This is a genomic window from Streptomyces sp. NPDC046887 (assembly GCF_040644755.1).
Classification (GTDB): Bacteria; Actinomycetota; Actinomycetes; order Streptomycetales; family Streptomycetaceae; genus Streptomyces; species Streptomyces lichenis.
Genome location: NZ_JBEYXH010000005.1, coordinates 1 through 89,427, shown reverse-complemented (window position 1 = coordinate 89,427; position 89,427 = coordinate 1). Strand labels below are relative to the sequence as shown.

70 protein-coding genes and 4 pseudogenes are annotated in these 89,427 nt (G+C 73.6%); 33 read left to right on the top strand and 41 right to left on the bottom strand.

All coding sequences use genetic code 11. The features are described 5' to 3' along the window. Together ABZ945_RS07650 and ABZ945_RS07645 are read left to right on the top strand one after the other, a co-directional pair. The coding region (locus ABZ945_RS07650) for an alpha/beta hydrolase (RefSeq protein ID WP_361265502.1) at positions 1 to 667 on the top strand (667 nt) is incomplete at its 5' end. 151 nt (positions 668 to 818) lie between these two features. Then, positions 819 to 2,297 carry an MFS transporter gene (locus ABZ945_RS07645; RefSeq protein WP_361265995.1) on the top strand — a complete coding sequence of 493 codons (1,479 nt, stop codon included), beginning with the start codon at positions 819 to 821 and terminating at the stop codon, positions 2,295 to 2,297. Between the two features lie 10 nt (positions 2,298 to 2,307). Here ABZ945_RS07645 and ABZ945_RS07640 read toward each other — a convergent pair whose 3' ends face one another. Next, a complete protein-coding gene (locus tag ABZ945_RS07640) occupies positions 2,308 to 2,955 on the bottom strand; it encodes a TMEM175 family protein (RefSeq protein ID WP_361265499.1) in 648 nt (215 codons plus the stop codon). Between the two features lie 187 nt (positions 2,956 to 3,142). Here ABZ945_RS07640 and ABZ945_RS07635 point away from each other — a divergent pair, with 187 nt between their 5' ends. Next, positions 3,143 to 3,469 (top strand): nuclear transport factor 2 family protein, encoded by a 327-nt coding sequence (locus ABZ945_RS07635; protein WP_361265496.1) that lies wholly within the window; start codon positions 3,143 to 3,145, stop codon positions 3,467 to 3,469. A gap of 15 nt (positions 3,470 to 3,484) precedes the next feature. Here ABZ945_RS07635 and ABZ945_RS07630 read toward each other — a convergent pair whose 3' ends face one another. Continuing rightward, the gene (locus ABZ945_RS07630; protein WP_361265492.1) at positions 3,485 to 4,279 is read right to left on the bottom strand and encodes an SDR family oxidoreductase; all 795 of its coding nucleotides are present in this window, start codon (positions 4,277 to 4,279) and stop codon (positions 3,485 to 3,487) included. A 166-nt stretch (positions 4,280 to 4,445) separates the two neighbouring features. Between ABZ945_RS07630 and ABZ945_RS07625 the strand changes: the two genes are divergently transcribed. Both ABZ945_RS07625 and ABZ945_RS07620 read left to right on the top strand, forming a co-directional pair. Then, positions 4,446 to 5,855, top strand: coding sequence for a multidrug effflux MFS transporter (locus tag ABZ945_RS07625; protein ID WP_361265489.1), 1,410 nt, complete (start codon positions 4,446 to 4,448; stop codon positions 5,853 to 5,855). Between the two features lie 322 nt (positions 5,856 to 6,177). After that, complete coding sequence (locus ABZ945_RS07620) at positions 6,178 to 7,191, top strand: small ribosomal subunit Rsm22 family protein (RefSeq protein WP_361265486.1); 1,014 nt, start codon at positions 6,178 to 6,180, stop codon at positions 7,189 to 7,191. A 30-nt stretch (positions 7,192 to 7,221) separates the two neighbouring features. On the opposite strand, the gene ddaH is transcribed toward ABZ945_RS07620, so the two are convergent. Together ddaH and ABZ945_RS07610 are read right to left on the bottom strand one after the other, a co-directional pair. Next, positions 7,222 to 8,052: a dimethylargininase gene (gene ddaH, locus ABZ945_RS07615; protein ID WP_361265483.1), complete on the bottom strand. Its 831-nt coding sequence runs from the start codon at positions 8,050 to 8,052 to the stop codon at positions 7,222 to 7,224. A gap of 106 nt (positions 8,053 to 8,158) precedes the next feature. Further along, a complete protein-coding gene (locus tag ABZ945_RS07610) occupies positions 8,159 to 8,377 on the bottom strand; it encodes a DUF6243 family protein (RefSeq protein WP_361265478.1) in 219 nt (72 codons plus the stop codon). A 207-nt stretch (positions 8,378 to 8,584) separates the two neighbouring features. Between ABZ945_RS07610 and ABZ945_RS07605 the strand changes: the two genes are divergently transcribed. Together ABZ945_RS07605 and ABZ945_RS07600 are read left to right on the top strand one after the other, a co-directional pair. Then, positions 8,585 to 9,205: a TetR/AcrR family transcriptional regulator gene (locus ABZ945_RS07605; protein WP_361265992.1), complete on the top strand. Its 621-nt coding sequence runs from the start codon at positions 8,585 to 8,587 to the stop codon at positions 9,203 to 9,205. 307 nt (positions 9,206 to 9,512) lie between these two features. Further along, the gene (locus tag ABZ945_RS07600; protein ID WP_361265476.1) at positions 9,513 to 10,253 is read left to right on the top strand and encodes a bifunctional DNA primase/polymerase; all 741 of its coding nucleotides are present in this window, start codon (positions 9,513 to 9,515) and stop codon (positions 10,251 to 10,253) included. A gap of 15 nt (positions 10,254 to 10,268) precedes the next feature. Here ABZ945_RS07600 and ABZ945_RS07595 read toward each other — a convergent pair whose 3' ends face one another. From ABZ945_RS07595 to ABZ945_RS07585, 3 genes are all read right to left on the bottom strand, one after another. Beyond that, the gene (locus ABZ945_RS07595; protein ID WP_361265473.1) at positions 10,269 to 11,267 is read right to left on the bottom strand and encodes a hypothetical protein; all 999 of its coding nucleotides are present in this window, start codon (positions 11,265 to 11,267) and stop codon (positions 10,269 to 10,271) included. A gap of 102 nt (positions 11,268 to 11,369) precedes the next feature. Beyond that, positions 11,370 to 12,383: a heme ABC transporter ATP-binding protein gene (locus ABZ945_RS07590; RefSeq protein ID WP_361265470.1), complete on the bottom strand. Its 1,014-nt coding sequence runs from the start codon at positions 12,381 to 12,383 to the stop codon at positions 11,370 to 11,372. After that, positions 12,380 to 13,498 carry an iron ABC transporter permease gene (locus ABZ945_RS07585; protein ID WP_361265467.1) on the bottom strand — a complete coding sequence of 373 codons (1,119 nt, stop codon included), beginning with the start codon at positions 13,496 to 13,498 and terminating at the stop codon, positions 12,380 to 12,382. Before ABZ945_RS07585 ends, ABZ945_RS07590 begins: the two co-directional genes overlap by 4 nt. A gap of 205 nt (positions 13,499 to 13,703) precedes the next feature. On the opposite strand from ABZ945_RS07585, the gene ABZ945_RS07580 reads away from it, so the two are divergent. Further along, a complete protein-coding gene (locus ABZ945_RS07580) occupies positions 13,704 to 14,399 on the top strand; it encodes a PhzF family phenazine biosynthesis protein (RefSeq protein ID WP_361265464.1) in 696 nt (231 codons plus the stop codon). A gap of 51 nt (positions 14,400 to 14,450) precedes the next feature. On the opposite strand, the gene ABZ945_RS07575 is transcribed toward ABZ945_RS07580, so the two are convergent. Both ABZ945_RS07575 and map read right to left on the bottom strand, forming a co-directional pair. Beyond that, on the bottom strand, positions 14,451 to 15,119 hold the full coding sequence (locus ABZ945_RS07575) for a biliverdin-producing heme oxygenase (RefSeq protein WP_361265462.1): 669 nt from the start codon (positions 15,117 to 15,119) through the stop codon (positions 14,451 to 14,453). Between the two features lie 153 nt (positions 15,120 to 15,272). Beyond that, positions 15,273 to 16,130, bottom strand: a complete 858-nt coding sequence (gene map / locus ABZ945_RS07570) for a type I methionyl aminopeptidase (protein ID WP_361265459.1) — start codon at positions 16,128 to 16,130, stop codon at positions 15,273 to 15,275. 107 nt (positions 16,131 to 16,237) lie between these two features. Here map and ABZ945_RS07565 point away from each other — a divergent pair, with 107 nt between their 5' ends. Together ABZ945_RS07565 and ABZ945_RS07560 are read left to right on the top strand one after the other, a co-directional pair. Further along, entirely contained in the window at positions 16,238 to 16,489 is a 252-nt protein-coding gene (locus ABZ945_RS07565; RefSeq protein ID WP_361265456.1) for a hypothetical protein, read from the top strand. A 225-nt stretch (positions 16,490 to 16,714) separates the two neighbouring features. Next, on the top strand, positions 16,715 to 17,017 hold the full coding sequence (locus tag ABZ945_RS07560) for a hypothetical protein (RefSeq protein WP_361265453.1): 303 nt from the start codon (positions 16,715 to 16,717) through the stop codon (positions 17,015 to 17,017). An 18-nt stretch (positions 17,018 to 17,035) separates the two neighbouring features. Here the strand turns inward: ABZ945_RS07560 and ABZ945_RS07555 are convergent, their stop codons facing one another. After that, on the bottom strand, positions 17,036 to 18,367 hold the full coding sequence (locus tag ABZ945_RS07555; RefSeq protein WP_361265451.1) for an MFS transporter: 1,332 nt from the start codon (positions 18,365 to 18,367) through the stop codon (positions 17,036 to 17,038). 172 nt (positions 18,368 to 18,539) lie between these two features. Between ABZ945_RS07555 and npdG the strand changes: the two genes are divergently transcribed. Continuing rightward, positions 18,540 to 19,235, top strand: coding sequence for an NADPH-dependent F420 reductase (npdG, locus tag ABZ945_RS07550; RefSeq protein WP_361265448.1), 696 nt, complete (start codon positions 18,540 to 18,542; stop codon positions 19,233 to 19,235). 205 nt (positions 19,236 to 19,440) lie between these two features. Next, positions 19,441 to 19,620: a hypothetical protein gene (locus tag ABZ945_RS07545; RefSeq protein ID WP_361265446.1), complete on the top strand. Its 180-nt coding sequence runs from the start codon at positions 19,441 to 19,443 to the stop codon at positions 19,618 to 19,620. A 41-nt stretch (positions 19,621 to 19,661) separates the two neighbouring features. Here the strand turns inward: ABZ945_RS07545 and ABZ945_RS07540 are convergent, their stop codons facing one another. After that, positions 19,662 to 20,465, bottom strand: a complete 804-nt coding sequence (locus tag ABZ945_RS07540) for a site-2 protease family protein (protein WP_361265443.1) — start codon at positions 20,463 to 20,465, stop codon at positions 19,662 to 19,664. A 208-nt stretch (positions 20,466 to 20,673) separates the two neighbouring features. Between ABZ945_RS07540 and ABZ945_RS07535 the strand changes: the two genes are divergently transcribed. Beyond that, on the top strand, positions 20,674 to 24,636 hold the full coding sequence (locus ABZ945_RS07535; protein ID WP_361265440.1) for a BTAD domain-containing putative transcriptional regulator: 3,963 nt from the start codon (positions 20,674 to 20,676) through the stop codon (positions 24,634 to 24,636). Here ABZ945_RS07535 and ABZ945_RS07530 read toward each other — a convergent pair. The 3 genes from ABZ945_RS07530 to panB form a co-directional block, all read right to left on the bottom strand. After that, entirely contained in the window at positions 24,584 to 25,426 is an 843-nt protein-coding gene (locus tag ABZ945_RS07530) for an ABC transporter permease (protein ID WP_361265437.1), read from the bottom strand. The two genes, ABZ945_RS07535 and ABZ945_RS07530, sit on opposite strands and share 53 nt — an antisense overlap. Further along, positions 25,423 to 26,439, bottom strand: a complete 1,017-nt coding sequence (locus tag ABZ945_RS07525) for an ATP-binding cassette domain-containing protein (protein ID WP_361265434.1) — start codon at positions 26,437 to 26,439, stop codon at positions 25,423 to 25,425. The genes ABZ945_RS07530 and ABZ945_RS07525 overlap by 4 nt, the downstream gene beginning before the upstream one ends. A 174-nt stretch (positions 26,440 to 26,613) precedes the next feature. Further along, positions 26,614 to 27,477, bottom strand: a complete 864-nt coding sequence (gene panB / locus ABZ945_RS07520) for a 3-methyl-2-oxobutanoate hydroxymethyltransferase (protein WP_361265431.1) — start codon at positions 27,475 to 27,477, stop codon at positions 26,614 to 26,616. Positions 27,478 to 27,749: 272 nt separating this feature from the next. Here panB and ABZ945_RS07515 point away from each other — a divergent pair, with 272 nt between their 5' ends. After that, positions 27,750 to 28,772 (top strand): endonuclease/exonuclease/phosphatase family protein, encoded by a 1,023-nt coding sequence (locus ABZ945_RS07515; RefSeq protein WP_361265428.1) that lies wholly within the window; start codon positions 27,750 to 27,752, stop codon positions 28,770 to 28,772. A gap of 105 nt (positions 28,773 to 28,877) precedes the next feature. Then, positions 28,878 to 30,140: an MFS transporter gene (locus ABZ945_RS07510; RefSeq protein WP_361265425.1), complete on the top strand. Its 1,263-nt coding sequence runs from the start codon at positions 28,878 to 28,880 to the stop codon at positions 30,138 to 30,140. A gap of 552 nt (positions 30,141 to 30,692) precedes the next feature. Here ABZ945_RS07510 and ABZ945_RS07505 read toward each other — a convergent pair. After that, the gene (locus tag ABZ945_RS07505; protein ID WP_361265422.1) at positions 30,693 to 32,450 is read right to left on the bottom strand and encodes an NAD+ synthase; all 1,758 of its coding nucleotides are present in this window, start codon (positions 32,448 to 32,450) and stop codon (positions 30,693 to 30,695) included. Positions 32,451 to 32,620: 170 nt separating this feature from the next. Here ABZ945_RS07505 and ABZ945_RS07500 point away from each other — a divergent pair, with 170 nt between their 5' ends. After that, positions 32,621 to 34,165, top strand: a complete 1,545-nt coding sequence (locus ABZ945_RS07500) for a hypothetical protein (protein WP_361265419.1) — start codon at positions 32,621 to 32,623, stop codon at positions 34,163 to 34,165. 82 nt (positions 34,166 to 34,247) lie between these two features. Here the strand turns inward: ABZ945_RS07500 and ABZ945_RS07495 are convergent, their stop codons facing one another. The 5 genes from ABZ945_RS07495 to ABZ945_RS07475 all read right to left on the bottom strand — a co-directional run bounded on the left by ABZ945_RS07495 (position 34,248) and on the right by ABZ945_RS07475 (position 37,935). After that, entirely contained in the window at positions 34,248 to 34,667 is a 420-nt protein-coding gene (locus tag ABZ945_RS07495; protein WP_361265416.1) for a CBS domain-containing protein, read from the bottom strand. 212 nt (positions 34,668 to 34,879) lie between these two features. Beyond that, positions 34,880 to 35,593, bottom strand: a complete 714-nt coding sequence (locus ABZ945_RS07490; RefSeq protein WP_361265413.1) for a DUF305 domain-containing protein — start codon at positions 35,591 to 35,593, stop codon at positions 34,880 to 34,882. Between the two features lie 38 nt (positions 35,594 to 35,631). Beyond that, positions 35,632 to 36,312, bottom strand: coding sequence for a DUF3105 domain-containing protein (locus tag ABZ945_RS07485; RefSeq protein WP_361265989.1), 681 nt, complete (start codon positions 36,310 to 36,312; stop codon positions 35,632 to 35,634). A gap of 119 nt (positions 36,313 to 36,431) precedes the next feature. Further along, positions 36,432 to 36,800, bottom strand: coding sequence for a hypothetical protein (locus tag ABZ945_RS07480; RefSeq protein ID WP_361265410.1), 369 nt, complete (start codon positions 36,798 to 36,800; stop codon positions 36,432 to 36,434). 58 nt (positions 36,801 to 36,858) lie between these two features. Further along, complete coding sequence (locus ABZ945_RS07475) at positions 36,859 to 37,935, bottom strand: PP2C family protein-serine/threonine phosphatase (protein ID WP_361265406.1); 1,077 nt, start codon at positions 37,933 to 37,935, stop codon at positions 36,859 to 36,861. A 120-nt stretch (positions 37,936 to 38,055) separates the two neighbouring features. Here ABZ945_RS07475 and ABZ945_RS07470 point away from each other — a divergent pair, with 120 nt between their 5' ends. Continuing rightward, entirely contained in the window at positions 38,056 to 39,417 is a 1,362-nt protein-coding gene (locus tag ABZ945_RS07470) for a glutamine synthetase family protein (RefSeq protein WP_361265403.1), read from the top strand. 160 nt (positions 39,418 to 39,577) lie between these two features. On the opposite strand, the gene ABZ945_RS07465 is transcribed toward ABZ945_RS07470, so the two are convergent. From ABZ945_RS07465 to ABZ945_RS07455, 3 genes and pseudogenes are all read right to left on the bottom strand, one after another. After that, on the bottom strand, positions 39,578 to 40,444 hold the full coding sequence (locus tag ABZ945_RS07465; protein ID WP_361265400.1) for a GNAT family N-acetyltransferase: 867 nt from the start codon (positions 40,442 to 40,444) through the stop codon (positions 39,578 to 39,580). Positions 40,445 to 40,532: 88 nt separating this feature from the next. Further along, positions 40,533 to 40,697, bottom strand: coding sequence for a hypothetical protein (locus tag ABZ945_RS07460; RefSeq protein WP_361265397.1), 165 nt, complete (start codon positions 40,695 to 40,697; stop codon positions 40,533 to 40,535). Continuing rightward, positions 40,694 to 41,314: pseudogene (locus ABZ945_RS07455) on the bottom strand (radical SAM protein); the annotation flags it as partial. The gene ABZ945_RS07460 and the pseudogene ABZ945_RS07455, both read right to left, overlap by 4 nt. On the opposite strand from ABZ945_RS07455, the gene ABZ945_RS07450 reads away from it, so the two are divergent. Then, complete coding sequence (locus ABZ945_RS07450) at positions 41,307 to 41,855, top strand: hypothetical protein (protein WP_361265394.1); 549 nt, start codon at positions 41,307 to 41,309, stop codon at positions 41,853 to 41,855. The pseudogene ABZ945_RS07455 and the gene ABZ945_RS07450 overlap by 8 nt on opposite strands. Then, the gene (locus tag ABZ945_RS07445; protein WP_361265392.1) at positions 41,852 to 42,670 is read left to right on the top strand and encodes a class I SAM-dependent methyltransferase; all 819 of its coding nucleotides are present in this window, start codon (positions 41,852 to 41,854) and stop codon (positions 42,668 to 42,670) included. The genes ABZ945_RS07450 and ABZ945_RS07445 overlap by 4 nt, the downstream gene beginning before the upstream one ends. 143 nt (positions 42,671 to 42,813) lie before the next feature. Here ABZ945_RS07445 and ABZ945_RS07440 read toward each other — a convergent pair whose 3' ends face one another. Continuing rightward, positions 42,814 to 43,317 (bottom strand): hypothetical protein, encoded by a 504-nt coding sequence (locus ABZ945_RS07440; protein WP_361265389.1) that lies wholly within the window; start codon positions 43,315 to 43,317, stop codon positions 42,814 to 42,816. Between the two features lie 248 nt (positions 43,318 to 43,565). On the opposite strand from ABZ945_RS07440, the pseudogene ABZ945_RS07435 reads away from it, so the two are divergent. Further along, positions 43,566 to 44,248 (top strand): annotated as a pseudogene (locus ABZ945_RS07435) (peptidase E); the annotation flags it as partial. Between the two features lie 472 nt (positions 44,249 to 44,720). Here the strand turns inward: ABZ945_RS07435 and ABZ945_RS07430 are convergent. Together ABZ945_RS07430 and ABZ945_RS07425 are read right to left on the bottom strand one after the other, a co-directional pair. Next, a complete protein-coding gene (locus ABZ945_RS07430) occupies positions 44,721 to 45,155 on the bottom strand; it encodes a VOC family protein (protein ID WP_361265387.1) in 435 nt (144 codons plus the stop codon). 52 nt (positions 45,156 to 45,207) lie between these two features. Then, positions 45,208 to 47,286 carry a PIG-L family deacetylase gene (locus ABZ945_RS07425; protein ID WP_361265383.1) on the bottom strand — a complete coding sequence of 693 codons (2,079 nt, stop codon included), beginning with the start codon at positions 47,284 to 47,286 and terminating at the stop codon, positions 45,208 to 45,210. Between the two features lie 449 nt (positions 47,287 to 47,735). Between ABZ945_RS07425 and ABZ945_RS07420 the strand changes: the two genes are divergently transcribed. Continuing rightward, complete coding sequence (locus ABZ945_RS07420; RefSeq protein WP_361265379.1) at positions 47,736 to 50,720, top strand: bifunctional [glutamine synthetase] adenylyltransferase/[glutamine synthetase]-adenylyl-L-tyrosine phosphorylase; 2,985 nt, start codon at positions 47,736 to 47,738, stop codon at positions 50,718 to 50,720. A 109-nt stretch (positions 50,721 to 50,829) separates the two neighbouring features. Here the strand turns inward: ABZ945_RS07420 and ABZ945_RS07415 are convergent, their stop codons facing one another. The 4 genes from ABZ945_RS07415 to ABZ945_RS07400 all read right to left on the bottom strand — a co-directional run bounded on the left by ABZ945_RS07415 (position 50,830) and on the right by ABZ945_RS07400 (position 56,506). After that, a complete protein-coding gene (locus ABZ945_RS07415; RefSeq protein WP_361265986.1) occupies positions 50,830 to 52,350 on the bottom strand; it encodes an alkaline phosphatase D family protein in 1,521 nt (506 codons plus the stop codon). Positions 52,351 to 52,671: 321 nt separating this feature from the next. After that, the gene (locus ABZ945_RS07410) at positions 52,672 to 53,586 is read right to left on the bottom strand and encodes a phosphatase PAP2 family protein (protein ID WP_361265376.1); all 915 of its coding nucleotides are present in this window, start codon (positions 53,584 to 53,586) and stop codon (positions 52,672 to 52,674) included. A gap of 120 nt (positions 53,587 to 53,706) precedes the next feature. Beyond that, positions 53,707 to 54,756 (bottom strand): LacI family DNA-binding transcriptional regulator, encoded by a 1,050-nt coding sequence (locus tag ABZ945_RS07405; RefSeq protein WP_361265373.1) that lies wholly within the window; start codon positions 54,754 to 54,756, stop codon positions 53,707 to 53,709. A 25-nt stretch (positions 54,757 to 54,781) separates the two neighbouring features. Further along, positions 54,782 to 56,506 carry a glycoside hydrolase family 13 protein gene (locus ABZ945_RS07400; protein ID WP_361265983.1) on the bottom strand — a complete coding sequence of 575 codons (1,725 nt, stop codon included), beginning with the start codon at positions 56,504 to 56,506 and terminating at the stop codon, positions 54,782 to 54,784. A gap of 425 nt (positions 56,507 to 56,931) precedes the next feature. On the opposite strand from ABZ945_RS07400, the gene ABZ945_RS07395 reads away from it, so the two are divergent. The 5 genes from ABZ945_RS07395 (at position 56,932) to ABZ945_RS07375 (ending at position 63,068) form a co-directional block, all read left to right on the top strand. Beyond that, entirely contained in the window at positions 56,932 to 58,203 is a 1,272-nt protein-coding gene (locus ABZ945_RS07395; RefSeq protein ID WP_361265370.1) for an extracellular solute-binding protein, read from the top strand. Positions 58,204 to 58,284: 81 nt separating this feature from the next. Next, positions 58,285 to 59,328 carry a sugar ABC transporter permease gene (locus tag ABZ945_RS07390; protein ID WP_361265366.1) on the top strand — a complete coding sequence of 348 codons (1,044 nt, stop codon included), beginning with the start codon at positions 58,285 to 58,287 and terminating at the stop codon, positions 59,326 to 59,328. Between the two features lie 86 nt (positions 59,329 to 59,414). Continuing rightward, positions 59,415 to 60,212, top strand: coding sequence for a sugar ABC transporter permease (locus ABZ945_RS07385; protein ID WP_361265980.1), 798 nt, complete (start codon positions 59,415 to 59,417; stop codon positions 60,210 to 60,212). Between the two features lie 124 nt (positions 60,213 to 60,336). Further along, a complete protein-coding gene (locus ABZ945_RS07380; RefSeq protein ID WP_361265363.1) occupies positions 60,337 to 61,995 on the top strand; it encodes a glycoside hydrolase family 13 protein in 1,659 nt (552 codons plus the stop codon). A 77-nt stretch (positions 61,996 to 62,072) separates the two neighbouring features. Beyond that, entirely contained in the window at positions 62,073 to 63,068 is a 996-nt protein-coding gene (locus tag ABZ945_RS07375; protein WP_361265977.1) for a LacI family DNA-binding transcriptional regulator, read from the top strand. 103 nt (positions 63,069 to 63,171) lie between these two features. Here the strand turns inward: ABZ945_RS07375 and ABZ945_RS07370 are convergent, their stop codons facing one another. Together ABZ945_RS07370 and ABZ945_RS07365 are read right to left on the bottom strand one after the other, a co-directional pair. Next, positions 63,172 to 63,597, bottom strand: a complete 426-nt coding sequence (locus ABZ945_RS07370; protein ID WP_361265359.1) for a PIN domain-containing protein — start codon at positions 63,595 to 63,597, stop codon at positions 63,172 to 63,174. Next, entirely contained in the window at positions 63,594 to 63,872 is a 279-nt protein-coding gene (locus ABZ945_RS07365) for a CopG family transcriptional regulator (protein ID WP_361265356.1), read from the bottom strand. The genes ABZ945_RS07370 and ABZ945_RS07365 overlap by 4 nt, the downstream gene beginning before the upstream one ends. A gap of 654 nt (positions 63,873 to 64,526) precedes the next feature. Here ABZ945_RS07365 and ABZ945_RS07360 point away from each other — a divergent pair. The 3 genes and pseudogenes from ABZ945_RS07360 to ABZ945_RS07350 form a co-directional block, all read left to right on the top strand. Beyond that, positions 64,527 to 65,912 (top strand): annotated as a pseudogene (locus ABZ945_RS07360) (alpha-amylase family protein); the annotation flags it as partial. 79 nt (positions 65,913 to 65,991) lie between these two features. Continuing rightward, on the top strand, positions 65,992 to 71,364 hold the full coding sequence (gene pulA, locus ABZ945_RS07355) for a pullulanase-type alpha-1,6-glucosidase (RefSeq protein WP_361265353.1): 5,373 nt from the start codon (positions 65,992 to 65,994) through the stop codon (positions 71,362 to 71,364). Between the two features lie 121 nt (positions 71,365 to 71,485). Continuing rightward, on the top strand, positions 71,486 to 71,833 hold the full coding sequence (locus ABZ945_RS07350; RefSeq protein WP_361265350.1) for an isomerase: 348 nt from the start codon (positions 71,486 to 71,488) through the stop codon (positions 71,831 to 71,833). 26 nt (positions 71,834 to 71,859) lie between these two features. Here ABZ945_RS07350 and ABZ945_RS07345 read toward each other — a convergent pair whose 3' ends face one another. The 3 genes from ABZ945_RS07345 to ABZ945_RS07335 form a co-directional block, all read right to left on the bottom strand. Further along, positions 71,860 to 73,137: a haloacid dehalogenase-like hydrolase gene (locus tag ABZ945_RS07345; RefSeq protein WP_361265347.1), complete on the bottom strand. Its 1,278-nt coding sequence runs from the start codon at positions 73,135 to 73,137 to the stop codon at positions 71,860 to 71,862. Positions 73,138 to 73,175: 38 nt separating this feature from the next. Beyond that, a complete protein-coding gene (locus tag ABZ945_RS07340) occupies positions 73,176 to 75,365 on the bottom strand; it encodes a phosphocholine-specific phospholipase C (RefSeq protein WP_361265344.1) in 2,190 nt (729 codons plus the stop codon). Between the two features lie 276 nt (positions 75,366 to 75,641). Beyond that, positions 75,642 to 76,358, bottom strand: a complete 717-nt coding sequence (locus tag ABZ945_RS07335) for a TetR/AcrR family transcriptional regulator (RefSeq protein ID WP_361265341.1) — start codon at positions 76,356 to 76,358, stop codon at positions 75,642 to 75,644. 64 nt (positions 76,359 to 76,422) lie between these two features. Between ABZ945_RS07335 and ABZ945_RS07330 the strand changes: the two genes are divergently transcribed. After that, positions 76,423 to 76,734, top strand: a complete 312-nt coding sequence (locus ABZ945_RS07330; RefSeq protein ID WP_361265338.1) for a hypothetical protein — start codon at positions 76,423 to 76,425, stop codon at positions 76,732 to 76,734. A gap of 59 nt (positions 76,735 to 76,793) precedes the next feature. Here ABZ945_RS07330 and ABZ945_RS07325 read toward each other — a convergent pair whose 3' ends face one another. From ABZ945_RS07325 to ABZ945_RS07310, 4 genes and pseudogenes are all read right to left on the bottom strand, one after another. Continuing rightward, positions 76,794 to 77,840, bottom strand: coding sequence for a PDR/VanB family oxidoreductase (locus ABZ945_RS07325; RefSeq protein ID WP_361265974.1), 1,047 nt, complete (start codon positions 77,838 to 77,840; stop codon positions 76,794 to 76,796). 17 nt (positions 77,841 to 77,857) lie between these two features. After that, the gene (locus ABZ945_RS07320) at positions 77,858 to 78,781 is read right to left on the bottom strand and encodes a metal-dependent hydrolase (protein WP_361265335.1); all 924 of its coding nucleotides are present in this window, start codon (positions 78,779 to 78,781) and stop codon (positions 77,858 to 77,860) included. An 86-nt stretch (positions 78,782 to 78,867) separates the two neighbouring features. Next, positions 78,868 to 80,838, bottom strand: coding sequence for a hypothetical protein (locus tag ABZ945_RS07315; RefSeq protein WP_361265332.1), 1,971 nt, complete (start codon positions 80,836 to 80,838; stop codon positions 78,868 to 78,870). Between the two features lie 87 nt (positions 80,839 to 80,925). Further along, positions 80,926 to 83,280 (bottom strand): annotated as a pseudogene (locus tag ABZ945_RS07310) (alpha-N-acetylglucosaminidase); the annotation flags it as partial. A gap of 299 nt (positions 83,281 to 83,579) precedes the next feature. Here ABZ945_RS07310 and ABZ945_RS07305 point away from each other — a divergent pair. Beyond that, complete coding sequence (locus ABZ945_RS07305) at positions 83,580 to 84,065, top strand: hypothetical protein (RefSeq protein WP_361265329.1); 486 nt, start codon at positions 83,580 to 83,582, stop codon at positions 84,063 to 84,065. A 184-nt stretch (positions 84,066 to 84,249) separates the two neighbouring features. Here ABZ945_RS07305 and ABZ945_RS07300 read toward each other — a convergent pair whose 3' ends face one another. Together ABZ945_RS07300 and ABZ945_RS07295 are read right to left on the bottom strand one after the other, a co-directional pair. Beyond that, on the bottom strand, positions 84,250 to 85,794 hold the full coding sequence (locus tag ABZ945_RS07300; protein WP_361265326.1) for a DUF1996 domain-containing protein: 1,545 nt from the start codon (positions 85,792 to 85,794) through the stop codon (positions 84,250 to 84,252). 120 nt (positions 85,795 to 85,914) lie between these two features. Further along, a complete protein-coding gene (locus ABZ945_RS07295; protein WP_361265323.1) occupies positions 85,915 to 86,913 on the bottom strand; it encodes an NAD-dependent epimerase/dehydratase family protein in 999 nt (332 codons plus the stop codon). A gap of 143 nt (positions 86,914 to 87,056) precedes the next feature. Between ABZ945_RS07295 and ABZ945_RS07290 the strand changes: the two genes are divergently transcribed. Both ABZ945_RS07290 and ABZ945_RS07285 read left to right on the top strand, forming a co-directional pair. After that, complete coding sequence (locus tag ABZ945_RS07290) at positions 87,057 to 87,728, top strand: hypothetical protein (RefSeq protein ID WP_361265320.1); 672 nt, start codon at positions 87,057 to 87,059, stop codon at positions 87,726 to 87,728. 109 nt (positions 87,729 to 87,837) lie between these two features. Continuing rightward, positions 87,838 to 89,328 carry a PepSY domain-containing protein gene (locus tag ABZ945_RS07285; RefSeq protein WP_361265317.1) on the top strand — a complete coding sequence of 497 codons (1,491 nt, stop codon included), beginning with the start codon at positions 87,838 to 87,840 and terminating at the stop codon, positions 89,326 to 89,328. The last annotated feature ends 99 nt before the right edge of the window (positions 89,329 to 89,427 follow it).

The window sequence follows — 89,427 nt, the reverse complement described above, 5'->3', positions numbered from 1 at the left end:
CGCGTTCCGGGTCACCGCCTGCGATCTGCCGGGGCATGGTGCGCTGGCCGGGCAGCGGTTCACCCTGGAGGAGGCGGTGGAGCGGGTGGGGGCCGCGTTGGCCGAGGCGGAGCGGCCCACCGGCCGGCCCGCGGTGCTGGCGGGGATGTCGCTCGGCGGGTACGTGGCGCTCGCCGCGGCCGTCCGCCACCCGGAGCTGACGGCGGGTCTGCTGCTCAACAACTGCACGGCCCAGCCGCGCGGTGGCGCCGCCCGGTGGTACGGGCGGGCCGGGCGGCTGGTGCGGCGGGCCGGCGAGGAGTGGCCCGCCCGGCTGAACGCCGCGCTGTTCCGCGCCATGCTGCCGGCCGAGAGCTCCGCCGCCGTGCTCTCCGGCGGGTTCTCCATGGCGGGCTTCGCCGACGCGGTCGAGGAGCTGCCGCGCCATGACTTCCTCGCCCTGGCCGGGCGGTGCTCCGTCCCGCTGCTGATCGCCAACAGCCGGGCGGACCGGCTGTTCCGCTCCGACGAGTACCGCTTCCTCGCGGCCGCCCGCGAGGCGGGCTCACCCGCCTCGCTGGTGCACATCGGCGGCTCGCACCTCGCGGCGCTGACCGACCCGGAGACGTTCACCCGGGTACTGCGGGCCGGCTGCGAGCGGCTGACGGGCACAGGGGCCTACTGCTGAGTCCCGCCGGATCAGGGCCCGGTGGCGTGGCGGGGGAGCGGGCCGACAATGGAACGGACGACGGGCCGTCTCCCGGCCCGGTCCGGAGAGGGTGAGCGCGGTGGCGGACGACTCCATGGGTCGGAAGGACTCCACGGGCTCGACAGACTCCATGGGCTCGGCGGGTCCGGCGGGGGGCGCCGGGACTCTTCGGATCGGGAGTACGCGGGGCCGGATGGTGCTGCTGGCGACCGTGCTGGGCTCCACCATGGCGCTGCTGGACTCCACCGTGGTCAATGTGGCGCTGCCGCACATCGGGGACGACCTGGACGCCGACCTCCAGCAGCTCCAGTGGGTGGTGACCGGCTATGTGCTCACCCTGGCCTCGCTGATCCTGGTCGGCGGATCGCTCAGCGACCGCCTCGGCCGGCGGCGGGTGTTCACGGTGGGGATCGTGTGGTTCGCGCTGGCCTCGCTGCTGTGCGGCATCGCGCCCAACGCCCCGCTGCTGATCGGCGCCCGCGCGCTCCAGGGGGTCGGCGGGGCGCTGCTGACACCCGGGTCCCTCGCGCTCATCCAGGCGGTGTTCCACCCCGACGACCGGGCCCGGGCGGTCGGGGTGTGGTCCGGACTGGGCGGGGTCGGCGCGGCCGTGGGGCCGTTCCTCGGCGGCTGGCTGGTGGACGGTCCCGGCTGGCGGTGGGTGTTCCTGCTGAACCTGCCGGTCGCCGCGGTCTGCGTCCCGCTGGCCCGGCGGTACGTTCCGGAGACCCGGGCCGCCGGCGAACCGCCCGGTTCCGATGTGGTGGGCGCGGTGCTCGGGGTGCTGGCCCTCGGCCTGGTCACGTACGCCTTCATCGACACCGACTGGCTGACCGGGGTGCTGGGCGTCCTCGCCGGGGCCGCCTTCGTCCGCGCCGAACGCCGCAGCCGGGCCCCGATGCTGCCGCCCTCGCTCTTCGCCTCCCGCACCTTCACGGTGATCAACGTGGTCACCCTGTTCGTGTACGCGGCGCTCACCGGCTTCTTCTTCGTCATCGCCCTCCAGCTCCAGGTGGTCTCCGGCTACTCGGCGCTCGCCGCGGGCACCGCGATGCTGCCCACCACCGTGCTGATGCTGCTGCTGTCCGGCCGCTCCGGGGCGCTGGGTGCCAGGATCGGCCCCCGGCTGCCGCTGACCGCGGGCTGCCTGCTGGCCGCCGGCGGGGTGCTGCTCCTGCTGCGCGCCGGGCCCGGCGCCTCGTACCTCACCGATGTGCTGCCCGGGATGGCGCTGCTCGGCATGGGCCTGGTCGCCCTGGTCGCCCCGCTGACCGCGACCGTGCTGGCGTACGCGCCCGAGGACCGCTCCGGTATCGCCAGCGGGGTCAACAACGCCATCGCCCGCGCCGCCGGCCTGCTGGCGGTCGCCGCGCTGCCGCTGCTCACCGGGATGGGCCCGGAGGCCTACCGGCAGCCCGCCCGGTTCGACGCTGCCTTCGACCGCGCGGTGGTGTGGTGCGCCGCGGCCTTCGCGGTGGCGGCCGCGCTCTCCTGGCTGCTGCTGAAGGTGCCGTCGGCCCCCGCCCCCGTCCGCCCCGAGTGCCGCACCCACTGCGCCCTCACCGCACCCCCGCTGGACCCGGGGCGGCAGCGGCCGAAGGCGAGGTGAGGGGGATCGGTCAGGATTTCAGTTCGCGGCCGATGAAGGCCTTGAGCGGCCAGAGGGCCAGCCAGCTCCACATCGCGGCCTGCGGGGAGAGGAAGGCGATCGGCACGGCCACGCCGGTCACCGCCACCGTCGCCGCCATGTCCGCCGCCATCCAGCGGCCGGTGTGGTCGGTGACGGGCAGCCGGCGCAGATGCTCGCGCTTCCACACGGAGACCCAGAGCGTCATATGGAGCAGGGCGATCAGGGCGACGGCCGCCGAGTAGAGCGCCACCGCCAGCGACTGGCGGGCGTACTCGGAGAGCAGCGCGGTCGGGAACGGCAGCAGCGCGACGGCCCCCAGCTCGGTCAGCGTCACCCACACCAGCCGGCCGTCCACATGGTGCACATGGGCGAGGATCCGCCGCTGCCCGCGCCAGAAGCCGCCCAGGATGGCGAAGCTCAGCCCGTACGCGAGGAAGTTCGGCCAGGTGTCCGCCAGCGCCTGGTGGAAGGCCCGGTCGTCCAGGTCCGGCGCCACCCGGACATCGAGCACCAGCAGGGTCATCGCGATGGAGAAGATGCCGTCGGAGAGTGCGGTCAGCCGCTCCGGGGTGCCCTGGTGGGCGAGCGGGCCGAGGGCTTGGTCGTCCTCGGTGGTGCCAGGGTCCGGGGTGCTCATGGTCTGCGGGGGCCGCCCTTCCTCCTGCGGATGCCTACGAACGCGTACGGCGATGCGTACGGCACACCGCCCCAGGGTCCCGCCGGTGCCTCGTCCGCCGCGCCGATTAGGCCGTGGGTGGCATGTCCGGGCCGTCCGCGTCCGCGTTGCCGGGCGGTACGGGGGAGGGGAGGTGTACGGGTGGGGGATGACCCTTTCCCAGGAACAGCTCAGCGACCCGTCCGTCCGGGCCTTCGTCGCCGCCGTGAACGCGGGCGACCGCGAGGCCTTCACCGCCCTGCTCGCCCCGGGCGCCACCATGTCCGACGACGGCTCGGAACGGGACCTCGCCGAATGGACCGAGCGGGAGATCTTCTCCTCGGGCGGGCGGATGGACGTGGTGTCGGAGGCGGAGGGCGGCCGACGGCTGGTCGCCGACTACCGCAACGAGACCTACGGCTCCATGCGGACCGCCTGGCGCTTCGAGGTCGGCGGGGACGGGCGGATCACCCGGTTCGAGACCGGGCAGGCCTGACCACCGACAAGGGCGTCAGCCCCGGCCCACGTACGGCATGGCGGTCGCCATCACCGTGATGGACTGGACGTTCGCCTCCAGCGGGAGGGACGCCATATGGGCCACCGTGCGGGCCACGTCGGCGGCGTCCATCACCGGTTCCGGGGCCAGCTCCCCGTTGGCCTGGAGGATGCCCCGCTCCATCCGGCGGGTCATCTCGGTGGCCGCGTTGCCGATGTCGATCTGACCGCAGGCGATCCGGTACGGACGGCCGTCCAGGGAGAGTGACCTGGTCAGACCGGTGACCGCGTGCTTGGTGGCGGTGTAGGCCACCGAGTGCGGGCGGGGCACATGGGCCGAGATCGAGCCGTTGTTGATGATCCGGCCGCCCTGCGGCGACTGCTCCTTCATCGTCCGGAACGCCGCCTGGGCGCAGAGGAACGCGCCGGTCAGGTTGACGTCCACCACGGAGCGCCAGACCTCGGGGGGGAGGTCCTCCACCGGCGTACCGCCGCCGGCGAAACTGCCCGCGTTGTTGAAGAGCAGGTCCACCCGGCCCCAGCGGCCGGTCACCGCCGCGAAGAGCGCCGCCACCGCCTCGGCCGAGGTCACATCGGTCGGTACGACCAGGGCCTCGGCCCCCTCGGCCCCCTTCAGGGCGGCCGCGGTCTCCGCCAGCGGTTCGGCGCGGCGCCCGGCCAGCGCCAGCGACCAGCCGTCCTCGGCCAGGGCCAGCGCCACGCTGCGGCCGATGCCCGAACCGGCCCCTGTCACCACGGCGACCCGCCGCTCCCCGGCCGCCCCGGCCACGGTCTGCTCGCTTGCGTCCATGGGGCCGCAGCGTACGGCAGTGTCCGTCCCTTGGGATCGGTGCGCTCGTCATGCGGACGCCGGCGTCTCCCTCTCCGCTTGAGCTTTCAACAAACGGGGGTGAGCTGAGAGCATGGGGCCCGCCCCGTCAGGTGGCAGGTGGCAGGAACGCAGGAGGAGAGACGTCATGCCGGACCGTGTCCCGGGACCGCAGACCCCTGGGCAGGCCGCGCCCCCGCCCGTCCGCGAACCGGAAGCCGGGGAGGCCGTGCTGGTGCCGGACACCGGGAAGGCGGTCCCGCCGGCACCCCGTACCCCGCAGGACGCGGTCAACGGCCCGACGGCCGGCACCCTCGATCGCGCCGGTGCCGTGCAGGCGCGGGTCGGGCTGCTGGTGACGCTGATCCTGGGCGGGCTCACCGCCCTGCCGCCGCTCTCCATGGACCTGTACCTGCCCGCCCTGCCGCAGGTCACCGACGCGCTGTCCGCGCCCGCGGCCACCGTGCAGCTCACTCTCACCGCCTGCCTGGCCGGTATGGCGGCGGGCCAGCTGGTGGTGGGGCCGATGAGCGACAAGTGGGGCCGCCGCCGTCCGCTGCTGGCCGGGATGCTGGTCTATGTGGCCGCCACCGCGGTCTGCGCCTTCGCCCCCTCCGCCGAACTGCTCATCGCCTTCCGGCTGCTCCAGGGCCTGGCCGGGGCGGCCGGGATCGTGATAGCCCGGGCGGTGGTCCGCGACCTCTACGACGGCGTGGAGATGGCCCGCTTCTTCTCCACCCTGATGCTCATCTCCGGGGCCGCCCCGATCGTCGCCCCGCTCATCGGCGGCCAGATCCTCCGCCTCACCGACTGGCGCGGGGTCTTCCTGGTGCTCACCGGCGTCGGGGTGCTGCTCACCCTGGTGGTGTGGAAGTGGCTGGGCGAGACCCTGCCGGCCGAGCGGCGCCACTCCGGCGGGGTCGGCGCGGCGCTGCGCACCATGCGCGGACTGCTCGCCGACCGGGTGTTCGCCGGCTACATGCTGACCGGCGGGTTCGCCTTCGCCGCCCTCTTCGCGTACATCTCCGCCTCGCCGTTCGTGATGCAGGAGATCTACGGGGCCTCCCCGCAGACCTTCAGCCTGCTGTTCGGGCTCAACTCGGTCGGGCTGGTGCTGCTCGGCCAGGTCAATGGCAAGCTTCTGGTCGGCCGGGTCAGCCTGGACAAGGTGCTCGGCATCGGGCTCGCCGTGATCACCGCGGCCGCGCTCTTCCTGCTGCTGGCCACCGCCGGGGTCTTCGGTGAGCTGGGGCTCTTCCCGGTGGCCGCCGGGCTGTTCGTGCTGATGTCGGCGATGGGGCTGGCCCTGCCCAACACCAACGCCCAGGCGCTGATGCGCACCCCGCACGCGGCCGGCTCCGCCTCGGCGCTGCTGGGCACCTCCTCCTTCCTGGTCGGCGCCGTCGCCTCGCCGCTGGTCGGTATCGCGGGCGAGGCGACGGCGGTGCCGATGGCCGTGGTCCAGCTGGTCTGCGGGGCGGGCGCGCTCCTCTGCTTCCTGGGGCTGTGCCGCCCCTGGCGCGCCCCGGCCGACAAGGCCGCCGCCGCCCCCGCGTAACCGCCGGCCGGGGGTCCCCGGCGCAGGCCGGAAGACCCCGCCGCCGATCGGGGGCATGCCCGGCGCCGGTCCGGAACGCCCCGGAGCCGCCGTCCCGGGGCCTGGCTTCGGTACGTGGGTGGGGGCGCGCGGCACCGATCCGGTGGGCCCTGGCGCCAATCCGGGGGGGCGTCAACGGTCCAGGGGTCCCGGCGTCGATCCGGAGGTGCTCGGCGCCCGCCCCCCGGGTCCCCTGCGCCCGCCCCGGCGACCACCGGCGCCCGTCCCCGGGGTCCCCGGCGCCCGGTCCCGAAGGGCCTCGCGGGCCGCCTAGGATGGGTCGGTGAACGCCTCCCCCTCCGCCTCGGACGCCCTGCGCGCCGCCCTCGCCGGGCTGCTCGACGGGCTGCCGCCGACCCGCGCCGCGCAGGCCGTCGACCGGCTGATCGCCAGCTACCGGGGCACCACGCCCACCGACGCCCCGGTGCTCCGGGACCGCTCGGACGTCGTCGCCTACGCCGCCTACCGGATGCCCGCCACCTTCGAGGCGGTACGGGAGGCTCTGGGCGCGCTCCGGGACGCGGCGCCCGACTGGGTGCCGGCCACCCACACCGACGTCGGCGGCGGCACCGGCGCCGCCACCTGGGCGGTCGCCGACCTCTGGGAGGACCAGGCCCCCCGTACCGCCGTGCTGGACTGGGCCGAGCCCGCGCTCGCCCTGGGCCGCGAGCTGGCCGCCGCCTCCGGCATCCCCGGGCTGCGCGCCGCGGACTGGCGGCGGGCGCGGATCGGCGCGGCGCTCACCCTGGACCCGGCGGACCTGGTGACCGTCTCGTACGTGCTCAAGGAGCTGACCCCGGCCGACCGGACCGCCCTGGTCGCCGAGGCGGCCCGGGCCGCCCGCGCGGTGGTGGTCGTGGAGCCGGGCACCCCCGACGGCTACGAGCGGATCATCGCCGCCCGCGACCAGCTGATCGGCGCCGGGTTCACGGTCGCCGCGCCCTGCCCGCACAGCGCCGCCTGCCCGATCGTGCCGGGCAGCGACTGGTGCCACTTCGCCGCCCGGGTCAGCCGCTCCTCGCTGCACCGCCGAGTCAAGGGCGGTTCGCTGGCGTACGAGGACGAGAAGTACGCGTATATCGCCGCCGTACGCCTTGCGGTGGCCCCGGAGTCCCCGGTGGCCCCGGCCCCCGCCCGGGTGGTGCGGCGGCCGCAGATCCGCAAGGGGCAGGTGCTGCTGGAGCTGTGCACGGCGGACGAGGGCCTGGCCCGGCGGACGGTGACCAAGCGGCACGGCGACGACTACAAGGCGGCCCGGGACGCCGACTGGGGCGACCCCTGGCCGCCCGCGCCCTGAGCGAAGTCCTCGGGGCGCGGGCGGCGTCCGTCAGGGGGTGGCGGGGGCCGGGCGCAGCTCCTGGGTGCAGCACTTCACGCTGCCGCCGCCCTTGAGCAGCTCGCTCAGATCGATGCCGATCGGCTCGTACCCCCGGTCCCGCAGCGGGTCGAAGAGCCCCACCGCCGCCTGCGGCAGCAGGACATGGCGTCCGTCGCTCACCGCGTTCATGCCGAGCGCCAGCGCGTCCTTCTCGGTGGCGATCAGCGCGCCCGGGAAGAGCCGGGCGAGCACATCCCGGCTGCCCGGGGAGAAGGCGCCGGGGTAGTACATGACCTCGTCCGCCGCCTCGTCCAGCACGCACAGCGCGGTGTCCAGGTGGTAGAAGCGGGGGTCGATCAGGTCCAGGCCGATCACCGGGCGGCCGAAGAACTCCTGCGCCTCGGGGTGCGACAGCGGGCTGGAGCGGAAGCCGCGCCCGGCCAGCAGATAGGTGGAGGTGACCGCGAAGTCGCCCTCGCCCTCGTTGACGTGGTCGGGTTCGCGGACGTCGGTGAAGCCGTGCGCGCGGAACCAGTCGCGGTGCAGCGCCGCCTCGCCGGTGCGCTCCGGGAAGGCGAACCGGGCGCCGAGGACCCGGCCGTCGACCACGGTGGCGCCGTTGGCGGCGTACACCATGTCGGGCAGGGTGGCGTCGGGCTCCAGCAGTTCGACGGTGTGGCCGAGGGAGAGGTAACGGTCGCGCAGGTCCTCCCACTGGGTGAGGGCGAGCGGCAGGTCGACCGGTTTCGCCGGGTCCATCCAGGGGTTGATGGAGTAGGTCACCCTGAAGTGCGCGGGTGGGCACATCAGGTAGCGGCGGGGTGAGGCGTCACGGTGCACGAAGGGCTCCTCACGGACGGGCGGGTCGCGCGGTGTCTCCGCGCTCCCACATGATCCGACGAGCGGAGCCCTTCGGGCAGGGGGTCGTACGGGTGACTTCGCCGACTCACCGCACCGTGCGTCCCGGCTCTCCCTGACCTCCCTGGGGTCCCCGGCCTCCCTCCCGTCCCTCCCGCAAGCTGCGCAGCAGCTGCCTGCGCTGGGCCATCGGGTCGGCGCCCCGCCCGGCCGCACCGCCACCGCCGCCGCCGCGCAGCTCGGCGCGGGAGAGCTTCCGGCGGGTGCCGCCGACGCCGGGCATGTTCGCCGTTCCACCACGGGTCATGACTGAACTCCTCCGGTTCTGGGGCCGGTTCCTCCGGGCCCCTCGGGTTCCGATGTCCACCAGAGTGCGCGAGACGCTGCGTCTTGTCAAGAGACGAGACGTCTCGCCTAGGTCTTCTTGTAGAGTAGCTCCATGGCAGAGAGCAGCAGAGCGGGGCGCGTGACGGACACGGATACCGGCGACGGGAGGGCCGCACCGGCCACAGGGGTGGCGGACAAGGGCAGGGCGCCGGACGCCACCCGGCGCAGCGAGCGGTCCCGGCGGGCCATCTACGACGCCGCGCTCGCCCTGGTCGCCGAGATCGGCTACCCGAAGACCACCATCGAGGGCATCGCCGCCCGCGCGGGCGTGGGCAAGCAGACCATCTACCGCTGGTGGCCCTCCAAGGCGGACGTCCTGCTGGAGGCCTTCATGGACCTCGCCCGCCAGGCCAACGAGGCGATGGGCGCCGAGGCCGACAGCGAGATCCCCGACACCGGCGACCTGGAGGCGGACCTCAAGCTGGTGCTGCGGGCCACCGTGGACGAGCTCAACGACCCGGTGTTCGAGGCGCCGTACCGCGCCCTGACCGCCGAGGGCATGGTCAACCCGGAGATCGCCGCCCGCTTCGTCGGGCAGCTGCTGGAGCCGCAGCTCCAGTTGTACGTGCGGCGGCTGGACGCCGCCCGCGCGGCCGGGCAGGTCCGGCCCGAGGTCGATCCGCGGATCGCGCTGGAGCTGTTCACCGCCCCGCTCACCGTGCGCTGGCTGCTGCGCACCCAGCCGCTGGGCCATGACTACGCCGACCGGCTGGTGGAGTACGCGCTGGGCGGCATCGCCCCGCGCTGAACCGCCGGTTCGGCGGCCGGTTCGGCGGCCGCTGAACGGCCGGTCACCCGGCCCGCTCCCCGTGCGCTCCGGGTGCGCCCCCGGGCCCGTACCCCCGGGAACGGATGCGCGGGACCGCGTGGACCTGCTCACTCCGGGGCTGGTGGGACGGGGGGTGAATCACCGCATAATCCGGCAATCGACCCGCCCGCGCGGGGGTGTGCGCCCGTCCGCCGCGGCCCCGCGCGAGAACTCCGGTCACTCCACGCACCGGATGGTGGGACCATGGCAGAGACCATTAAGGCTTCGCAGGGGTGTGAGGGGATAGATGGGCGACGGTACTGGCCGCTACCGCGGCACGGAGGGCAAACTCGCGCAGTGGCTGCGCCGGCGTCCCAAGCGGACCGAGGCCGAGGGCCCCAGCCGCGAGGATCTGCTCCTGGCCGTCGCCGCCGCGGGAATGCCGCTCGCCCCCGCCGCCCACCCCGTCGGATACCGCTGCTCCTGTGAGCGCATCGGCTGTCCCACCCCCGCCCGCCATCCGCTCTCGTTCGCCTGGCAGACCCAGTCGACCACCGACCGGGCGCAGCTCCTGCGCTGGGCGGAGAGCCATCCGCAGGCCAACTTCATCACCGCGACCGGCATGGTCCACGACGTCCTGGACGTTCCGTTGGAGGCCGGTCGCGCCGCGTTGGAGCGGCTGCTCGCGGACGGGGTGGAGGTCGGCCCGGTCGCCGAGTCGGGGGACGGCCGGATGCTGTTCTTCACCGCCACCCGCGGCACCCCGGAGGACGAGGACGAGTGGTGGCCCTGCGAGCTGGACTGCCACCCGGAGACCATGGACGAGCATCCGGGGCTGCGCTGGCACTGCCGGGGCTCCTATGTCCTCGTACCGCCCGCCCGGCTCCCCGGTGAGCTGGGCGTCGGCTGGCTGCGGGGGACCGAGCACCCGCTGCCCGACCCGCTGACCCTGCTGGAGACGCTCACCGACGCCTGCGCCCGGCACGCGGACCAGCTGGGCGAGCACGATCAGGAACACCACTCGGTGGCCTGGCCGCTGAGCCGCTGAGCCCTTGGTCCGCGCCTACGAGCCCTTGGCCGAGGTCACGCCCTGGAGGCGGCTCACCACCGCCACCTGGTCCTTCCCCGCCCCGGCGGGCTTCACCAGCGCGGCCTGGCTGGAGGCCCACTCCCGGGTGAGGGTGGAACGCACCTCGCCGGTCAGCAACGCCTGGACGTCCGGGCTGACCTTCGGCCGGTAGCCCTTGGCCGCGGTCTGCCGGTCGTAGAAGCGGGTGGCGAAGAAGACCAGCGCGCCGCCGTCCTCGGTGAGCAGCCCCAGCGGGGCGTACGCGCCGGTGTCCCAGGGCCGGTCCACGTACTGGGTGGTCATCCCCGGCCGCCGGGCCGACTCGGCGCGGCGCGCCCGCCACTCGGAGGTCTGCGGCCCGGGCGCGAAGGACTCCGGCCGCCCGGAGTGCAGATAGTCCGCGTAGGCCCGGCTCAGATCGCGCGGGGCCACGGCCAGCGCGGCGGTGTCGGGCGCGGCGGGCTCGGCGAGGCCGTCCCGGTCGAACCGGAAGCGGGGTACGCCGTCCTCCTCCAGGATCGCCAGATACGCCACCTCCCACAGCTGGTCGCCGCCGCCCTTGACGAAGACCAGCAGCCAGCGGGTGTCGTCGGCGCCGCCGTCGGTGTCCCGGTTGGAGTCGGTGTCGGCGACGAACCAGCGCGGCCAGCCCGCCTTCTTCGGTATCACATAGCGGGCGTCGGTCAGCTCCAGCGGCCGGTGCTCCGGGTTGCCGCCGGGGCTGCTCGCGCCCCGGGCCTTCAGCCCGGCCTGGTTGATCGCGGCGAACACCCCGGTCACCCGGCCCGCGTTGCGCCCCGGGTCGTATGCCTTGTCGGCCGCGTTGTAGGCGTCGGTGAAGTCCTTCAGGGCCTTCGCCGCCTCGGCCCGGGAGGCCCCCGGCAGCACCTCGCGCTCGCCGTGCACCGTCACGCACCCGCTCGCCGTCAGCGCCAGCACCACCGCCGCCGCGCACCCGGCGAGTCCCCTCGCCGCCCGCCCCGCCCCGCTCATCGGCCGCCTTCACGCTCCTCGACCCGCCACCCCGCCTGACCGTGCGAACCCTACCGGGGCCGAGGACGGGCCGCGGGCCCCGGGCGGGGGGCCTTGGGGCGGCTATCGGCGAGGCAGCGCCGCCACCTCGGCCGCACCCGAAGCCGCCGGGACCGTCGGGGCCGCACCAGGCACGTCCGGAGCCGCCTCGGCCTTCCGCATGGCCGCCATCCCCCGTACCGGTACGACCAGGGGCGCCCCGCCCGCCGGATGCGGGAGGACCTCCACCGGCTGGCGGTACACCTCGCTCAGGAGCTCGTCCCGCAGGACCTCGGCCGGGGGGCCGTCCGCCGCGACCCGGCCCTGGGCGAGCACCGCGACCCGGTCGGCGTAGGCCGCGGCCAGGCCCAGGTCGTGCAGCACCACCACCACGGCGTCCCCGGCGGCCGCGCGTTCGCGGCAGAGCCGCAGCACCAGCTCCTGGTGGCGCAGGTCCAGCGCCGCCGTGGGCTCGTCCAGGAGGAGCAGCGGCGCCCGCTGGGCCAGCACCCGGGCCAGCGCCACCCGGGCCCGCTCCCCGCCGGAGAGCGCCGAGAACGGGCGGTCGGCCATCGCGGACACCTCGGTCGCGGCCAGCGCGGCGGCCACCTCGGCGTCGTCCCGCTCCTCCCGCTCCGTACCCGCCCACGGGGCGCGGCCCATCCGGACCACCTCGGCCACCGGGAACGGGAACGCCAGCGAGGCGGACTGCGGCAGCACCGCCCGGCGCAGCGCCAACTCCGGGGCGCTCCACGCCCCGACCGGGCGGTCGGCGATCCGCACCTCGCCGCCCGTGCGGCCGGCGTCCCCGGCGAGCGCCGCCAACAGGGTCGACTTCCCGGCCCCGTTGGGGCCCACCAGGGCCAGCACCTCCCCGGCGCGTACGGTCACATCCACGCCCGCCAGCACCTCCCGGCCGCCGAGCCGGACCCGTACCCCGCGCGCCTCGGCGAGCACCGCGCCCGGGGCGGCCGGGGCCGGTACCGACCGCCGCCGGGTCCTCGGGGCGGGGAACGGGACCGCCCGTACCAGCCTCGCCGTCCAGGCCCGCAGCCTGCACTCCGCCCGGGTCACACCCATCACGCACTCCGCCCTCATGCCCAGCCTCCCTGCCGGCGCCGGGTGCGGCGCAGCAGCCAGAAGAAGAACGGGGAGCCGATCAGCGCGGTCAGCACCCCGAGCGGCAGTTCCGCCGGGATCGCGACGGTACGCGCCGCCAGATCCCCGGCGACCAGCACCAGCGCCCCGCCGAGCGCGCTGCCCGGCACCAGGAACCGGTGGCCGGGGCCGGCCGCCATCCGCAGCAGATGCGGGACCAGCAGCCCCACGAAGGTGATGATCCCGGCGACCGCCACCGCGGAGGCGGTCAGCAGCGCCACCACCAGGATCAGCGCCATCCGCAGCCGCTCCACCTCCACGCCCAGGTGGCGGGCCGGGCGTTCGCCGAGCGCCAGCAGATCCAGCCGGCGCGCGTACAGCGGCGCGGCCAGCAGCCCGGCCAGCGCGCACGGCAGCACCGCCAGCACCTTCGGCCAGGTCGCCTGGGACAGCGAACCGAGCTGCCAGAAGGCGATCTGGGTGATCTGGGCGTTGTCCGCGAAGAAGATGAACAGCCCGATCAGGGCCCCCGCGAAGGCGTTGACCGCGATTCCGGTGAGGATCAGCGTCACCACCTCGGTGCGCCCGCCGTCCCGGGACATCGCGTACACCAGCAGCACCGTGGCCAGCCCGGCGGCGAACGCGCAGACGGTGACGGTCCAGTTGCCCGCGAAGGACAGCCCGAGCGCGATCGCCCCGACCGCTCCGACGGCCGCGCCCGCCGAGATCCCGATGACCCCCGGCTCGGCCAGCGGGTTGCCGAACACCCCCTGCATCAGGGTGCCCGCGCAGCCCAGCGAGGCCCCGACCAGGACCGCCAGCACCACCCGGGGCAGCCGGATGTCGAAGAGCACGCTCTCGGCGGTGCGTTCCAGCCCGTGCCCGCCCAGCCCGACCCGGTGCCGGACGGCGGCGAGCACGTCGCCCAGCGGGATGTCGTACGCCCCGAGCCCGGCCGACAGCAGCGCCAGCGCCACCAGGGCGACCGCCATCCCCACCGTCAGCACCCAGGCCGCCCGTCCGCGCGCGGAACTCCGAGGCGGGCGGACGTCCTTGACGGAGAAGTCCGCTCCGACCGCCTTGGCTTCCGGGGCCCGTGTGCCGGCGGCCGTCATACGCCGCCTCCGTACGCCTGGTCCACCAGCGAGCCGATCACCTGTGCACCGTCCTGTCGTCATGGGTCGTACCCGGGGCCTGCGGATCCCCGGCTGAACCCGGAGCTGACACAGTTTAGGTTAGCCTTACCTGAGTTGCCAGCCCGGGTTCCGGTCACCCTCGGGGCCCGCTCAGCCCTCCCCGCGGCCGTGTTTGAATGCCGCGATGACCACCGCACCGCAGCCCGCCCCGCCACCCCTACCGCCCCATGACGTGCTGGCCGTCTTCTGCGGCGGCGACGGCCGCCACGGCAATCTGCTGGGCGTGGTCCGGGACGGCCGCGTCTGCCGGGGCGAGGAGGCGCGGCGGGCGGTCGCCGCCCGACTGGGCTTCAGCGAGACGGTGTTCGTGGACGACCCCGAGCGCGGCATCGTGGACATCCACACCCCCACCGTCCGGCTGCCGTTCGCCGGGCACCCGCTGGTCGGCGCGGCCTGGCTGCTGGACCTGGAGGTCGTCAACCCGCCCGCGGGGGAGGTGTGGGTGCGCCACGACGGGGAGTTCACCTGGATCGAGGCCCGCGCCGAGTGGGCGCCGCCGCGCACCCTCCGCCGGTACGCCTCCGTGGAGGAGGTGGAGGGGTTGGACGTCCCGCCGCCCGGTGAGTGGCTGTATGCCTGGGCGTGGTCGGACGAGGCGGCGGGGCGGGTGCGGGCCCGGGCGTTCCCCGGGCGCGGCGACGGCATCGAGGAGGACGAGGCGACCGGGGCGGCGGCACTGCTGCTCACCGCGCGGCTCGGCCGGGCCCTGAACATCACCCAGGGCCGGGGGTCGCAGCTGCTCACCGCCCCCGGCCCGGACGGCCTGATCGAGCTCGGCGGCCGGGTCCGCCCACTCTCCCAGCCGGACATCAGGCGCTGACCCGGCCCCCCCTCATGGCACATCAGGCGCTGCCCCCCCCTCATGGGGGCATCAGGCGCTGAGCGGGAACTCCCGGCCCAGCTCGCGGAAGACCGCGCCGTTGTGGTCGAAGGCGCGCTTGCACTCGTCGATGATCCGCTGCTTCTCCAGGTCGTCCGCGGCGACCCGGTCCAGCAGCTCGCGGTAGTCCCGCTTGAACGCCGCCGGGTTGCCGATCTCCTCGAAGACGTAGAACCGCACCCCGTCGCCCTTGCGGGCGAAGCCCCAGGCCCGCTCGGCCCGGTCGCGGATGATCTGGCCGCCGGAGAGGTCGCCCAGGTAGCGGGTGTAGTGGTGCGCCACATACCCGCCCGGCCACTCCCGGGCGCACTCCGCGACCCGGGCCGCGTACGCCTCGGTGGCGGGCAGCGGCACCAGGCCCGCGCGCCACTCCGGGCCGCGCAGATGGGCGAGGTCGCGCTCCAGGGCCGCGGTGCGCATCAGCTCGGGCCGGATGAACGGCCCGGCGACCGGGTCCTCGCGCAGCGCCTCGGCGGCGCCCTCCAGGGCCCGGTAGACGAACCAGAGCTGCTCGGTGTAGCGGGCGTAGGCCGCCACCCCGAGCCGGCCGCCGAGCAGGTCGCCCATGAAGCTGGAGTTCTCGGCCTCGGTGTGCTGGGCGTGCGAGGCGGTGCGGATCAGCGTGGAGAACGGGGTCGCGGTGGTGGCGCTTGCGTCCAAGGCGGGCCTCCGGGGGCCTGGAAAGGCGGGCGTGGCAGCGGCGGACAGCCGTCGCCGCCGCACCGATCCTCCTACTTAGGCTTACCTAAGTCAACTGCTTTCCGACGAGCTGTCGGGAAAGCAGTACCCCTCGCGGATGCCGGGCAACCGGGCTCACGGCAGCGTGAGGATGTCCGCCCCGTCCTCCGTCACCACCAGGGTGTGCTCGAACTGCGCGGTGCGCTTGCGGTCCTTGGTGACCACCGTCCAGCCGTCCTCCCACATGTCGTACTCATGGGTGCCCAGGGTCAGCATCGGCTCGATGGTGAAGGTCATCCCCGGCTGCATCACCGTGGTGTGGTGCGGGGAGTCGTAGTGCGGGATGATCAGCCCGGAGTGGAACGAGGAGTTGATCCCGTGCCCGGTGAAGTCGCGGACCACCCCGTACCCGAACCGCTTGGCGTAGGACTCGATGACCCGGCCGATGATGTTGACCTGCCGGCCCGGGCGGACCGCCTTGATCGCCCGGTTCAGCGCCTCCCGGGTGCGCTCCACCAGCAGCCGCGACTCCTCGTCCACCTCGCCGCAGAGGTAGGTGGCGTTGTTGTCGCCGTGCACCCCGCCGATGTACGCGGTCACGTCCAGGTTCACGATGTCGCCGTCGCGCAGCACCGTGGAGTCCGGGATCCCGTGGCAGATGACCTCGTTCACCGAGGTGCACAGCGACTTGGGGAAGCCCCGGTAGCCCAGCGTGGACGGGTAGGCGCCGTGGTCGCACATGTAATCGTGGGCCACCCGGTCCAGCTCGTCGGTGGTGGTGCCGGGCGCGATGTGCTTCGCCGCCTCCTCCATCGCCCGGGCCGCGATACGGCCCGCGGCCCGCATCCGCTCCACGGTCTCGGCGTCCTGCACCTCGGACCCGGTGTACGGGGTCGGGGCGGGCTTGCCCACGTACGCGGGGCGGCGGATGGCGCCGGGTACGGAGCGGGCGGGGGAGAGCGTCCCCGGGGCGAGAAGCGACTGGCCAGACATGCCGCGAGTCTAACCAGGGCCGTGCGGGGCACCATGGCCCCGAGGACCGCGGAGGACCCCGGCGGACCCGAAAGGGCCGCCCGGCCCTCGGAGCGAAGGAGCGCCTGATGGCCCTGTTCAAGAAGCGGACGGCCGGCAAGCCCGGTGAGTGGTACTACTGCCTGAAGCACGGAATCGTGGAGGAGGGCCCGCAGTGCCGGGCCGCGGACCGCTTCGGCCCGTACACCACCCGCCAGGAGGCCGAGCACGCCATGGAGACCGCCCGCGAGCGGAACCTGGAGTGGGAGAACGACCCCCGCTGGCACGACAAGTCCGGCGGAGCCACCGGGGACGCCTCCGGCGACCGCGACAGCGCCTGAGCGAAGGCCGCGAGGGGCCTCCGGCCCTGATGCCAGGCCGTGCTGAGCCTCCGGACCCGGGGTCAGGCCGCGAGGGGCCTCCGGACCTGGTGCCAGGCCACGCGGAGCCTCTGGACCCGGTGTCAGGCCGCGCGGAGCCCCCGGACCTGGTGATGCCCGGCCGCGCCGAGCCTCTGGACCCGGTATCCGGCCGCGTGGGGCCCCTCATCCCGGTGTCCGGGGCCGGTGTCCGGGGCCGGGGTCGCCGGTCCCGCCTTCGCCTGGTGGGCCCGGCGGCGCGGGCTGCGGGCGGTGGAGGCCGCCGCCGGGCCCCGGGACGGCGGGCAGAGCGTGGACCCGCGCGGCGCCGACCGGACCGTGATCGCCCGGATGGGTCTGGAGGACGCGGTACGCCGGGAGGGCACCGGCGAGCGCGGTGTGCTCTTCCGCCATACGGGCCGCCACGACACCCCGCTGCCCGCCCTCGCCGCCCGGCTGGTCTCCCCGCCCGCCGACGCCATCACCCTGCCCGACTACCCGGAGCCCTGACGGCCCGCCGGGCCTCCGTCACCCGGCCTCCGCGGGCCGGGGAGCCGCCGGATCCGCCGCAGCCGTCCCGTCCCCGCCACTGATCACCGTATGGGCGGCGCGGCGGCGCTGGGCGTCCTCGTCGGTCTGGGCGTCATAGGTCAGCAGCTTGGGCAGGGCGGCCGCCAGCAGGCCGACCGAGGCCACACAGGCCAGACCGCCGGTCCAGAACGCCGGACGGGTGCCGGTCCAGCCGGCCATCGCGCCCGCGCGAACCTGGCCCAGCTGCGGGCCGACGCTGTACGACAGCACCTCGATGCCCGCCAGTCGGCCGCGCAGCCCCTCCGGGATGGTCTGGTTCCAGATGGTCGAGCGGCCCAGCCCGCTCAGCATGTCTCCGGCGCCCGCGAGCCCCAGGCAGACCAGCACCACCCACACGTTCGAGAACCAGCCCGCCGCCGCGATGGCCAGCCCCCAGCCCGCCGCCCCGAACACCACCAGCAGCCCGTGCCGCCGCACCCGGGAGACCCAGCCGCTGGTCAGGCTCACCAGCACCGAGCCCACCGAGCCCGCCGCGTACATCAGCCCCAGCGACCAGTCCGCGTCCAGCTCGTCGGCGAGGAACGGGAAGATCGTGTTGGGGAAGGCGAAGAACATCGCCGCCAGATCCACCGCGTAGGTGCCCAGCAGCACCGGCCGCGACCAGGCGTACCGCGCCCCTTCCGCGATGCCCCGCAGCGAGGGCTTGTCCGCGCCCTTCGCGGGCGGCGCCGGACTGAGGCGTACGCACATCAGCACCGACACCACGAAGCAGACCACCGTGGTCCCGTACGCCGGGGCGTTGCCCGCGTAGGCCACCACCAGGCCCGCCACCGCCGGTCCGGCGATCGCCCCGACCTGCCAGCGCAGCGCGTTCAGCGCGGCCGCCGCGGGCAGCTGGTCGTGCGGCACGATCCGGGCCAGCAGCGAGTCCAGCGCGGGCCGCTGGAGCCCGGCCAGCGCCGCCACCACCGCCGCGACCACATACAGCGGCCACAGCAACGGATCCGGCAGCAGCGCGTTGACCAGCAGGACGACCGCCGACAACCCCAGTCCGGCCTCGGTCAGCAGAATGACCTTGCGCCGGTCCACCGCGTCCGCCAGCGCCCCGCCGTACAGCCCGAAGACCACCAGGGGCACCAGCTCGACCGCGCCCATCGCGCCCACCGCGAGCGGCGAACCGGTCAGGTCCTTGATCTGGAGCGGCAGCGCGACCAGCGCCATGAAGCTGCCGAAGTTGGTGATCAGCCCCTGCATCCACAGCAGCCGGAAGTCACGGGAGGAACGCCAGGGCGAGAGGTCGGGGAGGACTGCGGAGAGCTTCGAGGTCACGAGGGACCATCCTCCGTTGGCACAGGTGCTCCGGGCAACCTCTTTGCCGCCCGAAGTGAGGTAGACCTTACTTCGGGCGGTCACCCGGCCCGGCCGCACCACCTCACCGTCCCGTGGACGCGACTCCGGCCCGCACCGCGCCCCGCAGCGGGCTGGCTCTAGTGTCGAGCCCATGACTGACAACAACACGGACCAGCCGAAGGACCCGCACGACCTCCCCGACGTCTCCGGCCTGGTGGTCGGCGTCCTCGGCGGCACCGGCGACCAGGGCCGCGGCCTCGCCTACCGGTTCGCCCGCGCCGGGCAGAAGGTGGTCATCGGCTCCCGCTCCGCCGAGCGCGCCCGGGCCGCCGCCGAGGAGCTGGGCCATGGCGTCGAGGGCGCCGAGAACGCGGAGTGCGCCCGCCGCAGCGACGTGGTGATCATCGCCGTACCGTGGGACGGCCACGGCCCCACCCTCACCGCCCTGCGCGAGGAGCTCGCCGGCAAGCTGGTGGTGGACTGCGTCAACCCGCTCGGCTTCGACAAGAAGGGCGCCTACGCCCTCGTCCCCGAGGAGGGCAGCGCCGCCGAACAGGCCGCCGCGCTGCTGCCCGACTCCCGGGTCACCGCCGCCTTCCACCACCTCTCGGCGGTGCTCCTCCAGGACCCCTCGGTCGAGCGGATCGACACCGACGTGATGGTCCTCGGCGAGAAGCGCGCCGACACCGACACCGTCCAGGCGCTCGCCGGGCTGATCCCCGGCATGCGCGGCGTCTTCGCCGGCCGGCTGCGCAACGCCCACCAGGTGGAGTCCCTGGTCGCCAACCTGATCTCGGTCAACCGCCGCTACAAGGCCCACGCCGGGCTGCGCGTCACCGACGTCTGAGCCCTCCTCGGGAGAGAGGCGGGGCGGGGGGCGTGGGACCGGCCCGGCACCCGGACCCCGGGGGGAGAGAGGCGGGGCCCGGCACCCGGACCTCGGGAGAGAGGCGGGGTGCGGGGCCCGGCACCCGGCCCCGCACCCGGGACACCCCGGCCGTACGGGACACTGGACGGGCACACACCCCGTACGCCGTCAGGAGCCACCCCCCATGCCCCGCCTCGCCCTCTACGCCCTCGCCGCCTGCGTCCTCGCCGTCGCGGCGGCCGTGGTCTCCTTCGTCCAGGGCGCCTGGATCGGCGGCATCGTCTGGGTGCTGCTGGTCGGGGTCACCTCCAACATGGCCTGGTACTACCACCGCCGCGGCAGGGCCGGCCGCCGCGCCGCGTAGCCGCCGTCAGCGGTCGACCGACCAGCCGACCGCAGCCCCCGTCAGCGGTCGACCAGCTGCCCGCAGATGTCGCCGGTCTGCCAGAAGCGGTACAGGTCCTGCCCGCAGTACGTCTCCACCCGGTGGACGCCGAGCGCGTCCAGGATGGCGTCGATCATCCCGAAGAACGCCTGGTTCACCTCGGGGATGAAGAGGAAGACGAACACCGCGAGCAGCCCGAACGGGGCGAACGGCTCGATCTGGCGGCGGATGCGGTGCGACAGCCACGGCTCGACCACCCCGTAGCCGTCCAGCCCCGGCACCGGCAGGAAGTTGAGAATCGCCGCCGTCACCTGGAGCAGCGCGAGGAACGCCAGCGCGAAGCGGAAGCCGACCGGCACCCCGTCCAGCGCGCCCAGCCAGAACGGCGCCGTGCAGACCACCGCGAACAGCACATTGGTCAGCGGACCGGCCGCCGAGATCAGGCTGTGCTTCCAGCGCCCCTGGATGCGGTGTCGCTCGATGAACACCGCCCCGCCGGGCAGGCCGATACCGCCCAGGATCACGAACACCACCGGCAGCACCACGCTGAGCAGGGCGTGGGTGTACTTCAAGGGGTTGAGCGTCAGATAGCCCTTCGCCCCGATGGTCAGGTCGCCGCCGTGCAGCGCGGTCCGCGCGTGCGCGTACTCGTGCAGGCAGAGCGAGACGATCCACCCGGAGGTGACGAAGAGGAACACCGCGAGGCCCAGGTTCGCGGAGAACTCCGTCCACACCGCCCACCCGGTGACCGCCATGACGGCGGCGATGCCGAGGAAGACGGGACTGACCCTCCGGTCGCTGTGGCGGGAGGCGGCGGTGGTCATGGGCGGGGCTCCTGACGGTACGGGGACGGGGACGGGGGCGGTACGTGAGGCGGGGCGGGTACCCCGGGGACGCGGGCGGACGGGCGGGGGCCGTGGACGACCGACCGTACCGGACGCCCCGGCAACGCCCGGGCCCGCCGATCCGGTTCCGCGCCCCGCCGCCGAACCCGTTCGCCGGGGCCGCCCGGGCCCGAATAACCTCGTGCCCATGCGCGTCAACGTCCTCGGCCCCACCCAGGTCCACCGTGCCGACGGCACCCCCGTGCCGGTCGGCGGGGCGCGGCTGCGCGCGGTGCTGACCGTGCTGGCGCTGCGGGCCGGGCGCACCGTACCGCCCGGGACGCTGGTGGACGAGGTGTGGGCGGGGGACCCGCCCGCCGACGCCCCCGGCGCCCTCCAGGCCCTGGTCGGCCGGCTGCGCCGCGCCCTCGGCCCGGACGCGGTGGTCTCGGTGGACGGCGGCTACCGGCTGGGGGCCGACCCGGACGCCGTGGACCTGCACCGCTTCGAGCGGCTGACCGCCGAGGGGGTACGGGCGCTGGGTGCGGGCGACGCCGACGCGGCGCTCACCGCGCTGGACCGGGCGCTCGCCCTCTGGCGCGGCGAACCCCTCGCCGACCTGCCCGACCGCACGGCCGAGGCGGCCCGCTGGGAGGCCCGCCGCACCGACGCGCAACGGGCCAGAGCGGCCGCGCTGCTGCCGGCCGGCCGGGGCGAGGAGGCGCTGCCGGAGCTGTCCGCGCTCTGCCGCGAGCACCCCTACGACGAGCCGCTGCACGCCCTGCGGCTGCGCGCGCTACGGGACACCGGGCGGCGGGCCGAGGCGCTCGCGGGCTACGAGGAGGTGCGCCGCCGCCTCGCCGACGGCCTCGGCACCGACCCCGGACCCGAGCTGCGCGGCCTCCACGCCGAGCTGCTGGCTCCGGTAGGGACGGAGGCCGCCGGGCCGCCCCCTGCTCCGGCAACTCCGGTGCGCCCGGGAGCCGCTCCCACCGACCGTTCGGAGGCCGCTCCCGCGGTACGCCCGGAGGCCGGGGAGGCACGGTCCGGGGCGGCTCCCGCAGGTCCGGAGGCCGCTTCCGCCGTACGTCCGTGGGCCGGGGAGGCGTGGCCCGGGGCGGTACCCGCAGGTCCGGAGGTCGCTCCCGGCGTACGTCCGGAGGCCGGGGAGGCACGGTCCGGGGCGGCTCCCGCACGTCCGGGGACCGCTTCCGCCGTACGCCCGGGGGCCGGAGAGGTACGGCCAGGCGCGGCGCCTCCCGTACGTCCGGAGGGCGGGGCCGCGTCCTCGGGGGCGCCGGCGGTACGTCCCGAGGCCGGTCCCGTACCGGGCGAGCGGCACCCCGCCCCCGTAACCCCGGCCCCCGTATCCCCGGGCCTCGCGCCCGCATCCCCGGCCCTCGCCCCCGTAACCCCGGCCCCCGTAACCCCGGGCCCGGCCCCCGCATCCCCGGGCCCGGCCCCCGCATCTCCGGCCCCCGCGCCCGTGCCCTCGGCGCCTGGTCCCGCGGCCCACCCGGGCCCCGTGGCCCACCCGGCGCCCGCCGTCCCCGGCAACCTGCTGGCCCGGCTGACCAGTTTCGTGGGGCGGGAGGCCGATATCGCCACCGTGCTGGCCGACCTGGGGCGCTCCCGGCTGGTCACCCTGCTGGGGCCGGGCGGCTCCGGCAAGACCCGGTTGTCGCAGGAGACCGCCGAGCGGGGCGCCGGGGTGTGGCCGGACGGGGTGTGGCTGGCCGAGCTCGCCCCGGTGGACGACCCCGAGGCCGTACCGGACGCGGTGGTCACCGCCATCGGCGCGCGCGGCACGGTGCTGCACGGCGCCGGCGCGGAGGAGCTGCGGGCCGTGGAGCGGCACGGCGGCGGGCGCGCGGGTGCCGGCGCGGCCCTCGCCCGGCTGGTCGAGCACTGCGCGGACCGCCGCATGCTGCTTCTGCTGGACAACTGCGAGCATGTCGTCGGCGCCGCCGCCGAGCTGGCCGAGCGGCTGCTGGCGGCCTGCCCCGGGCTCACCGTGCTCGCCACCAGCCGGGAGCCGCTGGGCGTCCCCGGTGAGCAGGTCCGCCCGGTCGACCCGCTGCCCGGACCGAGCGCCCTGGAGCTGCTCCGCGATCGGGGCGCCGCCGCCCGGCCCGGCTTCGACCCCGCCGACGCGCCGGAGGCCTGCGCCGAGATCTGCCGCCGGCTGGACGGGCTGCCGCTCGCCATCGAGCTGGCCGCCGCCCGGCTGCGCGCGCTGACCCCGGCGCAGATCGCGGCCCGGCTGGACGACCGGTTCCGGCTGCTCACCGGCGGCAGCCGGACCGTACTGCCCCGTCAGCAGACCCTGCGCGCGGTGGTCGACTGGTCCTGGGACCTGCTGGACGAGGCGGAGCGGACCGTGCTGCGCCGGCTCTCGGTCTTCTCCGGCGGCTGCGACCTGGAGGCCGCCGAGGCGGTCTGCGCCACCGAAGGCACCATGGACCTGCTCGGCTCGCTGGTCGACAAGTCGCTGGTGCTCGCCGTGCCGGCGGCCGACGGGCAGATGCGCTACCGGCTGCTGGAGACCGTCGCCGAGTACGGCGCCGAGCGCCTGGACGAGGCCGGCGACCGGACCGCCACCGAACGGCGCCACCTCGTCCACTACCGGGAGCTGGCCCGCACCACCGACCCCGAGCTGCGCGGGCCGCGCCAGCGCGCCGCCCTGGACCGGTTCCAGCGGGAGTACGAGAACCTGCGCGGCGCGCTGCGCCGGGCCGTGGCCGCCCGGGACGAGCAGGAGGCGCTCTGCCTGGTGCACAGCCTGGCCCGCTACTGGCAGATGCGGGACCTGCGCGCCGACGCCCTGCACTGGTGCGGGGCCGCCGCCGCGCTCGGCCCGGACCCGTTCACCGGGCCGGTGCGCCCGGCGCCGCCGCTGTACGCCTCCTGTACCGACGCCCCGCCACCGATGAGCGAGGAGCTGCTGGCCGAGGCGCGCCGCGGCAACGCGCTGATGACGCTGGCCTTCATGGACCACTTCGCCACCCACTGGACCAGCCTGGAGGGGCGGACGCGGATGCACGCCATCCGGGACACCTACCGGCCGGGGCTGCCGCAGGCCTGCCGGATGCCCGGCGCCCTGTGGCTGTTCGCGCTGCTGGCCCTCGGCGACCCGGTGCCCCTGAAGGAGGTGCTGGACAGCACGGTGGCCGCCTGCCGCGACCTCGGCTACGACTGGGACTTCGCCCATATCATCGGAATCCGAGCCAACCTGCGCGCCAACCGTACCGAGACGGCCAGGGACGCGGTCCGGGACGCCGAGGCGAGCCTGGCGGGCTTCGAGCGGGCGGGCGACTCCTGGGGCGTCGCCGAGGCGCTGTCGGCGCGGGGCGAGGCCCGCGAGATGCTCGGCGACTACGAGGGCGCCGGCCGGGACTACGTCGCCGCGCTCGGTCACGCCGAACGGCTCGGCGCCCAGGGGCAGCGAGCGCTGCTGCGGGTCCGGTACGGGCAGACCCTGCTTCACCGGGGCCTGGGCGACGAAGGGGAGGCCGTCCTCCGCGAGGTGCTGGCCGCCGGCCGGGCAGAGGGCCACGAGGCGATCGCGGCGGCCCGGGTCTTCCTGGCCCTGTGGCTGGGCCGGTCCGGCCGCACCGCGGCGGCCCGGGCCGAACTGGACGCGGTGGACCAGGAGTTCGCGACGGACACCATGGCGCTGTTCCTGGGCTTCGCGCTGGGTGTCCGGGCGTGGCTGGACAACCTGGACGGGCGGTACACCGAGGCGCTGGCCAGGGTGGCGCACGCCTTGAAGAGGGCCCAGGAGCCGCTGGCGCTGCACATGTCCCCGAACATGCCCTCCCAGCACCTGATCACCGCCGCCCGGGCGGCCACCGGTCTCGGCGGGCCGTACGCCCGCACGGCGGCCGTGCTGCTCGGCGCGGCCGAGGCGCAGTGGCCGCCGGAGCACCTGGGCAGCCCGCTGGAGCGGGAAAGCCGGGACGAGGCGCTGGCGGCGGCCCGGGCGGCGCTCGACGAGGCGGAGTTCGACACCGCGTACGCCGAGGGCCGCCGGCTCACCCTGGAGCAGGCCGTCGCCCTCGTCCCCGTACCCGACTCCGACCCCGACCCGGACGCGCAGCCGGGGCCGTTCGCCGGCCTCAGGTCTTCTTCCGGAACCGCGCGACCGCCAGCGGGGCCGCGATCAGGGTGATCCCGGCGGCCCAGGCCAGCGTCATCCACACCGGCCGCCCGACCTCGCCGCCGCCCATCAGCCCGCGGGCCGCGTCGGCCAGGTTGGAGAGCGGGTTGTAGTCGGTGAAGGCCTGGAGCCAGCCGGGCATGGTGCTCGGCGGGGCGAAGATCGAGGAGCCGAACTGGAGCGGCATCAGCACCAGCATGGCCATGCCCTGCACCGCCTGGGCCGTCGGCAGCGCCAGCCCGAGCAGCATGAAGACCCACATCAGCGCGGAGCCGAAGGCGGCCGACAGCGCGACCGCCGCCAGCAGTCCGCCGACCGAGGTCTTGATCTCCATGCCGAGCAGGAAGCCCATGCCCAGCAGGATGGCGGTCGCCACCAGCATCCGGCCCAGCTCGACCACGATCTTGGCGACGAGCACCGAGGAGCGGGCGATCGGCATGGTCCGGAACCGGTCCATCACGCCCTTGCGGAAGTCGTCGTTGATACCGGTGCCGATGCCCATGGCGACGTTCATCCCCATCATGGCCATCAACCCGGGCACCAGGTAGTTGACGTAGTCCTCCTGGCGGCCCTGCCCGGCGATCGCGCCGCCGAAGACGTAGACGAAGAGCAGCACGAAGATGATCGGCATCAGCAGGACGTCGAACATCGACTCCGGGTCCTGCTTGATCTGGAGGACGTTCCGCCGGGCCAGGGCGCCGATGTGCCGCAGATGGGAGCGGAGCCCGATCCGCTCCCCGCCGCCGACTGCGGTGGGGGCGCTCACGGGCTTCCGGGGACTGGTGGTGGTGGCGGTGCTCATACGGTGACCTCCTCGGCGACCGGGTCGGACTGAGTGCTCGCCGTGTCGTCGGCGATCGGCGCCTTGGAGCCGGTGACCGCGAGGAACACCTCGTCCAGGGTGGGAAGTTGGGTGGCAAGGTGGGCGATGGCGAAGCCGCGCTCGGCCAGCAGACCGACGACCGCGGTGAGTTGTACGTCGCTGAGGATCGGTACGTAGAGCTGGCCCTCGTCGGGGACGGCGGTCGCCCCGGCCACCCCGCCCAGCCCGGTCTCGTCCAGCGCCCGCACCATGGCGGGCACCACGGCCGGGTCGACCGGGCGGACCTGGAGGGTGCGCCCGCCCACCCGCGCCTTCAGCTCGTCGATCCCGCCGCGCGCGATGACCCGGCCCCGGTCCACCACGGTCAGCTCGGAGGCCAGCTGCTCGGCCTCCTCCATGTACTGGGTGGTGAGCAGCACGGTGGCCCCCTCGGCCACCATGGCGCGCACCTCGTCCCAGACCTCGTTGCGGGTGCGCGGGTCCAGGCCGGTGGTCGGCTCGTCCAGGTAGAGCACGGCGGGCCGGCCGATCATGGAGGCGGCCAGGTCGAGCCGGCGCCGCATACCGCCGGAGTACCCGGCGGCCACCCGGCGCGCCGCCTCGGTCAGCGAGAACCGCTCCAGCAGCTCGTCCGCGCGGCGGCGGGCGTCCCGGCGGGAGAGGTCGAGCAGCCGCCCGATCATGTAGAGGTTCTCCCAGCCGGACAGCTTCTCGTCCACCGAGGCGTACTGGCCGGTGAGCCCGATGGCCCGGCGCAGCTCGCGCGGCTGGCGGACCACGTCGTACCCGGCGACGGTCGCGGTCCCGGCGTCCGGGACGACCAGGGTGGACAGGCAGCGGACCAGGGTGGTCTTCCCGGCCCCGTTGGGCCCCAGCACCCCGAGGACGGTGCCTTCGCGGACCTCCAGGTCCACCCCGTCCAGGGCTTTGGTCTCGCCGTAGTGCTTCACGAGGCCCCGGACCTCGACGGCGTTGGTGTCGGATCGTGTCATGGGTCCATTCCACCGCCCACCACTGACAATCCACCGACGGGCGGCTCCGCTCCACCGACAGGACACCGACAGAACGCCGATACGGGACGGTTCAGGGGGTGCCGGGACACACGACGGCCCGCCGATGGGGGATGTCGGCGGGCCGTCGCGGTGTGCCGCAGTGGCTTGGGAAAATCAGTGGAAGGTGTGCTCCTCCTGCGGGAACGTTCCGCCTGCCACATCGCCCGCGAAGGCGCGGGCCGCGTCGCCGAGGGTGCGGCGCAGGTCGGCGTACTGCTTGGTGAAGCGCGGGACCTTGCCGCCGGTGAGCCCGGCCATGTCGGTCCACACCAGCACCTGGGCGTCGGTGTCGGGCCCGGCGCCGATGCCGATGGTGGGGATGTGCAGCGAGCGGGTCACCTCGGCGGCCAGCTCGGCCGGGACGAGCTCCAGCACCACCGCGAACGCCCCCGCGTCCTGCGCGGCCTTGGCGTCCCGCAGCAGCCGGTGCGCGGCCTCGTCGCCGCGGCCCTGCACCCGGTAGCCGAGGGTGTTGACGGACTGCGGGGTGAGGCCCAGATGGGACATGACCGGGATGCCGGCCTGGACCAGCAGCTCGGTCTGGGGCAGCGAGCGCTCGCCGCCCTCCAGCTTGATCGCGCCGACCCCGGACTCCTTCACCAGCCGGGTCGCCGAGCGCAGCGCCTGCACCGGGCCCTCCTGGTAGGAGCCGAACGGCAGGTCGCCGACGACCATCGCCCGCCTGGTGCCGCGTACCACGGCGGCGGAGAGGATGGCGACCTCGTCGAGCGTGACGGGCACGGTGGTCTCGTAGCCGAGGTGGCAGTTGCCCATGGAGTCGCCGACGAGCAGCACGGGGATGCCGGACTCGTCGAAGACGGACGCGGTCATCGCGTCGTAGGCGGTGAGCATCGGCCACTTCTCGCCGCGCTCCTTGGCGGCGGCGATGTCGTGGACGGTGATGCGACGTGTGCCTGTGCCGCCGTACAGCGTTTTCGCGCCGCCGGCGGGCTGCGTGGAGGCAGCCTGAAGCGTCATGGTGGAACGGCTCCTTCGTCATCTCGAGGCGCCCTGACGGCGTCCCCGGATCACGTCCATGGTGGCACCACGTGCCGTGTGGGGGGAAGTGGGCGGCGTTTTGTGCGCGTTGTGTCACAGCCCGCGCTCCGGCCGTGCCCGTAAGGAACCCCGCGGGCTTCCCGGCTCGTCCTCGTGGCAGTGCGGCCGTCCCCTCAACCCCCGGGAATCCCCTAGGGTCGGGGGCGGCGTGTACGGCACGGCAGGGCAGGCAAGGCAGTGAGGACGGCGGTATGGCGCGGGTGGACGTGGCGGAGACGGGCAGCGGCGGCGCACAGGACCGGCGCCCCGAGTCCCGCATCCGGGCGGTGGTCGACCGCTGGCGCGGCGACCGCGGCGTCTGGCGCCGGGGGGTGCTGCTCGCGGTCTGCGCGCTGCTCACCGCGCTGGTGATGATCTTCCACGCGCAGATCCCCAACCGGATCGGCAACCTCGGCAGCCTCACCGAGACCTTCCTGCCCTGGTTCGGACTGGCGATCCCGCTGATCGCACTGGCCGCGCTCTGGCGCCGTTCGGCGACGGCACTGGTCGCGGTCGTCCTGCCCGCGGTGGTCTGGGTCAACCTGTTCGCCGGGTTGATCACCGACAAGTCGGGCGAGGGCGGGGACCTGACGGTCGTCACCCACAACGTCAACGCCGACAACCCGGACGCGGCGGGGACGGCCCGCCAGGTCGCCGGGGAGGGCGCGGACGTGCTCGCCCTGGAGGAGCTGAGCCCGGGAATGGTCCCGGTGTACGAGAAGGCGCTGGCCGGGACGTATCCGCACCACTCGGTGCAGGGCACCGTCGGCCTGTGGAGCAAGTACCCCGTCGACCGGGTCTCCCCGGTGGACATCCGGCTCGGCTGGACCCGCGCCATGCGGGCCACCGTCGCCGCGCCGTCCGGGGACGTCGCCGTGTACGTGGCGCATCTGCCCTCGGTGCGGGTCAAACTGAACGCCGGGTTCACCGCCTCCCAGCGGGACCGCAGCGCCGACGCGCTGGGCGAGGCCATCTCCCGGGAGCCGCTGGAGCGGGTGGTGCTGCTCGGCGACCTGAACGGCACCATGAACGACCGTGCGCTGAAGGCGGTGACCTCGCAGATGCGCTCCACCCAGGGCGCGGCCGGGGACGGCATGGGCTTCAGCTGGCCGGCGTCGTTCCCGATGGCGCGGATCGACCAGATCATGGTGCGGGGCGTGGAGCCCACGGCCTCCTGGTCGCTGCCCAAGACCACCAGCGACCACCTCCCGCTGGCCGCCCGCGTCCGCTTCTGAGCACCCTTTCGCGAAAAGGGGAGCGGGCGCCCGGGAACAATCCCGCCGACCGCGTTTGTTCCGCTAGGGAACTTACGCAGTCACACCGGAAAGGCCCGCTCCTTCATGCCCCTGGCCCTGCTCGCCCTGGCCATATCGGCCTTCGGCATCGGCACGACCGAGTTCGTCATGATGGGCCTGCTGCCCAACGTCGCGGACGACCTGCACACCTCCGTCCCCACCGCCGGGTACCTGGTCTCGGCGTACGCGATCGGCGTCGTCATCGGCGCCCCGCTGCTCACCGCCCTCGGCTCCCGCGTCCCGCGCAAGCGGATGCTCCTGCTGCTGATGGCCCTCTTCACCGTGGGCAACCTCGCCTCCGCGCTGGCCCCCGGCTTCGGCACCCTGGTCGGCGCCCGGATCCTGGCCGGGCTGCCGCACGGCGCCTTCTTCGGCGTCGGCGCGGTGGTCGCGGCCCGGCTGGTACGGGAGGGCCGCCAGGCCCGCGCGGTGGCCACCATGTTCCTCGGGCTGACCGTCGCCAACATCGTCGGCGTCCCCGCCGCCACCCTGCTCGGCCAGCACCTCGGCTGGCGGGCCACCTTCCTGGTGGTCGCCGCCATCGGCCTGGTCGCCATGGCCGCGCTCGCCCGGCTCGTCCCGCACGTCCCGGTCGACGGACACCAGGGCCTCGGCCGCGAGCTGCGGGCGCTGGGCAACCGCCAGGTGCTGCTGGGGCTGCTCACCGCGGTCTTCGGCTTCGCCGGGGTCTTCGCGGTGTACAGCTACCTCTCCTCCATGACCACCGAGGTCATGGGCTTCGGCGAGTCGACCGTGACCCTGGTCCTGGCCCTGTTCGGCATCGGGATGACGCTGGGCGCGCTGGTCGCCGGCCCGCTCACCGACCGGGCCCTGCGTCCCACCCTCTACGGCTCGCTCGCCGCCCTCGCCCTCGTCCTGGTCGGCTTCCGCTACGCCCTCACCGTCCCCGCGCTCGCCCTGGTGGCCGTGGTCGTGCTGGGCGCGGTCGGCTTCATGACGACCACCCCGCTCCAGATGCTGGTCATGAACAAGGCCAGGACCGCCCCGACGCTGGCCTCCGCCTCCAACCACTCGGCGTTCAACCTGGCCAACGCGGGCGGCGCCTGGCTGGGCGGCGCCGCGATCGCCGCCGGCTGGGGCTGGTCCTCCCCGGCCCTGGTCGGCGCCGCCCTCGCCCTGGTCGGCCTCGCCATCGCCGTGACCGCCGGCCTCCTGGACCGTACGCCCCGGTCCGGCGACGCCACAGACCCGGCCGCCACCCGCATCGTCACCGGCAGCCCCCGCCCCGACCGCCCCACCCCCTCCCCCTCCCCCTCCCCCTCCGCCGAACCGGCGCGAGCCGAGTAGCGATACGGGCCGGGTACGGGACGAGCCCGGTACGCCCCACGGAGGGCGTACCGGGCCCGGGTGCCTAGCTGGTGGTCCCGGGCGAACGGCCCCGGCCACCGGAGTGCCCTCTCCCTCGTCAGGGCCCCCGAGTGGGCCTGACGCCCTGGGCAGTGGGCCACGCCGCTGTCGGGCGGGCCCTGCCCGGAAGCACGTCGGACGGCGCGTCCCCGTCCCGGGCGTACTCGCCCCCCGTCGTCGGCCACGGGCGAACGCCCTGGGAGTCCCGAGGTGCCTACGGGCGGACCGCGAGTCTCGCCCCGCCCCGGGCCCCGTAACGCCCGTCGGCCCCCGGCCGGGCCTGCGCCCTGAGGCACCCACCCGGTCCGGCGTCGGGCGCCCAGGGCGCATCGCACCGCACCGGCCGGGGCCCGTAAACCGGCGCCCTCGGCCGTCCGGCCCGGGGCGGGCGTCCCCCCGTCGGCCCCGGGGCGGGCCCCCGGAGCCCCGAGGCGCCCAGGGGGCCCGTGGCTCTCGCCCCGCCCGGAACTCCGCGCCGCTCGCCGGCGCCCCTCAGCCCACGTTCTCGCGCCACCGGTTGGTGATCGGCAGCCGCCGGTCCTTGCCGAAGCCCTTGGCCGAGATCTTGGTGCCCGGCGGGTACTGGCGCCGCTTGTACTCGGCCGCGTCCACCATCCGCAGCGTCCGCGCCACCGTCTCCTCGTCGAAGCCGGCCGCCACGATCGCGTCCTTGCCCTGGTCGCGGTCGACGTACAGCTCCAGGATCCGGTCCAGCACCTCGTAGTCGGGCAGCGAGTCGGTGTCCACCTGGCCCGGGCGCAGCTCGGCGCTGGGCGGCTTGGTGATCGAGGCCTCCGGGATCGGCGGGGTCTGGCCCCGCTCCTCGGCGGCCCGGTTGCGCCACTTGGCCAGCCGGAACACCGAGGTCTTGTACACGTCCTTGATCGGCCCGTACGCGCCCACCGAGTCGCCGTACAGCGTGGAGTAGCCCACCGCCAGCTCGGACTTGTTGCCCGGCGCCAGCACGATGTGCCCCTCCTGGTTGGAGAGCGCCATCAGCAGGGTGCCGCGCAGCCGGGACTGGAGGTTCTCCTCCGCCAGCCCGGTCAGCTCCACCGACCCCATATAGGCGTCGAACATCGGCACGATCGGCACCGTGCGGAAGTTCAGCCCGGTGCGCCGGGCCAGCTCGGCCGCGTCGCTCCGGGAGTGGTCCGAGCTGTACTTCGACGGCATGGACACGCCGTACACGTTCTGCGCGCCCAGCGCGTCGCAGGCGATCGCCGCCACCAGCGCCGAGTCGATCCCCCCGGAGAGGCCGATCAGCACCGAGCGGAAACCGTTCTTCGCGGCGTACGCCCGCAGCCCCACCACCAGCGCCGAGTACACCTCCTCGTCGTCGTCCAGCCGCTCCGCGTACCCGCCGGTCAGCTCCGGCTCGTACGCGGGCACCGGCTCCTCGGAGAGCACCACCCGCTCCACCCGCAGCCCGTCGTCCACCGTGCCGGTCACCGGCTCGGCGGCCGCCGCCGGCAGCTCCAGGTCCACGATCACGCTGCCCTCGGAGAACTGCGGGGCCCGGGCGATCACCTCGCCGCGCTCGTCCACCACGATCGAGTCGCCGTCGAAGACCAGCTCGTCCTGGCCGCCGATCATCGCCAGGTACGCGGTGGTGCAACCGGCCTCCTGGGCCCGCTTGCGCACCAGCTCCAGCCGGGTGTCGTCCTTGTTCTGCTCGTACGGCGAGGCGTTGATCGACAGCAGCAGCCCGGCGCCCGCCGAACGCGCCGCCGGCACCCGGCCGCCGTCCTGCCACAGGTCCTCGCAGATGGCGAGCGCCACATCGACCCCGCGCACCCGCACCACCGGCAGGGTGTCTCCCGGCACGAAGTAGCGGAACTCGTCGAAGACCCCGTAGTTCGGCAGATGGTGCTTGGCGAAGGAGAGCGCCACCTCGCCGCCGTACAGCACGGCCGCCGCGTTGCGCGGGGCGCCGGCCGGCTGCCCGTAGCGCGGCTGGGCCTTCTCGGAGCGGTCCAGATAGCCGACGACGACCGGCAGCTCACCGAACCCCTCGTCGGCCAGCCGCCGCGCGAGCCCCCGCAGGGCCTCCCGGGAGGCCTCCACGAAGGACGAGCGCAGCGCCAGGTCCTCCACGGGATAGCCGGTCAGCACCATCTCCGGGAACGCCACCAGGTGCGCGCCCTGCCCGGCGGCGTGCCGGGTCCAGTGCACGACGGCCTCGGCGTTTCCCGCGAGGTCGCCGACGGTCGAGTCGATCTGATTCAGAGCGAGGCGTAGTTGAGGCACGAGGACCAGTGTAATCGTCAGATGGACACGATGCCCGGGCCGGGGCCGCAGCGAGGCGGGCCGGGGCCGCGGCGGGACAGCCGAGACGGCGGCGGGGCGGCCGGGGCCCTGCCGGTCAGCCAGAGCCCTCAGCCGGTGGTGTTGTCAGTGCCGGATGGTTCTCTGGAGCCATGCATCCGTTCACCAGTGCCGACGCGCTGCCCGCCGTGCCCGACCTGCTGGCCCGGTGCCGGGCGCTGGCGGCCCTCGGCGCGCTGGCGGTCGGCGACCAGGACGGGCCGGCCGTCTACACCCTGCGGCCGTCACCGGAGGGCGGCCGCCATCGGTACGGCCGCGCGGCGCGCCCCGAGGGACCGGTCTTCTCCCTGGCCGCGGAGGGCGCCTGCTTCGAGATCCTCTTCGACCGGGCAGGGACGCTGCTCTGGGGGTACGTGGAGGGGGCCGCCCGGCTCCCCCTGCCCGACCGTGTGGAGCAGGACGGCATACCGGACGGCGACGGCCCCGAGTGGCTGCCGCCGGAGCTGCGCCCCCTGCTGCCGACGGCGCCGGTCGGCGTGCTGATCTGGCGTGAGGCCGCCGACGAGGCCTGGCACGTCCTGGACGCCTTCGGAGCCCTGAGCGGTGACGGTGCCCTCCTCCACGACCTGGTCGCCGTCCGCCCCCGTCCGCCCGCCTGGCTCCGCTCCCGGTGGCCCGTGGAGGTCGTCTGGGACGTCCTCGACCTCCCCGGCCCCCAAGCCGATCCCGGGCGCAACGCCGGAGGCCGGCGAGGCGGGTCCAAGCGCCGGACCGGCACCGCGACCGCGACCGCGATCGCAGCCCCGCCCGCGGCCGAGGAGGTGCTGCGCTGCCAGGACGCCTCCGGCCTGATCACCACGGCCGTCTTCCGGCTCCGGACCGAGGACGCGCGGAGCCATGTCCTGGACCTGCCGGTGGCGGTGGCCGACGACATGGTGGTGGTCGGCGGCGGAGCAGTCGCCGAGGACGGGCCGGTGGGCGCCCTGCTGACCGCCTCCTACCCCGCCGATGACCTGACCGAGTGGCGGGTGTCCTCAAAGGACCATGTGGTGCCCCAGGCGCACCGGCTCACCGGATACGCGATCGGGCTGCGGATCGAGGGCGTCAGCCGCCGCCGACTGGCCGAAGAACTGCTGCTGGTCCGCCGGGTCGGGAGTGCCCAGGCCGCGCATCCGGAAGCCGCCGCACCGGTTCCGCCCGGGCACGTCCTGCTCGGCGGGGGCTTCCGGGTCGGCTGGCACGACGGCCCGCACGCGCTGGGCGCCGGAAGCCTGGCGACCGCCTCGTACCCGGTGGAGGGGAGCGAGTGGCGGGTGCGTGCCAAGGACCACCTGGTCTCCCACCCCAGCACGGTGGACGCCTACGCGGTGTGCCTGAGGGACTCCTTCACCGTGGACGGCATCCCGTACCGCGTCCAGAGCCTCGTCCGGACCGAGGGGAGCGAGGTCCCGGCCGAGCGCCCGGCCGCGGCCGTTCCTTTCCACGGCACCGGACACGCGCTGACCGGCGTGGGCGCGGATGTGCGGCCGAGGGAGCCCGGCTCCCTGCTCTGGCGGCTCGCCCCGGTGACGGAGGACGGCGGCCTCGGCGCGGCGGCGGGCGGGAAGGACCATCTGGAATGGGCGCCCACCACCCTCGACGTCTACGCCCTGGGCGTCCGGCTGCTCGCCGAGGACCCCAAGCTGAGGAGTGCCTGACACCGGAGGAGGCCTGCCGGCCCCTGCCGCGAGAGGGCCGGCGAGAGGGCCGGACCCGCCGCGCGGCAGGCGCCGGCCGTGCTCACCCCTCCGCGTACACCCGCTCCGCCCAGCCGGCGATCTGCGCGTCGGAGAGGTGGCGGGCGATGTCCGCCTCGCTGATCATCCCGATCAGCCGCTTGTTCTCGATGACCGGGAGCCGGCGGATGCGGTGCTCCTTCATCATCTGGAGCACCTCGTCCACGTCCGCGTCGGCGGCGATCCAGCGCGGGGTGCCCTTGGCCAGGTCGCCTGCGGTGATCCGGGCCGGGTCGTGCCCGGCGGCCACACAGCCGACGACGATGTCCCGGTCGGTGAGGATGCCGCACAGCCGCTCGTTCTCGTCGGCGACCGGCAGCGCGCCGACGTTCAGCTCACGCATCAGCTGTGCGGCCCGGTCCAGCGTCTCGTGTTCGGGGAGCCAGTGGGCCCCCGCGTGCATGATGTCCTTCGCGGTGGTCATAGGGGTCGTACACCTCCGGATGGCGGCCGTACCGCGACGGCAGGCCGTCCATGGGGTCGCAGGGGTCCCCGAGCGCTCTCATTCTGGCCGCGCCACCGGCCCCCCGCGACCGCAGCGCGGGGGGCCTCCCCCCGGCACACCGACGCGCCGGCCCGGGCCCCCTCAGGAACCCGGGCCGACCCGCCGTACGCACCCCCCCGAGGCACAGATCCTCAGTGGGCGGACGCACCGCGCTCGCGCAGCATGTCGGCCATGAGCGCGATCTCCGACTGCTGGGCGTCCACCATGCCCTGGGCGAGCCGGAGCTCCACCTCGTCCCGGCACTCGGTGACACAGCCCTCGGCCATCTCCACGCCGCCCTGGTGGTGCGCGGTCATCAGCCGCAGATAGAGGACCTCGGCCTCCTTGCCGCTCGCCTTCCGCAGGGAGTCGAGCTGGGCCTCGGTCGCCATACCCGGCATCAGCGCGCCATCCGCCCCCGCGCCCCCGCCATGCCCGCCGTGAGCCCCGTCCGCACCCTGCCCGCCATGACCACCGTGCCCGCCATGGCTTTCGTGACCCTCGTGGCCCTCAGCCCCCCTCATCCAGGCCATCGGCTCGGTGCCCGAGGCGACCTTCGGCAGCCCCCAGCGGTCCAGCCAGCCCAGCATCATCCCGCGCTGGTTGGCCTGGGTGTTGGCGATGTCGTACGCCAGCCGGCGCACCTCCTCGTCCTCGGTGCGGTCCCGGACGATGAACGACATCTCCACCGCCTGCTGGTGGTGGACCGACATGTCCCGCGCGAAGCCGGCGTCCGCCGAGTCCGCGGCCGGGACCCGCGCCTCGGCCGGAGTGTCGTCGCCGCCCGCCGAGGCGACCGCCGCCGTGCCGGCGAACAGCAGGGCCAGCACCACCGCGGTGACCGCCGCCCAGTTCGTCCGGCTCATGACCCTGCCCGTGGAGGCGGCCCTGCCCTCAGCGGCGGTCACTGCTTCGCGCCCGCGCCGGGCACGCCCTCGGCGCCCACACCGCCCGTGCAGGCGGCCCCCGGCTCGGGGGTCTGCGTGCCCTGCACGTACTTGCCGAAGAACGCGTCTACCCGCGGGTCGTCGGCCCCGTCCACGGTGATCTGCTTGCCCCAGGCGCTCAGCATGACCGCCCCGGCCTGGTCCTTGACCGGGCTGATGAAGGAGTACGAGGTCTTGCCGACCTTCTCCTCCAGCTTCTTCACGTCCCCGGCCGGCGCCTTGTCGCTGTACGTGACCCAGACCGCGCCGTGCTCCAGCGAGTGCACGGCGTGGACCTCGGGGACCGGCACCTTGTAGACGTTCCGGTCGCAGTTCAGCCAGGCCCGGTGGTGGTCCCCGCCGACCGGGGGCTTCATCGGGTAGCTGACCGGCTTGGCCACGTGGTTGCGGCCGAGCTTCTTGGCGTCCCAGGACTTCTCACCCTTGATGGGCGCCTTGGCGGCGGCCTCGGTCCGCTCCTTCTTGTCGTTCTCCTGCTTCAGCAGGTACCCGCCGAAGCCGACCAGGCCGACGACGACGGCGGTGCTCAGCGTGATGGTGAGGATGCGGTTGCGGCGCTCACGTGCCCGTTCGGCACGGCGCATCTCCTCTATCCGGGCCTTGCGGTCGGCGTTGGAGGAGGAGCGGTTGGCGGCCATGGTGAATCGTCTGCCCTTCGTGTCAAGTATGGAGAACACGCTGGTCACCGCCCCAGCAGGGGCTCTACGGACCTGGCGCGCGGTGCATCTGCGTCTGCATCTGCGTCGAAGGGCGCGATCTAGGTCCGCAGCACCTGGAGGACATGCAGCCCTGGGGCGCGCGGACGGGCCTGGTACGAGGCGGGGGCCGCGACCGCCGGGGCCGGCTGCGGCCGGGTCAGCGTGTCCGGCTGCTGCGGCGGGTCGAGCGGCGGAGCGGTCAGCACCACGGGGGTCTGGTACGGGAAGAGCCCGCAGTCCCCGCGGTCGAAGGGGCAGGAGTACTCGGTGGCCGGGACCGCGAGCGTCACCCGCCGCTGCTCGCCGTGATCGGGCCGGGCCGCGACGCCGTGCGGGTCGAGACAGACGAACAGCGCGGCGAGGAGCGCCGCCACCGCGCTCAGCCGCGCCGTGGGACGCAGGATGCGTATGAGCCCGGAGCCCCCCATGAGCGCCGATGGTAACGGCACCCCCGCGGTTCCTCCACGGCCGGGCGGAACCGGTCCCTCAGCCCCGGGCCCCGTTGCCGTCGGAGAGTCCCAGGGCCAGCAGGGCCACATCATCACCGACCTCACCCGCGTACTCCGACAGATCCCGCCACACCGCGCGCACCATCTCCACCGGCGGGCCCGGCCGCACCCGCTCCGCCAGCGGGTAGAACGTGCCCGTGCCGTCCCGCGCCTCGGTGACCCCGTCGGTGTGCGCCAGCAGGACGTCGGTGGGGCCGAGCGGCACCGTCACCGAGGCGGGCGCGCGGTACTCGGCCAGCGCCAGCCCCCAGGGCGGCCCCGGTACCGCGTCCACCTCGCGGGTCATGTACCGCCCCACCACCAGCGGAGCCGGATGGCCGCAGCTCAGCACCCGTACCGCCGCCGCACCCGAGGGGAACTCCATCAGCAGCCCGGTGGCGAACAGCTCCCCGTCGCCCCGCTCGGCGGCGTCCACCATCAGCCGCCGGTCCAGCCGCCGGGCGATCCCGGCGAGGTCCGGCTCGTCCAGCACGGCCTCCCGGAAGGTGCCCAGCAGCGCGGCGACCGTGCCCACCGCCCGCAGCCCGTGCCCCTGCACATCCGCGACCACCGCCCGTACCCCGTACGGACCGGGCCGTACGTCGTACAGATCGCCGCCCACCAGGGTGCCGTGCTCGGCCGCCCGGTACAGCGCCCCGCACCGGACCGGGCCGACCCGCTCCGGCATCGGCGGCAGCACGGCGAGCTGCGCGGCCTGGGCGACCGTGCGCACCGAGACCAGCTGCGCGTCCCGGCGTACCCGCAGCGATGCCAGCACCACGCTGACCAGCGCGATCAGCACATACGCCACCAGGTCGCCGGAGGAGACGTCATCGGCCCGGATGGCGGGCAGCAGCAGCAGCGCGGCGAGCGTCCCGGAGACCGCCGCGGTGCCGAACGTCCCGTACACCAGGGAGGTCAGCGGCGGGACGACGGCGAAGGCGAAGCCCAGCTGGAGGCTGGCCGGGGTGAGGACCTGGACCACGATGAGCAGCGCGACGAAGAACCACGGCAGTGTCCGCACCCAGCGTGGCGCGGGCACGCCTCCGGGCAGCTGCTCCACGCCTCGGTCCATGTGCCCAGTCTGCGAGGCCGACGTTGGGCGCGCCACGCAGGTCCAGGCAGTATGGGTGCGCAACGTGCGCGTAACCGTGTGGTGGCATGCTGGCCCTGATCAGCGAGGATGGGTGTGGATATGGACAAGCAGCAGGAATTCGTGCTCCGTACGCTGGAGGAGCGTGACATCCGGTTCGTGCGCCTGTGGTTCACCGACGTACTCGGCTTCCTCAAGTCGGTCGCGGTCGCCCCGGCCGAGCTGGAGCAGGCCTTCGACGAGGGCATCGGCTTCGACGGCTCGGCGATCGAGGGATTCGCCCGGGTGTACGAGTCCGACATGATCGCCAAGCCGGACCCGGGGACCTTCCAGATCCTCCCCTGGCGCGCGGAGGCCCCCGGCACCGCACGCATGTTCTGCGACATCCTGATGCCCGACGGCTCCCCGTCCTTCGCCGACCCCCGCTACGTCCTCAAGCGCATCCTCGCCAAGACCTCCGACCTCGGCTTCACCTTCTACACCCACCCCGAGATCGAGTTCTTCCTGCTGAAGGACAAGCCGCTGGACGGTTCCAAGCCCGTCCCCGCCGACAACTCCGGGTACTTCGACCACACCCCGCAGAACGTCGGCATGGACTTCCGCCGCCAGGCGATCACCATGCTGGAGTCGATGGGGATCTCCGTTGAGTTCAGCCACCACGAGGGCGCCCCCGGCCAGCAGGAGATCGACCTCCGCTACGCCGACGCGCTCTCCACCGCCGACAACATCATGACCTTCCGCCTGGTCATGAAGCAGGTGGCGCTCGAACAGGGCGTCCAGGCCACCTTCATGCCCAAGCCGTTCTCGGAGTACCCGGGCTCGGGGATGCACACCCACCTCTCCCTCTTCGAGGGCGACCGCAACGCCTTCTACGAGTCCGGCGCCGAGTACCAGCTCTCCAAGGTCGGCCGCTCCTTCATCGCCGGCCTCCTCCAGCACGCCGCCGAGATCTCCGCCGTCACCAACCAGTGGGTCAACTCCTACAAGCGCATCTGGGGCGGCTCCGCCCGCACCGCCGGCTCCGGCGGCGAGGCCCCCTCCTACATCTGCTGGGGCCACAACAACCGCTCCGCCCTCATCCGGGTCCCCATGTACAAGCCCGGCAAGACCGGCTCCGCCCGCGTCGAGGTCCGCTCCATCGACGCCGGTGCCAACCCCTACCTCACCTACGCCGTCCTCCTCGCCGCCGGCCTCAAGGGCATCCAGGAGGGCTACGAACTCCCCGCCGGCGCCGACGACGACGTCTGGGCCCTCTCCGACGCCGAACGCCGCGCCATGGGCATCGAGCCCCTCCCGCAGAACCTCGGCGAGGCGATCTCCCTCATGGAACGCAGCGAACTCGTCGCCGAGACCCTCGGCGAGCACGTCTTCGACTTCTTCCTCCGCAATAAGAAGCAGGAGTGGGAGGAGTACCGCTCCGAGGTCACGGCTTTCGAGCTGCGGAAGAACCTGCCGGTGCTGTAGCCGCAGGTCAGCGGCTCAGGGAGCGATACGCGGGCGGGTCGCCCATTCCAGCAGAAGCGACCCGCCCGCGGCCACGATCAGTGGGTGGCTGACGCGTAAAGGCCCCAACGCTCAGGGGCGGGCGCCGGAGTGGTGAGGCAGGAGGGGCTGCCGCAGCCCTCTACACCGGTGTGGTGTGGCTGAAGCCGAGGGAGACGAGCCCTTCGGCCTGGCAGAGCCGGTCGGAGGGCCCGTCGACCTCTGTCTGGAGAAGTTGGTAGGCGGCGCCGTGAGCCTGGCCCCAGTGCATGGCGGCCCGCCACAGGAGGCGGCCAAGGCCCTGGCCTCGGGATTCGGGCAGGACGGCGAAGTACTGGGGCATGAGCTGGGGTCGTCCGATCGCGTCCGGGCACACTTCCATCGGGCCGATCGCGCCCACGATCCGCCCCTCGACGGCGGCGGCGAGGACCGGGCCGCACCGGCCGGCCCGCATCCGGGTGTGGAGGAAGGCCAGGCCGTCGGCTGCCATGGCCTCGGCGAACGGGGCGAAGGTCGCTTGCACGTCGGTCGGCCAGGCGGTGACGGTGCGGACCGGACCGCCGGGGGCGGGGCAGGGACCGATGGCGAAGTCCTTCAGCTGGATGCGGGTGCCGCGCGGGCGTGCGCTCTCGGGGCCGAGGGGGCGTACGACCCGGGCGCCTGTCACGTCGTGCACGGCCGCGAGCTTCGCGGCCAGCTCGGTGGCCTCCGCCACGACGCTGTCGTGGGGTCCGTAGGCGAAGACCTTGACGGTGCCGCGTCCGCGTTGGTCCAGGGTGGGGACGAGGGTGCGCTCGGGCTGGTGCACCACATCCTCGCGGAGGACCTTCTCGTCCTTCCGCCCGCCCCAGCGCCGGTCCTTGTCGTAGGGCAGGAAGCCGCCGGTAGCGGCCGCTCGCAGGACGTCCTCGAACAGGTCGACGCTCAAGGTGTCGGGGTGGACCGGGCCGAGGGTCGGCACGATCGGCGCGGTCAGTTGGGGCCGGAGCCAGTCCCAGCGGAAGAACATGGGCGGCACCCTAGCGGTGGGCCGGGCAGGGCTCAGGCCCCGACGCGAACGCGCCGGGGCCTGAGTGGAGCCGACCGGATCAGGTCGGTCAGTGGGGGTTGTCGTCTCCGGCGTCGCAGGAGCACTCCGCGCTCTCCACGATCGCGTCGAGGTCCTGGACGGCGGTGATCGTCGCGGTCGCGACGGGGGGTGCCGCGCGGCGGGCCGAGGGTGGTGGGCCGGGGAGGATGGTCACCGGTACGGGCGGGGTCATGAGGCGTTCTCCTTGTCTCCGTGCTGGCAGTAGCTGTGCAGCGGCGCCTTGGCCTCCTGGTAGTGCTTGGCCAGGGGGCGGCAGACCCGGCAGGTGCCGGACAGGGCGCAGCCCTCGCACCCACCGGTGCGAAGCATGAGGCGGTCGGCGATGGCGCCGAGCCGGGTGAGGCCGTCGATGCCTTCGGTCATCAGGTCGATCTGGTCGTCGCGGCCGACCTTGCAGATCGAGACCTTGGCGTGGGGGTCGGCGTGGAAGAAGGTGTGTCCCGCGTTGCAGCCGGCGAACGGCTTGCGCTGCCGCAGGTGGGCGGCGGACTGGGCGAGCAGCGGCTCACCGCCTCCGTAGATGGTGGGCGTCATGTTCGTGTACGCGTGGTTCTCGACGTTCCACTCCTCGGCGAGGGCGGCCATCTCGTCGGCCTCGGAGGCGTTGTCCTCGGTCACCACGACGTTGATCCGCAGCGGCAGCCCCGCCTCGCGCGCGGCGTCGATGCCGCGCCGGAACGCCTTCCAGGCCCCGCGGCGCTGGGTGAGGGTGTCGAAGGACTCCGCGCTCGCCCCGTACATGCTGACCACCAGCCGGTAGGGCGGGCAGTCCCGGAAGAGCTTGAGCACGATCAAGGCCCGGCTGCTGAGCCTGGAGGCCCGAGCCCGCGCGGCCGAAGGGGACGCTCGCAGCGCGCTGCGGGTACTCGCGTTGGCACATGAGGCACGGAGCACTGCGGGACCCGACGAGTTGTCCGGGGTCTTCTCGTTTCCCGAGGCCAAACAGTGGGCCTACGCCGGTACCACCCTGCTGGCCGTCGGGGGCGACGAGCACACCCGGCACGCCATAAGCGCTTCTCATCGTGCCGTGGAGCTGTACCACGCCGGGCCGGAAGCCGACCGCTCTCCCGGAGATCTACAAGCCGCCCACCTGGACCTGGCCACGGCCTACCTTGCCGGCGGCGAGGTTGAGAGAGCCGGTGTGCAGCTCTCGGAGGTGTGCACCGCCGAGGTATTCACGGCGAGCATCACCATCAGGCTCCGCAATCTGGCCGCGCTCCTTGGAAGCGAGCCGTACCGTGGCGCACGGTCGGCAGTCGATCTCCAAGCGCACATTCACGAAGTGACCGTCCGGCCCACTCTCGCCGGCAACCCCACGGAGCCCCGATGACCGCCCAGCCCCCCACGCCTGATCATTTGGTCACCGACCGCAGCCTTCTTTCCACCAAGGCGTATGGCACGGGTCAGCACCTGGCCGCCCGGCAATCCCTCTATCAGTGGCAAACCCCCAGCCACGACCTGCCGGGCATCGTGGTGAACGAACTGGCCGGCGTACGCGGTGCGGTCGCGGATGTGGGGTGCGGAAACGGGAAGTTCGTCGCCCGGGTGCGGGAGGTCCGTGCCGACCTGGTGGTGCTTCCGATGGACGTGTCTCACGGCATCCTCGGTGCCATTCCGGGGGCCCTCGTCGCGGATGTCCAACAACTCCCCATCACCGATGGAGCCCTCGGTGCGGTCCTTGCGCTTCACATGCTGTACCACGTCGAGGACCAGGCCCAGGCCGTGCGGGAGCTGGGCCGTGTACTGGCGCCCGGCGGAGTCGCGATCGTCTCCACCAACAGCAGGACCGACAAGCTGGAACTGGAGGACCTTTGGCGCCAGGCCGCGGGCGATGTGCTGGGCATCCAGGAGGGCCCGGCCCGAGTGCAGCTCTCTGCTCGCTTCACCCTGGAGGACGCGCCCGCGATCCTCGGTACGGTCTTCAGCGAGATCCGTACGATCCCTCTACCAGGAGTGATCGAGGTGACCGACGCTGAACCAGTCGTCGCGCACTTGGCCTCGTACGAAGCCTGGGCGGACAAGATGGGCGTCCCGTTCCGGGAGACGATCGAGCGCGCGCGAGAGCGGGTCAACGAGACCATTCGAGCGGAAGGCGCATTCAGTGTCACCTGCCTGGGCGGAATACTCGCCTGCCAAGGGCCATGACGGGAGGAGTACCGCTCCGAGGTCACCGCCTTCGAGCTCCGCAAGAACCTGCCGGTGCTGTAGGCGTAGCGGCGGGGCCCGGGCCGATGGTGATGAGCCACCGGCCCGGGACCGGAGCACTCCCGGCCTCCCGGGCCCGCCCGTCACAGCGCCCGAGGGGCGGGGTGGGGAGCCTCCATGACCTCGCGTGCCGCGTCGAGGAACGCCGACCGGTTCCCCTCCAGGTAGTCCCGCACGCTCTCAGCGTCGGGCAGGCCGTGCCACACGGTCTTGTTGAGGTCGAGGAAGTGGGCGTGCGCGGTCTCGTGCACGGCCAGGGGGAACTGGATGCGGAGGAGTCGATCCGCGACCCACAGCCTGTTCATCACGCCCTGGGTCGTGAGGCACCACTCGTCGGTGTCCTCCCACTGCGGCGGCCTGGTATAGGCGCAGCGTTCCGCCTCTGCCGAGACCTCGATGAACCGCTCCAGCAGGGCCAGCCGTTCCGCGCGCCGGGTCTCCGACAAGGCGATCCGCTGCCGCTGCTGTTCGGTGCGTTCCGCTGACTGCTGAGTCCTGTGCTGGACGAGGTAGGACAGCAGGCCGCCGAGGACGACGCCGCCCAACGATACGAGTGAGACCCAGAGTTGTCCTGCCATGGCGGTCATCCTTCCAGCCGTCCCTCCGCGGGGCGATCTCATTCGTGGCCGGTGCGACTACCGCGTCCGAGCCGTCCTGGACAGCCCCGTTCACCGGACCGAGCCCACGCCGGCCCGGCAGGCCGCCCACCACGCGCCGGAATCCCCTTTGACGGTGTGATCGGCATGCTGGGACGCTGCGGGCACTTCCGGGTGTCCGAGGGACCCGGGAGGCGGCCCGCCACAGGGCAGCCCGCGCACCGAGACGAAGGGGAAAGATGAGCCGACGGCGGCGGGTGGTGCTGCTCGGGGGTGGGTTCTCCACCGACGAGGACGGGTTGCTGGACGACTGGGTGCTGGGACTGACGGGGCGTCCGCCCGGGTGTGCTTCGTGCCGACGGCCAGTGGGGACGCGGAGGGGTACGTCGAGCGGTTCCACGCGGCGTTCGAGGGGCGGGAGTGCGAGGCCTCCGTCCTGCGGTTGTTCCGCCGCACGCTCGACGACGAGGCCCTGCGCTCCTTCCTGCTCTCGCAGGACGTGGTGTACGTCGGCGGGGGCAGCACCGCGAACCTGCTGGCGGTGTGGCGGACCCACGGGGTGGACCGGCTGCTGCGGGAGGCGTACGAGCAGGGCACCCTGCTCTGCGGGATCAGCGCGGGCGCCAACTGCTGGGCGGAGGCCTCGCACACCGACTCCTTCGGCCCGCTCGGCCCGCTGCGGGACGGGCTGGGCCTGCTGCCCGGGTCGGTCTGCCCGCACTACGACAGCGAACCGGGCCGCCGCCCCTCCTACCGGGCCGCCGTGGCCGACGGCACCCTGCCGCCCGGCTGGGCCGTGGACGACGGCGTCGGTGCTCTCTTCGTGGACGAGGATGTGGAGCAGGTGGTCGGCCGGACGACCGCCGCACAGGTGTACCGGGTCGAGCCGGACGGGGCCAGCGGGGTACGGGAGCGGGCCCTGTCCGCCGTACCGCTCACCGCCGTCAGGGACCAGGGCGGGCCGACCGCGACTAACGAGCCGACGGCGTGGTACGGGGCCAGGACCTTCTACCGATGGCGGGGAGCGGAGAGCCGGCCCTACGAGGAGCGTGTCGTGCTGTTCCGGGCGCGGTCCTTCGACGAGGCCGTCGAACAGGCCGAGCGGGAGTCGGCCGAGTACGCCGGGGCGAGCGACGCCGAAGTCCTCGGCATGGTGCAGGTCTACCGGATTTCCGAGGGCGACGGCGACGAGGAGGTGGGCGCGGGTACGGAGGTGTTCTCCCGGCTGTATGCGCTCGATCTCCCGGCGGACGCGTTTCTGGACCGGTTTGACTCGGGGCCGGAGCACACGCAGACGGCTGGGTGACGCCGCTGGGCGCCGGTGCCGGCTCGCGCCGAAGGCGGCCCCTCCTCGGCTGCCCCTGAGCAGAGGCGGCCGAGGGCGCGGCGGTGGCTCAGCGCTCTGACAGCTCGGAGGGCACCTCCTGGACCGTCCAGCCGTTGCCGTCCGGGTCGGTGAAGGTGAGGAAGGAGTTCCAGGTCTGGTCGCCCTTGCCCTCGGTCCAGCCGGTGGGGCCGAGGTGCTGGACGGGGCCGGCGGGGACGCCGCGGGAGAGGAGTTCGGCGTGGGCGGCCTCGATGTCGGTGACGCAGAGCTGGAGGCCGTGCAGGGAGCCGGGGGGTGTGGCGGAGGTGCCGGGCGCGGGGGGCATCCCGCTGGACAGGGCGATGGAGCAGCGGGAGCCGGGCGGGGTCAGCTGGACGATCCTGACCCCCGGCGCCACCTCGGTGTCCACGTCCACATGGAAGCCGCACCCCTGTGCGTAGAAGTCCCGCGCCCGGTCCAGGTCGGTGACCGGGATGTTGACCACTTCGAGTGTCCAGTTCATGGGCGGACGGTACGGCCGGAGACATGGCCCGGCAACCGGAAATCGGCCGCGGTCAGGGGTGCCAGGGGGTCCAGGTGAGGCGGCCGTCCAGGGTGAGGGCGGCGACGCCGCCGGGGGCGATGGCGGGGGCGCCGGAGAAGAGGGGGCCGCCGCCGCCCGTCCAGGGGCGGCCCGGGGCGGGTGCCATGGCCAGGCCGCCGGGGCGGCCGCGCAGGGCGAGGCCCCCGCGGTCGGGCGCGGAGACCACGGCGCCGTGTCCGGAGCGGCCGCCGGGGACCTCGGTCATCGGGCCCACCGGACGCCCGCCCCCGGTGAACCGGGCCGAGCGGGCGTCGCCGCTCACCGGCTCGCGGAACCAGAGGCGTACGCCGTCCTTACCGTCCGGGGCCGCGCTGAGCGCCACTGTGGTGGGGGGCAGGCCGGTGGCTATGGGGAGGGAGGGGGAGGAAGGGGAAGAGGGGGTGGGGGCGGCGGGGTGGGTCCAGGTCAGGACGGTCTTGGGGGTCGCGGCGAAGACATGGCCGCGGCCGGTGGCGTCCACCGCGGCCACCGGGTCGCCGCGCAGCTCCTTGCCGCCCGCCGACTGCCAGGGGGCGAAGCCGCCGTCGGGGCGCTGCACGGCCATGCTCATCGCGTGCCGGCCGTCCCGGACGTAGACCGCCGCCAGACCGGCGCGGTCCACCACCACCGCGGGCATGCTGATGTCGGCGCCGGCCCCCGCGTCCTCGGACTGGGGGCTGCCCAGCGAGCGCCACGGGCCGAACACCCCGCCCGGTGAGGCCTGGGTGGTCACCGCCACCTCCCGGCGGTACCCGCCGCCCGCCCCGCCGAGGTCGGTCCGCGTGCCGTAGACGGAGATCCGGCCGTCCGGCAGCCGTACGGGGACCACGCCGCCGTCCAGTCCGGCCCCCTCCTGGAGCACCGGCCCGGCCCACTGCGCCGCCTGGCCCGGCCGGTGCCACACCGCGAGCCGCCCGTCCAGCACTCCGAAGGCGTACAGCTCACCGGCGTGCGCCCCGGGCTGCACCCAGGACGTCGAACCCGACCGGGCGTACCGTATGGACTGCGCCCAGTTCCGCCCGGTGGGCCGCCCCGCCACCTTGCGGTCGCCGCAACCCGCCGGGTCCTCGCAGTAGTCGGTGTGGTCCATCCACGCGTACGTCTTCAGGGTGCGCAGCTTCGCCTCGAAGGTGCCAGGGTCCAGCGAGTGCGGCAGCGAACCGGTCGAGTAGCCCAGGTAGCTCTGCACCCCGAACGCCGGGCGGCCGGGGCGGCCGGCGTACCGGGCCAGCGCCGCCTGCACGAACCGCGCCCCGTAGGTGTGGTCCTGGTGGTCCGAGGTCCGCCCGGTCTTCTCGTTCAACCCCGGCGTCGGGTCCAGCATCCGTACGAAGGTGGGCCGGAACCGCCGCAGCACCCCGTCGATGGTGGCGACCACCTGCTCGCGGGTGTACGCGAAGTCCTCCCGTACCGGTGAACCGGCCGCCAGCTGCGAGCCGAGCGTCCCGGTCTTGCCGTCCCACAGTCCGTGCAGGCTGTGCGGCCGCTCGTCCGCGACGGTCCCGGCCTCCTTCAACTGCAGCCAGACCAGGCTGATCTGGGGCCGCGAGCGCAGGGTGTTCAGCTCGGCCCTGGACCCTCCGTCGATGGTGATCTCGGTGCGGTCCCAGGGGCTGGTGCGGTCGCCGGTGGCCATCTCCGCGTACGCCGCGCGTATGCCGTTCTGCCGGGCCTCCGCGTAGGCCGCCTTGTCGGCAGGGCGGCGCGGGTCCCCGCGGCGGTTGTTGCGGCCGTCGGACTCTCCGGCGGTGAGATAGACGGAGGTCAGGCTGCGGCCGGAGGCTATGGACTGGCTGGTGTCGGGGTTCATGAAGAACAGGTCGTCGTCCGGGTGGGACATGAACTGGACGACGGACTCGCCCGAGGTCCGCACCGGCTTGACCGCCAGCGCCTCCGGCACCCCGCGGCTCGGCACGTCCGAGGCGTCCGAGGACCCGGTGGTCGCCACCAGCACGCCGCCCGTGATGCCGAGCAGAACGGCGACCGGGGTGGCGACGAGCAGTCCGCGGCGGACCGTGGACGGGACGGCCGCGAGGCGGGTGGCGAGGCCGGCGGGGCGGCGCGAGGTCATGGCGGACTCCGGGAGGAGGGACGGACGGACCCGGGGGCCGATGGGGCCCGGGGAGGAGGGACGGTCGGACCAGGGGGAGGAGAAGCGGTCCGACCAGGGAGAAAGAGGCCGGACGGAGCCTCGGGGTTGTGGGGGTGGCGTGTGGGGTGGCTCACTGCCCATCCCCCCCGCGCCACCCCGGGGGCGGGGGAGAGACCCGCACTCGGGGGCGCGTACGCCCGCCTGAGGCCCGGGGCCCCGGGTCCGTACCCCCGGAAGACCCGCCCCCCCCGAGCCCTCACGGCCCCGGGGAGCCCCCCGATCCGGCCACCCCCTCACACCCCGAGCCGGGTGCTCCGACCCCGTGGCCCGGGCGGGGATAGGCTCGGGAAGGCGGGCGCCGGGGCCGGACGGGATTCGGCGGCCGAGGGCCCGCAGGGGCTGGTACCGACCCGAGAAGGGGGCCGCGGATGACGGTGCAGGGACGTCGGAGCAGTGCCTTCACCCGGCTGCTGCGGCACGGGTTCACCGATCCGGGGGACGCCGAGCGGCTGCTGGAGCTGCCGGTGCTGTCCGCCGTACGCGGGGATCCGGTCCTGCTGGACGCGCTGGGGGCCACCGCCGACCCCGATCTGGCGCTGCTCGGGCTGGTCCGGCTCGCGGAGGCGCAGGAGGACGGGGGGCGGGAGCTGCTGGGCACCGTGCTGGGCGCCAAGCCGCTGCGGGACCGGTTGCTCGGGGTGCTCGGCGCCTCCGAGGCGCTCGGCGACCATCTGACCCGCCACCCCCGCGACTGGCAGGCGCTGGTCACCTATGAGTCGGCCGATCTGCACCCGGGCGTGGTGGAGTTCGAGCACGGGCTGGCGGGGGCCGACGACCCGGTGGCGCTGCGGGTGGCCTACCGGCGGTGCCTGCTGTCGATCGCCGCGCGGGATGTGTGCGGGACGACGGATGTCGCCGAGACCGCCGCCGAGCTGGCCGCGCTGGCCACCGCCACCCTGCGCCGGGCGCTGGCCCTCGCCCAGCTGGACGCGCCCGAGGACGCCGCGGTCTGCCGGCTCGCGGTGATCGCCATGGGCAAGTGCGGGGGCGATGAGCTGAATTATGTGTCTGATGTCGATGTGATCTTCGTGGGGGAGGCGGTGGGGGAGGTGGAGGAGGCCAAGGCGTTGCAGGCCGCCACCCGGCTCGCCTCGCATCTGATGCGGATCTGCTCCGAGACCACCGTCGAGGGCGCCATCTGGCCGGTGGACGCCAACCTCCGCCCCGAGGGCCGCAACGGGCCGCTGGTGCGCACCCTCTCCAGCCATCTCGCCTACTACCAGCGCTGGGCCAAGACCTGGGAGTTCCAGGCGCTGCTGAAGGCCCGCCCGGTGGCCGGGGACGCGAACCTCGGCACGGCGTACATGGAGGCCGTGTCACCGCTGGTGTGGGGCGCCGCCGAGCGGGAGAACTTCGTCACCGATGTGCAGAAGATGCGGCGCAGGGTGGTGGACAACATCCCGGTGCACCATGTGGACCGGGAGCTGAAGCTGGGGCCGGGGGGCCTGCGGGACGTGGAGTTCGCGGTGCAGCTGCTCCAGCTGGTGCACGGCCGCAGCGACGCCACCCTGCACAGCGGCAGCACCCTGGACGCCCTCGCCGCGCTGGCCGCCGGGGGCTATGTGGGCCGCGCCGACGCCGCGCAGCTGGACGAGGCGTACCGCTTCCTGCGCACCATGGAGCACCGCATCCAGCTGCACCGGATGCGCCGCACCCACCTCGTACCGGAGGACGAGAAGGACCTGCGGCGGCTGGGGCGGTCGATGGGGCTGCGCACCGAGCCGGTCACCGCCCTCAACAAGGAGTGGCGGCGGCACGCGGCCGTGGTCCGCCGGCTGCACGAGAAGCTGTTCTACCGGCCGCTGCTGGACGCCGTCGCCCAGCTCGCCCCCGGCGAGACCCGGCTCAGCGCCAAGGCCGCCGGACAGCGGCTGGAGGCCCTGGGGTACGCCGACCCGGCCGCCGCGCTGCGCCATCTGGAAGCGCTGTCCTCCGGGGTGTCCCGCAAGGCCGCCATCCAGCGCACCCTGCTGCCGGTGCTGCTCGGCTGGTTCGCCGACTCCGCCGACCCGGACGCCGGGCTGCTCGGCTTCCGCAAGGTCTCGGACGCGCTCGGCAAGACTCCTTGGTATCTGCGGCTGCTGCGCGACGAGGGCGCCGCCGCGGAGAACCTGGCCCGGGTGCTGTCGGCCGGCCGACTCGCCCCCGACCTGCTGATGCGCGCCCCCGAGGCGGTCGCCATCCTGGGCGCACCGGAAGGGCTCAGGCCGCGCGACCGGGCCCATCTGGAGGCGGAGGTGCTGGCCGGGGTGGGCCGCGCCGAGGACGCCGAGACGGCGGTGGCGGTGGCCCGCGGCGTACGGCGCCGGGAGCTGTTCCGCACCTCGGCCGCCGACCTCATCGGCTCCTACGGCACCGAGGACAGCCCCGCCGAGGCCGACCCGGGTGACCTGGTGGACCGGGTCGGGCAGGCCATCACCGATCTGACCGCGGCCACCGTCGCCGGGGCGCTGCGGGCCGCCGTATGCGCCCAGTGGGGCGACACCCTGCCCACCCGGTTCGCCGTCATCGGCATGGGCCGCTTCGGCGGCCACGAACTGAACTACGGCTCCGACGCCGATGTGCTGTTCGTGCACGAGCCGCGCGAGGGCGTGGACGAGCAGGAGTCCGCGCGCGCCGCCAACGCGGTGGTCGCCGAGATGCGCCGGCTGCTCCAACTCCCCACCGCCGACCCGCCGCTGCTGATCGACGCCGACCTGCGCCCCGAGGGCCGCAGCGGACCGCTGGTGCGCACCCTCAACTCGTACGCCGCCTACTACCGCCGCTGGTCGCTCGGGTGGGAGGCGCAGGCCCTGCTGCGGGCCGAGCCGATGGCCGGCGACGAGGAGCTGGGCCGTCGCTTCCTCGCCCTGGCCGACCCGCTGCGCTACCCCAAGGGCGGGCTGGACGAGGCCGCGGTGCGCGAGATCCGGCGGCTGAAGGCCCGGATGGAGAACGAGCGCCTGCCGCGCGGCGCCGACCCTGCCCTGCACACCAAGCTGGGCCGGGGCGGGCTGTCGGATGTGGAGTGGACGGTGCAGCTGCTCCAGATGCGGCACGGCCACGAGCTGCCCGCGCTGCGCACCACCCGGACCCGCCGGGCGCTGGCCGCCGCCGCGGACGCCGGGCTGGTGTCGGAGGCGGACGCCAGGACCCTGGACGACGCCTGGGTGCTGGCCACCCGGGTGCGCAACGGGGTGATGCTGGTACGCGGCCGGGCCGGCGACACCTTCCCCTCCGAGAGCCGCGAACTCTCCGCCGTCGCCCGCTACCTGGGCTACGGCCCCGGGCACGCCGGCGAGATGCTGGACGACTACCGGCGCACCACCCGGCGGGCCCGGGGAGTGGTGGAGGAGCTGTTCTACGGAGGGTGAGGGATACGGGGGGTAGGGCCGTTACGGGGACGGGGACGGGGACGGGGCCGGGCGGGCGGTCAGGGGGCGCCATGTCCCACCCGCCCGCCCCCAGGCACGGGCGGCACCCTCAGACCTGGACCCCCGGTACCCCGTCCTCGACCACCACGCTCGCCCGGGTGCTCACCGGGGCGCCGGGGCGGGTGACGTAGGGGACCACCCGGAAGTCGGTGCGCCAGCGCCGCCGGTCCACATGGACCCGGACATAGCCGCGCTGGCCGTTGAAGAACTTCATATGCGGGTTGGCGGCCAGGAACTTCCGGCCCTCCTCGGTCAGGTCGGCGCCGTCGCCGCCGCTGGTGACGGAGGTGCCGACGAACTCGGCGCCGACGGTGGGCGCGTCCGGGTCCGCGTAGTCCCGCTTGAGGTCCCAGGCGTAGTTCTGGTGCCGGTCGCCGGTGATCACCACCAGGTTGCGCACCCCGGTGGCGTCGGCCTCGGCGAGCAGCCGGTTCCGCTCGGCGACATAGCCGTCCCAGGGGTCGGTCCACACCGAGGTGCCCGGCCCGGGGTCCTGGTCGGTCTGGCCCAGCGGTGCCTGGTTGCCCAGCACCTGCCAGCGGGCCGGGGAGCGCCGGAAGCCCTTGAGCACCCAGTCGCGCTGGGCGGCGCCCAGCAGGGTGCGCTGGGGGTCGAAGCGCTCGGGGCAGTTCGCGGTCACCGTGTCCCCGCAGGCCTGGTCGTCCCGGTACTGCCGGGTGTCCAGCATGGTGAAGTCGGCGAGCCGGCCGTAGGGCAGCCGGCGGTACATCCGCACGTCCGGCCCCTGGGGCAGCTGCGGGCGGCGCAGCGGCGCGTGCTCGTACAGGGCCTGGAAGGCGGCGGCCCGGCGGACCCGGAAGGGGCCGGGGTCCTGGCCCTTCTCCGGGATGTCGCCGGCCCAGTTGTTCTCCACCTCGTGGTCGTCGAAGGTCATGATCCACGGGAAGTTGGCGTGCGCCTGGCGCAGCGGGGCCTCGCTCTTGTAGAGGCCGTACTGGAGCCGGTAGCGGGCCAGATCGGTGGTCTCGGTGTGCAGCGAGGGGTCGGTGGTCACACCCCGCTTGTTGGTCTTCACCCCGTACTCGTAGAGGTAGTCGCCGAGGTGGACCACCAGGTCGAGGTCCTCGGCCGCCATGTGCTCGTACGCGGTGTAGAACCCGTCCTGCCAGGCCTGGCAGGAGGCGAAGGCGAAGGTCAGCTCGCGCGGGTCGGCCCCGGGCAGCGGGGTGGTGCGGGTGCGGCCGGTGGGGGAGAGGTGGCCGCCGGCCCGGAAGCGGTAGAAGTACACCCGGTCCGGCAGCAGCCCGCTGATCTCGGGGTGGACGGAGTGCGCCAGCTCCGGGGTGGCGGTCACGGTGCCCCGGCGGACCAGCCTGCGGAAGCGCTCGTCGGTGGCGATCTCGTACTCGACCTTCACCGGGACCGGCGGCATACCGCCGCGCCCGTCCGGGTCCAGCGGCTTGGGGGCGAGCCGGGTCCACAGGACCACGCCGTCCCCGCGGGGGTCGCCGGAGGCGATACCCAGGGTGAAGGGGTCGGAGGGCAGGCGGATGGACGTGGCGGATCTGGCGTGGGCGGTGCCGGAGCTCCATTCGCCGGTGCCGAGCATCAGCGCGCCCACTCCGACGCCGGCGAAGCCGATCGCTCTGCGCCGGGTGACGAGCGGGCCGCCGTGCGCGTCGGCGGCGAGCGGGCTGTCGAGCCGGGGGCCGAGACGTCCGGCCATCGGGATCCTCCTGGCTGCTGGGGGACGAACCGCCAGTAGCGTCGGAGGAGTTGGTGACAAGGGGCCTTCGGGAGCGCGTCCGGCCGCCGAGTAGCGGCCAAGCACAACATGAACATGCCACCGATGGCATACGGGTACCGAGAAGCCGGTGAATTCGGCCTTACCGGCACCGTGCCGGAAGGTTCCCCCCTGCGAGAGCCGGGCTCAGACGCGCTGGGGCCGCGGGCCGGACAGCAGGGCCGGGGCGGCGGGCACCTGGCGGTCCAGCCGGTGCGGCAGCCGCCCGTACCAGACGTACGCCAGGGTGTAGCCGAAGGCCAGGCAGATCATCCCGCCGACCGCGTCCAGCCAGAAGTGGTTGGCGGTGGCGACGATGACCACCAGGGTGGCCGTCGGGTAGAGCAGCCCGAGGATCTTGGCCCAGGGGGCCCGCGCCAGCGCGAAGATGGTCAGCCCGCACCACAGCGACCAGCCGATGTGCATCGACGGCATGGCCGCGTACTGGTTGGACATGTTCTTCAGGTTCCCCGAGGCCATCGAGCCCCAGGTGTGGTGGACCAGCACGGTGTCGATGAACTTCTCGCTGGTCATCAGGCGCGGCGGGGCCAGCGGGTACAGGTAGTAGCCGAGCAGGGCGATCCCGGTGGTGGAGAACAGCACCAGCCGGGTGGCCGCGTACCGCCCCGGGTGCCAGCGGTACAGCCACACCAGCACCCCGATGGTGACGATGAAGTGCAGGGTGGCGTAGTAGTAGTTCATCCCCACGATCAGCCACGTCACGGAGTCCACGGCGTGGTTGACGGTCTTCTCGAAGGCGAGCCCGACGCTCTGCTCGGCGTGCCAGATCCAGTCGGCGTTGCGCAGCGCCTGCGCCTTCTGCTCGGGCACCGCGTTGCGGATCAGCGAGTACGTCCAGTAGCTGATCGCGATCAGCAGGATCTCGAACCAGATCCGGGGCCGGCGTGGGGTACGCCACCGCCGCCGGCCGCCGCGCCCGTCTTCGAGGCCGGGGCCCAGGGGGGCGTCCGGTGCGGTCACGGAAGGTTCCGCCCCTGCTGCCGGAGCCTTCGCTCCCGGAGCCTCGCGGCCCTCCCGTGTCGTCACCGTCGCTTCACCCATGGGGCAAGAGTCTGCCAGACGAGTGGGATGGGTCGATCATCCGTCAGTCGGTTCTCTTCCCGCCCCCGTCCCCCCTGGGTACTACACCGACCCGGACTCCCCGGGCTCCCCGGGAAGGGGCTACTCCCGGCCCTGGCCGTTCGCCGAGCGCTGCCCGTGCGGGCCGGCCGCGGTGGAGCCGCGTACCACCAGCTCCGGCATGAAGACGAACTCGCTCGGCGGGGCCGGGGTGCCGCCGATCTCCTCCAGCAGCGCCCGCACCGCGGCCTGGCCCATCGCCTGCACCGGCTGGCGGATGGTGGTCAGCGGCGGGTCGGTGAACGCTATGAGCGGGGAGTCGTCGAAGCCGACCACCGAGACGTCCCCCGGCACGGTCAGCCCGCGCTGCCGGGCGGCCCGGATCGCGCCGAGCGCCATCATGTCGCTGGCGCACACCACCGCGGTGCAGCCGCGTTCGATCAGCGCGCCCGCCGCGGCCTGCCCGCCCTCCAGGGAGTACAGGGAGTGCTGCACCAGCTCCTCGCACTCGTCGGGGCCGAGGCCCAGCCGGGCCTGCATCCCGAGCCGGAAGCCCTCGATCTTGCGGAGCACCGGCACGAACCGCTTCGGCCCGACCGCCAGACCGATCCGGGTGTGGCCGAGGGCGGCGAGGTGGGTGACGGCCAGCTGCATCGCGGCCCGGTCGTCGGGGGAGACGAAGGTGGCCTCCACCTTCGGCGAGTAGCCGTTGATCAGCACATACGGAACGCCCTGGCCGCGCAGCTGGTCGTAGCGCTGGGTGTCGGCGGTGGTGTCCGCGTGCAGCCCGGAGACGAAGATGATCCCGGCCACGCCCCGCTCGACCAGCATTTCGGTCAGCTCGTCCTCGGTGGAGCCGCCCGGGGTCTGGGTGGCCAGCACGGGGGTGTAGCCCTGCCGGGTCAGGCCCTGCCCGATCACCTGGGCCAGGGCGGGGAAGATCGGGTTGTCCAGCTCCGGGATTATCAGCCCGACCAGTCCCGCGCTGCGCTGGCGCAGCCGTACCGGGCGTTCATAGCCCAGCACGTCCAGCGCGGCAAGCACGGACTGGCGGGTGGCCGCGGCCACACCGGGTTTGCCGTTGAGCACGCGGCTGACAGTGGCTTCGCTGACTCCCGCCTGGGCTGCGATGTCGGCTAGCCGCGCGGTCATGGGATGCGACTGTACCGGCCCCACGTCAGCTTGCCCACCAGACGGCGGACTCGGGGGCCAGCACCACCGTCCCGGCCGGTCCGCCCGCCGCGGCCCCGGTGCCGCCCTCGGGCGCCGGCGCCGGGACCATGGCCGTGCCCTCCGCGTCCGCCGGGGCCGCCGCGCCGGGGACGCTGCCCAGCAGCGGCCGGCCGCCGGGCGCGGGCACCTCCACCGGGCGGTCCGTCAGATTGACCGTGCAGACCAGTTCGCCGTCGTCCGTGCTGTCGGTGGCGGTGCGGCGGAAGGCCAGCACCCCGTCCGGGGCCGGCAGCCAGTCCAGCCCCTCGCCCGCGCCGAGCGCCGGATGGGCCCGGCGCAGCGCCAGCGCGGAGCGGTACAGCTCCAGGGTGGAGTCCGCCTCACCGCTCTGCGCCGCCACCGACAGGGCGCCCCACTCCGCGGGCTGCGGAAGCCAGCTGCCGCCCGGCCCGAAGCCGTACGAGGGACCGGTCCGCGTCCAGGGGATCGGCACCCGGCACCCGTCGCGCAGCCCGTCCTGACCGTCCTGCCCCTCTCCCTGGCCGCTGCGGCGGCGGAACGCCGGGTCCTGGCGCACCTCGTCGGGGAGGTCCGCCACCTCCGGCAGCCCCAGCTCCTCCCCCTGGTAGAGGTACGCGGAGCCGGGCAGCGCCAGCATCAGCAGCGCCGCCGCCCGGGCCCGCCGCAGCCCGGCCGCCCCGGTCCCGTAGCGGCTGGTGTGCCGGACCACGTCGTGGTTGGAGAGCACCCAGGTGGTGGGGGCGCCCACCGCGGTGGTGGCCCGCAGCGAGTCGTCGATCACCCGGCGCAGCGCGGCCGCGTCCCACGGGGTCTGGAGGAAGGCGAAGTTGAACGCCTGGTGCAGCTCGTCCGGGCGTACGTAGAGGGAGAGCCGTTCGGCGTTGGGCGCCCACGCTTCGGCGACCCCGATCCGGGCCGGGCCGCCGTGCTCGGCCGTATAGGAGTCGAGCAGCGTCCGCCAGCCGCGGTGGATCTCGTGCACCCCGTCCTGGTCGAAGAACGGCAGCTGCTGGGCGCCGATCAGCCGGACCTGCTCGCGGTGGCCGATGTCGGGCAGCCCGGGCGCCTTGACCATGCCGTGCGCCACGTCGATCCGGAAGCCGTCCACGCCCAGGTCCAGCCAGAACCGCAGCACCGAGGCGAACTCGGCCCGCACCTCCTCGTTCTCCCAGTCCAGATCGGGCTGTTCGGGGGCGAACAGGTGCAGATACCAGTCGCCGCCGGCGGTACGGGTCCAGGCCGGGCCGCCGAAGACCGACTCCCAGTCGTTGGGCGGCAGCGCGCCGTCCGGGCCCTGGCCGGGGCGGAAGAGGTACCGGGCGCGGGCGGCCGGGTCGCCGGCCAGCGCGGCGGTGAACCAGGGGTGCAGCTCGGAGGTGTGGTTGGGGACCACGTCCACGATCACCTTCAGGCCCAGGGTGTGGGCCTCCCGCACCAGGGCGGCGGCGTCGTCCAGGTCGCCGAAGAGCGGGTCCACCGCCCGGTAGTCGGCCACGTCATAGCCGCCGTCGGCCTGCGGGGAGGCGTAGAACGGGGTGAGCCAGACGGCGTCCGCGCCCAGGGCGGCCAGATGCCCCAGCCGCTCGCGGGCGCCGCGCAGGTCGCCGATCCCGTCGCCGTCGCCGTCCGCGAAGGAGCGCACGTACACCTGGTAGATCACCGCCCACCGCCACCAGTCGGCCTCGGGCCCGGGCCGGTGGTCGGTCATACGGAGGTCCTCCGGGTCGGGAAGTTCCCGCGGGGGCTCCGGCTCGGGCAGTTCCCGTACGGGCGAGGTCAGCTCGTGTGCGGCCATGGAGGGTCCCTCTCGATGGTCGGGGGGTGTCGCACGGTCCAACGAGCCCGGGGCTCCGCTGCAACGGCTCTGCAAGAGGAACTGAAAGGACTTGCAGTCGCCATGGCACCCGCCCGGGCCCCGTCGCCCCACCCTGTCAAGCGATACGTCGGCAACCTTCGGGACACGCGGACGTAACGATCGGTCGGCCTTGCAGAAAATTGCCGCAAGGCCTTTCGGCGCGTTTTCATCCCTGTTACGTTCCTGGCAACCCGGCGCGCCGCGAAGGAGCGGATCGCATGGAGGCCTGTGATCCGCTGATCCGCCTCGCCCCCGGGGACACCTGATGAGGAGTGCACATGCGGCGTGGCATAGCGGCCACCGCGCTGGTCGCGGCCCTGGGCCTGACGGCGACGGCGTGCGGCGGCGACAGCGGCTCCGGGGGCGGCGACGCCAACGGCGAGCTCAGCGGCACGGTGACCTGGTGGGACACCTCCACCGTCGGCAGCGAGGACAAGGTCTTCAAGAAGCTCGCCGAGGACTTCACCAAGAAGCACCCCAAGGTCACGGTCAAGTATGTGAACGTGCCCTTCGGCGAGGCGCAGAACAAGTTCAAGAACGCCGCCCAGTCCGGCTCCGGCGCCCCCGACGTGATCCGCTCCGAGGTGGCCTGGACTCCCGAGTTCGCCGACCTCGGCTACCTCGCCCCGCTGGACAAGACGGCCGCGCTGAAGAACCAGGACGACTTCCTGAAGCAGGCCGCCGCCTCCACCCAGTACAACGGCAAGACCTACGCCGTGCCGCAGGTCATCGACTCCATGGGCATCTTCTACAACAAGAAGATCTTCAAGGAGGCCGGCGTCGACGTCCCCGAGACCATCGACCAGCTGAAGACCACCGCCGCCACCATCAAGAAGAAGACCGGCAAGACCGGCCTCTACCTGCGCGGCGACGACGCCTACTGGTTCCTCTCCTTCCTCTACGGCGAGGGCGGCGACATGGTCGACGCGGAGAAGAAGACGGTCACCGTCGACAACCCGGCCGGCGTCAAGGCCATGCAGACCGTCAAGGACCTGGTCGACTCCAAGGCCGCGATCACCGACGCGACCAACGGCTGGGACAACATGCAGGCCGCCTTCAAGGACGGCAAGGTCGCCATGATGATCAACGGCCCCTGGGCGGTCACCGACACCTACGCCGGGGCCGAGTTCGCCGACAAGGCCAACCTGGGCATCGCCCCCGTCCCGGCCGGCTCCGCCGCCCAGGGCGCCCCGCAGGGCGGCCACAACCTCGCCGTCTACGCCGGTTCCAAGAACCTCGCCGCCTCCTACGCCTTCACCGAGTACATGACCTCGGCGGAGTCCCAGGCCAAGGTCGCCACCGAGCTGAGCCTGCTGCCCACCCGCCAGTCGGTCTACATCAAGCCGGACGTGGCGAAGAACCAGATCATCGGCTTCTTCAAGCCGGTCGTCGAGAAGTCCGTCGAGCGCCCCTGGATCCCGGAGGGCGGCTCCCTGTTCGCCCCGCTGGTGACCGAGTACACCAAGGTCCTCACCGGCCAGACCAGCCCCGAGCAGGGCGCCAAGGCCACCGGCGAGGAGTACCGCAAGCTCCTCAAGGGCTGGAAGTAACGGACGGCACCGGACCCGTTCGGGACCGGACGCGACTTCGTGACCTCGCGACTTCGCGACTCAAGGAAGGTTGACCGGCTGATGGCTGTGGACACCCCCAGCCAGTCGGTGGCTGAGGCCGCGGGTGGCGACACCCGCGGCCCCGCCCGCCGTGCTGGCAGGTCCAAGAGTGGACCCAAGGGCGGACCGAAGGGCTCCGGAGGCAGGGCGAAGCGCTCCCTGGCCACCCACTGGTACGCCTGGGCGATGGTCGCCCCGGTGGTGGTCGTGATCGGCGTGATCATCGGCTATCCGCTGGTGCGCGGGATCTACCTCTCGCTCACCGACGCCACCGAGCGGAACGTGGCGCGCTCCATCGGGGTCAACGAGATCCCGGCCACCTACGAGTTCGTCGGCCTGGAGAACTACAAGACGGCGCTGAGCAGTTCGCAGTTCTTCGACACCCTGGGCTGGACCCTGGTGTGGACGGTCGCCTGCGTCTCGGTCACCTTCGTGCTCGGCCTCACCCTGGCCAACATGCTCAACCGGAAGATGGCCGGCCGCTCCGCGTACCGGATGCTCATCATCCTGCCCTGGGCGGTGCCCGGCTTTGTCTCGGTCTTCGCCTGGCGCTTCCTCTACGACGAGCGGCGCGGCCTGCTCAACCAGGTGCTGGCCGGCGGCGGCATCGACGCGGTGCCCTGGCTCAACGACCCGACCATGGCCAAGCTCTCGGTCATCGCGGTCAACGTCTGGCTGGGCGTCCCCTTCATGATGGTCGCCCTGCTCGGCGGGTTGCAGTCCATCCCCGGCGAGTTGTACGAGGCCGCCGAGATGGACGGCGCCAACGCCTGGCAGCGGTTCCGCAACATCACGATGCCGGGGCTGCGTTCGGTCTCCACCACGGTGGTGCTGCTCTCCACCATCTGGACCTTCAACATGTTCCCGGTGATCTTCCTGCTGACCCGCGGCGGACCCGGCGAGGCGACCCAGATCCTGGTTACCCAGGCGTACAAGTTCAGCTTCGAGATCAGCCCGCGCGACTTTGCGCAGTCCTCCACCTGGGGTGTGCTGATCCTGGTGCTGCTGATGCTCTTCGCCGCGGTCTACCGGCGAGTCCTCCGCAAGCAGGGAGAAGTCTGGTGACCACCGCGACCGACACCGCCAGGACCCACCGCCGTACCCCCGAGGTCAAGACCCGCCGCCGGGGGCAGCGCTCCCCGCTCGCCTCCATTGGCCTGCACGCCGGCCTGATCATCGCCTCGGTCGTCGCGGTCTTCCCCGTCCTCTGGGTGCTGCTGACCTCGCTCAAGCCCGCGAAGTACGCCACCACCACGGACTTCTTCCGCGAGACGACCTTCGAGAACTACACCGACCTGCTGCGGGACACCCCGTTCCTCACCTGGTTCGGCAACTCGCTGCTGATCGCCGGACTGACCACCGTGGTGGGTGTGTTCGTGGCCGCCACCACCGGCTACGCGGTCAGCCGCTTCCGCTTCCCCGGCAAGCGCGGGCTGATGTGGACGCTGCTGATCACCCAGATGTTCCCGGTCGCCGTCCTGATCGTGCCGATCTACAACATCATGGCGGCCATCGGCCTGCTCAACCAGGCCGCCGGCCTGGTCATCACCTACCTCACCATCGCGGTGCCGTTCTGCGCCTGGATGATGAAGGGCTTCTTCGACACCATCCCGGCCGAGATCGACGAGTCCGGGCAGGTCGACGGCCTCACCCCGTTCGGCACCTTCTGGCGGCTGATCCTGCCGCTGGCCAAGCCCGGTATCGCGGTGACCGCCTTCTACTCCTTCATCACCGCCTGGGGCGAGGTCGCCTACGCCTCCGCCTTCATGGTCGGCGACGAGAACCTCACCCTCGCCGGAGGACTCCAGAAGTTCGTCAACCAGTACGGCGCCCAGTGGGGCCCGATGACCGCCGCCTCGGTGCTCATCGCCATCCCCGCCGCGCTCGTCTTCCTCTTCGCCCAGCGCCACCTGGTGACCGGCATGTCCGCCGGCGCCGTCAAGGGCTGACACCGAGGGGGTACGAGGACGGGCCACCGCCCCCGTTCTCGTACCGCCCTCCCCGCCCCTCGCGCATCCAGTCGCCCCGCCCGCCCGCCGGGGCCCCGCCTCCCCCTCTACCTCCAGGGATGACATGACCCAGCACCTCGCCGCCGCCCCCGCCGCCCCGACCACCGGCACGCACACGGGCTGGTGGAGAGACGCGGTGATCTACCAGGTGTACCCGCGCAGCTTCGCCGACGGCAACGGCGACGGCATGGGCGACCTGGAGGGCATCCGCAGCCGGCTGCCGTACCTGAGGGACCTGGGCGTGGACGCCGTCTGGCTCAGCCCCTTCTACGCCTCCCCGCAGGCCGACGCCGGCTACGACGTCGCCGACTACCGGGCCATCGACCCGATGTTCGGCACCCTGCTGGACGCCGACGCCCTCATCCGCGAGGCCCACGCCCTGGACCTGAGGGTCATCGTCGACCTCGTCCCCAACCACTCCTCGGACCGCCACGAGTGGTTCCAGCGCGCCCTGAAGGAAGGTCCCGGCTCCCCTCTCCGCGAGCGCTACCACTTCCGCCCCGGAAAGGGACCGGACGGCGAACTGCCCCCCAACGACTGGGAGTCCATCTTCGGCGGCCCCGCCTGGACCCGTACCGCCGACGGCGAGTGGTATCTGCACCTCTTCGCCCCCGAGCAGCCCGACTTCAACTGGGAGCACCCGGCGGTACGGGACGAGTTCCGCTCCATCCTGCGCTTCTGGCTCGACATGGGCGTCGACGGCTTCCGGGTGGACGTGGCGCACGGCCTGGTCAAGGCCGAGGGGCTGCCCGACATCGGCTCCCACGACCAGCTCAAGCTGCTCGGCAACGACGTCATGCCCTTCTTCGACCAGGACGGCGTGCACGAGATCTACCGCTCCTGGAACCAGGTCCTCACCGAGTACGACGGGGACCGCATCCTGGTGGCCGAGGCCTGGACCCCCACCGTCGAGCGCACCGCGAACTACGTCCGCCCCGACGAGATGCACCAGGCGTTCAACTTCCAGTACCTGGGCACCCATTGGGACGCCGCCGAACTCCGTACCGTCATCGACGCCTCGCTCGCCGCGATGCGCCCGGTCGGCGCGCCCACCACCTGGGTGCTCTCCAACCACGATGTCACCCGGCACGCCACCCGGTTCGCCAACCCGCCCGGCCTCGGCACCCAGCTCCGTACCCCCGGCGACCGTGCCCTGGGCCTCCGCCGCGCCCGCGCCGCGAGCCTCCTGATGCTCGCCCTGCCCGGCTCCGCCTACGTCTACCAGGGCGAGGAACTGGGCCTGCCGGACGTCACCGACCTGCCCGACGAGGTCCGCCAGGACCCGTCCTTCTTCCGCGCCACCGGCCAGGACGGCTACCGCGACGGCTGCCGCGTCCCCATCCCCTGGACCGCGTCCGGCCCCTCCTACGGCTTCGGCACCGGCGGCTCCTGGCTCCCGCAGCCCGCCACCTGGGGCCCCCTCAGCATCGAGTCCCAGACCGGCGACCCCGCCTCCACCCTGGAGCTCTACCGCTCAGCCCTCACCATCCGCCGCACCCACCCCGCCCTGGGCGCCGGCGAGTCCATCGAATGGCTCCAGTCGGCCCCCCACGGCGTGCTCGCCTTCACCCGCCGCCCCGGCTTCACCTGCACCGCCAACACCACCGGCGCCCCCGTCCGCCTCCCCGCCCCCGGCCGCCTGCTGCTCTCCAGCGCCGAGGTCACCGTGGCCGACGGCATGGTCACCCTCCCCGCCGACACCACCGCCTGGTGGGCGGTGTGACCCTCTCCCCGCCGCGCGGCGACGCGCGGCCCGAGCCGCGGGGCGACCGAGGAGGGGACGCCCCGCGGCTCGCGGACATCGCCGTCCAGGCCGGGGTCAGCGAGGCCACCGTCAGCCGAGTGCTCAACGGCAAGGCCGGGGTGGCCGGTTCGACCCGCCACCGCGTCCTCGCCGCGCTGGACGTCCTCGGCTACGAACGCCCGACCCGCCTCCGCCGCCGCAGCGCCGGCCTCGTCGGCCTGGTCATCCCCGAACTGACCAACCCGATCTTCCCGGCCTTCGCCCAGGTCATCGAGCAGGTCCTGGCCGGCCACGGCTACACCCCGGTGCTCTGCACCCAGATGCCCGGCGGCGCCACCGAGGACGAACTGGTGGAGCAACTGGAGGAGCGGGGTGTCACCGGCATCGTCTTCCTCTCCGGACTGCACGCCGACTCCGCCGCCGACCCGGCCCGCTACGCCGGCCTCACCGCCCGCGGTGTCCCGTACGTCCTGATCAACGGCTTCAACGAGCGCATCGACGCACACTTCGTCTCCCCCGACGACCGCGCCGCCGCCCGGATGGCCGTCCACCACCTCGTCGAACTCGGTCACCAGCGCATCGGCCTGGCCATCGGCCCCACCCGCCACGTCCCCTCCCGCCGCAAGGCCGAAGGCTTCACCCAGGCCCTCGAAGAGTTCCTGAACCTGCCCCCCGAACAGGCGGAGGACTGGACCCACTCCACCCTCTACGGAGTCGAGGGCGGCCACGCCGCCGCCTCCGTCCTCCTGGACCGGGGCTGCACGGGCATCGTCTGCGCCAGCGACCTGATGGCCCTCGGCGCCATCCGCGCCGCCCGCACCCGCGGCCTGGACGTCCCCTCCGGCCTCTCCGTGGTCGGCTTCGACGACTCCCCCCTCATCGCCTTCACCGACCCACCCCTCACCACCATCCGCCAACCCGTCCACGCCATGGCCACCGCCGCCGTCAACGCCCTGTTGGAGGAGATCCAGGGCAACCCGGTCCAGCGCACCGAGTTCGTCTTCCAACCCGAGCTGGTGGTACGCGGCTCGACGGCGCGGCCGGGGGCCTGATCGCACGGACGGGAGCGGCTGGCCCTAGCACCCGCTCGACCGTCCGGCACGTAGTGCTAGGCCTCTGGCCACGGGCTCAGCGTATGAGCCGCATGTCGCGGACTCATACCTCTCTGACGACCACCGACCGTGGCACCAGCTTCTCCAGGTCGTCCACGTCCGAGGTGAAGACGGTGACCTGCCCCCGTTGCCGACGCGCGACCATGGCGAGTACGGCGTCGATCGCGTACTTGTGACCGTGCAGACCTGTCTCCGCCAGCAGCCGACGGGCCTCTCGGGCCTCCTCTCTGCCGATCTCGGCGACCTGGAGCCGGGAGAGCACCCAGTCCCAGCGCCGCTCCGTGGTTCTGCCGTCGTACGCTTCCACGAGCGTCAGAGGAGAGGTCACCACATCCGCCTCCCCACGGGCGGCGAGGTCGAGCAAGGCGATTATCGACCGGTCGCCGCGCACGGCGAGGGAGAGGGCCTCGCAGTCGAAGACGAAGACGCGCAGCGCCCGCTGCCCGAGGCCGCCCGTGCGCTCCTTCACGCCGCCTCGCCCGCATCGCGCCCGGCTCCGCCCCGGCGCCGCTCGTGTTCGGCGTCGAGGTCCTGCAACTCGGCCAGGGCCGCCGCGTGCTCCTCGTCGGTCACCGGGCCGTGCTCCTCTTGCAGCCAGTCGACCAGCTCGACCAGCCGGTCCCGGTCCCGCTTGTAGCGCAGGGCCTCGGCGACATAGGCGGACAAGCCGCGCTCGGCAGCATCGGCGCGGATCTCGTCCAGAAGATCCTCGGGGATGGTGATGGTCACCTTCTTCGTTGCCATACTTGCCACCATACTCGCCGGGTGGGAAGCCATACCTCACCCCGCTTCTGACGGATCCCGCCCTCGGGTAACCGTCTCGGTCGACCGCTCACGCCACTTGCGTGCTTGACCCGCCTGCACCCCCTCGCCCACTCATGCCGCCGGCCCCGGCCCTCCTGTGCGGGGAGGGCCGGGGCCGGCGGGGTGTGCGGAGGGTTGGGGCCGTCCGCGGGGAGGGCCCGGGGCCTGGCCCGTGGGTTGGGCCGGGGCGGGGTCGTGCGCGGCCTCGGGCACTCCCGGTGACGACCGGCCCGGCCGGTCGGGCGCGTGGAGCCGGGCAGGCCCGGCTCTCCGGTCGGCCGGACCGGAGTCGGGAGGACCGTAGCATTCATGAAACGGCTTGCGAAAGAGCTTGCAGGAGGTGGGCGAGGATCGTCGCCGGGTCGTGATGTGGATGTTTCCCACGGGTAAACCAAGCGTGTCCAAAGCCTTGACCGGCCCGCCGGGGCCTCGTACGGTCACGTCCGAAAACCGTTGCTGACTTCTTGCAGCAAGAGGATGCAGTGACGGCCCTCCAGTACCACCCCGGCCTTGCGGGCATGGCGCGTTGCCGCACGAGGCTGCACCCGCATCCGCACCTCCCTGTCCCCAGGAGGCACCATGGCCGCAAAGACGCTGCCAGCCAGAGCCCTGGCCGCCGCGCTCGCCCTCACCGCCGGAGCCGCGCTCACCGTCGCCACCCCCGCGGCGGCACCCGCCCGGGCCGCCGCGCCGGGCACCAAGGACGTCACCGCCGTGCTCTTCGAGTGGAAGTTCAACTCGGTGGCCAAGGCGTGCAAGGACACGCTGGGCCCGGCCGGTTACGGCTACGTCCAGGTCTCACCGCCCCAGGAGCACATCCAGGGCCCCCAGTGGTGGACCTCGTACCAGCCGGTCAGCTACAAGATCGCCGGCCGGCTCGGTGACCGCGCCGCCTTCCAGTCGATGGTCAACACCTGCCACGCCGCCGGCGTGAAGGTCGTCGTGGACACCGTCATCAACCACATGTCGGCCGGCAGCGGCACCGGCACCGGCGGCTCCTCGTACAGCAAGTACGACTACCCGGGCATCTACTCGGGCTTCGACATGGACGACTGCCGCGCCACCATCAGCAACTACCAGGACCGGGTCAACGTCCAGTTCTGCGAGCTGGTCGAGCTGGCCGATCTGGACACCGGCGAGGAGTATGTGCGCGGCCGGATCGCCGCGTATATGAACGACCTGCTCACCCTCGGCGTGGACGGCTTCCGCATCGACGCCGCCAAGCACATGCCGGCCGCCGACCTGGCCGCCATCAAGGCCAAGCTGACCAACCCGAGCGCCTACTGGAAGCAGGAGGCGATCTTCGGCGACGGGGAGGCGGTCTCCCCGAGCGAATACCTGGGCAACGGCGACGTCCAGGAGTTCCGCTACGCACGGGACCTGAAGCGGGTGTTCCAGAGCGAGAACCTCGCCTATCTAAAGAACTACGGGGAGGGGTGGGGGTATATGGCGTCCGGCAAGTCGGGGGTCTTCGTGGACAACCACGACACCGAGCGCCAGGGCGACACCCTCACCTACAAGAACGGCTCCGCCTACACCCTGGCCAATGTCTTCATGCTGGCCTGGCCCTACGGCTCCCCGGACGTCCACTCCGGCTACGAGTGGAACGACAAGGACGCCGGTCCGCCCAACGGCGGCCAGGTCAACGCCTGCTACAGCGACGGCTGGAAGTGCCAGCACGCCTGGCGGGAGATCTCCTCCATGGTCGCCTTCCGCAACACCGCCCGCGGCCAGGCCGTCACCCACTGGTGGGACAACGGCGGCGACGCCATCGCCTTCGGGCGGGGCAGCAAGGCCTACGTGGCCATCAACCACGAGACCGGCCAGCTGAACCGCACCTTCCAGACCGCGCTGCCCGCCGGCACGTACTGCGATGTGCAGAGCGGCCGTTCCGTCACCGTCGACGGCGGCGGCAAGTTCACCGCCACCCTCGGCGGCGGCACCGCCCTCGCCCTGCACACCGGCGCCCGCAACTGCACCAGTTGACACCCTGCCCCGCGCCCACCCCAAGCGGTGCGGCGCGGGGCCTCCCGCACCCCGCCAGACCAGGAGACCCGTTGTGAATCGGCTCCATCCCCGGCCCAGGCCCCGGGCCCGTACCCCGCGTACCGCGGTCGCCGCCCTCGCCGCCGCCACCGCCGCGGCCCTCGTCCCGGCGCTGCCGGCCACCGCCGCGCCCCGGCCGCCCGCCCCGCCCTCGGACGCCCGGCTCGCCGCCGAGCCCGCCCGGCACGATCTGACCCGCGAGCAGTTCTACTTCGTCCTGCCGGACCGCTTCGCCAACGGGGACCGGGCCAACGACCGCGGCGGACTCACCGGTTCACGGCTCAGGACGGGTTACGACCCCTCCGACAAGGGTTTCTACCAGGGCGGTGACCTCAAGGGCCTGACCGAGAAGCTGGACTACATCAAGGGGCTCGGCACCACCGCCATCTGGATGGCGCCGATCTTCAAGAACCAGCCGGTGCAGGGGGAAGGGAAGGACGCCTCGGCCGGCTATCACGGGTACTGGATCACCGACTTCACCCAGGTCGACCCGCACTTCGGCACCAACGCCGATCTGGAGCGGCTGGTCGACAAGGCCCATGACAAGGGCATGAAGGTCTTCTTCGACGTCATCACCAACCACACCGCCGATGTCATCGACTACGAGGAGAAGAGCTACGGCTATCTGTCGAAGGGGGCCTTTCCGTATCTGAGCAGGGACGGGAAGCCGTTTGACGACGCGGAGTACGCGGATGGGGGGCGCCCGTTCCCGAAGACGGGGAAGGGGACCTTTCCCCGTACGCCGGTCGTCCCCGAGGGCAAGAAGAAGGCGAAGGTCCCGGGCTGGCTCAACGACCCGGCGATGTACCACAACCGGGGCGACTCCACCTTCGCCGGTGAGTCCTCCACCCATGGCGACTTCGCCGGGCTGGACGACCTGTGGACCGAGCGGCCCGAGGTCGTGGCCGGTATGGAGCGGATCTACCAGCGCTGGGTGCGCGACTTCGGCATCGACGGCTTCCGGATCGACACCGTGAAGCACGTCAACACCGAGTTCTGGACCCAGTGGGCCACCGCCCTCGACGCCTACGCCGCCAAGCGCGGCAAGGACGACTTCTTCATGTTCGGTGAGGTCTACTCGTCCGACCCGGCCGTCACCGCCCCCTATGTCACCCAGGGCCGTCTGGACGCCACCCTGGACTTCCCCTTCCAGGACGCGGCCCGCTCCTACGCCTCCCAAGGCGGTTCGGCGGCGAAGCTGTCGGCCCTCTTCGCCCAGGACTACCGCTACACCACCGACAAGGCCAACGCCTATGAGTCGGTGCCCTTCCTGGGCAACCACGACATGGGCCGCTTCGGCACCTTCCTGAAGCAGGACAACGCCACAGCCGACGACGCCGAACTGCTGGACCGCTACCGGCTGGCCAACGAGCTGATGTTCCTCAGCCGGGGCAACCCGGTCGTCTACTACGGCGACGAGCAGGGCTTCACCGGCGCCGGCGGCGACAAGGACGCCCGGCAGACCCTGTTCGCCTCCAAGACCGCCGACTACCTGGACGACGACCAGCTCGGCACCGACCGCACCCATGCCGCCGACGCCTACGACACCCGCCACCCGCTCTACCGCTCCCTCGCCGAGCTGTCGAAGCTGACCAAGGCCCACCCGGCCCTCCGCGACGGGGTACGCACCGAGCGCCACGCCGACCAGGGCCAGGGCGTCTACGCCTTCTCGCGCATCGATCCCCGGGCGAAGACCGAGTATGTCGTCGCGGTCAACAACGCCCGGGCGGCGAAGACGGTGGAACTGGCGACGGACTCGCCGGACACCGCCTTCTCTACGCTGTACGGGGGCCAGGGCACCGTCCGCTCCCAGGGCGCCACGCTCACGGTCACCGTCCCCGCCCTCTCCTCCCTCGTCCTCAAGGCCGCCCGCCCGATCGCCGACCCGGCCACCCGGCCCGCGATCGAGCTGACCGCGCCCGCCGCCGGGGCCACCGGCACCGTCGAGCTGAACGCCCAGGTCACCGGCGGCCGCCTCAACCGGGTCGTCTTCGCCGCGCAGACCGGCAACGAGCCCTGGCAGGTCCTCGGCAGCGCCGACCACGCCCCGTACAAGGTCACCCACACCCTGGCCAGGACCACCGCCGCCGGGACCCCGGTCCGCTACAAGGCGGTCGTGGTGGACAGCAGGGGCCGCACCGCCAGCGCCCTGGCCGCCACCACCGCGGGGGCGCCGGTCACCCCCGCCCCGCCGAGCGCGGTGGAGCGGGAGTACGCGATCGTCCACTACCAGCGGCCGGACGGCGACTACAACGGCTGGGAGGTGAGGACGGGGAGCGCGACCGTCCCCTTCAGCGGGCGGGACGCCTATGGGGCGTTCGCCTGGGTCAAGGTGGACGAGGGCGCGGGGAGCGTCCCGTACACCGTGGTCAAGGGCTCCACCAGCGACGGGCCGCAGCGGACCATCGATCTGGCCGCCACCGGCGAGGTGTGGATCAGGCAGGGCGAGGACGGGCAGCGGAACACCGCCCCCGACGGCGCCTACCCGCCGCAGGACCCGAGCAAGGCCGTCATCCACTACCACCGCCCCGACGGGAAGTACGAGGGCTGGGGCCTGCACACCTGGACCGGTGCCGCCACACCCACCGACTGGGCCAAGCCCCTCCAGCCGGTCCGCACCGACGCCTTCGGCGCCACCTTCGAGGTGCCGCTCGCCCCGGGCGCGACCTCGCTCTCGTACATCGTCCACAAGGGCGACGAGAAGGACATCCCGGCCGACCGCTCCCTGGACTTCGGCACCCATGGCAAGGAGGTGTGGCTGCTCACCGGCGACACCGGCTACCTCCTCCCCACCTCCGGGGCCGCCCCGGTCTTCGACCTGACCAAGGCGGCGGCGCAGTGGATCGACGCCGACACGGTCGTCTGGAAGGCGAAGGCCACCCCCGGCACCGGGCTCGCCCTGGTGTACGCCAAGGACGGCGGCCTCGCCGTCGAACGCGGCGCCCTCACCGGCGAGGGCCGGCGGCTCCGGCTCACCCCGGGCACCCTGACCGACGCCCAGAAGGCCCGCTTCCCACACCTCAAGGACCTGCCCGCCTTCACCATCGACCCGCGCGACCGCTCCCGGGTGCGTGAGGCGCTGCGCGGCCAGGTCGTCGCCGCCCAGTGGGGTACCAACGGGGCACTGCTCGCCGCCACCGGCGTCCAGCTCCCCGGCGTACTCGACTCCGTGTACGGAGGGCGGGCCGCCAAGGCCGCCCTCGGCCCGGTCTTCTCGGCCGGCGGTCGCCCCACCCTCTCCGTCTGGGCTCCCACCGCCCAGACCGTCGCCCTGGAGCTCGACGGCCGCCGGCTGCCGATGCGCCGCGACGACGCCACCGGCACCTGGTCGGCCACCGGCCCGGCGAGCTGGCGGAACAAGCCGTACCGCTACCTGGTCACGGTGTACGCGCCGAGCGCGGGCAAGACCGTCACCAACGCGGTCACCGACCCGTACGCCACCGCCCTCACCACCGACTCGGCCCGCAGCCTGGTCACCGACCTCGCCGACCCGGCCCTCGCCCCCCGCGGCTGGAAGTCCCTGCGCAAGCCCACCGCCGTCCCCCTCCGGGACGCCCAGATCCAGGAACTCCACGTCCGCGACTTCTCGATCAACGACCGGACCTCCCGGCACCCCGGCGGCTATCTCGCCTTCACGGACACGGCGTCCGACGGGATGAAGCATCTGCGCAAGCTCGCCGCCGCCGGCACCTCCTATGTCCACCTCCTCCCCGCCTTCGACATCGGCACCATCCCGGAGAGGAAGTCCGACCAGACCACCCCCGACTGCGACCTCACCACCCTCCCCGCCGACTCCGAGCGTCAGCAGGAATGCACCTCCAAGGCCGCCGCCAAGGACGGCTTCAACTGGGGCTACGACCCACTGCACTACACCGTCCCCGAGGGCTCCTACGCCTCCGACCCGAACGGCACCGCCCGGACCGTCGAGTTCCGCCGGATGGTGAAGTCGCTCAACGACAGCGGGCTGCGCACCGTGATGGACGTGGTCTACAACCACACCGTCGCCTCCGGGCAGGACGAGAAGTCGGTGCTGGACCGGATCGTGCCCGGCTACTACCACCGGCTGCTGGAGGACGGCACCGTCGCCACCTCCACCTGCTGCGCCAACACCGCGCCCGAGCACACCATGATGGGCAAACTGGTGGTGGACTCGGTGGTCACCTGGGCCAGGGAGTACAAGGTCGACGGCTTCCGCTTCGACCTGATGGGGCACCACCCCAAGGCCAACATCCTCGCCGTCCGCAAGGCCCTGGACGCCCTCACTCCGGCTCGTGACGGCGTAGACGGGCGGAAAATCGTCCTCTATGGCGAGGGGTGGAACTTCGGCGAGGTCGCCGACGACGCCCGGTTCGTGCAGGCCACCCAGAAGAACATGGCCGGCACCGGGGTCGCGACCTTCTCCGACCGGGCCCGGGACGCGGTACGCGGCGGCGGTCCCTTCGACGCCGACCCCGGCGTCCAGGGCTTCGCCTCCGGCCTGTTCACCGACCCCAACACCTCCACCGCCAACGGCACCCCCGCCGAGCAGCGCGCCCGCCTGCTGCACTACCAGGACCTGATCAAGGTCGGGCTGACCGGCAACCTGGCCGACTACACCTTCACCGACACCTCCGGGCGTACGGTCAAGGGCTCCCAGGTCGACTACAACGGCGCCCCCGCCGGCTACGCGGCCGCCCCCGGCGACGCCCTCGCCTACGCGGACGCCCATGACAACGAGACCCTGTACGACGCGCTCGCCTTCAAGCTGCCGGCGGCCACCGCCCCGGCGGACCGGGCCAGGATGCAGGTGCTCGCCATGGCCACCGCCGCCCTCTCCCAGGGCCCGGCCCTCTCGCACGCCGGCAGCGACCTGCTGCGCTCCAAGTCGCTGGACCGCAACTCCTACGACTCCGGCGACTGGTTCAACGTACTGAACTGGGACTGCCGGGCCGGCAACGGCTTCGGCCGCGGACTGCCGCCGGCCGCCGACAACAAGGACAAGTGGGCGTACGCGCGTCCGCTGCTCGCCTCGCCCAACCTCAGGGCCGGCTGCCCCGAGATCAACGCCACCTCGGCCGCGTACCGGGACCTGCTCACCATCCGCACCACCGAGAAGGCCTTCAGCCAGCCCACCGCCGACCGCGTCCAGTCCGCGCTGTCCTTCCCGCTCTCCGGCAAGGACGAGACCCCCGGGGTGATCACCATGGCCCTGGGCGACCTGGTCGTGGTCTTCAACGCCACCCCGGACCGGCAGACCCAGACCGCTCCCGCCCTCGCGGACAAGGGCTACGCCCTCCACCCGGTCCAGGCGGCCGGCGCCGACCCGGTGGTCAAGGCCGCCGACTACCGCCCGGACACCGGGGCGTTCACCGTCCCGGCCCGCTCGGTGGCGGTCTTCGCCCGCTGACCGCACCGGATACGCCGGATACGCCGGATACGGGGGGTGCGGGAGACGGGTGACCGCCTCCCGCACCCCCGTATCGTTTCCCGAGCGCGACACCCCCTGTACGAGTTCCGGGAGAACCACCATGCCGCAGATCACCGTCGACTACTCCGCCACCCTGGAGGAGGACTTCGACCGCCGGGGCTACGCGCTCGCCCTGCACCCCGTGGTCGTGGAGACCGCCGGCGCGCGGCTGCCCGCCTGCAAGACCCGCACCCGCCGCAGCGAGCAGACGGTCATCGCCGACGGCGGGGCCGAGGAGCCCCTGATCCACATCACCGTCGCGCTGGTCGCCGGCCGCACCGAGGAGGCCAAGGCCGCCCTCGCCGAGGCGGCCGTCGCCCTCACCGCCGACTTCCTCAAGCCCGGTCTGCCGCCGGTGCACATCTCCGCCGAGGTCCGCGACCTCGACCCCTCCTACCGCCAGAACTGATCGCCCGCCGCCCCTTCCGGGGGCCCTCAGAACACGGTGTCCTTCTGGTCGGGGATCACCGCCCCGCGGTCGTCCAGGACCGGGCCCAGGGAGCCGTCGGGGTTGACGCGGGCGCGCTCGGCGCAGGGGTAGGGCGTGCTCAGGGCGGGCTTGGGCTCCAGGAACATCGGGTTGACGATCCACCTGCCGTCACCGTTGTGGTAGGCCCGGCACATGAGCTCGGCCTTGTTGCGGTTGAGCACCAGGCGCAGTCCGGTGGCGTCGTGGAGGAAGGTGGCGTCGGTGTCGGAGTCACCGGCGGCGAACACCTGGCGCCGGTCGGCCGGCTGCCGTTCGAAGGCGCGGTGCGGCGGTACGCCGAGGATGGTGCGGTTGATGGCGCAGCGCTTGCCGTCGATATACGGGATGGCCTCCGGGTCGCCGCCGCAGCCGCGCAGCCGGGGGGTGAGCCGCCCGCCGGAGCGCAGGTTCTCCACCCCGATGACATGGTCCGCGCCGATCCCCACCTCACGGGCCCAGACCTGTACGACGGGCTGGGCGGAGGCGGAGGTGATCCATACGTCGAACCCGGCGCGGTGCAGGGTCCGTATCAGGTCGCGCTGCTGGTCGTAGTAGCGGATCCAGCCGGTGACCTTCCGGGTGCCGACCCGCTGCTGGGTGCCCGGCGCGGCGCGGAGGTTCTCGGCGCGGGCGGCGGCCGCGTAGCCGCGGACCTGCCGGGGGGTGTGCCCGGAGAGGAGCTGGGCCGCCCACGCGTACGACGGCTCGGTGCGGCGGTGGTCGTAGCCGGCGAAGGCGGGTGCCCCGGCGGTGGTGGCGCCGTCGCTGTAGACGGAGAGGATCTCGTCGGCGCAGCGGGTGTCGCCGCTGGTGGGCAGCGGGCGGCCGGCGGGGGTGGCGGTGCCGCAGGCCCGGCGCAGGGCGGCGGCCGCGTCCGGGGTGAGGAACGGGCTGGTGGTGCGCCAGTCCTTGCGGGTGGGCTGGAGCACCTTGTCGTGGCGCAGCAGCCAGAAGGTGGTGGCGTCGCCGACGTCGTTCTTGACGACCGTGTTGTCCCAGTCGAAGACCGCCAGCGGCTTGGACCTCCCCGATGTGCCGCAGCGGCCGTGGCGGTCGATCAGCTCCTGGAGCCGGTCGCGGTTGCTCCCGTACCAGGTGAGGCGGGGGTCGAGCCGCGGGCAGGCGCCGGCCGCGGGGCGGGGGCCGGACGGCGGGGCGGCACCGGCGGACGCCGGACCGGGCAGGACCGTCGCGGCGGCGGCCAGGAGGAGGGCCAGGATGGTGGTGGTGCGGTGTCGTCTCATGGAGGGGGCCGGCCTGTCAGTGGGGAGAACGGGGGAGGTCAGACGGTCGAACCGGTCCGGCTGGTGCGGCCGTTCTCGATATGGCCGATGAACCGCTGCGACCAGGCGGGGTCGTTGCTCACCGTGAGGGTGAAGTCGTACCAGCCGGAGGCGTAGGTGAGCTGGCGGAAGTAGTCGCTGGTGCTCTTCCCGGAGCCCACCTGGTATGTCCAGGTGCCGGCCCGGTAGTTGTTGGAGGTGATGGTGAAGGTGACGCCCTGGGTGGGGTGGTCGTTGGCCAGCTGGAACCAGAGGGCGGTCGAGCCCTCGTAATCCGCGAAGTAGCTCTTGGCCCGGGCGTATCGGCCGGTGGCGGTGGAGGTGTCGCCCCGGAAGCGGCGCAGGAAGCGGTTGGGGCCGATGACGGTGAGGTCGTAGCGCCCGTTGCCGTACGTGCCCCCGCCGATGTTGAAGAAGTCGCTGTCGGCGCCGTTCGGGCCGAGGGTGTACTGCCAGGGGCCGCCGCCGCGGTAGGCGTTGGCGTACGCCGCGAGGTGGGCGGCGGCGGTGGCCTCGGCGCCCTTGTTCTCCAGGGCGATCCACACCTTCTGGGTGCCCTTGGGGTCGGTGCCCTCGTAGCGGTCGAGATAGGCGTTGACCTGGTACGGCAGGGCGCAGGCGTCCTTGTTGCCGGACTCCTGGGCCGGGCGGGAGCCGGTGCCGGACGGGGCGGTGGGTGCGGCGGTGGCGTCGCAGGCACCGCCGTCCATCACCGGCTGGCCGGACGGTACGGCGGCGGGCAGCGCCGGCAGCGGCCCGTACACCGGGTTGGCGAAGTCGAACGCGGAGGTCAGGTCGCCGCAGACGGCCCGCCGCCAGGCGCCGATGTTCGGGCAGGCAACGCCGGTCCACCGCTCCAGGAACCGCAGCACCGAGGTGTGGTCGAACACCTGGGAGTTGACCCGGCCGCCCCGGGTCCACGGCGAGGCGATGATCATCGGCACCCGGAAGCCCAGCCCGATGGGCGCTCCCGCCACATACTCGGTGGCGTCCGAGGTGTCGGCCGGGACCGGCGGCGGGACATGGTCGAAGAAGCCGTCGTTCTCGTCGTAGGTCAGGATGAAGACGGTGGAGTCCAGCACCGACTGCTTGCCGGCCAGCGCCTCCAGCACCCGCTTGGTGACCGTCGCGCCCAACCCCGGACTGGCGTTGGGATGCTCGGAGTTGGCATAGTCGGTGACGATCCAGGAGACCTGCGGCAGAGTCCCGTTCGCCACGTCGGCACGGAGTGCGGCGACGATGGCGTTGGCCACGTCCCCGCCGCTGTAGGGCACCCCCGCCACCCCCTGCCGCCACAGCGCCTGGTCGCCCTTGCCGTCCTTCGCCGGATCCGCGGTCATGAACCGGCCGAAGTACTCCAGCGCGTTGTCGCCGTAGTTCTTGTCCGCGTTCTTGTCGTAGACCTGGTAGACCTTCCAGCTGATCCCGGCGGACTGGAGCTGCTCGGCGTAGGTGAGCCAGTTCTGCTCCTTGCGCCGGAAGTCGCCGCCGTTGTAGTTCACTTGGTTGGCGCCCGCCAGGCCCGCGCCGATCGAACCGGACCACAGGTAGTTGCGGTTCGGCCCGGTGCCGGTCAGCGAGGAGCAGTGGTAGGCGTCGCAGATGGTGTAGGCGTCGGCGAGGGCGTGGTTGTACGGGATGTCGGCCCGGGTGTGGTAGCCGAGCGTCATCCCGGTACGGCCCTTGGCGGCGTACCAGTTGTCCATCCTGCCGCCGTTCCAGGCGCTGTGCTGGTCGGTCCAGCTGTGGCCGCCGCCGTCCACCTTGCACTGCGAGCTCTTCCAACCGCCGCTGCCGGCGCTGAGCCGCCAGGGGAAGAGCGAGCCGCTGCTCTTCGGCTGCTGGAAGACGGTACGGCCGGACGGCCCGGAGGCGGTGCCGGGCAGGTCGACCACGGCGTGGTCGCCGAAGCCGCGCACCCCTTTGAGGGTGCCGAAGTAGTGGTCGAAGCTGCGGTTCTCCTGCATCAGGACCACCACGTGCTTCACCGGCGCCAGCCGCGGATCGGGCGCCACCGCGGCTGACCCGGCCACCGGCGCCTGGGAGGTGGGCGAGGCCGTCCCGGTCGAGGGGAGGCCGACCACGGCGGTCGCCGCGACGGCGGTGGCGGAGGCGAGGAAGCTTCTGCGCGCGATGCTGTCGGACACGCGCGGGGTGCTGTCGGACATACGCGGGGTGCTGTCGGACATGAGGGGGGCACCTTCGGATCGGAGGGGGACGACGAGGCGGTGCGGGCCGCGTTCCGGGGGCGACCGGCGGTACATGGGGTATCCACACGGTCGACGTCGGCGGCCGGGGGTGAGGCCGTCACGTCGCACCGCGGTGCGCGGGGACCGGGGTGCCGACAGTCGACACTTCTACGCGGACCGGCAAACCACCGTCAAGGGAATCTGAAGCCAAATGATTGATACGTCCGCGCGACAAGCAGAATCGACCATCACGCAGCGGGCGCCCGGCGCCTCGCCTCAGATGGACCCGCGCTGCACCGGAATCCGGGTGGCGAGCCCCGCCAGCCGCCCGACCAGGTCCCCGAACGGCCCGTCGGCCGGCTCGTCGGCGAGGATGCGCACCAGCAGGCCCGCCATCTCCTCGTCATAGGCCGCGCTCACCGCCGCCAGCGCCGCGAAGTCGTGCACCAGCTGCAACTCCAGCTCCGCGCGCGGCACCCGGCGCCCGTCCAGCCACAGCAGCGCCGTGGACTCCGCCAGCGACACCCAGGACCGTACGCACAACTCCAGCCGCGCCGAAGGGGTCTCGACCTCAAGATGGGCCAGGATCTGCTCGTACGCGGCCTGCCGCACCTCCGCGATCATCGCGTTGGTGGCGGTCGAACCCACCGCCGGACCGCCCCGCATCAGCGCCGCGAACCCCGGCCCGTGGTCCTCCACGAAGTCGAAGAACCGGCGCATCACCCGCCGCAGCCGCACCCCCAGCGGCCCCGTGCGCGGCTCGCTGAACCGCGCCGCCAACTCGTCGGCGGCCCGCCGCAGCGCCGCCTCGTACAGGCTCTGCTTACCGGGGAAGTAGTGGTAGACCAGCGGCCGGGAGATACCCGCGGCGGCGGCGATCTCGTCGATGGAGACCTCGTCCGGCGACCGCTTGCTGAACAGCTCCAGCGCCACCCCGATCAGCTGCCGCCTGCGCTCCTCGACGCCCATCCTGCGCCGCACCCCGCTCGTCATACGACCAGCCTAACCGCAGCCCCCCGGCCTCATCCCCGGGTACCGTCCGTTACGCTCCGGGCACATGAGCGCACTGCCCGAGGACACCCCGGACCCCACCGCGCCCCCCTCTGCCGAGAAGGGCCTGACCCCGCGCCAGGCCCGCCTCCTCCGCATCACCGTCGCCTCTGTCCTCCTCATCACCCTCGCCGTCGTCCTGGTCCTCCGCCTCGCCTCCCGCACCTCCGTCCTGGTCGTCGGCGTCTACGGCCTCGCCATGGTGCTCTGCGGAGTCGTCATCGAACTCAGCCGCAACGGCCGCACGAGGCTGGGCAGTTGGCTGCTGGGGGTGGGCCTGGTGGCGGCCCTGGCAGCGGACTGGCTGCTGCTGCCGTAGGGCGGCGGTGCGACGGCCGCGGCGTCGACGAACCCCGAAGGCGCTTGCCCTCAGGACGCCTACAGGTCCAGCACCAGCCGCTCCCCGGCGCACCGTGAGACGCACAGCAGCATGGAGTCGGCCCGCTCCTCCTCGGTGAGCAGTTCGTCGCGGTGGTCCACCTCGCCCGCCAGCACCGTCTGGCGGCAGGTGCCGCAGAAGCCCTGCTCGCAGGAGTAGGTGAGGTGGGGGAGTTCGGCGCGTACGGCGGACAGCAGGGACTGGTCGGCGGCGACCGGCAGGGTGCGGCCGGAGCGGCGCAGTTCGACGGTGAAGGGGCGGCCGGCCTCGCCCGCCGTCGGGGCGAACCGTTCCAGGCGGGGCGCCACGCCGGGCGGAAGGGCGGATGCGACGGCCGCCATCAGGCCTTCGGGGCCGCAGCAGTAGACGGCCGTGGCGGGGGAGAGGGAGGAGAGGAAGGTCAGATCGGGGAGGCCCGACTCGTCCTCGGGGACTACGGTGACCCGGTCTCCGGGGCCGCTGCCCAGGGCCGTGAGCTCGGTCAGGAACGGCATGGTCGCCCGGGAGCGGCCGCAGTAGAGCAGCCGCCAGTCGGCGCCGGCGGCCTCGGCGGCGCGGACCATGGGGAGGACGGGGGTGATGCCGATGCCGCCGGCCACGAAGACATACGACTCCGACGCCACCAGCGGGAAGCGGTTGCGCGGGCCCCGGAACTCGACCTCGGCGCCCTCGTGGAGCCGATCGTGCACCTCCTGGGAGCCGCCCCGGCCGCCGGGCACCAGCCGGGTGGCGACGGTGTAGGAGCCGGAGTCGGCCGGGTAGCCGCACAGGGAGAACTGGCGGACCAGTCCGGAGGGCAGCACCAGGTCGAGGTGGGCGCCGGGCTGCCACGGCGGAAGCTGCCGGCCCTCCAACCGCAGCTGGACGACACCCTCGGCGGGGGTGGTCCGCTCGGTTATCCGGAGCCGGCGGCGGACGGTGGGGGAGCGGTCGCCGCGCCCGGATATCGGTTCGTCCAGGGCGGGCAGCGGCCACAGCGGGGCGGCCTGGATGCGCCGGCGCAGGGCCCGCTGGGCGAGGACGGCCGCTCCGGCGGCGAGGACCATGGTGGGGAGACGGGGGGTCACCGGGCTCCCTCCGAACCGGAGGCGTTCGCGGCCGGGGAGGAGGCGAGATAGGCGACCGCCTGGGCGGTGCTGCCCTCCTGGGAGGGGTGGTACGAGCGGCTGAGGTAGGTCGGTATGGAGCGCAGCATCGCGGGGGTGGACGGCAGCACGCCCTGCCGCCCGCGCCGGACGAAGTCGCCGACCGTGGCCCGCCGGGAGGAACCGGCGGTCAGTTCGGGGTCGTTGGCCATGAAGAAGCGGGTCCCGCGCTGCCAGAGGAACACCAGCGCGGCGAAGGCGGTGGCCCAGGTCCTGGCCCGCCGCCGGTAGCCGCCGTCCACATGCATGAACAGGTCGAAGGCGACCGACCGGTGCTCGACCTCCTCCGCGCCGTGCCAGCGCAGCAGGTCCAGCATCATCGGGTCGGCGCCCCGCCGGTCCAGGGCCTCTGCGTTCAGCACCCAGTCGCCGAGGAACGCCGTGTAGTGCTCGATCGCCGCTATCAGCGCCACCCGCTCCATCAGCCACCACCGCCGGGCCTTCCCCGGGGGCAGCGTCCGGTCGCCGAGCAGCTTCTCGAACAGCCAGTCCACCTCGGCGGTGTACGGGGTGGGGTCGAGCCCCAGCCGGCGCAGCTGCGGCAGCACATCGTCATGCGCCTGCGCGTGCATCGCCTCCTGGCCGATGAAGCCGATCACGTCCGCGTGCAGCCGCTCGTCCCTGATGTACGGCAGCACCTGCCGGTAGACATGGACGAACCAGCGCTCGCCGGCCGGCAGCAGCAGATGGAGCACATTGATGGTGTGCGTGGTGAACGGATCACCGGGCACCCAGTGCAGCGGGGTGTCCGCCCAGTCGAAGGAGACCTTCCGGGCCTTCAGTTCGACGCGATCCCCATCCTGGACATCGAAGGAACCGCCCGCCGCATGCGTGTTAGACATGGCGTCAATGTACTGAGGGGTAGGGAAACGCACCAGAGGCGTGCACCGGGTTCCCGGCGCACGCCTCCAGGGACGTCACAGCGGGGTCAGCGCAGCGAGACGATGTCCTTGCCGCTCTCCAGCTTCCCGGCCAGCTCCACCGGCTCGGTCGGCTTGGCGGCCAGCTCCAGCGCCATCCGCCGCCCCTCACCCGTACCGGTCGCACCGCCCGACGCGGACACCGTCGCCACCTCCTGGCTGCCCGCCGCCAGCAGGTACCAGGGGGCGTCCGCGCCGCTGCCCGGCACCCGCCACAGCACCCCCGCCAGCACCTGCGGCGCCCGCGCACCGCAGGCCGGGGAGTCGTCGCCCTTGGCGGCCGGCACCCCCGTACCCGTACCCGGCGCCTGGAACTGGGCCAGCACCTTCACCCCGCTGCCCCGCCAGGTCTCCGCCCGGGTGCACAGCCAGGCCGCCCGGCCCACCTCGCCCGGCAGTGTCTGCTCCGCGTACCGCCAGGAGTTCACCGACCGCACCCCCGCCGCCCGCACCGAGGGCAGCAGACAGGCCGTCCGCGCCCACTCCGCCCGGGACCGGGCGTCCGACACGTCCACCGGCGCCGACGGGGGCCCGGAGGTCAGCCGGGCCGGCAGCAGCTCCCCGAGATCGGTCAGCGTCCGCGTCCCACCGCCCTCGCGCACCTCCAGCACATCCCACACCTTGCACTGCGAGGGGGCCACCGGGCTGGGCACCGGATCGGTCACCCCCTGGGCGTCCCGCCGCACCGGCCGGGACTCCCCGACCACCCCGCCCAGCAGATCCCGGGCGCTCACCCCGCTCACCCACGGAGCCGTCAGATAGCGGACGTTGGCGTCGGTACGGCCCACCACCAGGGCGCTCGCCCCCACCGCGTCCGCCCCGTCGGCGCGGGCGAAGTCCAGCGCCACCTCCGGGCCGCCCGCCGGCGCGCCGTCCACCGGCTCCGCGTACCGCACCACCCGCAGCCCGTCGTGGAACAGCACCACCCGCGCCCGGTCCACCTCCCCGGCGAACAGCAGCTGCGGCGGCCCCATCGGCGGACCGGGCGGGGTCCCCGGCGTCGCCGACGCGGCCACCGTGCCACCCGGCCGCGTCCACACCGCCAGCGCCCGCCGCAGCAGCGCGGTGTCCCGGGTCAGCCCGCCGCGCGCCGGCCACACCGAGAAGTCGGTACGCGCCGAGCGCTGCCACACCGAGGGCGCCACCTTCCGCAGGTTCACCGGGTCGAGCGCCGCCTCCACCGCCGCGTTGCGCGCGTACGGCGGCGCCGCCGCCCCGTCCGGACCCCAGCCCTCACCCGGCAGCCCGAGCAGCGTCCCCGCCACCACGGCGGCGGCCAGCGCGGCGAGCGCGGCCCGCCCGTGCTGGCGCCGCCGCATCAGATCGGTCGGCCGGGCCTGGAGCGAGCACGGGTCGAACTCCGGCGAGCGCAGCAGCGCCTGTCCGGCCTCCGCGCCCAGCCGGTCCGCCTCCGCCACCGCCGCCGCCGGATCGGCCACCCCGGCCGCCGACAGCACCCGGTGCGCCTCCGCGTCGCCCAGCCGCTCCAGACCGCGCAGCGCGTACGCCGCCCGGCCCGCCCCGGACAGCGCCGACAGCCGCTGATCCAGGGCCAGTTCCTCCGCCCCGCCCGCGCGCGGGAAGAGCCGCAGCCCCCACACCCGGGGCAGCAGCGGCGGCAGTTGCGACCGCTTCGGCCAGGCCCGCCAGCCCAGCGGCACCCCCGCGTCCAGCGCCTGGCGGACCACCTCCACCCGGATCAGCGCGTACCCGGCGTCCACCGCGCCCCCGGCCGCCTTCCCGCCGCGCCGCTGCCCCGGCATGGCGCCGCTCGCCGGGGTGGTGCGGCGGCGCGGCAGCGAACGCTGCACCAGCGCGTGCGCGGTCAGCACCCGGCGATTGCGCCCGAGCCCCGACGGCAGGACCAGATAGGCCAGGCGGACGAGGTCCGGGTAGTGCTCGACGAGCGCCGCCTCGGCCTGGCCGACGTCGACGGGGGAGGGCGCGGGGGAGGGGGCGGCGATGTCCTGGGTGCTCACTTTCAGCAGAACGAGCGATGGACGGTTCGGTCACCTGGCCCAGCCCCGACCAGCGCCGGGGGCTCAGCTCGGCGGTGACTCGCCCGCGTGGACGGCGGTGACGGGCCGTTCACCCTCGGGCCCGAACTCCGCCCGGACCTCCCAGCGGAGTGGCCCGGGGCCGGGGGCGGTGCCGAGAGGGAAGCGGACGGTGGCCGAGGCGGCCGGTGCCAGCGGGGCCAGGGCCGCGTCCGGGCTACCGGCGGTGGCCGGGACGGCCAGGGTGAGCCGCACCGGGCCGGTGGCCCGCAGCCCGGAGGCGTTCCGGAAGGTGACCGCCAGCGCCCGGTCCTCGGCGCGTACCGCCACCTCGCCCTGGTACGGGGCCCGGGCCAGCGTCTTGTACACCCGCCGCGCGGTCCGGTATGGGTCACCCGTCGGCCGCACCGGATACGGCTCGGTGCCCCGGGTCCACGCCTCCTCGCCCGCGTACCAGTCGAAGGCGCGCGGCGCCCGGCCCGCCGCCAGCGCGTCCGCCAGCTCGTCCAGGTACGCCCGCCAGCGCGGCAGATACACCTCCCCGAGCAGCCCGGACCAGTCCCGGTTGGCGTATCCGGCCAGCTTGCCGCCGTCGGCGGTGGGCCGGTCCGCCCAACTGGTCAGCAGCGCTCGGGCCGTCCGCTCCTGCCCTGCCCGCCGCGCCTCGGCCAGCCACGGCCCCAGCAGAAAGGCCCGGTGGCAGCCCGCCGTCTCCTCGGCCAGCCGCAGCAACCGCAGCCACCACCGCGACAGCTCCCCGAACGCGGCCCGGTCGCCGCGGCCATGGGCCGCCCGCAGCTGCCCGATCAGCAGCCAGGAGCGGTTGGCCAGCACCTGCCGGGTGAGGTCGGTGAGGTCGTAGCGGTACGCGTCCGAGTCCCGCAGCTCCGCGCGTACGGCGAGCAGTGCGCTGAACGCCCTCTCGAAAGGGGGCAGTTCGTAAGCGGGGGAGTGGGTGGCGTAGTGGGTGCCGGAGGCGGCGTCCAGGCTGGGCCGGGCCGCCAGGATCGAGTCATGCGGGCGGCCGTCCCGGCTGGTGATCCGGTACGCGGTCTCCCGCAGCACCGCCATGGTCTCCCGGGCCCGCTCGTCCCGGCCGCCGCCGTAGCGGAATTCCGCGTAGCCGTCGAACCAGGCCGCCCGGTCCACCGGCTCGCGCCGCCAGGCCAGTTCGGAGAACAGCTCGAACGCGGCCGGGTCCCGCTCGCCCGCCTCCGGCAGGAACGCCGTCCCCACCAGCGCCGACCCGGCCCGGTCCCGCCAGGCGGTGAACCGCTCGGTCCAGGCGTGCGTCCGGGCGCCCAGCGTGGTCCGCCCGCCGAAGTTGGGGATGGTGCCGAAGGCGTACGGCGTGCCGCCCCAGTCCCGCTCCCGGTCGGTGACCGCCGCCAGGTCGGAGCGCCCGTCCACCACCAGGGTCCGCCGCCGGTCCAGTACGTCCAGCAGCTCCCGGCGCGGGTTGGCCTGCCAGCCCAGCAGCACCCACACCGCCTCCGGGCGGGCCGCCCGCAGCGCCGCCTCGATCGCCCGCCCGGCCGCCGCCACCGGTACGTCCCCCGCCGCACCGCCCTCATGCAGCGGATCCATCTTGAACAGCCCCGCCTCGCCGAAGAGTTCGGCCTGATGGCGGTAGAAGGAGGCCGCCACCGACCGGAAGGCGAGAGTTCGGGGATCGAGCCAGTCGGGTCGCTTCAACCCGGCCCAGACGCCCTGCGGCACGGTCCGGGCGTCCGTGCCCGGGTTGCGGGCGGCGAAGCCGTCCGGGACCGTGCCGAAGAAGCCCGGCAGCACCGGCGCCATCCCCAGCTCACGCAGCTGCCCGATGATCCGCTGCCCCAACTCCACTCGCTCGGCCAGTAGTTCCGGCTCCACCGGGCCCCCGTAGCCGCTCATGTTCTGCAGCAGCCACCACGGCTGGTGCGAGGGCGCCGGCAGCCAGGCCCGGGCCTCCGCGTCCGCGTAACCGAACTCCCGCAGCATCCGGTGGTACACCGCCTCCTGCCCGACGGTGACCAGCACCTCGTTGAAGCCGTGCAGGGCGAGGACGTCGATCAGCCGCTCCCAGCGCGCCCAGTCGGCGTACGGGGAGGTGTAGCCGTCATGGGTGTCGTTGCCGAAGAACCGGTGCGCCACGGTGGCCTCCCGGTCCAGCGCGGTACGGCTCCGGTCCGGGCCCGGCAGGGTGTCCGGCAGCCGCGTCTGCCCGCCCGCCCAGGAGAGATGGGCCCCGCAGGCGTACTTGAGATACCAGTGGACGCCGGTCAGCACGGCCGCCGGACCGGTCCCGGCCACCTCGATCCGCCCCGGAGCCCCGGTCACCCGGAAGCGGTCGTGCCCGTCAGTCGCCCCCAGGCCCGTCAGCCGGAACTGCTCGGCGTACCGGTCCGGCAGCAGCCGCCGCAGCGCCGCCCGGGCCGCGGCCATCCCGCCGTCCGGCGCTTCGGGGACGGCGGTACGGGGAGCCGCCGAAGCCGCTCCGGCGCCGCTCCCGGCGGCCGGCAGGGACACCGCCCCGGCCGCGCCCAGCACCGTACGCCGGGACAGCGGCGCACCGCTCGACGGCCGTCCTCGGGTGAGGGGTGGTTCCGGCAGCTCGTACACGGCGGCGCTCCTTCCGCTGGCCCCCCTGGGCTGGTCCCTGGCTGTCCGTCAGGTACGTGCGCTGCCGCACGTTACCCGCGGTTGCCCTGTGGGGCGGGGGGACGAGGCGGCACCATGGCCGGATGCGTACCGAACGAACACGTCCGGCCCTGCTGACCGCCGCGCTCGCGGCCCTCGCCCTGCCGATACTCGGCGCCTGCGACGCGGGCGGCGGCGCTCCCGCGGGCGGCGCCCCGGCCTCGCCCAGCCCGGCCACCGGCACCCTGGAGCAGCTCGCCGCCAAGGTGGACTGCGAGCCGAACATCCAGACCGACGCGGAGGAGATCCGCCAGGCCAACTGCACGACCGGAGACGGGAAATACGTGCTGGCCACCTTCGCCACCGACCGCGGCCAGCGGGAGTGGATCAACGAGGCCAACGACTACGGCGGCTCGTATCTGGTGGGCCGCAAGTGGGTCGCGGTCGGCGACGAGAAGGCGGTGGAAGCGCTGCGCGGCCGGCTCGGGGGTGCGGTGGAGACCGCCTCGCCGCACCACCAGGAGAAGCCCGGCGGTGGCAGTGGGGGGAGCGAGGAGCACAAGGGTCACCAGGGGCACGGCACGAGCTGACCGCGCAGGTCTGAGGAGCGTCCCCGACGAAACAGCGGGGCCCGCCCGGTCGGAGCACCGGCCGGGCGGTCCCGCCCGAGGGGTGCCCGGCATCGGTACGCATCGGTACGCAGCCGTACGGGGCCCTGGTGACCGCTCACCAGGGCCCCTCGCGGCGCAACGGGCAGGGTATGACCGGGCCCGGTCAGGCGCAGCGGCGTCCGCTGTTGACGCAGTTCACCAGCTGGCGCATCAGCCGGTCGTCGAAGACGTTGATGAAGTCCCCGTGGTCGGTCACCGGCTTGTGCAACTGCTCCGGGAAGGAGTCCACCGCGAAGACGGTGCCCGGCGGCACGTCGTAGACGATCCGCTGCACCAGCTGCGGGATGGCCCGGAAGCCTTGCGGGCAGCGGCCGTTGGCACCGGCGAAGGCGACATGGGTGCGGTGGTTGGCGCTGTCGGTGTTCTGCCCGTCCCAGCAGCTCTGGAATCTGAAGGTGCGCACCACGTCGCTGCCCTGCGGACAGATCGGGTACTTGTCCTTCAGCTGCCGGTTCTCGAAGCCGGTGCAGCTCCAGGAGGCGTTGGCGTTGGCGGTGCCGTTGGTGAAGGCCTTGGCGTCACCGGTGATGATCCGCAGGAAGCGCGGCATGGCGGTGACCCGGGACACCGGGGAGCCGGTGAAGTTCAGGGTGACCTGGGCGGGGGTGAGGATCTCGCCCACGTTCCGGTCCCGGCCGCCGCCGTCCGCGTCGGCGTCGTTCTCGTTCTGCCCGTTCTGCAGTCGCAGCACCGGCCAGTAGTAGGTGGAGCGGTCGCCCTGGTTGCGGCAGGTGGTGTCGCCGCCCGCCAGGTCGTCGTCGCTGGCGAAGGCGTCGTTCGCCTGGTTGCCGACGTAGTCGTGCATATGGTGGGCGCCGTTGCTCACCCCGGGCGCCACGATGACGTTGTCCGGGTTGAACTTGCCGTTCTCGTTGCGCCCGCAGTCGGTGGTGAACGTCCCCCGGGAGGCGCCGCGCAGCTTGCGGGGCTGGCGGACGTTGGGCCGTACGGACTGGATGTCCACGAAGTCGGAGGCGACCGGCCCGTTCCCGGCCTGGCCCTGTCCCTGACCTTGGCCCTGTCCCTGACCTTGGCCCGGCGGCTGCCCCTGCCCCTGGCCCTGCTCTTGGCCTTGGCCCTGATTCTGCCCCTGACCCTGGTTCTGTCCCTGTCCCTGTCCCTGTCCCTGTCCCTGTCCCTGCCCCTGCCCGTTCTGGTCCTTCACCTGGGTGCTGTCGTCCGAGCGCAGGGTGCAGGAGGCCAGCGCCTCCAGGCCCTGGGGGCGCTGGGCCACCCGGTCGATGGCGATCACGATCCGCCCGATCGCGGCGGTCCGCTTGTCCTTCAGCGGGCGCAGGATCGCGTTGTCCGCATACGACCCGTCCCGCTGGACCTGGTCCTTCTCCTCGGCGAACCGCTGGTAGGCCTGGGTGATCTGGCTGTCCATCGCCGCGAGTTCCTGGTCCACCTCGACCCGGGCCCGGTCCGGCACCGCGCGCAGCCCGTTGGCCACCTCGGGGCAGTCGATGGTCGACAACTGCCGGGCGGCGGTGGTGACCGGGCGCTGCTGCTGCGGCGCCCGGCCCCAGCCCTGGCCCGCGGAGGCGTACACATTGGCCGCGATCACCCCGCCGCCGCCCAGTACCAGGGCAGCCGAGGCGGCGATCGCCCGGTTGGCCAGTTTCGAGCGTTTTCTGTTGCGTCCCATGGAACTCCAATCCTGGGCGGGGGGAACCGCGCCGTTCCATACGGACGGGACGCATGCGGCGTTCAGCACCGCAGGGGACTGGTGCGAACCTGTACCGCGGAGTGCGTACTCCGGGTCGGGTCAGCGGCCCAGGGCCGCCGCCTCCTGCTCGGGGCTCACTCCGACCTTGGGCCGGTCCGGCCGCTGCGGGGCCGTGCCGCCCAGGTCCCGCAGCCACGTCCAGGTGTCGGCGACCGTCTCCTCGACGGGCCGGCAGACCAACCCCGCCGCGAGCGCCCGGCTCACATCGGCGCGGTGCATCGCGTCGTACAGCTCACCGGGCGGCACCCACACCGGCAGCCCGCTCCAGGGCTCGATACCGGCCGCGAGAACGGCCTCCGGGTCGGTCCAGCGCAGCTCCGCGTCCGAGCCGGTGGCCTTGACGCACGCCTCCAGCAGCCCGCCCATGGTGGCGTGCCCGGTCGGGGAGACCAGGTTGTACGGGCCGGTCCGGCCGGCCGCCGCCGCGTCCAGCAGCCATGCGGCCAGGTCCCGTACGTCGATGTACTGCACGGGCAGTTCACGGGGGCCCGGCGCGAGGACCGGCCCACCGCGGGCGATCCGGCCCAGCCACCACGGCAGCCGGCCGATGTTCTCCCATGGCCCGAGGATCAGCCCCGCCCGGGCCAGCAGCACCCGCTCGGCCCCGAACTCCCGCTCCGCCGCCAGCTCGCCGCCCCGCTTGACCTCGGCGTACGGCCCGTCGTCGGTCATATCGGCCGCCGAGTCGGCCACGTCCACCAGCGGCCCGTCCTCCGGGAGCCCGGCGGGCGTGGGCCAGGCGTAGACGCTGCGGCTGGAGACGTACGTGTAGTGGCGCGCCCGCCCGGCGAGCAGCCGTGCGGCGTCCCGTACCGCCACCGGCGCGCCCGACCAGGTGTCCACCACCAGGTCCCAGTCGCCCTCGGCCAGCGCCGCCAGTCCGCCTTCGGCCGTCCGGTCGCCGTGCAGCGACTCCACCCCCGCGGGCGGCTCATGGCGGCCCCGGTGGAACACCGTCACCCGCCAGCCCCGCGCCTTGCCGGCCTCCGCGACCGCCCGTCCCACGAACTCCGTACCACCCAGTATCAGAAGCTTCACCCCGCCGAGCCTGCCATCGCCACCCACGCCCCGAACAGCCCTTTCGCCAGCGGTGGAACCGGCACTCCGGCCCGGCCCCCTCCGTCGGCGGCGGAACGGGTGGCTCCACCACACATCCGGCGGGATGGCAGCATGGGCGCACCATGACGGATACCCGGTCGCCCCTGCGCGCCCTACGAGCCGCGCTGTTCGCGGCGGTATGCGTCACTCTGGCCGCGGTGGGGCATTCGTCCATGTCCGCGCACAATGTCCCGCCGACCTCGCTGCTCCTCGCCTTCGCCGCCACCAGCGCCCTGGCCTGGACCGCGGCCGGCCGGCGGCGGGGCGCGGTCCGCATCGGCGCGGCGCTGGTCGCCGCCCAGGCCGGGCTGCACACCGTGTTCGGCCTGGGGCAGGGCCACGGCCATCTCCCCGCCCACGCGCACGCGGCCCATGCCCACGCCCATGAGGCGATGGCGGTCACCGGCTCCGCCGCCGGCGGCCCGTTCGGCGAACTGGCCGCCGCCCTCCACTCCGGTACGACCCCGGGGATGGCCGCCGCCCATCTGCTGGCCGCCGCGGTCTGCGCGCTTTGGCTCGCCCGGGGCGAAGCCGCCTTCTTCCTTCTCGCCCGGACGCTCGCCGACCTCGCCTTCGCCCCGTTGCGGCCGCGGCCCACCGCCGTGGTGCCGCCGGAGCCCGCGCGGCCGCCGCGGCCCCGGGCCCGTACCCCTCGCCGCCACCGCGGCGTGGCCCTGGCGCACACCCTCTCCCGGCGCGGGCCGCCCGTCCTGCCCGCACCCCGAGCCACGGTCCCCGCCGCCGCGTACCTCTGACGCGTCCGCCCGGGGCCGCTTCCCCCTGCCGACCCGCGTGCCCTGCCGGTGACGACACCCGTACACCGGCCCGCGCCGGGCGCAGACCACGCCGACACCCAGGACGGTCATGTCCATCGACGACGCCCGCATGCCCTCCGGCACGCCCGCCGCCCCCATCCCCGAACCCGCCCCCATCCCCGAATCCGCCACCCAGGGCTCCGGAACCTGGGCGGCCCTGCGCCCCCTCCTCCTCCGGCTGCACTTCTACGCCGGGATCCTGATAGCCCCGCTGCTGCTGGTCGCCGCGCTCAGCGGCATGCTCTACGCCCTCTCCTACCAGGCCGAGAAGGTCGTCTACCGGAATGAGCTGTACGTCCCGGTCGGCGAGAAGACCGTGCCGCTCGGCGAACAGGTCGAGGCCGCCCGCGCCGCCCACCCGGACAACACCGTGACCGCCGTCTGGCCCGCACCGGAGGCGGGCGCCACCACCCGGGTGCTGATGGCCGACCCCGAGCTGGCCGAGGGCGTCCAACTCGCCGTCTTCGTGGACCCGTACACCGCCGAGGTACGCGGTGACCTGCCGAGCTACGGCAGCAGCGGCGCCCTGCCGCTGCGCACCTGGCTCTCCCGCCTCCACGTTGATCTGCACCTGGGCGAGCTGGGCCGCAACTACAGCGAGATGGCGGCCAGTTGGATGTGGGTGGTGGCGCTGGGCGGGTTCGCCCTGTGGATCGGCCGCCGCCGCACCGCGCGCCGCTCCCTCGCCGTACCCGAACGCGGGCTCACCGGCCGCCGCCGCACCCTGTCCTGGCACGGCGCGGTCGGGCTGTGGGCGGTGGCCGGGCTGGTGCTGCTGTCCGCCACCGGACTGACCTGGTCCCGGTACGCGGGCGAGAACATCGACGCGGTCCGCTCCCAGCTCGGCGGGGCCACCCCCGCGGTCTCCACCACCCTGGACGGGGCCGCCCCGGGCGGCGGCGGGCACGAGGGGCACGGCGCCGGCCACCAGCCCGACCCGGCCGCTTCCGCCGGACCCGACATCGGCATCGACCGGGCCGTCGAGGCGGCCCGGTCGGCCGGGGTGGACGGCGGCAGCATCGCGGTCACCCTGCCGGCCGAGGGCCAGGCCTATGTCGTCAAGCAGACCGACACCGCCTTCCCGGTCCAGCTGGACTCGGTGGCCGTCGACCCGGCGGACGGCCGGATCACCGACCAACTCCGCTTCACCGACTTCCCGTTGCTCGCCAAGCTGACCCGCTACGGCATCGACGCCCATATGGGCGTGCTGTTCGGCCTGCCCAACCAGCTCGCCCTGGCCGCCCTGATGGCGGCCCTGGTCCTGCTGATCGTCTGGGGCTACCGGATGTGGTGGCAGCGCGGCCCGGTGAAGGGGCGGAGCTCCGGCCCCGGCCGCCCGGCCCGGCGGGGCGCCTGGCGCCGGGTGCCCGCGCCCCTGCTGCTGCCGCTCGCCGCGGTCGCCGCGCTGACCGGCTGGTTCGTCCCGATGCTGGGTCTGAGCCTGCTGGCCTTCCTGGTGGTGGACGCGGCGGTGGGCGCCGTCACCGCCCGCCGCGACCGGACCGGCCCGGGAGCGGCGGCCCCGGCCCGTACCGACTGACCGGGGCCGACCCCGGGCAGCAGCGATCGGAAGAGCGGCGGGGAGGGAAAGAGTGTTAGGGTTGGGGGGTATATATCGGTGGGGGCCGGGTCAGTAAAA

Coding starts and splice junctions, on each gene's coding strand:
- ABZ945_RS07645 (WP_361265995.1), top strand. CDS start 819: ATGGGCTCGGCGGGTCCGGCGGGGGGCGCCGGGACTCTTCGGATCGGG.
- ABZ945_RS07640 (WP_361265499.1), bottom strand. CDS start 2,955: ATGAGCACCCCGGACCCTGGCACCACCGAGGACGACCAAGCCCTCGGC.
- ABZ945_RS07635 (WP_361265496.1), top strand. CDS start 3,143: ATGACCCTTTCCCAGGAACAGCTCAGCGACCCGTCCGTCCGGGCCTTC.
- ABZ945_RS07630 (WP_361265492.1), bottom strand. CDS start 4,279: ATGGACGCAAGCGAGCAGACCGTGGCCGGGGCGGCCGGGGAGCGGCGG.
- ABZ945_RS07625 (WP_361265489.1), top strand. CDS start 4,446: ATGCCGGACCGTGTCCCGGGACCGCAGACCCCTGGGCAGGCCGCGCCC.
- ABZ945_RS07610 (WP_361265478.1), bottom strand. CDS start 8,377: ATGACCCGTGGTGGAACGGCGAACATGCCCGGCGTCGGCGGCACCCGC.
- ABZ945_RS07600 (WP_361265476.1), top strand. CDS start 9,513: ATGGGCGACGGTACTGGCCGCTACCGCGGCACGGAGGGCAAACTCGCG.
- ABZ945_RS07595 (WP_361265473.1), bottom strand. CDS start 11,267: ATGAGCGGGGCGGGGCGGGCGGCGAGGGGACTCGCCGGGTGCGCGGCG.
- ABZ945_RS07590 (WP_361265470.1), bottom strand. CDS start 12,383: ATGAGGGCGGAGTGCGTGATGGGTGTGACCCGGGCGGAGTGCAGGCTG.
- ABZ945_RS07585 (WP_361265467.1), bottom strand. CDS start 13,498: ATGACGGCCGCCGGCACACGGGCCCCGGAAGCCAAGGCGGTCGGAGCG.
- ABZ945_RS07580 (WP_361265464.1), top strand. CDS start 13,704: ATGACCACCGCACCGCAGCCCGCCCCGCCACCCCTACCGCCCCATGAC.
- map (WP_361265459.1), bottom strand. CDS start 16,130: ATGTCTGGCCAGTCGCTTCTCGCCCCGGGGACGCTCTCCCCCGCCCGC.
- ABZ945_RS07565 (WP_361265456.1), top strand. CDS start 16,238: ATGGCCCTGTTCAAGAAGCGGACGGCCGGCAAGCCCGGTGAGTGGTAC.
- npdG (WP_361265448.1), top strand. CDS start 18,540: ATGACTGACAACAACACGGACCAGCCGAAGGACCCGCACGACCTCCCC.
- ABZ945_RS07545 (WP_361265446.1), top strand. CDS start 19,441: ATGCCCCGCCTCGCCCTCTACGCCCTCGCCGCCTGCGTCCTCGCCGTC.
- ABZ945_RS07540 (WP_361265443.1), bottom strand. CDS start 20,465: ATGACCACCGCCGCCTCCCGCCACAGCGACCGGAGGGTCAGTCCCGTC.
- ABZ945_RS07535 (WP_361265440.1), top strand. CDS start 20,674: ATGCGCGTCAACGTCCTCGGCCCCACCCAGGTCCACCGTGCCGACGGC.
- ABZ945_RS07530 (WP_361265437.1), bottom strand. CDS start 25,426: ATGAGCACCGCCACCACCACCAGTCCCCGGAAGCCCGTGAGCGCCCCC.
- ABZ945_RS07525 (WP_361265434.1), bottom strand. CDS start 26,439: ATGACACGATCCGACACCAACGCCGTCGAGGTCCGGGGCCTCGTGAAG.
- panB (WP_361265431.1), bottom strand. CDS start 27,477: ATGACGCTTCAGGCTGCCTCCACGCAGCCCGCCGGCGGCGCGAAAACG.
- ABZ945_RS07515 (WP_361265428.1), top strand. CDS start 27,750: ATGGCGCGGGTGGACGTGGCGGAGACGGGCAGCGGCGGCGCACAGGAC.
- ABZ945_RS07510 (WP_361265425.1), top strand. CDS start 28,878: ATGCCCCTGGCCCTGCTCGCCCTGGCCATATCGGCCTTCGGCATCGGC.
- ABZ945_RS07500 (WP_361265419.1), top strand. CDS start 32,621: ATGCATCCGTTCACCAGTGCCGACGCGCTGCCCGCCGTGCCCGACCTG.
- ABZ945_RS07495 (WP_361265416.1), bottom strand. CDS start 34,667: ATGACCACCGCGAAGGACATCATGCACGCGGGGGCCCACTGGCTCCCC.
- ABZ945_RS07490 (WP_361265413.1), bottom strand. CDS start 35,593: ATGAGCCGGACGAACTGGGCGGCGGTCACCGCGGTGGTGCTGGCCCTG.
- ABZ945_RS07485 (WP_361265989.1), bottom strand. CDS start 36,312: ATGGCCGCCAACCGCTCCTCCTCCAACGCCGACCGCAAGGCCCGGATA.
- ABZ945_RS07480 (WP_361265410.1), bottom strand. CDS start 36,800: ATGGGGGGCTCCGGGCTCATACGCATCCTGCGTCCCACGGCGCGGCTG.
- ABZ945_RS07475 (WP_361265406.1), bottom strand. CDS start 37,935: ATGGACCGAGGCGTGGAGCAGCTGCCCGGAGGCGTGCCCGCGCCACGC.
- ABZ945_RS07470 (WP_361265403.1), top strand. CDS start 38,056: ATGGACAAGCAGCAGGAATTCGTGCTCCGTACGCTGGAGGAGCGTGAC.
- ABZ945_RS07465 (WP_361265400.1), bottom strand. CDS start 40,444: ATGTTCTTCCGCTGGGACTGGCTCCGGCCCCAACTGACCGCGCCGATC.
- ABZ945_RS07460 (WP_361265397.1), bottom strand. CDS start 40,697: ATGACCCCGCCCGTACCGGTGACCATCCTCCCCGGCCCACCACCCTCG.
- ABZ945_RS07445 (WP_361265392.1), top strand. CDS start 41,852: ATGACCGCCCAGCCCCCCACGCCTGATCATTTGGTCACCGACCGCAGC.
- ABZ945_RS07440 (WP_361265389.1), bottom strand. CDS start 43,317: ATGACCGCCATGGCAGGACAACTCTGGGTCTCACTCGTATCGTTGGGC.
- ABZ945_RS07430 (WP_361265387.1), bottom strand. CDS start 45,155: ATGAACTGGACACTCGAAGTGGTCAACATCCCGGTCACCGACCTGGAC.
- ABZ945_RS07425 (WP_361265383.1), bottom strand. CDS start 47,286: ATGACCTCGCGCCGCCCCGCCGGCCTCGCCACCCGCCTCGCGGCCGTC.
- ABZ945_RS07420 (WP_361265379.1), top strand. CDS start 47,736: ATGACGGTGCAGGGACGTCGGAGCAGTGCCTTCACCCGGCTGCTGCGG.
- ABZ945_RS07415 (WP_361265986.1), bottom strand. CDS start 52,350: ATGCTCGGCACCGGCGAATGGAGCTCCGGCACCGCCCACGCCAGATCC.
- ABZ945_RS07410 (WP_361265376.1), bottom strand. CDS start 53,586: ATGGGTGAAGCGACGGTGACGACACGGGAGGGCCGCGAGGCTCCGGGA.
- ABZ945_RS07405 (WP_361265373.1), bottom strand. CDS start 54,756: ATGACCGCGCGGCTAGCCGACATCGCAGCCCAGGCGGGAGTCAGCGAA.
- ABZ945_RS07400 (WP_361265983.1), bottom strand. CDS start 56,506: ATGACCGACCACCGGCCCGGGCCCGAGGCCGACTGGTGGCGGTGGGCG.
- ABZ945_RS07395 (WP_361265370.1), top strand. CDS start 56,932: ATGCGGCGTGGCATAGCGGCCACCGCGCTGGTCGCGGCCCTGGGCCTG.
- ABZ945_RS07390 (WP_361265366.1), top strand. CDS start 58,285: ATGGCTGTGGACACCCCCAGCCAGTCGGTGGCTGAGGCCGCGGGTGGC.
- ABZ945_RS07380 (WP_361265363.1), top strand. CDS start 60,337: ATGACCCAGCACCTCGCCGCCGCCCCCGCCGCCCCGACCACCGGCACG.
- ABZ945_RS07365 (WP_361265356.1), bottom strand. CDS start 63,872: ATGGCAACGAAGAAGGTGACCATCACCATCCCCGAGGATCTTCTGGAC.
- ABZ945_RS07350 (WP_361265350.1), top strand. CDS start 71,486: ATGCCGCAGATCACCGTCGACTACTCCGCCACCCTGGAGGAGGACTTC.
- ABZ945_RS07345 (WP_361265347.1), bottom strand. CDS start 73,137: ATGAGACGACACCGCACCACCACCATCCTGGCCCTCCTCCTGGCCGCC.
- ABZ945_RS07340 (WP_361265344.1), bottom strand. CDS start 75,365: ATGTCCGACAGCACCCCGCGTATGTCCGACAGCACCCCGCGCGTGTCC.
- ABZ945_RS07335 (WP_361265341.1), bottom strand. CDS start 76,358: ATGACGAGCGGGGTGCGGCGCAGGATGGGCGTCGAGGAGCGCAGGCGG.
- ABZ945_RS07330 (WP_361265338.1), top strand. CDS start 76,423: ATGAGCGCACTGCCCGAGGACACCCCGGACCCCACCGCGCCCCCCTCT.
- ABZ945_RS07325 (WP_361265974.1), bottom strand. CDS start 77,840: ATGGTCCTCGCCGCCGGAGCGGCCGTCCTCGCCCAGCGGGCCCTGCGC.
- ABZ945_RS07320 (WP_361265335.1), bottom strand. CDS start 78,781: ATGTCTAACACGCATGCGGCGGGCGGTTCCTTCGATGTCCAGGATGGG.
- ABZ945_RS07305 (WP_361265329.1), top strand. CDS start 83,580: ATGCGTACCGAACGAACACGTCCGGCCCTGCTGACCGCCGCGCTCGCG.
- ABZ945_RS07300 (WP_361265326.1), bottom strand. CDS start 85,794: ATGGGACGCAACAGAAAACGCTCGAAACTGGCCAACCGGGCGATCGCC.
- ABZ945_RS07290 (WP_361265320.1), top strand. CDS start 87,057: ATGACGGATACCCGGTCGCCCCTGCGCGCCCTACGAGCCGCGCTGTTC.
- ABZ945_RS07285 (WP_361265317.1), top strand. CDS start 87,838: ATGTCCATCGACGACGCCCGCATGCCCTCCGGCACGCCCGCCGCCCCC.